The organism is Citrobacter sp. MGH100 (assembly GCF_001034465.1).
Lineage (GTDB): Bacteria > Pseudomonadota > Gammaproteobacteria > Enterobacterales > Enterobacteriaceae > Citrobacter > Citrobacter youngae.
In genome coordinates this window covers 115,343-229,024 of sequence record NZ_KQ089800.1, presented here as the reverse complement: position 1 = coordinate 229,024, position 113,682 = coordinate 115,343, and the positions used below count along the sequence as shown (strand labels likewise).

The 113,682-nt window shown below is 52.6% G+C and carries 118 protein-coding genes and 5 tRNA genes (2 of these 123 only partly in view); 57 read left to right on the top strand and 66 right to left on the bottom strand.

Features of this window, described 5'->3' with window-relative positions; all coding sequences use genetic code 11:
• The 17 genes from SK32_RS01085 to SK32_RS01005 all read left to right on the top strand — a co-directional run.
• The gene (locus SK32_RS01085) for an IS3 family transposase (protein WP_087770335.1) occupies window positions 1-894 on the top strand (it extends 254 nt beyond the left edge of the window). Within the gene, window positions 1-894 belong to an annotated coding region that runs on past the window's edge; the region does not span the whole gene.
• Between the two features lie 43 nt (window positions 895-937).
• A complete protein-coding gene (locus SK32_RS26175; RefSeq protein ID WP_197081304.1) occupies window positions 938-1,096 on the top strand; it encodes a hypothetical protein in 159 nt (52 codons plus the stop codon).
• Window positions 1,093-1,227, top strand: coding sequence for a host cell division inhibitory peptide Kil (kil, locus tag SK32_RS01080; protein ID WP_048211030.1), 135 nt, complete (start codon window positions 1,093-1,095; stop codon window positions 1,225-1,227). The genes SK32_RS26175 and kil overlap by 4 nt, the downstream gene beginning before the upstream one ends.
• Before the next feature lie 2 nt (window positions 1,228-1,229).
• A complete protein-coding gene (locus SK32_RS01075) occupies window positions 1,230-1,532 on the top strand; it encodes a hypothetical protein (protein WP_048211029.1) in 303 nt (100 codons plus the stop codon).
• An 81-nt stretch (window positions 1,533-1,613) separates the two neighbouring features.
• Window positions 1,614-2,585 carry a coiled-coil domain-containing protein gene (locus SK32_RS01070; RefSeq protein ID WP_048211028.1) on the top strand — a complete coding sequence of 324 codons (972 nt, stop codon included), beginning with the start codon at window positions 1,614-1,616 and terminating at the stop codon, window positions 2,583-2,585.
• A 7-nt stretch (window positions 2,586-2,592) separates the two neighbouring features.
• Window positions 2,593-2,790 (top strand): hypothetical protein, encoded by a 198-nt coding sequence (locus SK32_RS01065; protein WP_048211027.1) that lies wholly within the window; start codon window positions 2,593-2,595, stop codon window positions 2,788-2,790.
• Window positions 2,787-2,945 carry a hypothetical protein gene (locus SK32_RS26170; protein ID WP_197081303.1) on the top strand — a complete coding sequence of 53 codons (159 nt, stop codon included), beginning with the start codon at window positions 2,787-2,789 and terminating at the stop codon, window positions 2,943-2,945. The genes SK32_RS01065 and SK32_RS26170 overlap by 4 nt, the downstream gene beginning before the upstream one ends.
• The gene (locus SK32_RS01060; RefSeq protein WP_048211026.1) at window positions 2,942-3,667 is read left to right on the top strand and encodes a Rad52/Rad22 family DNA repair protein; all 726 of its coding nucleotides are present in this window, start codon (window positions 2,942-2,944) and stop codon (window positions 3,665-3,667) included. Before SK32_RS26170 ends, SK32_RS01060 begins: the two co-directional genes overlap by 4 nt.
• A 321-nt stretch (window positions 3,668-3,988) precedes the next feature.
• Complete coding sequence (locus SK32_RS26350) at window positions 3,989-4,447, top strand: hypothetical protein (RefSeq protein ID WP_048211024.1); 459 nt, start codon at window positions 3,989-3,991, stop codon at window positions 4,445-4,447.
• A complete protein-coding gene (locus tag SK32_RS01045; protein WP_048211023.1) occupies window positions 4,444-4,995 on the top strand; it encodes a phage N-6-adenine-methyltransferase in 552 nt (183 codons plus the stop codon). The genes SK32_RS26350 and SK32_RS01045 overlap by 4 nt, the downstream gene beginning before the upstream one ends.
• A 97-nt stretch (window positions 4,996-5,092) precedes the next feature.
• The gene (locus tag SK32_RS01040) at window positions 5,093-5,365 is read left to right on the top strand and encodes a DUF5405 family protein (RefSeq protein WP_048211022.1); all 273 of its coding nucleotides are present in this window, start codon (window positions 5,093-5,095) and stop codon (window positions 5,363-5,365) included.
• Window positions 5,362-5,577 (top strand): TraR/DksA family transcriptional regulator, encoded by a 216-nt coding sequence (locus SK32_RS01035; RefSeq protein WP_048211021.1) that lies wholly within the window; start codon window positions 5,362-5,364, stop codon window positions 5,575-5,577. Before SK32_RS01040 ends, SK32_RS01035 begins: the two co-directional genes overlap by 4 nt.
• Window positions 5,577-6,089: a class I SAM-dependent methyltransferase gene (locus SK32_RS01030; protein ID WP_048211020.1), complete on the top strand. Its 513-nt coding sequence runs from the start codon at window positions 5,577-5,579 to the stop codon at window positions 6,087-6,089. The genes SK32_RS01035 and SK32_RS01030 overlap by 1 nt, the downstream gene beginning before the upstream one ends.
• A complete protein-coding gene (locus tag SK32_RS01025; protein ID WP_048211019.1) occupies window positions 6,052-6,291 on the top strand; it encodes a DUF4222 domain-containing protein in 240 nt (79 codons plus the stop codon). Before SK32_RS01030 ends, SK32_RS01025 begins: the two co-directional genes overlap by 38 nt.
• Window positions 6,292-6,491: 200 nt before the next feature.
• Entirely contained in the window at window positions 6,492-7,319 is an 828-nt protein-coding gene (locus tag SK32_RS01015) for an SPFH domain-containing protein (RefSeq protein WP_048211017.1), read from the top strand.
• A gap of 137 nt (window positions 7,320-7,456) precedes the next feature.
• The gene (locus SK32_RS01010) at window positions 7,457-7,657 is read left to right on the top strand and encodes a helix-turn-helix transcriptional regulator (RefSeq protein ID WP_048211016.1); all 201 of its coding nucleotides are present in this window, start codon (window positions 7,457-7,459) and stop codon (window positions 7,655-7,657) included.
• 295 nt (window positions 7,658-7,952) lie between these two features.
• Window positions 7,953-8,492, top strand: a complete 540-nt coding sequence (locus SK32_RS01005; protein WP_048211015.1) for a DUF2058 domain-containing protein — start codon at window positions 7,953-7,955, stop codon at window positions 8,490-8,492.
• Between the two features lie 100 nt (window positions 8,493-8,592).
• On the opposite strand, the gene pgtA is transcribed toward SK32_RS01005, so the two are convergent.
• The 3 genes from pgtA to pgtC are packed head-to-tail and all read right to left on the bottom strand — an operon-like array spanning window position 8,593 to window position 13,035.
• Window positions 8,593-9,840, bottom strand: a complete 1,248-nt coding sequence (gene pgtA / locus SK32_RS01000; RefSeq protein ID WP_048212549.1) for a two-component system response regulator PgtA — start codon at window positions 9,838-9,840, stop codon at window positions 8,593-8,595.
• Complete coding sequence (gene pgtB / locus SK32_RS00995; protein ID WP_048211014.1) at window positions 9,830-11,839, bottom strand: two-component system sensor histidine kinase PgtB; 2,010 nt, start codon at window positions 11,837-11,839, stop codon at window positions 9,830-9,832. The genes pgtA and pgtB overlap by 11 nt, the downstream gene beginning before the upstream one ends.
• Window positions 11,836-13,035 (bottom strand): phosphoglycerate transport regulator PgtC, encoded by a 1,200-nt coding sequence (pgtC, locus tag SK32_RS00990; protein ID WP_105242214.1) that lies wholly within the window; start codon window positions 13,033-13,035, stop codon window positions 11,836-11,838. Before pgtC ends, pgtB begins: the two co-directional genes overlap by 4 nt.
• A 415-nt stretch (window positions 13,036-13,450) precedes the next feature.
• Between pgtC and pgtP the strand changes: the two genes are divergently transcribed.
• A complete protein-coding gene (gene pgtP, locus SK32_RS00985) occupies window positions 13,451-14,842 on the top strand; it encodes a phosphoglycerate transporter PgtP (protein WP_040231431.1) in 1,392 nt (463 codons plus the stop codon).
• A 114-nt stretch (window positions 14,843-14,956) separates the two neighbouring features.
• On the opposite strand, the gene SK32_RS00980 is transcribed toward pgtP, so the two are convergent.
• Window positions 14,957-15,199: a YfdY family protein gene (locus tag SK32_RS00980; protein ID WP_048211012.1), complete on the bottom strand. Its 243-nt coding sequence runs from the start codon at window positions 15,197-15,199 to the stop codon at window positions 14,957-14,959.
• 440 nt (window positions 15,200-15,639) lie between these two features.
• Here SK32_RS00980 and lpxP point away from each other — a divergent pair, with 440 nt between their 5' ends.
• On the top strand, window positions 15,640-16,560 hold the full coding sequence (gene lpxP, locus SK32_RS00975; protein ID WP_048211011.1) for a kdo(2)-lipid IV(A) palmitoleoyltransferase: 921 nt from the start codon (window positions 15,640-15,642) through the stop codon (window positions 16,558-16,560).
• 41 nt (window positions 16,561-16,601) lie between these two features.
• On the opposite strand, the gene SK32_RS00970 is transcribed toward lpxP, so the two are convergent.
• Window positions 16,602-17,216 (bottom strand): lysozyme inhibitor LprI family protein, encoded by a 615-nt coding sequence (locus SK32_RS00970; protein WP_048211010.1) that lies wholly within the window; start codon window positions 17,214-17,216, stop codon window positions 16,602-16,604.
• Between the two features lie 344 nt (window positions 17,217-17,560).
• On the opposite strand from SK32_RS00970, the gene ypdK reads away from it, so the two are divergent.
• Complete coding sequence (ypdK, locus tag SK32_RS25880) at window positions 17,561-17,632, top strand: membrane protein YpdK (RefSeq protein WP_010723117.1); 72 nt, start codon at window positions 17,561-17,563, stop codon at window positions 17,630-17,632.
• A gap of 65 nt (window positions 17,633-17,697) precedes the next feature.
• Here the strand turns inward: ypdK and alaC are convergent, their stop codons facing one another.
• Entirely contained in the window at window positions 17,698-18,936 is a 1,239-nt protein-coding gene (gene alaC, locus SK32_RS00965) for an alanine transaminase (RefSeq protein WP_048211009.1), read from the bottom strand.
• Between the two features lie 387 nt (window positions 18,937-19,323).
• Here alaC and SK32_RS00960 point away from each other — a divergent pair, with 387 nt between their 5' ends.
• The 3 genes from SK32_RS00960 to SK32_RS24085 all read left to right on the top strand — a co-directional run bounded on the left by SK32_RS00960 (window position 19,324) and on the right by SK32_RS24085 (window position 22,053).
• On the top strand, window positions 19,324-21,021 hold the full coding sequence (locus SK32_RS00960; protein ID WP_086523807.1) for a sensor histidine kinase: 1,698 nt from the start codon (window positions 19,324-19,326) through the stop codon (window positions 21,019-21,021).
• A gap of 14 nt (window positions 21,022-21,035) precedes the next feature.
• Window positions 21,036-21,770, top strand: a complete 735-nt coding sequence (gene ypdB / locus SK32_RS00955; protein WP_048211008.1) for a two-component system response regulator YpdB — start codon at window positions 21,036-21,038, stop codon at window positions 21,768-21,770.
• A gap of 82 nt (window positions 21,771-21,852) precedes the next feature.
• The gene (locus SK32_RS24085; RefSeq protein ID WP_075551355.1) at window positions 21,853-22,053 is read left to right on the top strand and encodes a hypothetical protein; all 201 of its coding nucleotides are present in this window, start codon (window positions 21,853-21,855) and stop codon (window positions 22,051-22,053) included.
• 108 nt (window positions 22,054-22,161) lie between these two features.
• Here the strand turns inward: SK32_RS24085 and glk are convergent, their stop codons facing one another.
• A complete protein-coding gene (gene glk / locus SK32_RS00950) occupies window positions 22,162-23,127 on the bottom strand; it encodes a glucokinase (RefSeq protein ID WP_048211007.1) in 966 nt (321 codons plus the stop codon).
• A gap of 204 nt (window positions 23,128-23,331) precedes the next feature.
• Between glk and SK32_RS00945 the strand changes: the two genes are divergently transcribed.
• Window positions 23,332-24,567, top strand: a complete 1,236-nt coding sequence (locus SK32_RS00945) for an ion channel protein (protein ID WP_048211006.1) — start codon at window positions 23,332-23,334, stop codon at window positions 24,565-24,567.
• On the opposite strand, the gene SK32_RS00940 is transcribed toward SK32_RS00945, so the two are convergent.
• On the bottom strand, window positions 24,568-26,220 hold the full coding sequence (locus SK32_RS00940) for an alpha-keto acid decarboxylase family protein (RefSeq protein ID WP_048211005.1): 1,653 nt from the start codon (window positions 26,218-26,220) through the stop codon (window positions 24,568-24,570).
• Between the two features lie 183 nt (window positions 26,221-26,403).
• Between SK32_RS00940 and mgrA the strand changes: the two genes are divergently transcribed.
• The 6 genes from mgrA (at window position 26,404) to SK32_RS00910 (ending at window position 32,953) form a co-directional block, all read left to right on the top strand.
• Window positions 26,404-27,393 (top strand): L-glyceraldehyde 3-phosphate reductase, encoded by a 990-nt coding sequence (gene mgrA / locus SK32_RS00935; RefSeq protein ID WP_048211004.1) that lies wholly within the window; start codon window positions 26,404-26,406, stop codon window positions 27,391-27,393.
• Between the two features lie 137 nt (window positions 27,394-27,530).
• The gene (ypeC, locus tag SK32_RS00930) at window positions 27,531-27,857 is read left to right on the top strand and encodes a DUF2502 domain-containing protein YpeC (protein WP_048211003.1); all 327 of its coding nucleotides are present in this window, start codon (window positions 27,531-27,533) and stop codon (window positions 27,855-27,857) included.
• Between the two features lie 277 nt (window positions 27,858-28,134).
• Window positions 28,135-29,340, top strand: a complete 1,206-nt coding sequence (locus SK32_RS00925; RefSeq protein WP_048211002.1) for a PfkB family carbohydrate kinase — start codon at window positions 28,135-28,137, stop codon at window positions 29,338-29,340.
• A 44-nt stretch (window positions 29,341-29,384) separates the two neighbouring features.
• Complete coding sequence (locus tag SK32_RS00920; RefSeq protein ID WP_048211001.1) at window positions 29,385-30,347, top strand: sugar ABC transporter substrate-binding protein; 963 nt, start codon at window positions 29,385-29,387, stop codon at window positions 30,345-30,347.
• A gap of 73 nt (window positions 30,348-30,420) precedes the next feature.
• Window positions 30,421-31,947, top strand: coding sequence for a sugar ABC transporter ATP-binding protein (locus SK32_RS00915; RefSeq protein WP_048211000.1), 1,527 nt, complete (start codon window positions 30,421-30,423; stop codon window positions 31,945-31,947).
• A 13-nt stretch (window positions 31,948-31,960) separates the two neighbouring features.
• Window positions 31,961-32,953 (top strand): ABC transporter permease, encoded by a 993-nt coding sequence (locus tag SK32_RS00910; protein ID WP_048210999.1) that lies wholly within the window; start codon window positions 31,961-31,963, stop codon window positions 32,951-32,953.
• Window positions 32,954-33,004: 51 nt separating this feature from the next.
• On the opposite strand, the gene SK32_RS00905 is transcribed toward SK32_RS00910, so the two are convergent.
• Together SK32_RS00905 and SK32_RS26640 are read right to left on the bottom strand one after the other, a co-directional pair.
• Entirely contained in the window at window positions 33,005-34,243 is a 1,239-nt protein-coding gene (locus tag SK32_RS00905) for an Nramp family divalent metal transporter (protein ID WP_048210998.1), read from the bottom strand.
• Window positions 34,240-34,314 carry a hypothetical protein gene (locus SK32_RS26640; RefSeq protein ID WP_418219455.1) on the bottom strand — a complete coding sequence of 25 codons (75 nt, stop codon included), beginning with the start codon at window positions 34,312-34,314 and terminating at the stop codon, window positions 34,240-34,242. The genes SK32_RS00905 and SK32_RS26640 overlap by 4 nt, the downstream gene beginning before the upstream one ends.
• Before the next feature lie 273 nt (window positions 34,315-34,587).
• On the opposite strand from SK32_RS26640, the gene nupC reads away from it, so the two are divergent.
• Complete coding sequence (nupC, locus tag SK32_RS00900) at window positions 34,588-35,790, top strand: nucleoside permease NupC (protein ID WP_048210997.1); 1,203 nt, start codon at window positions 34,588-34,590, stop codon at window positions 35,788-35,790.
• Window positions 35,791-35,937: 147 nt separating this feature from the next.
• Here the strand turns inward: nupC and SK32_RS00895 are convergent.
• A tRNA-Ala gene (locus tag SK32_RS00895) sits at window positions 35,938-36,013 on the bottom strand.
• A 38-nt stretch (window positions 36,014-36,051) separates the two neighbouring features.
• Window positions 36,052-36,127: transfer RNA gene (locus SK32_RS00890), tRNA-Ala, on the bottom strand.
• A gap of 221 nt (window positions 36,128-36,348) precedes the next feature.
• Here SK32_RS00890 and SK32_RS00885 point away from each other — a divergent pair.
• Window positions 36,349-36,711: a YfeC-like transcriptional regulator gene (locus SK32_RS00885; RefSeq protein WP_003028277.1), complete on the top strand. Its 363-nt coding sequence runs from the start codon at window positions 36,349-36,351 to the stop codon at window positions 36,709-36,711.
• 1 nt (window position 36,712) lies between these two features.
• Window positions 36,713-37,105, top strand: coding sequence for a MerR family transcriptional regulator (locus tag SK32_RS00880; protein ID WP_005130008.1), 393 nt, complete (start codon window positions 36,713-36,715; stop codon window positions 37,103-37,105).
• Between the two features lie 56 nt (window positions 37,106-37,161).
• Here SK32_RS00880 and gltX read toward each other — a convergent pair whose 3' ends face one another.
• Entirely contained in the window at window positions 37,162-38,577 is a 1,416-nt protein-coding gene (gltX, locus tag SK32_RS00875; RefSeq protein ID WP_048210996.1) for a glutamate--tRNA ligase, read from the bottom strand.
• 258 nt (window positions 38,578-38,835) lie between these two features.
• On the opposite strand from gltX, the gene SK32_RS00870 reads away from it, so the two are divergent.
• The 3 genes from SK32_RS00870 (at window position 38,836) to SK32_RS00860 (ending at window position 39,113) form a co-directional block, all read left to right on the top strand.
• Window positions 38,836-38,911, top strand: a tRNA-Val gene (locus SK32_RS00870).
• 46 nt (window positions 38,912-38,957) lie between these two features.
• Window positions 38,958-39,033: transfer RNA gene (locus SK32_RS00865), tRNA-Val, on the top strand.
• A gap of 4 nt (window positions 39,034-39,037) precedes the next feature.
• Window positions 39,038-39,113, top strand: a tRNA-Lys gene (locus SK32_RS00860).
• 138 nt (window positions 39,114-39,251) lie between these two features.
• Here SK32_RS00860 and SK32_RS00855 read toward each other — a convergent pair.
• The 3 genes from SK32_RS00855 to xapA form a co-directional block, all read right to left on the bottom strand.
• Window positions 39,252-40,136: a LysR family transcriptional regulator gene (locus tag SK32_RS00855; RefSeq protein WP_048210995.1), complete on the bottom strand. Its 885-nt coding sequence runs from the start codon at window positions 40,134-40,136 to the stop codon at window positions 39,252-39,254.
• A gap of 98 nt (window positions 40,137-40,234) precedes the next feature.
• Window positions 40,235-41,491 (bottom strand): nucleoside permease, encoded by a 1,257-nt coding sequence (locus SK32_RS00850; RefSeq protein ID WP_048210994.1) that lies wholly within the window; start codon window positions 41,489-41,491, stop codon window positions 40,235-40,237.
• A 57-nt stretch (window positions 41,492-41,548) separates the two neighbouring features.
• Window positions 41,549-42,382, bottom strand: a complete 834-nt coding sequence (xapA, locus tag SK32_RS00845) for a xanthosine phosphorylase (RefSeq protein WP_048210993.1) — start codon at window positions 42,380-42,382, stop codon at window positions 41,549-41,551.
• Between the two features lie 291 nt (window positions 42,383-42,673).
• Here xapA and SK32_RS00840 point away from each other — a divergent pair, with 291 nt between their 5' ends.
• A complete protein-coding gene (locus tag SK32_RS00840) occupies window positions 42,674-43,012 on the top strand; it encodes a FlxA-like family protein (protein ID WP_048210992.1) in 339 nt (112 codons plus the stop codon).
• Here the strand turns inward: SK32_RS00840 and SK32_RS00835 are convergent.
• Entirely contained in the window at window positions 43,003-43,929 is a 927-nt protein-coding gene (locus SK32_RS00835) for a LysR family transcriptional regulator (protein WP_048210991.1), read from the bottom strand. The genes SK32_RS00840 and SK32_RS00835 overlap by 10 nt on opposite strands.
• 89 nt (window positions 43,930-44,018) lie before the next feature.
• On the opposite strand from SK32_RS00835, the gene SK32_RS00830 reads away from it, so the two are divergent.
• A complete protein-coding gene (locus SK32_RS00830; protein WP_048210990.1) occupies window positions 44,019-45,020 on the top strand; it encodes a bile acid:sodium symporter family protein in 1,002 nt (333 codons plus the stop codon).
• Here the strand turns inward: SK32_RS00830 and SK32_RS00825 are convergent.
• The 3 genes from SK32_RS00825 to zipA all read right to left on the bottom strand — a co-directional run bounded on the left by SK32_RS00825 (window position 45,017) and on the right by zipA (window position 48,328).
• Window positions 45,017-45,235, bottom strand: a complete 219-nt coding sequence (locus SK32_RS00825; protein ID WP_048210989.1) for a DUF3820 family protein — start codon at window positions 45,233-45,235, stop codon at window positions 45,017-45,019. The two genes, SK32_RS00830 and SK32_RS00825, sit on opposite strands and share 4 nt — an antisense overlap.
• A 1-nt stretch (window position 45,236) precedes the next feature.
• Window positions 45,237-47,252 (bottom strand): NAD-dependent DNA ligase LigA, encoded by a 2,016-nt coding sequence (gene ligA, locus SK32_RS00820; protein WP_048210988.1) that lies wholly within the window; start codon window positions 47,250-47,252, stop codon window positions 45,237-45,239.
• 71 nt (window positions 47,253-47,323) lie between these two features.
• Window positions 47,324-48,328 (bottom strand): cell division protein ZipA, encoded by a 1,005-nt coding sequence (zipA, locus tag SK32_RS00815; RefSeq protein WP_048210987.1) that lies wholly within the window; start codon window positions 48,326-48,328, stop codon window positions 47,324-47,326.
• 230 nt (window positions 48,329-48,558) lie between these two features.
• On the opposite strand from zipA, the gene cysZ reads away from it, so the two are divergent.
• The 5 genes from cysZ (at window position 48,559) to crr (ending at window position 53,419) form a co-directional block, all read left to right on the top strand.
• A complete protein-coding gene (gene cysZ, locus SK32_RS00810; RefSeq protein WP_086523404.1) occupies window positions 48,559-49,320 on the top strand; it encodes a sulfate transporter CysZ in 762 nt (253 codons plus the stop codon).
• A gap of 163 nt (window positions 49,321-49,483) precedes the next feature.
• Complete coding sequence (gene cysK, locus SK32_RS00805; protein WP_003038091.1) at window positions 49,484-50,455, top strand: cysteine synthase A; 972 nt, start codon at window positions 49,484-49,486, stop codon at window positions 50,453-50,455.
• 383 nt (window positions 50,456-50,838) lie between these two features.
• On the top strand, window positions 50,839-51,096 hold the full coding sequence (gene ptsH, locus SK32_RS00800; protein ID WP_002913505.1) for a phosphocarrier protein Hpr: 258 nt from the start codon (window positions 50,839-50,841) through the stop codon (window positions 51,094-51,096).
• A gap of 45 nt (window positions 51,097-51,141) precedes the next feature.
• Window positions 51,142-52,869 carry a phosphoenolpyruvate-protein phosphotransferase PtsI gene (ptsI, locus tag SK32_RS00795; RefSeq protein WP_048210985.1) on the top strand — a complete coding sequence of 576 codons (1,728 nt, stop codon included), beginning with the start codon at window positions 51,142-51,144 and terminating at the stop codon, window positions 52,867-52,869.
• Window positions 52,870-52,909: 40 nt separating this feature from the next.
• A complete protein-coding gene (gene crr, locus SK32_RS00790) occupies window positions 52,910-53,419 on the top strand; it encodes a PTS glucose transporter subunit IIA (RefSeq protein WP_000522253.1) in 510 nt (169 codons plus the stop codon).
• A gap of 61 nt (window positions 53,420-53,480) precedes the next feature.
• Here crr and SK32_RS00785 read toward each other — a convergent pair whose 3' ends face one another.
• Window positions 53,481-53,720, bottom strand: coding sequence for a hypothetical protein (locus SK32_RS00785; RefSeq protein WP_048210984.1), 240 nt, complete (start codon window positions 53,718-53,720; stop codon window positions 53,481-53,483).
• Window positions 53,717-54,583, bottom strand: a complete 867-nt coding sequence (gene pdxK / locus SK32_RS00780; protein ID WP_048210983.1) for a pyridoxine/pyridoxal/pyridoxamine kinase — start codon at window positions 54,581-54,583, stop codon at window positions 53,717-53,719. The genes SK32_RS00785 and pdxK overlap by 4 nt, the downstream gene beginning before the upstream one ends.
• A gap of 82 nt (window positions 54,584-54,665) precedes the next feature.
• Here pdxK and ptsJ point away from each other — a divergent pair, with 82 nt between their 5' ends.
• Together ptsJ and SK32_RS00770 are read left to right on the top strand one after the other, a co-directional pair.
• The gene (ptsJ, locus tag SK32_RS00775) at window positions 54,666-55,958 is read left to right on the top strand and encodes a MocR-like B6 salvage transcription factor PtsJ (RefSeq protein ID WP_048210982.1); all 1,293 of its coding nucleotides are present in this window, start codon (window positions 54,666-54,668) and stop codon (window positions 55,956-55,958) included.
• A gap of 13 nt (window positions 55,959-55,971) precedes the next feature.
• Window positions 55,972-56,688, top strand: coding sequence for a type 1 glutamine amidotransferase (locus tag SK32_RS00770; protein ID WP_048210981.1), 717 nt, complete (start codon window positions 55,972-55,974; stop codon window positions 56,686-56,688).
• Between the two features lie 91 nt (window positions 56,689-56,779).
• Here SK32_RS00770 and cysM read toward each other — a convergent pair whose 3' ends face one another.
• The 10 genes from cysM to SK32_RS00720 form a co-directional block, all read right to left on the bottom strand.
• Window positions 56,780-57,691: a cysteine synthase CysM gene (gene cysM, locus SK32_RS00765; RefSeq protein ID WP_048210980.1), complete on the bottom strand. Its 912-nt coding sequence runs from the start codon at window positions 57,689-57,691 to the stop codon at window positions 56,780-56,782.
• Between the two features lie 67 nt (window positions 57,692-57,758).
• On the bottom strand, window positions 57,759-58,856 hold the full coding sequence (gene cysA / locus SK32_RS00760; RefSeq protein WP_048210979.1) for a sulfate/thiosulfate ABC transporter ATP-binding protein CysA: 1,098 nt from the start codon (window positions 58,854-58,856) through the stop codon (window positions 57,759-57,761).
• Window positions 58,846-59,721 (bottom strand): sulfate/thiosulfate ABC transporter permease CysW, encoded by an 876-nt coding sequence (cysW, locus tag SK32_RS00755; protein WP_048210978.1) that lies wholly within the window; start codon window positions 59,719-59,721, stop codon window positions 58,846-58,848. Before cysW ends, cysA begins: the two co-directional genes overlap by 11 nt.
• Window positions 59,721-60,554, bottom strand: coding sequence for a sulfate/thiosulfate ABC transporter permease CysT (gene cysT / locus SK32_RS00750; RefSeq protein WP_003038061.1), 834 nt, complete (start codon window positions 60,552-60,554; stop codon window positions 59,721-59,723). Before cysT ends, cysW begins: the two co-directional genes overlap by 1 nt.
• Entirely contained in the window at window positions 60,555-61,571 is a 1,017-nt protein-coding gene (gene cysP, locus SK32_RS00745) for a thiosulfate/sulfate ABC transporter substrate-binding protein CysP (RefSeq protein ID WP_048210977.1), read from the bottom strand.
• 159 nt (window positions 61,572-61,730) lie between these two features.
• A complete protein-coding gene (gene ucpA, locus SK32_RS00740) occupies window positions 61,731-62,522 on the bottom strand; it encodes an SDR family oxidoreductase UcpA (protein WP_048210976.1) in 792 nt (263 codons plus the stop codon).
• A 205-nt stretch (window positions 62,523-62,727) separates the two neighbouring features.
• Entirely contained in the window at window positions 62,728-63,627 is a 900-nt protein-coding gene (gene yfeX / locus SK32_RS00735) for a porphyrinogen peroxidase (RefSeq protein WP_048210975.1), read from the bottom strand.
• 92 nt (window positions 63,628-63,719) lie between these two features.
• Window positions 63,720-64,295, bottom strand: a complete 576-nt coding sequence (locus SK32_RS00730; RefSeq protein WP_048210974.1) for an RpoE-regulated lipoprotein — start codon at window positions 64,293-64,295, stop codon at window positions 63,720-63,722.
• 59 nt (window positions 64,296-64,354) lie between these two features.
• On the bottom strand, window positions 64,355-64,804 hold the full coding sequence (locus SK32_RS00725) for a DUF2919 domain-containing protein (RefSeq protein ID WP_048210973.1): 450 nt from the start codon (window positions 64,802-64,804) through the stop codon (window positions 64,355-64,357).
• Entirely contained in the window at window positions 64,791-65,216 is a 426-nt protein-coding gene (locus SK32_RS00720; protein ID WP_048210972.1) for a GNAT family acetyltransferase, read from the bottom strand. Before SK32_RS00720 ends, SK32_RS00725 begins: the two co-directional genes overlap by 14 nt.
• A gap of 212 nt (window positions 65,217-65,428) precedes the next feature.
• Here SK32_RS00720 and amiA point away from each other — a divergent pair, with 212 nt between their 5' ends.
• Both amiA and hemF read left to right on the top strand, forming a co-directional pair.
• A complete protein-coding gene (gene amiA / locus SK32_RS00715) occupies window positions 65,429-66,298 on the top strand; it encodes an N-acetylmuramoyl-L-alanine amidase AmiA (RefSeq protein ID WP_005121924.1) in 870 nt (289 codons plus the stop codon).
• A 2-nt stretch (window positions 66,299-66,300) separates the two neighbouring features.
• Window positions 66,301-67,200, top strand: a complete 900-nt coding sequence (gene hemF, locus SK32_RS00710; RefSeq protein WP_048210971.1) for an oxygen-dependent coproporphyrinogen oxidase — start codon at window positions 66,301-66,303, stop codon at window positions 67,198-67,200.
• A gap of 74 nt (window positions 67,201-67,274) precedes the next feature.
• Here the strand turns inward: hemF and eutR are convergent, their stop codons facing one another.
• The 18 genes from eutR to maeB form a co-directional block, all read right to left on the bottom strand.
• Window positions 67,275-68,327 (bottom strand): HTH-type transcriptional regulator EutR, encoded by a 1,053-nt coding sequence (gene eutR / locus SK32_RS00705; RefSeq protein ID WP_048210970.1) that lies wholly within the window; start codon window positions 68,325-68,327, stop codon window positions 67,275-67,277.
• 48 nt (window positions 68,328-68,375) lie between these two features.
• Entirely contained in the window at window positions 68,376-68,906 is a 531-nt protein-coding gene (gene eutK, locus SK32_RS00700; RefSeq protein WP_048210969.1) for an ethanolamine utilization microcompartment protein EutK, read from the bottom strand.
• Window positions 68,907-68,917: 11 nt separating this feature from the next.
• Entirely contained in the window at window positions 68,918-69,577 is a 660-nt protein-coding gene (gene eutL / locus SK32_RS00695) for an ethanolamine utilization microcompartment protein EutL (protein WP_040233508.1), read from the bottom strand.
• Between the two features lie 9 nt (window positions 69,578-69,586).
• The gene (eutC, locus tag SK32_RS00690; protein WP_048210968.1) at window positions 69,587-70,483 is read right to left on the bottom strand and encodes an ethanolamine ammonia-lyase subunit EutC; all 897 of its coding nucleotides are present in this window, start codon (window positions 70,481-70,483) and stop codon (window positions 69,587-69,589) included.
• A gap of 20 nt (window positions 70,484-70,503) precedes the next feature.
• Window positions 70,504-71,865: an ethanolamine ammonia-lyase subunit alpha gene (gene eutB, locus SK32_RS00685; protein WP_003038029.1), complete on the bottom strand. Its 1,362-nt coding sequence runs from the start codon at window positions 71,863-71,865 to the stop codon at window positions 70,504-70,506.
• Between the two features lie 11 nt (window positions 71,866-71,876).
• Window positions 71,877-73,280, bottom strand: a complete 1,404-nt coding sequence (eutA, locus tag SK32_RS00680) for an ethanolamine ammonia-lyase reactivating factor EutA (protein ID WP_048210967.1) — start codon at window positions 73,278-73,280, stop codon at window positions 71,877-71,879.
• A complete protein-coding gene (gene eutH / locus SK32_RS00675; RefSeq protein ID WP_048210966.1) occupies window positions 73,277-74,509 on the bottom strand; it encodes an ethanolamine utilization protein EutH in 1,233 nt (410 codons plus the stop codon). The genes eutA and eutH overlap by 4 nt, the downstream gene beginning before the upstream one ends.
• Before the next feature lie 27 nt (window positions 74,510-74,536).
• The gene (gene eutG / locus SK32_RS00670) at window positions 74,537-75,724 is read right to left on the bottom strand and encodes an ethanolamine utilization ethanol dehydrogenase EutG (RefSeq protein ID WP_048210965.1); all 1,188 of its coding nucleotides are present in this window, start codon (window positions 75,722-75,724) and stop codon (window positions 74,537-74,539) included.
• Entirely contained in the window at window positions 75,714-76,553 is an 840-nt protein-coding gene (gene eutJ, locus SK32_RS00665; protein ID WP_048210964.1) for an ethanolamine utilization protein EutJ, read from the bottom strand. The genes eutG and eutJ overlap by 11 nt, the downstream gene beginning before the upstream one ends.
• 12 nt (window positions 76,554-76,565) lie before the next feature.
• On the bottom strand, window positions 76,566-77,969 hold the full coding sequence (locus SK32_RS00660) for an aldehyde dehydrogenase family protein (protein WP_048210963.1): 1,404 nt from the start codon (window positions 77,967-77,969) through the stop codon (window positions 76,566-76,568).
• A gap of 11 nt (window positions 77,970-77,980) precedes the next feature.
• Window positions 77,981-78,268: an ethanolamine utilization microcompartment protein EutN gene (eutN, locus tag SK32_RS00655; RefSeq protein WP_005121909.1), complete on the bottom strand. Its 288-nt coding sequence runs from the start codon at window positions 78,266-78,268 to the stop codon at window positions 77,981-77,983.
• Window positions 78,269-78,389: 121 nt separating this feature from the next.
• Window positions 78,390-78,683, bottom strand: coding sequence for an ethanolamine utilization microcompartment protein EutM (gene eutM / locus SK32_RS00650; RefSeq protein WP_005121908.1), 294 nt, complete (start codon window positions 78,681-78,683; stop codon window positions 78,390-78,392).
• Between the two features lie 41 nt (window positions 78,684-78,724).
• A complete protein-coding gene (gene pta / locus SK32_RS00645) occupies window positions 78,725-79,741 on the bottom strand; it encodes a phosphate acetyltransferase (RefSeq protein WP_048210962.1) in 1,017 nt (338 codons plus the stop codon).
• Window positions 79,738-80,541 (bottom strand): ethanolamine utilization cob(I)yrinic acid a,c-diamide adenosyltransferase EutT, encoded by an 804-nt coding sequence (gene eutT, locus SK32_RS00640; RefSeq protein WP_048210961.1) that lies wholly within the window; start codon window positions 80,539-80,541, stop codon window positions 79,738-79,740. The genes pta and eutT overlap by 4 nt, the downstream gene beginning before the upstream one ends.
• A 9-nt stretch (window positions 80,542-80,550) precedes the next feature.
• On the bottom strand, window positions 80,551-81,249 hold the full coding sequence (eutQ, locus tag SK32_RS00635) for an ethanolamine utilization acetate kinase EutQ (protein WP_048210960.1): 699 nt from the start codon (window positions 81,247-81,249) through the stop codon (window positions 80,551-80,553).
• Entirely contained in the window at window positions 81,227-81,706 is a 480-nt protein-coding gene (gene eutP, locus SK32_RS00630; protein ID WP_048210959.1) for an ethanolamine utilization acetate kinase EutP, read from the bottom strand. The genes eutQ and eutP overlap by 23 nt, the downstream gene beginning before the upstream one ends.
• 12 nt (window positions 81,707-81,718) lie before the next feature.
• Window positions 81,719-82,054: an ethanolamine utilization microcompartment protein EutS gene (gene eutS / locus SK32_RS00625; protein ID WP_003037995.1), complete on the bottom strand. Its 336-nt coding sequence runs from the start codon at window positions 82,052-82,054 to the stop codon at window positions 81,719-81,721.
• Window positions 82,055-82,213: 159 nt separating this feature from the next.
• On the bottom strand, window positions 82,214-84,493 hold the full coding sequence (maeB, locus tag SK32_RS00620) for an NADP-dependent oxaloacetate-decarboxylating malate dehydrogenase (protein ID WP_048210958.1): 2,280 nt from the start codon (window positions 84,491-84,493) through the stop codon (window positions 82,214-82,216).
• Between the two features lie 279 nt (window positions 84,494-84,772).
• Here maeB and tkt point away from each other — a divergent pair, with 279 nt between their 5' ends.
• On the top strand, window positions 84,773-86,767 hold the full coding sequence (tkt, locus tag SK32_RS00615) for a transketolase (protein WP_048210957.1): 1,995 nt from the start codon (window positions 84,773-84,775) through the stop codon (window positions 86,765-86,767).
• Between the two features lie 82 nt (window positions 86,768-86,849).
• On the opposite strand, the gene SK32_RS00610 is transcribed toward tkt, so the two are convergent.
• The 3 genes from SK32_RS00610 to aegA all read right to left on the bottom strand — a co-directional run bounded on the left by SK32_RS00610 (window position 86,850) and on the right by aegA (window position 90,729).
• Window positions 86,850-87,893, bottom strand: a complete 1,044-nt coding sequence (locus SK32_RS00610; RefSeq protein ID WP_048212548.1) for a DUF1176 domain-containing protein — start codon at window positions 87,891-87,893, stop codon at window positions 86,850-86,852.
• A gap of 124 nt (window positions 87,894-88,017) precedes the next feature.
• Window positions 88,018-88,593 carry a GDP-mannose pyrophosphatase NudK gene (gene nudK / locus SK32_RS00605; protein WP_048210956.1) on the bottom strand — a complete coding sequence of 192 codons (576 nt, stop codon included), beginning with the start codon at window positions 88,591-88,593 and terminating at the stop codon, window positions 88,018-88,020.
• 156 nt (window positions 88,594-88,749) lie between these two features.
• Complete coding sequence (gene aegA / locus SK32_RS00600; protein WP_048210955.1) at window positions 88,750-90,729, bottom strand: formate-dependent uric acid utilization protein AegA; 1,980 nt, start codon at window positions 90,727-90,729, stop codon at window positions 88,750-88,752.
• A gap of 264 nt (window positions 90,730-90,993) precedes the next feature.
• Here aegA and narQ point away from each other — a divergent pair, with 264 nt between their 5' ends.
• On the top strand, window positions 90,994-92,691 hold the full coding sequence (gene narQ, locus SK32_RS00595; RefSeq protein ID WP_048210954.1) for a nitrate/nitrite two-component system sensor histidine kinase NarQ: 1,698 nt from the start codon (window positions 90,994-90,996) through the stop codon (window positions 92,689-92,691).
• A 184-nt stretch (window positions 92,692-92,875) separates the two neighbouring features.
• Window positions 92,876-95,989: a multidrug efflux RND transporter permease AcrD gene (gene acrD / locus SK32_RS00590; protein WP_048210953.1), complete on the top strand. Its 3,114-nt coding sequence runs from the start codon at window positions 92,876-92,878 to the stop codon at window positions 95,987-95,989.
• 75 nt (window positions 95,990-96,064) lie between these two features.
• Here acrD and ypfM read toward each other — a convergent pair whose 3' ends face one another.
• On the bottom strand, window positions 96,065-96,124 hold the full coding sequence (gene ypfM / locus SK32_RS25875) for a protein YpfM (protein WP_001386977.1): 60 nt from the start codon (window positions 96,122-96,124) through the stop codon (window positions 96,065-96,067).
• 386 nt (window positions 96,125-96,510) lie between these two features.
• Between ypfM and SK32_RS00585 the strand changes: the two genes are divergently transcribed.
• Genes SK32_RS00585 through SK32_RS00575 form a run of 3 tightly spaced genes read left to right on the top strand, consistent with a single transcriptional unit; the run spans window position 96,511 to window position 98,226 of the window.
• Window positions 96,511-96,867 (top strand): ArsC family reductase, encoded by a 357-nt coding sequence (locus SK32_RS00585; RefSeq protein WP_048210952.1) that lies wholly within the window; start codon window positions 96,511-96,513, stop codon window positions 96,865-96,867.
• A 3-nt stretch (window positions 96,868-96,870) separates the two neighbouring features.
• Entirely contained in the window at window positions 96,871-97,998 is a 1,128-nt protein-coding gene (dapE, locus tag SK32_RS00580; protein WP_048210951.1) for a succinyl-diaminopimelate desuccinylase, read from the top strand.
• A gap of 27 nt (window positions 97,999-98,025) precedes the next feature.
• Window positions 98,026-98,226, top strand: a complete 201-nt coding sequence (locus SK32_RS00575; protein WP_003835080.1) for a YpfN family protein — start codon at window positions 98,026-98,028, stop codon at window positions 98,224-98,226.
• Between the two features lie 92 nt (window positions 98,227-98,318).
• Here the strand turns inward: SK32_RS00575 and ypfH are convergent, their stop codons facing one another.
• The 6 genes from ypfH to dapA all read right to left on the bottom strand — a co-directional run bounded on the left by ypfH (window position 98,319) and on the right by dapA (window position 104,871).
• Entirely contained in the window at window positions 98,319-99,017 is a 699-nt protein-coding gene (ypfH, locus tag SK32_RS00570) for an esterase (protein ID WP_048210950.1), read from the bottom strand.
• Between the two features lie 73 nt (window positions 99,018-99,090).
• Window positions 99,091-101,106 (bottom strand): tRNA(Met) cytidine acetyltransferase TmcA, encoded by a 2,016-nt coding sequence (locus tag SK32_RS00565; protein ID WP_048210949.1) that lies wholly within the window; start codon window positions 101,104-101,106, stop codon window positions 99,091-99,093.
• 15 nt (window positions 101,107-101,121) lie between these two features.
• On the bottom strand, window positions 101,122-101,988 hold the full coding sequence (gene ypfJ, locus SK32_RS00560; protein WP_048210948.1) for a KPN_02809 family neutral zinc metallopeptidase: 867 nt from the start codon (window positions 101,986-101,988) through the stop codon (window positions 101,122-101,124).
• 128 nt (window positions 101,989-102,116) lie between these two features.
• Window positions 102,117-102,830: a phosphoribosylaminoimidazolesuccinocarboxamide synthase gene (purC, locus tag SK32_RS00555; protein ID WP_003835086.1), complete on the bottom strand. Its 714-nt coding sequence runs from the start codon at window positions 102,828-102,830 to the stop codon at window positions 102,117-102,119.
• Between the two features lie 111 nt (window positions 102,831-102,941).
• On the bottom strand, window positions 102,942-103,976 hold the full coding sequence (gene bamC, locus SK32_RS00550; RefSeq protein ID WP_048210947.1) for an outer membrane protein assembly factor BamC: 1,035 nt from the start codon (window positions 103,974-103,976) through the stop codon (window positions 102,942-102,944).
• A gap of 16 nt (window positions 103,977-103,992) precedes the next feature.
• Window positions 103,993-104,871: a 4-hydroxy-tetrahydrodipicolinate synthase gene (gene dapA / locus SK32_RS00545; protein WP_005121885.1), complete on the bottom strand. Its 879-nt coding sequence runs from the start codon at window positions 104,869-104,871 to the stop codon at window positions 103,993-103,995.
• Between the two features lie 145 nt (window positions 104,872-105,016).
• On the opposite strand from dapA, the gene SK32_RS00540 reads away from it, so the two are divergent.
• Both SK32_RS00540 and bcp read left to right on the top strand, forming a co-directional pair.
• Window positions 105,017-105,589, top strand: coding sequence for a glycine cleavage system transcriptional repressor (locus SK32_RS00540; protein ID WP_197081302.1), 573 nt, complete (start codon window positions 105,017-105,019; stop codon window positions 105,587-105,589).
• A complete protein-coding gene (gene bcp / locus SK32_RS00535) occupies window positions 105,589-106,059 on the top strand; it encodes a thioredoxin-dependent thiol peroxidase (protein WP_048210945.1) in 471 nt (156 codons plus the stop codon). Before SK32_RS00540 ends, bcp begins: the two co-directional genes overlap by 1 nt.
• A gap of 118 nt (window positions 106,060-106,177) precedes the next feature.
• Here bcp and iadA read toward each other — a convergent pair whose 3' ends face one another.
• From iadA to SK32_RS00515, 4 genes are all read right to left on the bottom strand, one after another.
• On the bottom strand, window positions 106,178-107,341 hold the full coding sequence (gene iadA, locus SK32_RS00530; protein WP_048210944.1) for a beta-aspartyl-peptidase: 1,164 nt from the start codon (window positions 107,339-107,341) through the stop codon (window positions 106,178-106,180).
• A gap of 11 nt (window positions 107,342-107,352) precedes the next feature.
• A complete protein-coding gene (locus tag SK32_RS00525; RefSeq protein WP_003037948.1) occupies window positions 107,353-107,814 on the bottom strand; it encodes a YjiG family protein in 462 nt (153 codons plus the stop codon).
• Window position 107,815: 1 nt separating this feature from the next.
• A complete protein-coding gene (locus SK32_RS00520) occupies window positions 107,816-108,475 on the bottom strand; it encodes a nucleoside recognition domain-containing protein (protein WP_003847228.1) in 660 nt (219 codons plus the stop codon).
• Window positions 108,476-108,641: 166 nt separating this feature from the next.
• A complete protein-coding gene (locus tag SK32_RS00515) occupies window positions 108,642-109,706 on the bottom strand; it encodes an AI-2E family transporter (protein WP_048210943.1) in 1,065 nt (354 codons plus the stop codon).
• A 226-nt stretch (window positions 109,707-109,932) separates the two neighbouring features.
• Between SK32_RS00515 and bepA the strand changes: the two genes are divergently transcribed.
• Window positions 109,933-111,396 (top strand): beta-barrel assembly-enhancing protease, encoded by a 1,464-nt coding sequence (bepA, locus tag SK32_RS00510; protein WP_048210942.1) that lies wholly within the window; start codon window positions 109,933-109,935, stop codon window positions 111,394-111,396.
• Window positions 111,397-111,408: 12 nt separating this feature from the next.
• Window positions 111,409-111,768, top strand: a complete 360-nt coding sequence (gene arsC, locus SK32_RS00505) for an arsenate reductase (glutaredoxin) (protein WP_003037937.1) — start codon at window positions 111,409-111,411, stop codon at window positions 111,766-111,768.
• Window positions 111,769-111,802: 34 nt separating this feature from the next.
• Here the strand turns inward: arsC and SK32_RS00500 are convergent, their stop codons facing one another.
• The gene (locus tag SK32_RS00500; protein ID WP_211924219.1) at window positions 111,803-112,504 is read right to left on the bottom strand and encodes a DnaA inactivator Hda; all 702 of its coding nucleotides are present in this window, start codon (window positions 112,502-112,504) and stop codon (window positions 111,803-111,805) included.
• Window positions 112,505-112,599: 95 nt separating this feature from the next.
• Window positions 112,600-113,682, bottom strand: partial view of a uracil permease gene (uraA, locus tag SK32_RS00495; protein ID WP_003037932.1) — the 3' portion only. Its footprint extends 207 nt past the window's final position; only the last 1,083 of its 1,290 coding nucleotides appear in the window; its start codon lies off the right edge, out of view; its stop codon occupies window positions 112,600-112,602.

The window sequence follows — 113,682 nt, the reverse complement described above, 5'->3', positions numbered from 1 at the left end:
GTACTTCGCAAAGCTGTCCGACTGAGGTACGCCTTTATCCGTGACAACACCTGTTGCTGGCCTGTTCGCCTGCTCTGTCGGGTGCTGGATGTTCATCCCAGTGGTTTTTACGCCTGGCTTCAGCAGCCGCATTCACAACGCCATCAGGCAGACCTGAGACTGACAGGACAGATTAAACAGTTCTGGCTGGAATCGGGATGCGTCTATGGTTATCGCAAAATCCATCTGGATCTGCGGGACAGCGGGCAACAGTGCGGAGTGAACAGAGTCTGGCGACTGATGAAACGTGTCGGGATAAAGGCTCAGGTCGGATACCGGAGCCCGCGGGCACGTAAAGGCGAGGCCAGTATCGTGTCGCCCAACAGGCTCCAGCGACAGTTCAACCCGGATGCTCCGGATGAGCGTTGGGTAACGGACATAACCTACATCAGGACCCACGAAGGCTGGCTGTATCTTGCCGTGGTTGTTGATCTGTTCTCACGCAAAATTATCGGCTGGTCCATGCAATCCCGGATGACAAAGGACATTGTCCTGAACGCACTGCTGATGGCTGTATGGCGGCGTAATCCCCAAAAACAGGTGCTGGTTCATTCGGATCAGGGCAGTCAGTACACAAGCCATGAGTGGCAGTCGTTCCTGAAATCACACGGCCTGGAGGGCAGCATGAGCCGTCGCGGTAACTGCCATGATAATGCGGTTGCAGAAAGCTTTTTCCAGTTGTTGAAACGCGAACGGATAAAGAAAAAGATCTACGGAACGCGGGAAGAAGCCCGCAGCGATATTTTTGATTACATCGAAATGTTTTATAACAGTAAGCGTCGGCATGGTTCTAGCGATCAGATGTCACCGACAGAATATGAAAACCAGTATTATCAACGGCTCGGAAGTGTCTAGATTATCCGTGGCGATTCAAAAGTCTGAAACAGGACGAACCATCATGAAAGTAACCCACAACGGCAAGCAGTACCACGCATCAAAACTCAACGACAACGAGTGGCAACTCTCATCAGTCGATAAACCTCGCGAGAAAATCACAATGAACCGCTGGCAGATGCACATTGCCGGGTTATTGCAGCAGGTGGAGGGTAAATCATGATTAATCACAACATGCTCAGAGCGGCGCAGAGCAAAGCGGTAATCGCTCGTTACCTGGGTGATTCGGTTATGTGGATGTCAGCCTACAACGATATGAAGGCGGCAATTGGTTTTCCATGGTACAGGAAGTGAATATGGATCCGTTATATAAATGGCTTGTAAGCGGTGAATATCTTCCTGAGTTCATGCGTGGCTTTCACAGTCAGAAAGATGTGTTCAAAGCCATGCATAACACCATTAAGAACGCCGACGAAAATGGCAACCCGCGTGATGGTCATATTTATGTGGTTGATACATTCCTTTGGTATATGGCCCGCTGCGGATACACGCTGCAAAAATCACGGAAAAAAGTCACTTTCAAAGATATGCAAGATGATATTGACCATTTCAAAAGAGAAATGACAGACGCCTTCTCAAAGATGCTATCTGATAAGTAAATACTAAATTACCCCCCACCCCCCCCCTACTCGTCCGGCTATCGCAGACGGGCAGCGCACAACAAAATTTCAGGAGAGACCATGAGTGAAGCAACGGATCTAGTCGTTATCGAAAAATCGAGTGCAATGGCTGTATTCACCAATAACGAGCAACTCGATCCCATCATTGAAAAAATCGAGAAAGAAGCTCGTAGCCTGGTACCAGATGTCACAACCAAAAAAGGCCGTGATGCTATCGCGTCGATGGCTCACAAGGTTGCGCGCTCCAAAACGTATATCGACAACGCAGGTAAAGACCTGGTAGCTGAACTGAAAGCGCTGCCTAAGCAGATTGATGAGAGCCGTCGAATTGTGCGTGAACGCCTGGACGCGTTGAAAGATGAAGTGCGCCGACCACTAACGGAATGGGAAGCAGAGCAGGAGCGAATTAAGGCAGAGGAAGCCGCCAAGATTAAAGCTGAGGAAGACCGGAAGCAATTCGAATCCGATCATGAAATTGCTTTGCTTATGAACGACGCATTTGACCGTGAATTGGCAGAGAAGAAAGCGGAAGCTGAGCGCCAACGCATTGCCCATGAAGAAGAGTTAAAGCGTCAGGCAGCAGAGCAGGCCAAGCGCGAGGCCGAAGAGAAAGCTGCGGCTGAACTGGCGGCGACGAAGAAACGCGAAGAGGATGCGATTGCAGCAAAAGCTCAGGCTGAATTACTGGCTAAGCAAGCGCAGGAACGCGCAGAGCAGGAAGCTAAATACGCCGCGGCGAAAGCTGAAGCAGAGAAGAAAGCAGCCGTTGAAGCGGAACGGCGTAAAGCTCAGGAAGAAGCTGATCGCATTAAACGTGAAGCTGAACAGAAAGAAGCGGTCCGTTTGGCAGAAGAGAAGCGCATCGCTGACGAAAAGGCAAAGCGAGAAGCAGATGTTAAGCACCGCAAGGCTGTTGGCACTGAAATCGTTAACGCACTCACCGCTAATACCAGCATCTCACGCGCCCAAGCTATCGAAGTCCTGAAGGCGTTGATGGATGGCCTAGTACCGAGAACACAAATTAACTACTGAGGTGCATATGAAACTGAAACTTAAATATGACCACGCTCATGGATATCTGGACAGCCAGCGCAATCAGGTATTGGAGCTTGATGGTGTGACGCTTGATGGGACAGTAGACACACGAGAAGTTCTCCCGCAGTTGGACGGCGCTGTAGTACTCGAATGGCTTACTGAGCAGGGTTATGTAATCACACATCAGGAGCAAGCGGCATGAGCGTTGCAGAGCGATGGGATGATAATGCTTTCATCCGGCTGATGGCTGATGTGATCGGAGACGTGGAAGCAGAAGACGACGAGCCGGTTAACCTGGCTGCTGAGCGACAGAATCCGATTATCAGCATGGCCGAATTTGCGGGGGATTTTACATGAATCTGGATCAGTTAGATGCGCCATTTGCCAGTGAAGATATTGAATGGCGCATTCAGCAGGCGGGGAAAAATAATAACGGCATCTGGGCAAAAGTGCTGGCCTACGTAACCAACAGGGCAATCATGAAGCGCCTTGATGAGGTATGTGGTAAGGCTGGATGGCGTAACGAGTATCGCGATATCCCGAACAATGGAGGGGTTGAGTGCGGTATTTCCATCAAAGTTGATGGCGAGTGGATCACCAAGTGGGACGCAGCCGAAAACACGCAGGTAGAAGCAGTTAAGGGTGGGCGCTCAGGAGCTATGAAGCGGGCAGCTGTCCAGTGGGGTATCGGGCGTTACCTCTACAACCTGGAGGAAGGCTTCGCCATTGTATCGGCACAGCGGGCACCAGGATTCCATTACGCCAAGTCAAAAGAGGCTGGCGTGTTTTACTGGAAACCGCCTTCCCTTCCAGCCTGGGCATTACCTGAAGGATCAGTTGTTCATCAGCCAGAACCGCAGTCACCAGAGCAAATCAACGAGTCAGAACTACCTCAAGACGTGGATGCTGACAAGGTGCTCGCCGATTTCTCCCAATATGCCAGCAAAGAAAACGACGGCGTGAAATTGAAAGCTCGTTATGAAGAAACGTGGAAGTTGTTAAGCGGATTTGCTGAGCATCAGGCTAAATGCAAAGACGTAACCGGCATTCGAATCAGAGAACTAAAACAGGCGGCATAACCGCCTCTCCTATCTAACAGCGGGCGGCATCGCCGTTATCGATATGACTCCTGAAACTATCCTCAGCATTCTGCGCAAGGACGCGCGGAACAATATCACTGCGTTCCACAGATGGAAAACTTCAGTAGGCGCACTAAGCCACTCAGAAGGAATCACCCTCAATTACCACGAGCCATATTACGAGGGGTGGGCTCCTAACTTAGAGATGCAACAAACATTTATCTCAGGCCAGGCGCTGGCTCAGATACAACAACACCTGATTGCTGAGGAATGGGGAAACGGAACGATCGGCGGCTGCGTATATCGCCTTAAGGAGAACCAATGAGCGAACTTTGGCAACCGTGGGAAAACCTGTTCCTGCATGAAGTTGGCAGAACTATGCCGGTATCGGTTATCGCAGAAAAGCTTGAGCGTTCAGAATCGGCAGTCACTCGCCAGGCATCACGTATCGGCGCACCACTTATCAGCAGGATGACCGGCAAGCCATGGACGGCAGCCGAGCTATATCTGTTCGGTCGATTCTCAGTGGAAGAAATAGCAACAGCAACCGGTCGCTCTATTTACTCAGTCAGAAGCAAACGTAACTCACTGGCACGCTCCGGAGGATTAACCATGCGTGAATGGACTGCATGTGAACTGGCCGCACTTATGCGCTACACCAACGCAGAAGTAGCAGAGATTACTGGTAGGAGTATCGAAGAGGTCGGAGATAAACGACTACAGGTGAATATCGAGCGCAATGGCTGGGATGTAAATAACCCTGAGCGGGAGGATGAATGACTGATTATACCGGCAGCAACACGCCAGCAGAACAGCGTGATTTATGGCGAACTCCACCTGCATTGTTCGCTGCACTGGATGCTGAGTTCTGCTTTCAACTTGACGCAGCCGCAGCGCCGCATAACGCGCTGTGCCGTAAGTTCATCACCGCCGAGCAGAACACGCTGGAAACACCGTGGACTGATTACCTGAGCATTCCAGGCTACGTCTGGCTCAATCCACCTTATAGCGACATCACGCCGTTCGTGAAAAAGGCCGCAGACGAGAGCGCCAATCAGATCGGCGCGGTGATGCTGGTACCGGCAGACACTTCGGTTGGCTGGTTCAAAGAGGCAATCAAGACGGCCAGCGAAGTACGCTTCATTACCGCTGGACGGCTGGCATTTATCAACCCGGTCACCGGTAAGCCAGTATCGGGAAATAATAAAGGTTCGATGCTTATCATCTGGCGACCGTACCCGCGTACACACTGCCACTTCGCAACTGTGGAACGGGACGAACTAATGGCTTTTGGAGCTAAACTTCTCGCCCGCCGGGAGGCAGCATGACGCTAACCAAACGAATCACAAGGTCGCTATGTCGGCCTTTTTTATTGCTGGCGTTCACCCTCAACCGAATTAACCGACAGTTCATGGAGCACTAAATATGAGCGAAAAATTACGAATTGAACTTGGCGATATGTACGTCGTCACCGGGTCTGCACATGACCTGATTCTTAACGAGAAGAAGATTTCCAAGGAAGGAAAAAACGCCGGTCAGGAAGTGCTTTCTCGCCTTGGTTACTACAGCAAGTTTGAGCATCTGGTACGAGAACTAATGCACAAAGAAATCCTGGAATCTGAAGCGCAGACACTCACCGAATTACGCGACCACATCTATCAACTCAGCGAGAGGCTGGGTAAGGCTGTTGGACTATGACAGCCGAACTAATCGATCAGGCCAGCGCTCTCGAAGAGATGATGCGCGAAAACGCTATTCAGGCTCACAGACTCAACCACTCAGCAGTATCAGCAACGCACTGTGAGGAATGCGGCGATCCGCTAATTCCTGAGCGTAGAGATGCGTTTCCTGGCTGTAAGAAGTGCGTTAGTTGTCAGGAAGATGAAGAAAAGCGGAATCGGAGGATGTGATGGGACAAGCAATTTTAGACATGTGTTGCGGATCACGCATGTTCTGGTTTGATAAGCAGGACGAGCGCGCCGTTTTTACAGACATTCGCGCCGAGCAACATACTCTTTGCGACGGTCGAAAGTTGGTAATAAGCCCTGACTTGATTGCTGACTTCCGCGCACTGCCATTTGCTGACGACTCTTTCCCGGTCGTTGTGTTTGACCCTCCACACCTGGAGCGAATTGGCGACAACGCCTGGATGGGTAAAAAGTACGGGCGTCTCAACAAGGAAACATGGCGTGATGATTTGGGAGCCGGGTTCAAAGAGGCTTTCCGCGTGTTGTGGCCAAACGGCGTGCTCATCTTCAAATGGAACGAAACGCAGATACCGGTTAGCCAGATTTTAGCGCTCACAGACGTAAGGCCAATTATCGGTCAGCGCACTGGTAAGAGCGACAAGACCCACTGGATTATCTTCATTAAAGGGGAGTCCAATGTTCCAGCTAATTCAACGGGGTCAGATTTACGCTGACCAGCACGGTTGGCCCGTCATCATTCACAGCTGCACATCACAGATAGTCCGCTACTGGAGACAGGGCCGGATCAACATCTCATCAATCGACCGCTTTAATAACGACTTCGAGCACCTCGACCCACACGAGGCGGCACAGATACGTGCAGAACTTGAAACAGCAGAACACTTAAAACGCCTCCGCGCTATGCGGGAGGCATGAGGAGGAGGAATGTCACCTTATTATCGGTACGTGAAAATAGTCTTATCTGTAATTCTCTTTAGTTGTGCATACGGGATATTTATCCCATCACTTATTTCCATGAAAGACAATGCATCGGTTGCGCTTGGGATAATCCTTGCTTTTACCGTTCCCCCTTGCATCTACGCAATTTTAAAATCTCCTAAAAAGAAGGATATATGATGAAGAAGTTAATTATGGCTTTCGTTTTTGCTTTTACAGCGTTTGGACTTGTAGGGTGCGATCGAGTTGAGCCTGGTAATGTAGGAATAAAGGTGAACAAGCTTGGCGACGACAAGGGAGTTGGTGAGGTTGTTGGTGTTGGTCGTTACTGGACCGGATGGAACACAGAGGTTTATATCTTCCCAACGTTCAAGCAGATGAAAACCTATGAAGATGCCTTTAACTTCCAAATGAGTGATGGCACAACGATCGGCTATCACATTGGCGTTGCCTACAAAGTTGACCCAACCAAAGTAACCACAGTCTTTCAAACATACCGTAAAGGGGTTGACGACATCACTGATACAGACCTTCGCCAGAAAATTGCCGACTCACTGAACCGGCTGGCAAGCCGAATGAGTACGGATAAATTTATCGATGGAGGGAAAGCCGATCTTCTCACCAATGCTTTAAAAGAAATTCAGGATGAAATGGGCCCTATCGGCATTCAGGTAGTAAGCCTGTCATATGTTGGCAAGCCAGAGTACCCGCCGACAGTGATTGATAGCATCAACGCAAAAGTTACCGCCAACCAAAAGACTCTTCAACGAGAGCAGGAAGTAAAGCAGCGCGAGGCTGAGGCTAACATGCTTCGTGCGGAAGCTGATGGTCAGGCTGACGCGAAGTTAAAGCTTGCTGAGGCAGAGGCTAAATCAATCAAGATTCGTGGTGATGCGCTGCGTCAGAATCCTGAGGTTATGCAACTCGAGGCTATCAATAAATGGAACGGGACACTTCCCCAGTACATGACTAGCGGATCAAGCACACCATTCATTCAAGTTAAGTAACACACAACTGATAGCCAGTTATGAGCTGGCTATTGGGTGCGAAAGCACTGCCACGTTATCCCCCATTTGCCCTCCATTGTGAGGGCATTCTTTTTGCCTGGCTTCCAGGTTAGATTTCCAAACCGGAGATGAAACCCATGCAACACCAATTACAGCCCGATTCACTGGTTGATCTGAAATTCATCATGGCAGATACTGGTTTCGGAAAGACCTTCATCTATGACCGCATCAAAGACGGCACCCTGCCAAAAAGCAAACTCATCCATGGTCGCGCGCGCTGGCTATATAGTGAACACTGCGAGTTCAAACAAAAGCTCCTGAACCGCCACGATGGGTAAAATTGCGGGTAAAATAAAATCCACTTCTGAAAATTCCCTTTCTATACAATCCCCTGCCATGCCAATTCGATGTATGCAGGGGACACCATTCACATCTAGAACGCAACGCTCTGTTTTATTTCACCATCACGGTACTTGCCATAGCTCCACACAGTTTCTCCCCCGCCGTTTAGCGCCTGAGCATTTCGCGATGCCAGACAGGAGCCAGACCGGTTTGGCAAACCCCGTATTCTGGCATCCCGTTGGACGTTAAGGTTATAATCCTGACAACGATTTTATTGGATCAGATGCAAAAATGACAAAACTCACCCTACAAGAACAGATGCTGAAAGCTGGCTTAGTTTCCAGCAAAAAAATGGCGAAAGTGCAGAGAACGGCGAAAAAATCACGCGTTCAGGCCCGTGAAGCCAGAGAAGCGGTTGAAGAGAATAAAAAAGCACAAATTGAACGGGATAAGCAGTTAAGCGATCAACAGAAACAAGCGACGCTATCGAAAGAATACAAAGCGCAGATTAAGCAGCTTATTGAAATGAACAAAATCACCATTTCCAAAGGTGATATTGGGTATAACTTCACCGATAATAATCTGATTAAAAAAATCTACGTGGATAAGGTGACACAGGCGCAATTGATTAAAGGACGTCTGGCTATTGCCCGGCTGACTGCTGAAAGCGAGCGTGACAGCGAATATGCTATTATCCCGGCCATCGTTGCCGATAAAATTGCGCAGCGCGACGACAGCTACATCGTCTTAAATTGCGAGCTGAGTCAGGAAGCGAAAGACGAAGACGATCCGTATGCTGACTTCGTCGTACCTGACGATTTAATGTGGTAAGCGAAAAATGCCGGATAATGAGTCCGGCATTTTTTCTAATAATGAGGTGACGACTCAGATGTTCATTCAATTGCCCTTATCATAACCGCACCTCTTCTCTCTAGAACTTATAATGCTCTTTACTTAGCCCGTATTTTCTCATCCGCAAATACAGTTTTTTACGCGGGATTTGCAGATATTCTGCTACTTCATTAATACGCCCTTGATGAATATTTAGCGCTTCGGTAATGATTTGCCGCTCATACTCTTCAACCCGGCGATCCAACGGTGTCGGTTCCGGCATATGCAACTGCGGATTAGCGGTTTCCGCCAATGGCAGCAACCCAACGGCAAAAAGCTCTGCGGCGTTTGCCAGCTCTCGCACATTACTTAACCACACACGACGTCGCATCCCTTTTAGCAATTCCCCGTCGACCTCCGGAATGGGGTGGTTCAGACGCAGACAGGCTTTTTGCAGGTAATGGCGAAATAGCGGTTCAATATCGTCCGGGCGCAGGGATAGAGGCTGGCAGGCGATTTGCGTCATGGCGAAACAGTAATAGAGTTCGGCCACGATCTGGTTTGTTGCCGCCAGTTCCACCAGCGATGTCGTGCCAACACCAATTAGCCGAAAAGGGCGCCGCTCCTGACTTTGCAGGTGAACCAAATGGTGCTGCTGCTCGCGCGTCAGACACGCTATATGGCTTAATACCAGCGTCCCACCTTGCGCTTGAGCAATCAGCTCATCGAGCTGAGCCGTGTTCCCGGCGGTGAGTTCTGCGCGGATAAACGGCCCCTGGGCGCTACGCCCCAACTGATGCAAATAACGGGCTCCCGTCATACGTCCCGTCCCGGGTTCCCCATAAAACCAGACGGCAAGATCCGTTTCTGCCAGTTGCTGCAGCCGTTGACGGTACTGATTTATCCAGTCGCTGTAGCCAACCAGTTCAACCTGCAGCTTTTGCTGGCAGTAATGACGACGGGCAATCACAGATTTTCGCTGCTGCAATGCCTGTGCAACCAGCAACAGCAGCTTACCGGGATCGACCGGTTTTTGCAGAAAATCCCATGCCCCTTTTTTCACCGCATCCACCGCCATCGGCACATCACCATGTCCGGTAATCAGCAGGATCGGCAACTGGTTATCATCCTGATGAAAAAGAGCCATCAGTTCGATACCGTTACAGCCAGGCATACACACGTCACTCAGGACGATACCGGGCCAGTCAGCCTGTAGCCAATTTCGGGCATCGTAGGGGTTATTGCACGCGCATACCCGATAGCCTGCCTGCTCAAGCAACAAGGTGTAAGCATCAAGGACATCGGCATCATCATCAATCAGCAGAACAGAATATTCATCACTCAACATCTTCTACATCCGTCAGGTTGAATTGCAGTACCACGCAGGCATTGCGCCCCAGTGTCGATGCCAGGCGTAGCTCGCCGTTCATCTGCGTCATTAACGAGACACAAATTGATAGCCCAATACCGAGACCAACATCCTTACTGGTGGTAAACGGTTTTAATAGCGACGGTAGCAGCGCACCAGGCCAGCCGGGGCCATTATCGCTGACAAATACACACACCGTGCTGCCCTCAACCTGCCAGTGAACGTCAATCTTCGCGGCAACCGGACAGGCATCCAGCGCATTTGCCAGTATGTTTACAAGAACTTGCTGAATTCTCACCTCATCGCCCATAACCCACACGCGCTCAACCGGCAGCGAAAGCGTACCCTGCTGCGGTTTATGCCGCATAGACAATAACTCCCAGGCCGCGCTGAAGGTTTGCCGTAAATCGACCGGATGCAGCGGTGCCCCCGGCTCGGCCCGGCGCGCAAACTGTCGCAATGAGCGGATAATGGCATCGATACGGGTAATGAGTCCTTCGGCTTTGGTTAACGTGCTTCTGGCCTGCGCCAACTGCTCCTGTTCAATTGCCCTGCCCGCAGTAAACAGATACATCGACAATGCATTCAGTGGTTGATTGATTTCGTGGGCCAGCGTGGTCATGGTCTGTCCGACCACCGCCAGTTTCGCCGTCTGAATCAATTCGCCCTGGGTCGCTCGCAGATCGGCTTCAATCTCCTTACGCTCTGCCACTTCCTGTTCAAGCTGACTTTTTTGCGTATTGAGCTGACCCAGCGTATGGCGCAGTAACCCCGCAATGCGCCCTAGCTCATCACGACCATAAACCGGGATCGAGGCATCGGTTCTGCCAAGACCAATTTGCACCACGGCCTGGTTGAGCGCGGTAAAACGCTTCACCAACCGTGAACGGATAAAGTAGTGGTTTAGTCCCCAGGCAAGAAGCAGCGCCAACAGCGTCGCCAGCAAAATAAGCCCGCCGCTAACGCGAACAATCTGCTCCAGTCGCTGGTTAAACATCTGCATTTGTTGATGGCTACTTCCCAACTGAGCCTCAAGCAATGTTCGAAAACGACCAAGCGTAACTTCTCTGGCATGACTGGCATCAACCAGCGCTTTTTGCGCCGCGACATAATCGCGCATCGTATCGGGCATTTTATTTTTCATCATCCCGATTTCCAGCAATTCGTCGATGGTTTGCCGCAACGTGATAGTACTGGGCCAGTCGTCCAGGGTACGAATATTTTCATCCGCCGTTTTCTTCAGATTTTCCAGATAGCGAATATGATTCTCGACCAGCATGCCGTCGTCGCTACCTGACTTCAGTTCATTCAACCTGTCGCGTAAATCATCGACAATCTGGTTTTCAATTCTTGCCAGCGTGTACACCTGTTGCTGCTCATTCTGCACCTCCCTGGCGCGTTTCAGGTACAACGCCGCGTCGCCATTTTTCGCTTCAATTTGATCCAACAACGTTCCCTGCTGCCAGGTGAAATCCTGCACCAGAGAGTTCAGTTCGGTCGTGAAATCATCATGTAACCAGTCGATTCGCGCGGAAAGTTCGCTGACTTTTTCGCGTACCAGGAACATGTTGTAGAGCACCCTGTCCAGCTCGGTCATCAATGCCCGGCTATCTTGCAAAATCACCGCCAGCTGTTGCTGTTCCGCGGGTTGCAATCCCCGGCTCAGCAGTTCAATTTTGTCCAGATGTTCGATGATCTGATTACGCAGTTGCAGCCGTACGGTCGTATTGGGGGCAAGCAGGAATTCATTAAGCTGATCGACAACCAGGTTAAGATTCCCTTCAATCAAAAAAGCGGAATGTACGCGCGGAAAATAGTCATCGAGCGAATAGCGGATTTGCGAGCTTTGCTCATGCCAGGAATACAAACTGACACAGCTCACGCTCAGCGTCAGTAAAGCCCCCGTCAAAAAAGCCCCCCGCAAACTGCTGCTGATGCTGAGCTGACGAAGACGTTGCCATAGCGAACCGCCTTTCATTGTAGTTCTTCCAGTTTTGATATCGCCAGGCGCTGGTTTTTAAGAAACCAGAGTTGCCACTCCATCATTTGCTGTTCAGCAAAGCTTTTATTATCGAATTGAGCAAGCCAGGCTTCATCTTCGCTGTTCCTGGCGTCGATTGGGACCTGGGTTAACAGCGCTCTGATTTCGGGTAACGGGTGTTTCAGACGAGCTTCCGCACTGTACAGCGCTCGCCAGGCATCCTTAAGCTGCGCGAGTCGGAAACTGATGGCCGTATCAAACATCCTCTGGACCAGTTGTTGACGCTTCAGGATCAGACGGTAATTAAGCGGTGGCTGTTTCATCAAAATGGCCTGTTGGGCTGCACGCGGGTTATCTGCTGCCAGCGACGTTACCGGATATTTACCGGTATTCGCATCTGCAAGGATCCGCTGCCCTTCCGGGCTCAATAAATAGCGGATAAAACGTTGTGCTTCATTGGCACGCGGGCTGTTTTTCAGCACGGCTACGTAGGTCGGCGAGACCGCCGAGTGTGGGAAGTAAGTAAAAGTCAGATTGGGGTCATTGAGCAGCAGATTGGCATAGTTATCAATAACCGGTCCCGCAACGCCCAATCCGCTCTTAATTTTGTCCGCAACACCAAAGCTGCGTGATGAGATGGTCACCAGGTTCCCGGCACTGGCCAGCAATGTCGCCCAACCTTCTTGCCACCCTTTTTGTTGCAGCAGTGATTCAACCATCAGGTGATTGGTATCGGAGCGCGATGGGCTACTCATCAACAGAGCATTTTGATATTTAGGATGCGTTAAATCACCCCAGTCCGTCGGTGGTGGCAGATGTCGCGCCGTCAGTGCTGAACGATTAATCAGCAGACCAAATCCCGAGAGAGCCACGGCTACAGACGTCGACCGTATTGACTCTGGCACCAGACGCTGGCTTTCCGGCAAGGCATTATCAAAAGGAGCAAGTTTCTGATGCTCCTGAAGATGCTGCAGTAGCATCGGCGAAGAGGTCAAAATCAGGTCAACGTTCTCCGCATTCGCGGTATCGAGCAGTTGTTCGAGAGAAGAACTGGTCCGGTTTAGCGTGCGGATCATCACTGATCCCGGCTCCGTTTGCCAGCGCTGAATAATCCAGGCCGTTGCCCCCGGGGAAAACGTCGTCGCCATCACCAGCTCCTTCCCCTGTGCCAGACAGGTCGCCGACAGCGACATAAAACACAGTGAGAGCGCCAACAAACTACCCCGACAGAAAAGTCTGTTTGTGATCCTGCTCATAAATACCAACATCTTCGAAAAATAATATTGAGACAAAATTTACCCGTTTATCACGACACATGGAAAAGATAAAACTGCTATCAAAATAACCAGACGGAATGCGATAACAGAGATAAAGAATACCTGAAAATGTCGTTTGAATTTGTTAATACCCGCACATGCTGATGATAAAAATGCATTAAGAATAATAGCTCTGGCCTCACCATAATTCAAAAAGGTCAAAATCAGCCCCGCTTTCAGCAAATTGAGTCAATAGTGACACATTTCTTCAATTTGAATTTCTTAGCCATCTATTTCACTCTTCACTGCGAAAAATCCTGATATTCACATCAATATAAATTTAGGTGATGATATGTTATCAATATTTAAGACAGGGCCATCGGCAAATAAAGTCCCGGAAGAGAAAATTCAGGAGACTTATGGTCGATACCGCATTCAGGCGTTACTTAGCGTATTTCTTGGCTATCTTGCGTATTATATTGTACGCAATAACTTCACCCTCTCTACCCCGTACCTGAAAGAACATCTGGATCTCAGCGCAACACAGATTGGTTTACTCAGCAGTTGTATGCTAATTGCCTATGGGATCAGTAAAGGCATCATGAGTAGCCTGGCAGACAAAGCCAGCCCGAAAGTCTTTATGGCTTGCGGCCTGATCCTGTGCGCCATTGTCAACGTTGGCTTAGGGTTCAGCACCGGATTCTGGATTTTTGCCGCACTGGTCGTCTTCAACGGGCTGTTCCAGGGGATGGGCGTCGGTCCCTCGTTTATTACCATCGCCAACTGGTTCCCACGCAAAGAGCGCGGACGCGTTGGCGCATTCTGGAATATCTCACACAACGTCGGTGGCGGTATTGTCGCCCCCATTGTTGGCGCCGCTTTTGCCATTCTCGGCAGCGAACACTGGCAAAGCGCCAGCTATATTGTCCCAGCCTGTGTCGCGGTGCTGTTTGCTTTTATTGTTCTGATGTTGGGCAAAGGCTCACCGCGCGAAGAAGGCTTGCCTGCTCTGGAACAGATGATGCCGGAAGAAAAAGTCGTGTTAAATGCCCGGCACGTAACCCAGGCACCGGAAAACATGAGCGCCTTTCAAATTTTTTGCACCTACGTGCTGCGTAACAAAAATGCCTGGTATGTTTCATTGGTAGATGTTTTTGTCTATATGGTGCGTTTTGGCATGATCAGTTGGTTACCGATTTATCTGTTAACTGAAAAACATTTCTCGAAAGAACAAATGAGTGTGGCGTTCCTGTTTTTCGAATGGGCCGCAATTCCTTCCACACTGCTGGCGGGCTGGCTGACCGATAAACTGTTTAAAGGTCGTCGCATGCCGTTGGCCATGATTTGTATGGCGCTGATCTTCGTCTGCCTGATCGGTTACTGGAAAAGTGAATCCCTGCTGATGGTCACTATTTTTGCCGCCATCGTCGGGTGCCTGATCTATGTGCCCCAGTTCCTTGCGTCTGTTCAGACCATGGAAATCGTCCCCAGCTTTGCTGTCGGTTCGGCGGTCGGATTACGCGGTTTTATGAGCTACATTTTTGGTGCATCGCTGGGAACCAGTCTGTTTGGTGTCATGGTCGATAAAATGGGATGGCATGGCGGTTTCTATCTGTTGATGGGCGGGATTGTCTGCTGCATTCTGTTCTGCTATCTGTCTCACCGCGGGGCGCTGGAACTCGAACAACAACGAAAAAATGCCCAACAACAGGACACGGAGTTGCAGCTTGCTGATGCCAGGTAATCGGCTTTAGAGAGAAAAAAGTGCCAGCGGTGCTGGCACTTTAGTTTGCTCAGATGGAAGCCAGAAAATCAGTCAATGTGGTACATAATTGCGTTTCAGTTATGAACCTGCGATTTAATGCTTATTGTCCCCCACCATAAAGCGAATGATCAATCCGCATGTCGGGGCAAGAAAAAGAAACAGTCCCGTTACCATTTCGTTTCCGTCAGTCAACCGTATGGTAAAGAAATAAATTAATGCCGTAAGGATAGCCATGCCGAAAAAAGAACTAATTGACGCGGCAGCGCCCATTACCTGCCAAATATAGCAACTAACGCACAGAATGCTCAATGCGAGGAAAGTCCAAAAATAGAACATAGCGTTACCTCCTGTCTGCCGTAAAAATCGACGTAAGTCCTTACACATCCTTGAGTTTATAGTCTAAGACAATTCCTATCCGTTCGCAATTCGAGCAACATTTTCGCTACAATAACTGTTCATTTTCTGAACCGGGCATTCTCCATTGACCTTTATTTAATCGTCATAAAAACAACATATTATCTATAAGTCTATTCTTGCTTTTTATCGACCAAAAAACATTTACGAAACTTGAGGAATTATTTCTGGATGACATTAATCTTCGGGTGTACATTGTGCGTCCGATCATTCATACCCCTCGTGGTTTGTCCTGACTCAGTTTTACACTCTTTACAGGAACCATTGTCGCTCATAGTGACCTAACTGTTCAGTGACAGAGAGTAACGCTGTAGACAAAGAATCTTCGCGATACATTATTTTCGTACCAACAACAGGTGCTTATGTTCCCCCAATGTAAATTTTCGCGCGCGTTTTTGCATCCGCGCTACTGGCTCACATGGTTCGGTGTCGGTGTGCTCTGGTTACTGGTGCAACTCCCTTATCCTGTTTTATGTTTTCTGGGCACCCGTACAGGTACGCTGGCGCGCCCATTTTTAAAGCGCCGGGAATCCATTGCCCATAAAAATCTCGAACTCTGTTTCCCGAATCTGTCGCAAGAAGAAAGGAACAAACTGGTCGACGAAAACTTCCGCTCACTCGGCATGGCACTGCTTGAAACCGGTATGGCCTGGTTCTGGCCAGATCGCCGGGTGCGTAAATGGTTTGATGTTGAAGGTCTGGACAACCTGCAACGCGCTCAGGCGCATAACCGTGGCGTAATGGTAGTAGGCGTGCATTTTATGTCGCTGGAACTGGGGGGCCGCGTGATGGGGCTTTGCCAGCCAATGATGGCAACCTACCGCCCGCACAACAACAAATTAATGGAGTGGATACAAACCCGCGGCCGTATGCGCTCGAACAAAGCCATGATCGGCAGAAATAATCTGCGCGGCATTGTCGGCGCACTGAAAAAAGGGGAAGCCGTATGGTTTGCGCCCGATCAGGATTATGGCCGTAAAGGCAGTTCATTTGCGCCATTCTTCGCCGTCAAAGATGTTGCGACAACCAACGGTACCTACGTGCTGTCACGTTTGTCGGGGGCGAAAATGCTGACCGTCACCATGGTGAGAAAATCTGATAACTCCGGCTACCGTCTGTTTATCACGCCAGAAATGGAAGGTTACCCGGAAGATGAAAACCTGGCCGCGGCCTATATGAACAAAATTATCGAAAAAGAGATCATGCGCGCCCCCGAGCAGTATCTCTGGATCCACCGTCGCTTCAAAACGCGCCCGATGGGTGAAGCCTCGCTATATGTCTAAAAAGAAAGGCCGCAAGGCCTTTCTTCTTTTCTACGGCTGAATTACTTAACGCCCCACTTGTTCTGGAGTTCAGTCATTCGCTCATTATAGCTTCGGGCAATGCAGGCTGGCTTATCCTGCTCTTTCCAGCATTCATTACGTCCTTTGATCCAACCTCGTTGCTCTGCTTTTAGCATTGGGTCATTCTTCGATTTAGCCAATGCCTGTTTGTAGACCCCGTTCAATTTTAGATCCATTGCGGAGAGCGATGGGCTCTGACAGATAATCTCTTCCATACTTCCCTTTTCCACTGCAGAACAGGAGAACGATGGGCCAGCATGAGTTGATTTTTTCGCCACAGCGAAATCAACATTATCCTCAGGCTGACAAATCCCATGCTTGCGGTTTGGGCCAGCCCAGGATACTTCCGGGTTTCCGTCATCTTTTCTGGAAATTGAGACGGTATTTTTACCGCTCTTCGCCTCCCAGTAATTTTCATTGAAGCTTTTAATGGTCGCTTTTGCGCCATTAATCCATACATTGCCTTTACCATCACTATTCACACCACCAATACTTGCGCAGCTGAAATTGAACGCTTGCGGTGCAGCCGCCATTGACGTCAATGGCGCAAGAACAAGTGCTAACATCATTAATCTGGTCATTTTTAACCTTTTCATTATCAAATTCCGCGAAAAAATTAACCACATTAACCTCAAGGTGATATGAGAATTCTCTGAGTAACAGTCACGTCGCTCAATAGCAATTTATTACCGTCAGAAATTAAACTGTCGCCGAATCACGACACTTGTAAGTTACTAAAATTAAATAAAAAAATGCCTCTTGTTTCACCTCATTTTTAGGCGTACATTAGCGCCGTCTGGAGCATTAAAGCTCAGAATTCTGAGGTGATGCAGCCAAGTAAGCGCGGGGTATTCTCCCTTTCGTTTATGCTCGCATCAGCTCTCTGTCAGGTAAGCATATGTTCATTGAGACGTACCCCAGGTACGCGGAGAGATGAAAAGTGAAATATTTCTTTATGGGCATTTCTTTTATGGTCATCGTTTGGGCCGGTACTTTCGCCCTGATGATCTAAATAAAAAGACGCAGCAAAAAAACAGGAGCCATTTGGCTCCTGTTTGCGTTTGAGGAATCGTGTTATCAGTCGGTACTTTCCGTGGTCGATTTCGCACTGGCAGGCAGCAAACCATCTGCGCGGAACATGGCTTTGATGCCGCGAATTGCCTGGCGAGTACGGTCACGGTTTTCAATCAACGCAAAGCGCACGTGTGTATCACCATAGTCCCCAAAGCCAATCCCCGGCGAAACACAAACCTTCGCCTCATTCAGCAATTTTTTGGCAAATTCAAGCGACCCCATTGCGGCGTATTGCTCTGGAATTTTCGCCCACACGTACATCGACGCTTTTGGCATTTCAACCATCCAGCCCGCTTCATGCAGCCCTTTGACCAGCACATCGCGACGACGCTTATATTGCTCAGCGATATCCCGTACGCACTGCTGATCGCCTTCCAGCGCGGCAATAGCGGCTACCTGCAGCGGTGTAAACGTTCCGTAATCGTGATAGCTCTTAATGCGCGCCAGTGCGTTTACCAGCGTTTTATTGCCAACCATAAAGCCAATGCGCCACCCCGCCATGTTATAGCTTTTCGACAAGGTGAAAAATTCAACGGCAACATCACGGGCACCCGGAACCTGCATAATCGATGGCGCTTTCCAGCCATCGTAGACAATATCGGCATAGGCCAGGTCATGAACCACCAGCACGTCGTAGCGTTTAGCCAGTGCGACGACCTTTTCGAAAAACTCCAGTTCGACACACTGCGCCGTCGGGTTGGACGGGAAGCCTAAGATCATCATCTTCGGTTTCGGGTAGCTTTCGCGAATCGCGCGCTCCAGTTCATTAAAGAAGTCGACCCCTTCCACCAGCGGCACGGAACGCACCTGTGCTCCGGCGATAACGGCACCATAAATATGGATGGGGTAACTGGGATTAGGCACCAGAACCGTGTCGCCGTGATCCAATGTAGCCAACATCAGGTGAGCCAGCCCCTCTTTGGAGCCAATTGTTACAATCGCTTCGGATTCAGGATCGATCTCGACGTCATAGCGTTCCTGATACCAGCGAGAAATCGCCCGACGTAAACGAGGAATACCGCGCGATGTTGAATAACCGTGGGTATCCGGGCGCTGCGCCACGGTACACAGTTTTTCGACAATATATGGAGGCGTGGCCCCATCCGGGTTCCCCATGCTGAAATCGATAATATCTTCGCCGCGCCGACGCGCAGCCATCTTCAGTTCAGCGGTAATGTTAAAAACGTAAGGGGGAAGACGATCAATACGCGTAAAACGACGTTCAGGGCGGGAATCAGCCATAATATCCTCAGATGTACGTTAGCGCCCGGACCGTCCGAGCGACGCTGCCACGATGGTGGCACGTTTAGAAAATAGCCTGATTAATTTCCTTCTGTCGAGAGGTACAGCAAAATATTTTTTATCGGCATAAAAGAGGAACAACATTTCTAAAACGGGAAATTCATGAATATCCAACCCTTATGAAATCACCAATTATTAACATTTTGTTGTTAAATACATTACGTTGAGGTCCACCTTCTCTGGCGAGATATTGTAAATACAACAATCATGCAACAATCCCCTTTTAATATTGTGGTTTTTCCTCATTAGTCCATGCTGACAGGGATGCTGGTCATCCTGCCTCAGGTTACCTATCATAGAGGTTTAACCCCTTCGCAAGAGTCACCTGTGCACGAAATATTCAATATGCTGCTGGCGGTCTTTGATCGGGCAGCGCTGATGCTGTTCTGTCTGTTTTTCCTGATTCGTATCCGCCTGTTCCGCGAACTGTTGCACAAGTCAGCCCACTCGGTGAAAGAGCTGCTCGCCGTTACTGCCATTTTCTCCATGTTTGCACTGTTCAGCACCTGGTCTGGTGTACCGGTAGAAGGCTCACTGGTGAACGTGCGTATTATTGCCGTGATGTCAGGAGGAATTCTGTTCGGCCCATGGGTCGGTATCATTACCGGACTCATCGCGGGTACACACCGTTATCTGATTGATATTGGAGGTGTTACCGCCCTTCCCTGTTTTATTACCAGTATCCTTGCTGGCTGTATTGCAGGTTGGATCAACCGAAAAATCCCTAAGGCGCAACACTGGCGCGCCGGTATTTTAGGCGGGATGCTTTGCGAGTCATTGACTATGATTCTGGTGGTCGCATGGGCCCCCACTACCGAACTGGGGCTGGATATTGTCTCGAAAATCGGTATCCCAATGATCCTTGGCAGCGTCTGTATCGGCTTTATCGTCATGCTGGTACAAAGCGTGGAAGGAGAGAAAGAAGCCAGTGCGGCAAAACAGGCTAAACTGGCGCTGGATATCGCTAACAAAACCCTGCCGCTTTTTCGTCAGGTCAATAGCGAGTCGCTACGCCAGGTGTGCGAGATTATTCGCCATGATATTCATGCAGATGCCGTCGCGATCACCAATACCCAGCACGTTCTGGCCTATGTCGGCGTGGGCGAACTGAACTACCGCGATAACGATGATTTCGTTAGCCCTACCACCCAGCAGGCGATAAATTACGGAAAAATCATCATCAAGAACAATGATGAAGCACATCGCACGCCGGAAATACACTCCATGCTGGTAATACCGTTGTGGGAAAAAGGTGTGGTCACCGGTACGCTGAAAATCTACTACTGCCATGCCCACCAGATCACCTCCTCATTACAAGAAATGGCTATCGGCCTGTCACAAATTATCTCAACTCAGCTTGAGGTTTCCCGTGCCGAGCAGCTACGTGAAATGGCAAATAAGGCAGAGTTGCGGGCACTACAAAGTAAAATAAATCCCCATTTCCTGTTTAATGCGTTAAACGCGATCTCATCGTCAGTGCGGCTTAACCCGGACACTGCACGCCAGCTCATTTTTAATTTATCTCGCTATCTTCGCTATAATATTGAATTAAAAGATGATGAGCAGATCGACATCAAGAAAGAGCTGTATCAAATTAAGGATTACATTGCCATTGAGCAGGCCCGTTTTGGCGATAAGTTGACGGTTATTTATGATATTGATGAAGAGGTCAGCTGTTTTATTCCCAGCCTGCTGATTCAGCCATTGGTTGAAAATGCCATCGTTCATGGGATCCAACCCTGCAAAGGGAAAGGTGTGGTCACTATCAGCGTGGCGGAATGTGGTAATCGGGTGCGCATTGCCGTCAGAGATACCGGTCATGGTATCGATCCAAAAGTCATTGAACGCGTTGAGTCCAATGAAATGCCGGGCAATAAAATTGGCCTGTTGAATGTGCATCACCGCGTTAAACTCCTGTACGGAGAAGGGCTACATATCCGCCGTCTTGAGCCTGGCACAGAGATTGCTTTTTACGTGCCAAACCAGCACTCACCTGCAGCAGCCCCGGCCACATTATTGCTTTAACCAGGAGTTAAGTTGTGAAAGTCATCATTGTTGAAGATGAATTCCTGGCCCAACAGGAACTTAGTTGGCTGATAAAAGAGCACAGCCAGATGGAGATTGTCGGCACATTTGACGACGGTCTGGATGTGCTTAAATACCTGCAGCACAACCGCGTTGACGCTATTTTTCTGGATATTAATATTCCGTCACTGGATGGTGTGCTGCTGGCGCAAAACATCAGTCAGTTCGCGCATAAACCCTTTATTGTGTTTATTACTGCCTGGAAAGAACACGCTGTTGAAGCCTTTGAACTGGAAGCGTTTGACTACATTCTGAAACCGTACCAGGAATCACGGATTGTCGGCATGTTGCAAAAACTGGAGGCAGCCTGGCAGCAACAGCAAACAGGAACCCCCCTTACCAGCCCGGTGATGCGTGAAAACGATACGATCAACCTGATCAAAGACGAGCGGATCATCGTTACTCCAATCAACGATATTTACTACGCTGAAGCCCATGAAAAGATGACCTTCGTCTACACGCGACGCGAATCGTATGTCATGCCGATGAACATCACCGAATTTTGCAGCAAACTGCCTGCTTCACATTTTTTCCGCTGCCACCGCTCATTCTGCGTAAACCTGAACAAAATCCGCGAGATCGAACCGTGGTTTAACAACACCTATATTTTGCGATTAAAAGATCTGGAATTTGAAATCCCGGTTAGCCGGAGCAAAGTAAAAGAATTCAGGCAATTAATGCATTTATAGTGCGATTAGTCATGATCGTGCGGATCGTTGTAAAATGGCGATCTACTGCCGGTGCTATAAAACGTAATAAAGTGAATTTTCAATGAAATACAGACATGCGCTATCCCAGTTATGTTTTCAGATGCTGGAAATGGGTGCGGATCGCCGTACGGTGAAAAAAGCCCTCACCTCCCGTCGAATGAAGGCTCGTCAGGCTGTCGTACTGCTGTGCAAGCAAGAGATGGTGCTACTGAGAGCCGGGAAACTGCCGATACAAAACGCAACAAGCACGACATCTCACTGACAATAACAGGTCGCGAGCTAACTAAACCATTAACTCGCGACCACTTCGCGTACAGAGCATGCTACAGGCTAAACTGAATTAACTAAGAGCAACCTTCCGGCACGAGTCTTACAGAATGTGCCCCAGCGTCTGGCGTAAGTGCGCGCCGGAACCAAGCAGACCTGGATTATCATGCACAATCAGATATACCGGGATATCCTGCACATAGGCTTTAAAACGCCCTTTATCCTCAAAACCACCGCGAAAACCCGACGCTTTAAAGAATTCCAGGAAGCGCGGCACTATGCCTCCGGCAATGTACACCCCGCCAAACGTCCCCAGCGTTAATGCCAGATCGCCGCCAAACCGGCCCATGATGACGCAAAACAGCGACAGTGCACGGCGACAGTCAATACAGGAATCGGCCAGGGCGCGTTCCGTAATATCTTTCGGTTGCAGATTTTCCGGCAAACGTCCGTCGGATTTCACAATCGCACGATACAGATTTACCAGCCCAGGACCAGAAAGCACGCGCTCCGCAGAAACGTGACCAATCTCAGCCCGCAGCACTTCCAGGATAATCGCTTCTTCCTCGCTGTTCGGCGCAAAATCTACATGCCCCCCCTCGCCTGGCAGGCTCACCCAGCGTTTATCCACATGAACCAGATGCGCCACGCCGAGACCGGTGCCTGCGCCATAGACCGCAATAGGTTTGCCCTCGACAGGCTCAGCGCCGCCAAACTGGATCAAATGATCTTTTTTCAGCATTGGGATTGCCATTGATACGGCTGTGAAATCATTGATGATTTCCAGATGGCTAAAGCCCAGATTCTTTTTCATCTCGGCAATAGAAAATGCCCAGGTATGGTTGGTCATGGCCACCCAGTCACCGGTTATTGGGCAGGCAATAGCGATACAGCCATCTTTGACGCTAACGCTATGCTCATCCAGGTACACGCGCACAACGGCTTCAAGGCTTGGGTAATCCAGCCCGGAATAGGTTTTCGCCTGCGAAATCTCGCCACTGGCAATATCGCACAGAGCAAGACGCGCATTGGTGCCGCCAACATCACCCACTAAAGCATATTTTGTCATTCTTCCACGGCTCCGCTAAAGTCAGAATACATCTTTGTCACACTGTAAATTCATGGGGGCATAACAACAACGCCCTGAAGGCTGATGCCCGTGGAATATCGATCCAGGTCACAGAATTACTTTATCGTTTCAGCACCTTTTGCAGCGATGCCGTTGGGCAGGCTGTGCAAACTACGTCTATGACTCTGCATTAAGGAATAGAAAATGCTCCATCCGCGAGCCAGAACGATGCTCTTGCTATCAACGCCTGCGTTGCTGATTGGTGTAGCGTCCAGCCTGGTGCTGATTGCTGTGATGAAAGTGGCTTCCGTTTTACAGCAATTTTTGTGGGAACGTCTGCCCATAAGCATCGGTATTGCCCAGGATTCTCCATTCTGGATTATTACTATGCTGACGCTTACCGGGGTGATGGTCGGGCTCATCATCCGCTACAGTCATGGTCATGCTGGCCCTGACCCAGCCTGCGAACCCTTAATCGGTATGCCCGTTTCGACGTCTGCATTGCCCGGACTGCTGGCCGCCCTGATAATTGGCCTCGCGGGTGGCGTCAGTTTGGGTCCAGAGCACCCCATCATGACCGTTAACATTGCGCTGGCAGTGGCGATTGGTAGCCGCATGTTTCCGCGAATTGCAAAGCTGGACTGGACCATCCTCGCCTCTGCTGGCACCATCGGGGCGCTATTTGGTACCCCGGTTGCCGCTGCGCTGGTCTTTTCGCAAACGCTGAACAGCTCCAACGATGTCCCCCTATGGGATCGTCTGTTCGCACCGTTAATGGCCGCCGCGGCAGGTTCACTCACCACCAGCCTGTTCTTTCATCCCCACTTTTCATTGCCTATCGCGCACTATACGCAGATGCATCTGGTCGATATCTTCAGCGGCGCGGTCGTTGCTGCCATTGCTATCGCGGCGGGGATGGTGGCCGTGTGGTGCCTGCCTCGTTTGCACCATCTGATACATCGCCTGAAATACCCGGTGCTGATCCTAGGCGTTGGAGGCTTTATCCTCGGTATTCTGGGTGTTATCGGAGGACCACTAACCCTGTTTAAGGGCCTGGATGAGATGCAGCAAATGGCATTTAGCCAGACACTGGGAGCCTCGGACTATTTCATGCTGGCGGTGATAAAGCTGGCTGCACTGGTTGTGGCTGCAGCGAGTGGTTTTCGCGGTGGGCGGATTTTCCCTGCGGTATTCGTTGGCGTCGCGCTGGGGCTGATGCTGCACGCCCATGTCGAAGCCGTTCCTGCCGCGATTACGGTCTCCTGCGCCATTCTGGGATTGGTACTGGTCGTCACTCGTGATGCATGGCTGAGCCTGTTTATGGCGGCAGTGGTGGTGCCGGACACCACCCTACTACCGCTGTTGTGCATCGTTATGCTTCCGGCCTGGCTGCTCTTAGCCGGAAAACCAATGATGATTGCTGACCGTCCCGATAAGTAGCTATCCCCCGTTGCGGGATTCCAGCGCACGGGTCACCGTGCGCAAGAGTTCTGGAAGGTCAGCCTTCGGCAACACCACTTCTATCAACGAGAGGCGTTGCGGTTTTGCCAGACGAGCCAGAACCTCTTCCAGTTGGACAGCCTGCTTCACGCGCCAGCATTCCGCCTGACATTCACGACTTAGCGCCTGTGGCACCAGCGTCCAGCTCCATCCGGCTATATCATTGTATCGTTGGTTCGCACCATGAATGGCACGTTCCACGGTATAACCGTCATTATTGAGCAGTAAAATAACAGGAGTTTGCCCGTCTCTAAGCATGGTTCCCAATTCCTGAATGGTGAGCTGTGCCGCACCATCGCCAATAATCAGGATCACCCTACGGTGCGGGAAGGCTGTTTGCGCCCCAAATGCAGCGGGCAAAGCGTAACCGATTGACCCCCATAGCGGCTGGACCAGTACCTCCGCCCCGGCAGGAAGTGACAGCGCAGCTGCGCCAAATGCTGCGGTCCCCTGATCGACAAGGATAATGTCGTCGGGGGCCAGATACTGTTGCACCGTATGCCAGAAATTTTCCTGCGTCAGAGGGCCTTTCTCAACCTGCAGACGCCCGGCACAAGGACGTTCAGGCGGAAGCGAAAACGACATTTCCAGGCACAGTTCCCGTAGCGTAGTAACCGCCTGTTCCATCGGGATGTTAAACCAGCTTCCCCCAACCCGCGACGCATGGGGTTGAACCTCAATAGTGCGCTCGGGAGGTAAGTTTTGCGTAAACCCGGCGGTCAGCGTGTCAACAAACCGGGTACCGACGCAAATAATCGTATCAGCATCTTCTATCGCCTTACGCACATAATCACTGCTGGCCCCCGCACTGTATGTGCCCACAAACGCAGGATGCCGCTCATCAAACAATCCTTTGCCCATCAACAGCGTGGCATGAGCCATCGGCGTTTCCGTCATCCAGCGTTGTAAAACGGGCTGCAAGCCAAATCGTAGCGCGAGAAAATCGGCTAATAGCGACACGCGTGAACTGTCCAGCAACTGCTCACGTGCATGATAGCGAAACGCAGCAGCTACACTACTTTCCGGCTCGCTCAAGGGAACAATGAGTATGTCACTCGGTGGTGTAGCAGGTTGTTTCGCAACATCAGCAGGTAGCATCAGGTAACCCGGTCGTCTTTCGGTTAACATCGCTTGCAACACGCGGTCAATTTCATAGCAGGCATTTTGTTCATCCAGCACTGCACTGGCGACCGTCACTGACTGTTGCATACGGTAGAAATGCTGAAAGTCACCGTCGCCGAGAGTGTGATGCATTAACTCGCCACGACGCTGAGCGCTGCGACATGGGGCCCCGACAATATGCAGGACAGGAACGTATTCCGCGTAACTTCCTGCAATACCATTAATTGCGCTTAACTCGCCCACACCAAAAGTGGTAAGCAGCGCTCCCGCTCCGACTACCCGGGCATAGCCATCCGCGGCATACGCCGCATTCAATTCATTCGCACACCCGACCCAACGCACGCTTGAGTGCTCAATGACGTGGTCAAGAAACTGTAAATTGTAATCGCCCGGCACACCAAACAGATGGTCAATGCCACAGCCTGCCAGCCTGTCCAGCAGATAATCAGCAACGGAATACGGGGTTTGCATGACAGCTATCCTTCTGACGGTAACCTCATGTTGAGTATCGAAGAACTGCGATGACTGTCCAGGAATGTCGCTGCGAAGGAGGTGGAAAGCAGGATGTACAGTTTTGGCGATTTAAATTTCCTTGAAGAATCGATTGTGTAACCGTATACACTGAAAGACACATATGTTCTGGAAGGAGGCGACATGGTTTATCAGGCTAACGAAAATCGCTATCACACAATGGAATACCGCCGCTGCGGTCAGAGCGGGCTCAAACTGCCGATTGTCTCTCTGGGTTTGTGGCACAATTTTGGTGATACCACTCAGGTCGAAAACAGCCGGACCTTATTACAGCGCGCCTTCGATCTGGGGATCAGCCATTTTGATCTGGCGAATAATTACGGCCCGCCGCCGGGTTCTGCTGAACGAAACTTCGGTCGCATCCTGCAGGAAGATTTTTTATCGTACCGGGATGAACTGATAATCTCGACCAAAGCGGGCTATACCATGTGGGAAGGTCCCTACGGTGATTGGGGATCGCGCAAGTACCTGATTGCCAGCCTCGATCAAAGCCTGAAACGTATGGGACTGGAGTATGTTGATATCTTCTATCATCACCGCCCTGATCCCCAAACTCCGCTCAGAGAAACCATGAACGCGCTGGATCATATTGTGCGTCAGGGGAAAGCGTTGTACGTAGGACTCTCTAACTATCCGACTGATCTCGCCAGACAGGCGATCGAAATACTCGATGATTTAGGGACGCCATGTCTCATCCACCAGCCGAAATATTCCATGTTTGAGCGCGAGGTTGAGAGGGGACTGCTATCACTCTTACAGGAGAAAGGTGTGGGCAGTATCGCCTTTTCCCCGCTGGCTGGCGGGCAATTAACTGACCGCTATCTGAACGGTATTCCGGCGGATTCCCGGGCAGCGAGCGCCAGTCGTTTTCTCAACCCAGACCAAATCACCCCACAAAAACTGGAAAAAGTCCGTGCTCTTAATGCGCTGGCCGAGCGCCGGGGACAAAAGCTGTCCCAAATGGCGTTAGCCTGGGTTCTCCGCGATGATAAGGTGACGTCAGTACTGATTGGTGCCAGCAAACCTGCACAAATTGAAGATGCCGTTGGCATGCTGGCAAACCGTCATTTATCTCCCGAAGAGTGTGCGGAGATCGACGCCATCCTGGGTTGATGGAAATAAAGACACATTTATTAACAAAAAGTGCGCTCTCTGACGATTTAAGAGTTAAGGCGATGAAACGGGGCTTTACTGCCCCGTAATATTGCGTTAACAGGCCGGCTACGGCTCGATCGTGAAGGAGAGAAAGAATGTTCAGGTCACTGATTCTGGCGGCAGTGTTATTGGCTTTTGCACCGCTGGCCGCAAACGCTGGCGAAATCACCCTGCTGCCGTCGATTAAATTACAAATTGGCGATCGCGATAACTACGGCAACTACTGGGACGGTGGGCGCTGGCGTGACCGGGATTACTGGCACCATAATTATGAATGGCGTAAAAATCGTTGGTGGCGTCATGACAACGGCTATCATCGCGGCTGGGATAAGCGCAAAGCTTATGAGCGTGGCTATCGTGAAGGCTGGAACGATCGCGATGACCATCGCGGGCGTGGACATGGCCACGGGCACCGCCATTAATGTAACAAATCCCCATCATGCGGGGAGTACTGCTCACAAAAATCATCGAGTTACCCAAGGCCTGTGTCTATACCCAGGCCCTTTTTGCATCACGCTTCGCCAATCGCCAGATGACGAGCAGTCAAATCCGCTCCCCCCTGTTTTCCCGTAAATTTCCTGTTCATTTCACAAATTCGCAAAATCGGAAAAAAAAATTCCGATTTATCGTGTTTTTTTTGAACTTTGCGCGATAAATATTAACATTAATTTAATATTATAAAACCTGGGGTGAGCGCTAATGAAAAAACAAGAAAGACAAAAGGCCATTCGGGTTAAGCTAGTAACCGATAAGAAGGTTTATGTTAGCGAATTAGCAAAGGAATTATCTGTCACAACTCGCACGATCCGTAATGACTTAAATGAATTAAGTCAGAATAGTCTTTTCTCATTATTTCATGGCGGTGCACAAATAAAAAGCGCACCTGATGAATCATTATTTGAGCAGTCTTTCACCAACACCATATTGAATGGGTTCAAAAGCCACAAAGAAATTACATCGGTTTCTGCTCATGCCAAGCAAAACAGCTATATTGATGATAGCATTTACATACTTGGTTCATTTAATATAGATATTGTTTCTGAAACGACGACATTTCCTCAGATTGGCCAGACTATCCGAGCGTCTGCAACCCGTTTTTATGCCGGAGGCAAAGGCACAAACCAGGCAGTTGCCGCAGCTAAAATCAATAATAATGTTCATCTTACCGTTAAGTTAGGAGCCGATGAGTTTTCAAAAAAAGCCAAAAGATATTTAACCAATACTGAAATTTCTTCTTTTTCTTTTTTTGAAAATGAAATGTCATCCACGGGCATTGCAATGGTATGGGTTTCAGGTGCCACAGGTGACAATATGATCAGTATCGATCTTGGGGCTAATGAAACATTTACCCAGGAAGATATTCTATTGGATATTGATACCATTCGTAATTGCAAAGTTTTTTTAACTCAGCTGGAGAATAATTTTCCGATCACGCGTTTCGCTATCATGCAGGCAAAACTCGGAAAATCGCTGGTTGTCCTGAATCCGGCACCTTATGTTTCAGAGATCAAAGAAATATTGCATTTAATTGACATTATTACGCCGAACAAAATTGAAGCTGAAGCGTTATCTGGTATCAACATTGTTGATATCTATTCGGCCAAAAATGCCGCCAGGAGCATTTATGTGCAAGGCGCAAAATGCGTCATTATCACGTTAGGTAGCGACGGTTGTCTGATCTTTGATGGCACAGTTTTCACTCATATTCCTGCCTATAAATCAGCCGTCGTCGATACCAGTGGAGCAGGCGATGCCTTTACCGGGGCACTGGCTGCATGCATTGCAAACGGTAAAGGACTCATCAATGCAGCGCAGTACGCTTCTGCGTTTGCCTCGTTGAAAGTTGAACGTAAAGGTGCATCAAATATGCCCAACAATTCACTCGTTTATCATCGTATGCAGTAGCTGTTTAGAGCATCATTCAGCCCCTACACCTATAGGATAATTTCATGAAAAATAAAATGTTTTATCGTGTTATCGGTGCCACAGTCGGTTTAGCGCTTTCCGCCACTTTCACCGTCCCCGCTTTTGCCGCCGATACTCAGACGCATAAACCTAAAGTCGCGCTGGTGATGAAGTCACTGGCAAATGAGTTTTTCCTGACCATGGAAACCGGAGCAAAAGAGTATCAGAAAAAAAATGCCGACAAGTTTGATTTGATTTCTAACGGCATCAAAAACGAAACGGATACGGCAAATCAAATCCAGATCGTTGAACAAATGATTGTCTCGAAAGCCGACGCGATTATCATTGCGCCATCAGACTCGAAAGCCCTTGTACCGGTCATTAAGAAAGCAATTGATGCAGGTATTATTGTCATCAACATTGATAACAAATTTGATGACAGTGTGCTTAAAGATAAAAACCTGAATATTCCTTTTGTTGGCCCGGATAACCAAAAAGGTGCAAAAGAAATTGGCGATTATTTAGCGAAGCATCTTAAGGCCGGCGATCAGGTTGGTATTATTGAAGGCATCCCTACCTCCAGCAACTCTCAGCAACGTACTCTGGGCTTCCAAAATGCAATGGCGCAGGGCGGCATGAAAGTCGTTTCTGTGCAATCTGGCCAATGGGAAATTAACAACGCCAATGCGGTCGCGGCGGCAATGTTAAGTGAGTATCCTGATATCAAAGCACTGTTAGCCGATAACGATAATATGGCATTAGGTGCCGTTTCTGCCATCCGCTCTGCCGGGAAAAAAGGACAGGTTCTGGTTGTCGGCTATGACAATATCGAAGCGATTAAGCCAATGTTAAATGACGGTCGTGTTTTAGCAACTGCGGACCAATTTGCCTCTCAACAAGCTGTATTTGGTATTGATGCCGCCCTTGATGCCTTAAAAAATGGCAAAAAACAGAGTGAACTCTCTAGCAACGTAGAAACACCAATAAAACTGATCGTCAAACAATAAGCGGAAAACAGTGCGCCGCTGTGGTACTGCCATCAATTGAGTATCAGAGCGGCTTACCGGATAAGGCCAGAATATGAAAAGTGGGCAAGAAATCCTCTCAATACAGGGGGTAGGTAAAACCTACAGTGAACCTGTTCTGGTGGATGTAACGCTAGCATTATATCCAGGAAAAGTACTGGCCCTGACGGGAGAAAACGGTGCCGGGAAAAGTACGTTATCAAAAATTATTGGCGGGTTAACCAACGCAACAACCGGAAAAATGGTTTATCAGGGGCAGCCTTACGCACCTGCGAACCGAAAAGAGGCGGAAAAGCTGGGTATTCGCATGGTTATGCAAGAACTCAATTTACTGCCTACGTTGTCGGTTGCAGAAAACTTATTTCTCGAACAACTTCCGCATCGATTCGGCTGGATCGATCGAAAAAAGCTAGCAGAAATGGCCCGTCCGGTGATGGCAATGGTTGGGCTGCAATCGGTCGATCCAACTACGCTGGTGGGCGAATTGGGTATTGGTCACCAACAGATGATCGAAATCGCCAGAAACCTGATTGGTGAAAGCCGGGTACTGATTCTGGATGAACCGACAGCCATGCTCAGTAGCCGTGAGGTCGAACTGCTGTTTAAACAAATAGCGCTCTTCAAAGCCCGGGGCGTTTCAATAATTTATATTTCTCACCGACTGGATGAGCTTGCGATGATTGCTGATGACATCGCGGTGCTACGTGATGGTCATTTGGTTTGCGTGGACGATATTAAACGCTATACCCGCGATCAACTTGTTTCGTTGATGGTCGGCCGCGATTTAGAAAGTTCATTTGATTTAAGTGGACGCCAGGCAGGTCAACCCATTATGAAAGTGGAAAATTTTAAGCGTGGGAAAATCATTCGGGACACGTCGTTTACCTTGCACAGTGGCGAAGTGCTCGGCATTAGTGGCCTTGTCGGCTCTGGCAGGACAGAGCTGCTACGCGCTATTTTTGGCGCAGACAAAATAGACAGTGGCACATTACTGATTGGTACGCCACTTAAACCGGTGGTGATCCGTTCGCCTGCACAGGCTATCCGACATGGTATTGCATTAGTCACGGAGGATCGTAAAGGTGAAGGGCTTCTGTTACCACAGTCGGTTGCCGCAAATATCTCGTTGGGTAACAGCGACAAAATTAGCCATTTGTCGGTCGTTAACACATTGAGTGAAACCACATTAGCGAATAAACACATTAAAAGCTTAGGCGTTCGTACAACGAACACTTCACAGGCCGTGGAAAGCCTGTCAGGTGGTAATCAGCAGAAAGTTCTCATTAGCCGGTGGCTGGAACGAGACTGTGAAGTCGTCTTATTTGATGAGCCGACTCGCGGTATTGATGTGGGTGCCAAGCAAGATATTTATCAATTGCTGAATACGTTAACAGCTAAGGGAAAAGGCGTTGTTGTCGTTTCCAGTGACCTACGCGAACTGATGCTGGTTTGCGATCGTATTGCGGTCATTTCCGATGGCAAGTTAGTGAACACATTTACACGTGATAACTGGAGCCAGGATCGCATTTTAGCGGCTGCATTTTCGGCCTATCAGCATTCAGAAGAGACTGTCAGCGAGTAGCCGGGGATAAAAAATGAAAAACAATTTTGCGACAAAACAAGCGGCAGCAGAGAAAAGAAATACACCGACGTCATGGAAAGGCCTAAGTAGCTATATCGGGTTGCTCGGGGCGTTAGCCGCAATGATCGTCCTATTTTCATGCCTCAGTTCTCATTTCTGGAGCATGAACACTTTCAGCACTATTGCAAATCAGATCCCCGATTTAATCGTCATGTCGGTGGGGATGACATTTATCTTAATCATTGCCGGCATCGACCTTTCCGTTGGATCGTTGCTGGCGCTTGCTGCTGCAGTCGTCAGCATCACCTATTTAAATTTTCATTGGACGCCCTGGCTGGCCGCGCTTTCAGGCGTAGCACTCGCCACATTCGTTGGGGCGCTAACGGGCCTGATTACCGTTGCCTGGCGTATTCCGGCGTTTATCGTCTCACTGGGCGTTCTGGAAATGGCCCGCGGAGCAGCGTATCAGTTAACTGACTCGCGGACCGCGTATCTCGGTTCTATTTATGATTATTTAGCCGACCCCATTCTCTTTGGCGTCTCCCCTTCTTTTATTATCGCGATCGTTGTCATTGTTGCCGGGCATCTGGTGCTGACGCGAACCGTATTTGGTCGCCATTTGATCGGTATTGGCACCAATGAAGAAGCCGTTCGATTATCAGGTATAAATCCAGGTCCCTATAAGATTGCAGTCTTTGCCTTGATGGGGGGATTATCCGGTCTGGCCTCGCTGTTTCAGGTTGCCCGCCTTGAAGCCGCCGACCCCAATAGCGGCGTTGGCATGGAACTACAGGTGATTGCCGCAGTTGTGATTGGTGGCACAAGCCTGATGGGAGGACGTGGCTCTATTATCTGTACGTTTCTTGGCGCGTTGATCATTTCCGTTCTGGCTGCGGGACTGGCGCAAGTTGGCGCAAGCGAACCGACAAAACGTTTTATAACAGGAGCCGTGATAATCGTTGCAGTGGTACTTGATACCTACCGTAGCCACTTAAATAAAAAATAATCATGAGGGTTACCCGGCTTGACCGGGTAACCACTGCGGATGAAAGCCCTGCTACAATCCGAGCACGGTCCCGACCAGCAACCAGATATTCAGTGCCACGACCAGCACCACAATCACCCAGCCAACCTGTTTTACCCAACGGCTATTAACTAAATCCCCCATCAGTTGGCTGTTGCTGGTAAAAATCAGTAGCGGTACCAGCGCCAGAGCGATACCAAAACTGAGTAATACCTGACTCATCACCAGTATCCGGGTGGGATCAAGCCCCATTAAAATCACAATAAATGACGGCATCATGGTGACGCTACGGCGCACCCAGAGCGGGATATGAAAGCGGATAAACCCTTGCATAACCACCTGCCCCGCCAGCGTGCCAACCACGGTAGAGGAAAGCCCTGCCGCCACCAGACTTAAACCAAACACGGTTGCCGCAGCATGACTTAACAGCGGTTCAAGCGTCAGATAGGCCTGGTCCAGGTCTGCGATACCAGTATGCCCGCTAAAGTGAAACGCGGCTGCTGCAGTCGCCATCATCGCCAGATTGACAAATCCGGCAATCGTCATGGCGATAGCCACATCCCATTTCGTCGCTGCGTAACGCTGCTGGCGCGTACCACCGTGCAAATGCTGGGTTAAGGAGGAGTGCAGATAAATGACGTGCGGCATGATGGTGGCGCCAAGCACACCGGCCGCCAGGAACACCGCTTCAGAATTAGGCAGGCTCGGTATAACCATCCCTTTGCTCAGCTGCGCAAGGTTCGGTTGAGAAAAGATCAGCTCGACAATGTATGCCGCTGCCACGAACAACAACAAACCACCGATCACTTTTTCCAAGGGTTTCTGCCCGCGACGCTGCAGCATCAGAATTAAAAATGTCGCAATACCCGTGAGCACAGCCCCCTGCAGCAGCGAAACGCCAAGGATGAGTTTAAAGCCAATCGCAGCGCCAATAAATTCTGCAAGATCGGTCGCCATCGCAATAATTTCGGCCTGTACCCAGTAAAACCAAACCACTGGACGAGGATAATGATCACGGATCTGTTCCGCCAGATTTTTGCCGGTGGCAATGCCAAGCTTGGCCGATAGCACCTGAATCAGCATCGCCATCAGGTTTGCCCAGACCACAACCCACAACAGTTTGTAGCCAAAGCTAGCCCCTGCCTGGATATTGGTAGCAAAGTTACCTGGATCGATATAGCCGATCGCCGCGATGAACGCAGGTCCCATTAATGCGAGCTTCAACTTGCGCGCTGCCCGCCCACTGCTACTCTCAACGCGATCGTTAGTCATTTTAGTGCCTCAGAAACATAGCCTTTGCTATGTTTCAAGCTACGCCTATTGAGAATGATTATCAAATTCATTTTAATGGGTGAAGTTGATTTCTCTGATAGCGTTTGTCTATGGAACGGTAAGAAATTTAGAAATGCCGGTAAGATGTTTGATTATTGTTATGAGATTAGCACAGTGACATAACTTTTCACTTCCATACTAAACATAACAGAAGTGTATCATCGATCACTAATTTTGAATCTCGTCACAGGTCCTTATTATAGTGTGTGTTTGATCTCGTTTTCTTTACTGTTGTTACATAGAATGTGCACGAAAACTAAATCTGCCTCAAATTTGGAGCAAATATGGACCGCGTTCTTCACTTTGTCCTGGCCCTTGCCGTGGTTGCGGTACTCGCACTGCTGGTAAGCAGTGACCGTAAAAAAATCCGCATTCGTTATGTTATTCAATTGCTTGTTATCGAAGTGTTACTGGCATGGTTCTTCCTGAACTCTGATGTCGGCCTGGGCTTTGTAAGAGGCTTCTCCGAGATGTTTGAGAAACTGCTCGGATTCGCTAATGAAGGGACTAACTTTGTCTTCGGCAGCATGAACGATAAAGGCCTGGCATTCTTCTTCCTGAAAGTGCTGTGCCCTATCGTCTTTATCTCCGCCCTGATCGGTATTTTGCAGCATATCCGTGTTCTGCCGGTAATCATCCGCGCGATTGGTTTCCTGTTATCCAAAGTGAACGGTATGGGCAAGCTGGAATCCTTCAACGCCGTCAGCTCCCTGATCCTGGGTCAATCCGAGAACTTTATCGCCTATAAAGATATCCTCGGTAAAATGTCTCGCAACCGCATGTACACCATGGCAGCAACGGCGATGTCTACCGTTTCCATGTCTATCGTCGGCGCGTACATGACCATGCTGGAACCAAAATACGTTGTTGCTGCGCTGGTTCTGAACATGTTCAGCACCTTTATCGTTCTGTCACTGATCAACCCTTATACCGTTGATGCCAGCGAAGAAAATATTCAGATGTCCAATCTGCACGAAGGTCAGAGCTTCTTCGAGATGTTGGGCGAATACATTCTGGCAGGCTTCAAAGTTGCGATTATCGTTGCAGCAATGCTGATTGGTTTCATCGCGCTGATCGCTGCCCTGAACGCCCTGTTCGCTACCGTGACCGGTTGGTTTGGCTACAGCATCTCCTTCCAGGGCATCCTGGGTTACATCTTCTACCCGATTGCGTGGGTGATGGGTGTGCCGTCCAGCGAAGCACTGCAGGTGGGCAGTATCATGGCAACCAAACTGGTTTCCAACGAATTCGTCGCAATGATGGACCTACAGAAAATCGCCTCTACGCTCTCTCCGCGCGCTGAAGGCATTATCTCTGTGTTCCTGGTTTCCTTCGCGAACTTCTCTTCTATCGGTATCATTGCAGGCGCAATTAAAGGCCTGAACGAAGAGCAAGGTAACGTGGTTTCCCGCTTTGGTCTGAAACTGGTATACGGTTCTACGCTGGTCAGCGTACTGTCTGCTTCCATTGCAGCACTGGTGCTGTAAGACGACATCAATACAGCCGTTACCAAACCGGGGAGATTCTCCCCGGTTTTTTTATGTCTGTTATCCAGCAATATAAGCAAATAAACGAGAAACGCAGGCAGGAATCAAATGCAAAAAACCCCCGCTTTTCAGCGAGGGTTTCAATTTTGGTGGAGCTAAGCGGGATCGAACCGCTGACCTCTTGCATGCCATGCAAGCGCTCTCCCAGCTGAGCTATAGCCCCACGATGCGTTTACGTACCAAATTCATTGGGATTAAATTTGGTGGAGCTAAGCGGGATCGAACCGCTGACCTCTTGCATGCCATGCAAGCGCTCTCCCAGCTGAGCTATAGCCCCGTCACGTAAAGCTTGTCGAGTTGACGGGCGGCATCATATGAATTCCCTTCGCGTGTGTCAACGGCAAAATTAACTCATAGAATTCAATCGCTGAAAAAGCAGGCAAATGGAGAACATTGCGCAACAACTCGCATTCAGTAGTTAAACGCGTCACGGTTTCTACTAAAATGGTGCTATAAAATGAGCCACTAATTAACCCCACGACCATTCAGGGAATCGTTATGTTCAAGGAACGGATGACGCCAGAAGAACTTGCTAATCTGACCGGATACAGCCGACAGACCATCAATAAATGGGTGCGCAAGGAAGGTTGGGCTACCTCACCCAAACCCGGTGTTCAGGGCGGTAAAGCCCGTCTGGTTCATGTTACCGAACAAGTTCGTGAATACATTCGCAGCGCTGAGCGTTCAGCGGAAGGCTTATCAGATAATTTATCTTTATCCGGTGACACCTCCATCGAAGCTCTACTGATAAGACTCGCCAAAGAAATGACGCCATCAGAACAGAAAATGTTTACGTCGCTGATCCTGCGTGAAGGCATTACGGGTTTGTTACAACGCTTAGGGATTCGCGACAACAAATAATATGAAAAAATTACGCAGTAAAATGACCACCGAAGAGCTGGCTGAATGTCTCGGTGTCGCCAAACAAACCGTCAATCGTTGGATCAGAGAGCAAAACTGGACAACCGAAAAGTTTCCCGGTGTTAAAGGTGGTCGCGCAAGGCTTATTCATATTGATGCCGGCGTCCGAGAGTTTCTTCTCAATATTCCAGCTTTTCGCAAGGTACCGGAATTTTATCAGGCAGAAGAACCGCTTGCCGAGTATACACACGTGGTTCGCAGTCACGCCTGCCGTCAGATAATCAGCGCACTGGATAACATGTCGCCAACGGAACAGGAAAAGCTGGCGATGTATATTTCGCGCGAAGGTATTCGCACTTTCCTGACCCGTCTGGGCATTGATGAGTCTGAATAACAGGCAAAAAAAACGGCAGGATGCGCCCCTGCCGTTTTTTTATCGATCACTCTGTCTTATTGCTGACTTTCACGCTCAGCAATAAACGCCAGCGCCTTGTTAATACGTTCAATGCTGCGAGATTTACCAATCGCATGCACCGTAACGTCTAACGCCGGAGACTGACCCGCACCGGTTACGGCTACGCGCAGCGGCATCCCGACTTTACCCATGCCCACTTCCAGCTCATCAGCGGTTGCCTGAATCGCGTGGTGCACGTTTTCCGCGGTCCATTCACTGATAGCAGCCAGTTTGTCGCGAACCACTTCCAGTGGCTGACGCGCAACCGGACGCAGGTGTTTCTTCGCCGCATCGGCATCGAACTCAGCAAAGTCTTCATAGAAATAGCGGCAGCTCTGCGCCATCTCTTTCAGTGTCTTGCAGCGTTCACCCAGCAGTTTTACCAGCTCAGACAACTGCGGGCCGACGCGCGTATCGATATTTTCCTGCTCAATGTGCCACTGCAGATGCGTCGCCACATATTCTGGCGCCAGTGCATTAATGTAGTGGTGGTTCAGCCACTGCAGTTTTTCAGTGTTAAATGCGCTCGCAGACTTGCTCACCGCACCAAGAGAGAACAGCTTGATCATTTCTTCACGGGTGAAGATCTCCTGATCGCCGCTGGACCAACCCAGACGTACCAGATAGTTCAGCAACGCTTCCGGCAGGTAGCCGTCGTCGCGATACTGCATCACGCTGACCGCACCGTGACGTTTAGAGAGTTTTTTGCCGTCGTCGCCGTTGATCATCGACACATGCGCGTAAACCGGCACCGGCGCGTTCAGCGCTTTCAGGATGTTGATCTGACGCGGGGTGTTGTTGATATGGTCTTCACCACGAATGACGTGGGTGATTTCCATATCCCAGTCATCAACAACGACGCAGAAGTTATAGGTCGGGGAACCATCTGTACGGCGGATAATCAGGTCGTCCAGCTCCTGGTTGCTGAATTCGATCGGCCCACGGATCTGATCATCAAAAATAACGGACCCGTCCTGCGGGTTAGCAAAACGCACCACGCAAGGTTCATCAGCAGCGTGATGTTCGTGACCGTGACGGCAGCGACCGTCGTAACGTGGTTTTTCACCTTTTGCCATCTGTTCTTCACGCAGCTGTTCCAGACGCTCTTTGGAGCAGTAGCATTTATATGCCGTCCCCGCTTCCAGCATCTCATCGATGACAGCATTGTAACGGTCAAAACGTTTAGTCTGGAAATACGGGCCTTCATCCCACTCCAGATTCAGCCAGTTCATGCCATCCATAATGGCTTCAATAGCTTCCGGCGTGGAGCGTTCGAGATCGGTGTCTTCAATACGCAGCACAAACTCACCGCCATGGTTACGTGCAAAAAGCCAGGAATAAAGAGCAGTACGCGCACCGCCGACGTGCAGGTAACCTGTCGGGCTTGGCGCGAAGCGAGTTTTGATTTTCATGAAATGGCCTTACGTTTATAAAGATGCCGACAACCGGCAAATCCAGGGAAGATTATCAGGCTGGTATTCTATCACTGTGGTCTGATTCCTCAATGTTCATCGGGTTGGAACATCACGCTTTGCCATTTTCGTATACAAATCATGCGACATGGATTGTTTTGCGATCGTTTTGTTTAAATTTACGACGAACGAACAATTTCTTTAGAAAATGCGTTGACTCATTTTCAACTCTCCCTATAATGCGACTCCACACAGCGGGGGTGATTAGCTCAGCTGGGAGAGCACCTCCCTTACAAGGAGGGGGTCGGCGGTTCGAACCCGTCATCACCCACCAACTACTTTACGTAGTCTCCGCCGTGTAGAACAAGAAATTGAGAAGTGGGTGATTAGCTCAGCTGGGAGAGCACCTCCCTTACAAGGAGGGGGTCGGCGGTTCGATCCCGTCATCACCCACCACTTCGGGTCGTTAGCTCAGTTGGTAGAGCAGTTGACTTTTAATCAATTGGTCGCAGGTTCGAATCCTGCACGACCCACCAATGTAAAAAAGCGCCCTAAAGGCGCTTTTTTGCTATCTGCGATTTATACAATTGCCTGATGCGCTACGCTTATCAGGCCTACTGACAATACTCCCCTCGTAGGCCGGATAAGACGTTAGTCGCCATCCGGCACAGACATCATACCGTCAAAGCCGCCACCAGTTTTTCCAGCGCTGGCGTGGCCTGCTGCTGTTCATAGACAATATACAAATCCGCCGGAATACGTTCTTCTAACGGCCGGAATACCACGCCAGGCCAGCTCATCTGGGCATAGCTATCGGCAATCAGCGTAATCCCAATCCCCATGCTAATCATCGCCAGCACCGTTTGCGGCTCCCTCACCTCACGAATAATCATCGGTGAAAATCCGGCGCTCAGGCAAACGCGCTGTAAAAATGCCCAGTCGGTATGAATGGAGGGCATCGTGACAAAATATTCATTTCTCAACGCTTCCAGCGGTACGGATCCACAGGCGGTAAGAGCATGTTCTTCCGGCATGGCCACCAAAAATGAGGATTCATGTAAGCGCAGGCTGGTAAATCCGGGAGAAGGTTCAGTAGCCATGCGCCAAATTCCCGCATCCAGTTCACGTCTTTCCAGCATCGTCATCTGCATGGCAGGCATGTTCTCGCGAAACTGCACCTCAACGTTGGGATTTTCCTTCAGAAAACGCCGCATCACCGGACGCATTTTTCCCCACATTGCGGTACCAATGACGCCAAGCTCAATTCGCCCTGCCTCACCGCGACCAATCTGTTCCACTCGTGCCAGCGCCTGATTAGCACTGGATAACAGTCTGCGCGATTCTTCCATCAAAATTTTTCCGGCGTGGGTTAACGCCACGCTGCGGGAATGACGGATAAATAGCAACGTGCCGAGCTGCTGTTCCAGCTCTTTGATATGCGTACTGAGCGGCGGTTGCGACATATTCAGGCGAGCAGCAGCGCGTCCAAAATGCAGTTCTTCTGCGACGGCAAGAAAATAACGCAGTAGCTTCAGATCGATGCGGTGCGTGCGTTCCATGGATAATGCGCTCCTGAGTGAAGAATAATGCGCAAAGTTACCACATTGCATCGCAGAAAATGAAACGGCGGGTATCAGAACCCGCCGCTAAAGGAGCATTAATGTGCCGGTGATTTCTGCGCCAGTCGTTCAGGCTCATGCTTATATTTAAAGAACAATGCAAAGATAACCGCCAGGACCAGCGCGTAAGCGGCAAACACCAGCCAGATAGTTTGCCAATCCTTGACGCCATCGACAGAAAAGTAGTCCACTGCCATCCCGCTCAGGATTGAACCCACCCATGCGCCAATGCCATTTACCATCGTCATAAACAGCCCCTGGGCGCTGGCGCGAATGCTTGAGTCAACTTCCTGCTCGACAAATACCGACCCGGAGATGTTGAAGAAATCAAACGCGCAGCCGTAAACGATCATCGACATAAGCAGCAACACAAAGCCAAACGGGGACGGATCGCCAAAGGCAAAGAAGCCAAAGCGCAGCGTCCACGCCAGCATGCTCATCAGCATCACCGTTTTGATGCCAAAACGTTTGAGGAAGAACGGGATAGTGAGGATAAAGCCCACTTCCGCCATCTGAGAAACCGACAGCAAAATGGAGGGATATTTCACCACAAAGCTGTTGGCAAACTCAGGGTTACGGGCGAAATCATGCAGGAACGGATTACCAAAGACGTTGGTAATTTGCAGCACCGCCCCCAGCATCATGGCAAACAAAAAGAAAATTGCCATGCGCGGATTTTTAAACAAAACAAACGCATCCAGCCCCAGCTTACTGGCCAGCGTGGCGGATTCTTTTTTCTCCGCAACCGGTATTTTCGGCAACGTCAGCGCATACAGAGCCAGCAGCAGCGATGCGCCTGAAGCGATATACAGCTGCGCGCTGCTCAGCTCCAGCCCCATTAAGCTGACCGTCCACATCGCCACAATAAAGCCAATCGTGCCAAATACACGAATTGGCGGGAACGCGGTGACCGGATCCTGACCCGATTGTGCAAGGCATGAATATGAAACGCTGTTCGATAACGCAATCGTCGGCATATACGCCATCGCGTTAACCAACATCACCCAGAACATGGTCTGTGGATCGGTAACGGTTGTGGCGTACAGCAACACGCCAGCACACACCAGGTGACACAGCATATAAGCGCGCTCGGCACGCAGCCACTTATCGGCGATGATCCCCATAATGCCCGGCATAATAATCGCTGCCAGCCCTTTCGAGCTGTAGACCATACCCACATTCGCGCCGGTAAAATCCAGGGTGTTAATCATGTAAGAACCCAGGGTAACCAGCCAGCTACCCCAGATAAAATATTGCAAAAACGACATGAGCTTTAAGCGAAATGCGATACCCATTTTTCCGTTCCTTGCCAAAAAAGTAAGACCCCGCAAGCGGGGTCATGTTTTAATTATTCAGGCCAGTTTGCGCAAAAAGCCGCAGATCAGATTGATAAAATTCTGCTGCGAGAGTTCCGCTGCCGCCAGCGTCTGCGCGTGAGATAACTTCACATCCCCCAAACCTTCCGCCAGGTTGGTGATGGCAGCCACCGCAACCACTTTCAGACCGCAGTGGCGCGCAGAGATAACCTCAGGCACCACCGACATCCCCACCACATCGCCACCAATGATTTGCATCATGCGGATTTCTGCCGCGGTTTCAAAGTTTGGCCCCGGATAAGAGACAAATACGCCTTCGCTCAGCGGGAAACCTTCTTCTGCGGCAACGGTTTGCAGGATTGCACGATAGTCAGCATCATAGGCATTCGCCAGCGAAAAGAATCGCTCGCCAAAACGCTCATCGTTAAGTCCCACCATCGGTGTACCCGGCATCGTATTGATGTGATCGCTAAGCGCAACCAGACTACCCGGCCCAACTTCAGGGCGGAGGGAGCCTGCGGCATTGGTACAAAATAACAGTTCACAGCCCAGCAGCTTCAGTGTGCGAATGGCATCGGTCATCACCGTCATGCCGCGACCTTCATAAAAATGCCCACGCCCTTTCATACAGGCCACTGGAATACCGGCCAGATTTCCCAGCACCAGCTCACCGGCATGACCATGTACGGTACTGACAGGGAATCCCGGCAATTTCTCGTAAGAGATGGCCACTGCATCCTCGATTTGATCCGCCAACGCGCCGAGGCCTGAGCCAAGAATAAAGGCTACGCGCGGCGTGAAATCGGGTTTGCAACTACGAATGATGTCGGCGCTGTACCAGGGATTTTGCGAGAAAAGAGAGTGACTCATGAGATGTCCTTAATACTGAGTAGTCGAAAATAATGTCGCGTACCGCACTGTTATAGCGAGACTACGCAATCGATTACCAATACCGTTTATCCCGACAACCGATAGTAAATCGGTATGGATGAGTCGCACTAAACCAGCCTGAAATCACATTTTTTTCGGGCCAGAAATGGCACAGAAATAGAGATACATGCAGATTTGGGATTTTTATTATTAAACTCTGCTCGGCCGTATTGTCGCTGAAGTTCTGTTCACTAATGCCGATACTCATGTTTTATGGCGTGAGGAATCCGTATGACAACTATCAACGTTTCCACCCCAACTGTTCAAAGCAGTAGCGGCGGAAAAGCACCAGCCGGGAATGATATCTCCGCACAGATTGCGCAAATCACCCAAAAGATAACCAAGCTAACCCAGCAGCTCAAAGATATCCCCAACAGCAGTGGCACTATTGAGCAGAAACGCGAGCAGCAGGAACTTATTCAGACCCAAATCAAGATGTTACAAGCCCAGTTGGATCAATTGTTGCGTCGGCAGGCCGAGGAGTCGCAGCAAAAGCAAAGCGCCGATCAGAGAAAAGCTGAAGGCATCAACACGGCTTCCGACCAACATCAGGTCGATATTTATATCTGATACAACGGATCGCGGGCACGACCGGCGGTTAATTCACTGGCCTGCATTCGCACCACGTCCCACAATGCCTGAGCGGCGGTTGAGAGAGAGCGATTTTTGCGCCGCGCCAACATCAGTTGTCGTTCCACAACCGGCGTCAGGCGCTTAACCTGCAAGTGGCTACCCTGCGGTAAGGGGAGCGCCAGTGCGGGCAGCACGCTGATGCCAATCCCCGCCTCCACCATTGGGAACAGCGTTGCCGGGTGTCCAATCTCCTGAACAATATTGGCATCAATGGAAAAATGGGCCAACGCCGCATCGATCAGCGGTCGGCTGCCGGAAGCGTAATCCTGTAACACCAGACGTTCGTGGTACAAATCCTGCCAGTTTACCCACTCACGTTGGGCTAACGGATGATCATGGCGACACAGCAGCAGGAACGGTTCGGACAGTACGGCTTCACACTGCAGATCGGTCACGGCGCCCGGGTCAATCACAATGCCAAAATCCACTTCCCCCTGACGAATACTCTCCAGTACCCACTGCTGTGGCCGGTCATGCAGGACAAAATCGATTGCCGGATAAAGCTGGTTGCTCTGCGCAATACACTGCGGAATGAGATGCGCGGAAATCGTCTGGCTGGCAGCAACCCGCACCGTACCGGTTAACTGCGTACCCACCTGCCCGGCTTCACGCAGCGTACTGTGCAGTTCATCCAGAATGCGTTCCAGCCGTGCCGCCAACTGGTGTCCGGCTTCCGTCAGCACCACCTCGCGCGTTGTACGATCCAGTAGCCGGACACCCGTCTGCCCTTCCAGCTCTTTTACACTATGACTAACCGCCGACTGGCTTAAGCCGATGATATCCCCCGCCCGGCTAAAACTTTTGGCCTGAGCGACGGTGACAAAGATACGTAATTGACGCAAAGAATAATTCATCGATTCGATTCATATATGGATGCAATAAATCAATTTTATTTCTCAAACGGAAAAACGCAAAATGTTGCTACCGAATTTCAGGAGTCTTTATGAAACTTTTTCGTATTCTTGATCCGTTCACGATAACGCTGATTACCGTTGTTTTATTGGCCTCATTTTTCCCTGCAGAGGGCGGCTTTGTTCCTTTCTTTGAAGGCCTAACCACCGCCGCCATTGCCCTACTCTTTTTTATGCACGGCGCAAAGCTCTCGCGTGAAGCCATTATTGCCGGCGGTAGCCACTGGCGTTTGCATCTGTGGGTCATGTGCAGCACCTTTGTGGTCTTCCCCGTGCTGGGTGTCCTGTTTGCCTGGTGGGCACCGGTCAACGTTGATCCGATGCTCTACACGGGTTTCCTGTACCTGTGTATTTTGCCTGCCACGGTGCAGTCGGCAATTGCCTTTACGTCACTGGCGGGCGGTAACGTTGCCGCCGCCGTGTGCTCCGCCTCGGCCTCCAGCCTGTTGGGTATTTTCCTCTCTCCGCTGTTGGTCGGACTGGTGATGAATATGCATGGTGCAGAGGGCAGCCTGGAGCAGGTAGGGAAAATCATGCTGCAACTGCTGCTGCCATTCGTACTTGGGCATCTTTTACGTCCATGGATTGGCGACTGGGTGTCGCGCCATAAAAAATGGATCGCCAAAACGGACCAGTCATCCATTCTGCTGGTGGTTTACTCCGCTTTCAGTGAAGCGGTCGTGAATGGCATCTGGCACAAAGTTGGCGTCGGTTCACTGCTGTTTATTGTGATTGTCAGCCTTGTATTACTGGCCATCGTGATTGGTATCAACGTCTTTGTCGCACGCAAATGTGGCTTCAACAAAGCCGATGAAATTACCATTGTCTTCTGTGGGTCGAAAAAGAGTCTGGCGAACGGGATCCCCATGGCCAATATTCTGTTCCCGACTTCGGTGATTGGTATGATGGTGCTGCCGTTGATGATCTTCCATCAAATCCAACTGATGGTATGCGCCGTGTTGGCGCGTCGGTATAAGCGCCAGACGGACGCATTACAGGCGGCGCAGCAGAATAGCCGCGCCGCGAAGGCTTAAAGCGGACGTTTCAGGGGCTGAACCAGTTGAGTCAGCCCCTCAGTTTTAATCAGCAGCGTGATTTGCATCAGCTCACCCAGTTTGCCCGGCGGAAATTCATCCTTACGGGCAAACCACAGCAGATACTCTTCCGGAACGTCAATCAGCCGACGCCCTTTATATTTGCCAAAGGGCATCACGGTATTGGCGATCTCTATCAGTTGCTCTTTTTCCATCTCAGGCACCCAGCAAGCGGATCATTTCAGCTTCGTCGATAACGGCAATGCCCAACTCCTGCGCTTTTGCCAGTTTAGAGCCCGCCGCTTCCCCCGCAATCACCAGATCGGTTTTCTTCGACACGCTCCCCGCCACTTTTGCGCCCAGCTCGGTCAAACGCGCTTTGGCGTCATCGCGTGACATCAGGCTCAGGCTACCGGTCAGCACAATCGTTTTACCGGCAAACGGGCTGTCGATTTCTTCAGCGTTGATAACCACCGGCGCTGGCCAGTGGATCCCCTGCGCCAGAAGTTGCACGATCACCTCGCGGTTACTCTCTTCGGCAAAGAAGTTAAACACGTGAGTGGCCACCACAATGCCGACATCCGGTACTTTTTGCAGCTCTTCAATAGAGGCCGCCTCCAGCGCATCCAGCGTACCGAAATGCGCCGCCAGGCCAGCCGCCGTGGCTTCACCGACTTCGCGAATGCCCAGCGCATACAGGAAACGGGCAAAGGTGGTTTCTTTCGCTTTTTCCAGCGCATTCACTACGTTTTGCGCCGACTTCGGCCCCATACGATCGAGGCCAGTCAGCTTACCGGCGGTCAGCGTGAACAGATCCGCTGGCGTGTGCACGTACTCTTTCTCGACCAGTTGATCGATAATTTTGTCGCCCATACCGTCAACATCCAGCGCACGGCGGGAAACGAAGTGTTTGAGTGACTCTTTACGTTGCGCACCACAGATTAAACCGCCAGTGCAGCGAGTAACGGCTTCGCCTTCCACACGCTCAACGTCAGAGTTGCATACCGGACAGTGGGTGGGAAACTCGATTTCGCGCGTATCTTCCGGGCGTTCGGAGAGTACGACGTTCACCACCTGCGGGATGACATCGCCCGCACGGCGAATAACAACTTTGTCGCCAATACGCAAACCCAGCCGCTCGATTTCGTCAGCGTTATGCAGCGTTGCGTTACTCACCAGCACACCAGCCACCTGCACTGGCTCGAGGCGGGCGACAGGCGTAATCGCGCCGGTACGACCGACCTGAAACTCAACGTCGCGAACAAAAGTCATCTGTTCCTGCGCCGGGAACTTAAAGGCTACCGCCCAGCGCGGTGCGCGGGCAACAAAGCCCAGTTGCTCCTGCAGCGCCATGGAGTTGACTTTGACAACCACGCCGTCAATATCGAATCCAAGCGTTGGCCGGTCTTCTTCAACCTTATGATAGTAAGCGAGTACTTCCTCCGGAGAGTCGCACAACGTTACCCTGTTGCTGACCGGGAGGCCCCACGCTTTAAACTGCAGCAGGCGACCCAGATGGGTATCGTGCAGTTCGCCGCCTTCCAGCACGCCGACGCCATAGCAGAAGAAAGTAAGCGGTCGCTTCGCTGTAATACGTGGATCGAGCTGGCGTAATGACCCAGCCGCCGCATTACGCGGGTTAGCAAACACTTTGTTGCCAGTACGGCGGGCCTCTTCGTTGATTTTTTCAAACCCGGCCTGCGGCAGGAACACCTCGCCGCGCACTTCCAGACGCGTCGGAATGTTATCGCCACGCAGTTTTAACGGGATCGCGCGGATGGTGCGCACGTTCGAGGTAATGTCCTCGCCAGTCGTACCATCACCACGCGTTGCCGCGCTGACCAGCACACCGTTTTCATACAGGATACTGACCGCCAGGCCGTCCAGCTTAAGCTCGCAGCACCAGGTCAGTTTATCCGTGCTCTTCAGTCTGTCCTGAACGCGCTTATTGAAAGCGAGAAAACTCTCCTCATCAAACACGTTATCCAGCGACAGCATCGGCACTTCATGACGGATCTGGCTGAATGCCGCCAGTGGTGCGGCACCTACGCGTTGGGTGGGTGAATCGGGCGTGACAAGTTCAGGATGCTGCGCTTCCAGTTCACGCAGTTCGCGCAGCAGACGATCGTATTCCGCATCAGGAATTTCCGGCGCATCCATCACATGGTAGAGATACTCATGATGGCGAAGCGTGGTTCGCAGTTCTGTCAGTTGTTGTTCGATTGATTCCATATCGCACCATCAATGATAAAAAACCCCCGACAGGCGGGGGTTCAGAAAGGAGAGGTCACGCCAGAGGAAAATCAGGCGTGAGATTCTTTAACTTCGCGGATGCGGTCCTGATACTCGCGCAGTTTCTGCGGCGTCATCATGCGACGTTGATCGTCGAGCACCACACCGCCCACTTCATCGGCAATGTGCTGTGCGGACTGCAGCATCAGCTTGAAGTTTTGCAGCTCGTCACCATAGGACGGAACCTGCATAAAGATAGTGACGCCCGGCGTGCTGAAATCGCCGGTCATCTCAGGGTCAAACGTCCCTGGGTTAACCATATTGGCAAGACTGAACAGCGACGGGCCACTACCATCCGGGCTGAGATGACGATGGAAAATATTCATATCGCCAAATTTAAAACCAGCCTGCTGAATGCTGTTGAGCAACACTTCACCGTTGAGCTCGCTGCCGTGATGCGCCGCAACGTTCATAATGATGACCGCTTCTTTACGCTGCGGTTTTTCAGCAACGGGCGCTTCTTCAACAACCGGTTCAGGCTTCGGTTGCTGTTCAACAACAGGCTCTGCTGGCTGGAAGGTCTGTGGCGCAGGTTGTGGCGCGGGCTGCTGAACCTGCGGCGCAACGGGCTGATGTTGCATCGGCTGCTGCGCAGGTTGCTGCTGAACAGGCTGATGTTGCACCGGCTGCTGCGGTTGTACGGGCTGCGGCGGCTGCTGAACATGCGGCGGCGGTACAGGCGCTTGTGCAGGCTGCTGCGCGTGTTGACGCGGCTGAGCAGACGCATAAGGCGGCTGGTACTGGTGTTGCGGCGACTGAGGAGGAACACCATGTTCCTGAGCGCTGCCGGGAGCATGATTCACACGATGCACGCGGACTTCGCCCACGCCTTCGTCTTCCTCGACGTTGTCGTCGTAGGAATCCTCGTCATCACGTTTAGACTTCATGCGTTTCAGTGGGCGATCGCGGAATATAGAAGACCGTTCTTTACGGCTAGTCCAGAAACCATGTACCAGTAAAGCGATTATGGCGATCGCGCCAACAATGATTAATATCAGACGCAAATCCTGCATCATTATATTCTCTGTTGTTCTAACACCTTGCCACCACGGCAAACATTTACTCACTAAGAGTATTTGCCGATTACGCCAAGTGCAAGTGCACTCTTGGCTTTCACGGCATAAAGATGAATAAAAACGTGCTTTTTGCTGTTTTTTCGAACATTTCTGAACAGCCTAACGCTCAACAACCCGGTAAGATACGCAAAGTTTACCAGAGCTCATATAACAAGGAGTATGTCCTGACCATGGTTTCATCATCTGCAGTTGTACCTCGCAGCGGTTTTTATTACTTTTCTCAGGGATGGAAACTCATCACTCAACCGGGAATTCGTCGCTTTGTTATCCTGCCTTTACTGGTGAATATTCTGCTAATGGGCGGCGCATTCTGGTGGCTGTTTACGCAACTGGACAGTTGGATCCCTGCGCTGATGAGCCACGTCCCGAACTGGCTACAGTGGCTTAGCTATTTGCTATGGCCGATTGTCACGATCTCCGTGCTACTGGTGTTTGGCTACCTGTTCTCTACCATCGCCAACTGGATTGCCGCACCGTTTAACGGCTTGTTGGCAGAACAACTCGAAGCCCGCCTGACAGGTGCAACACCGCCTGACACTGGCGTTCTTGGCATCATGAAAGATGTGCCCCGTATTATGAAGCGCGAATGGCAAAAGCTGGCGTGGTATCTCCCGCGCGCCTTTGTGTTACTGCTCCTCTATTTTATCCCCGGCGTGGGGCAGACCGTTGCCCCGGTACTGTGGTTCCTGTTCAGTGCGTGGATGCTGGCTATTCAATATTGTGATTATCCGTTCGACAACCACAAAGTGCCCTTTAAAGAGATGCGTATCGCCCTGCGCACACGCAAAGTCACCAACATGCAGTTCGGTGCGCTAACCAGTCTGTTTACGATGATCCCGGTGCTCAATCTGTTCATCATGCCGGTTGCGGTTTGTGGTGCCACGGCGATGTGGGTAGACTGCTATCGTGCTAAACACGCGTTATGGAAGTAATGCAAAAATGTGTAAAACAGGGGGGGCTTATGCCGTCCCTTATTCCATACTGACGTCGAATATTTCCTTTCTGAATATAGATATGCTAAATCCTTACTTCCCCATACTTTCTCAACAGGTATGCTGAAGCGGTATCCCAATTTCATACAGTTAAGGACAGGCCATGAGTAAGATTTTTGAAGACAACTCGCTGACTATCGGTCATACGCCGCTGGTTCGACTGAACCGTATCGGTAACGGACGCATTCTGGCGAAGGTGGAGTCACGTAACCCGAGCTTCAGCGTCAAATGCCGTATCGGTGCCAATATGATTTGGGATGCCGAAAAACGTGGTGTACTGAAGCCGGGCGTTGAGTTGGTCGAACCAACCAGCGGCAACACCGGGATCGCACTGGCCTACGTTGCTGCCGCCCGTGGTTACAAACTCACCCTGACGATGCCAGAAACCATGAGCATTGAGCGTCGCAAATTGCTGAAGGCATTGGGTGCAAACCTGGTGCTGACCGAAGGCGCGAAAGGCATGAAGGGCGCGATTCAAAAGGCAGAAGAGATTGTTGCCAGCGACCCAGAAAAATTCCTGCTGCTTCAGCAATTCAGCAACCCGGCTAACCCGGAAATCCACGAGAAAACTACCGGCCCGGAAATCTGGGAAGATACCGATGGTCAGGTTGATGTGTTTATCTCTGGCGTAGGTACCGGCGGTACGCTGACCGGGGTGACTCGCTACATTAAAGGGACCAAGGGCAAAACGGACCTCATCACCGTTGCCGTTGAGCCGACAGACTCTCCGGTTATCGCCCAGGCGCTGGCGGGTGAAGAACTTAAACCAGGTCCACATAAAATTCAGGGCATCGGTGCAGGCTTCATTCCAGGCAACCTTGATCTGAAACTTATCGATAAAGTCGTCGCCATCACCAATGATGAAGCAATCTCTACTGCGCGTCGCCTGATGGAAGAAGAAGGTATTCTGGCAGGTATCTCTTCAGGTGCTGCCGTTGCTGCCGCGCTTAAGCTGCAGGAAGATGAAACCTTTACCAATAAGAATATAGTGGTTATTCTACCGTCATCGGGTGAGCGTTATCTGAGCACAGCACTGTTTGCCGATCTCTTCACTGAGAAAGAACTGCAACAGTAATGCCAGCATGTTAAAAACGCGTAAAAAAGCACCCTTTTGGGTGCTTTTTTGTGGCCTGCTTCAAAGTTTCAACCCACCTGGCATTGATTCAGCCCGCCGGAACTGGTATTTAACCAAACTAATTATTTTGATGCGCGAAATTAATCGTTACAGGAAAAGCGCTAGCTGAATCGATTTTATGATTTGGTTCAACTCTTCCTTTCGCGGCATAATGTTTAATGACGAACGAAACGTCAGCGGCAAGAAGTTGCCAGCAACGGATTGCACCGAACTCCTTTTGTGTCGCGTCCTGTTTACGTCGACGCTAACAATACAGGCTAAAGTTGAACCGCCAGGCTAGACTTTAGTTCCACAACACTAAACCTATAAGTTGGGGAAATATAATGTTCCAGCAAGAAGTTACCATTACCGCTCCGAACGGTCTGCATACTCGCCCTGCTGCTCAATTTGTTAAAGAAGCAAAAGGCTTTACGTCTGAAATCACTGTGACTTCCAACGGCAAAAGCGCTAGCGCAAAAAGCCTGTTTAAGCTGCAGACTCTGGGCCTGACTCAGGGCACCGTTGTTACCCTTTCCGCAGAAGGCGAAGACGAGCAGAAAGCAGTTGAGCATCTGGTTAAACTGATGGCTGAACTCGAGTAAGTTCAACGAGTTCTTTTAAATATCAGTCACAAGTAAGGTAGGGTTATGATTTCAGGCATTTTAGCATCCCCGGGTATCGCTTTCGGCAAGGCACTGCTGCTGAAAGAAGACGAAATCGTCATTGACCGGAAAAAAATTTCTGCCGACAAGGTTGATCAGGAAGTTGAACGTTTTCTGAGCGGTCGTGCCAAGGCATCTGCGCAACTGGAAGCGATCAAAACCAAAGCTGGTGAAACATTCGGTGAAGAAAAAGAAGCCATCTTTGAAGGGCATATTATGCTGCTCGAAGATGAGGAGCTGGAGCAGGAAATCATAGCCCTGATTAAAGATAAGCACATGACGGCTGACGCCGCTGCGCATGAGATTATCGAAGGTCAGGCCACAGCCCTGGAAGAGCTGGATGATGAATACCTGAAAGAACGTGCGGCTGACGTACGTGACATCGGTAAACGCCTGCTGCGTAACATCCTGGGTCTGGCAATTATCGACCTGAGCGCTATCCAGGAGGAAGTTATCCTGGTTGCCGCTGACTTGACCCCGTCAGAAACTGCACAGCTGAACCTCGAGAAGGTGCTGGGTTTCATCACTGACGCAGGTGGACGTACCTCTCATACCTCAATCATGGCGCGTTCTCTGGAACTGCCGGCCATCGTCGGTACTGGTGGCGTCACCTCTCAGGTGAAAAACGACGACTATCTGATTCTGGATGCCGTAAACAATCAGGTTTACGTCAACCCAACTAACGAAGTTATCGAACAACTGCGTGCCGTTCAGGAGCAGGTTGCTACCGAGAAAGCGGAACTCGCTAAGCTGAAAGATCTGCCGGCTATCACGCTGGACGGACATCAGGTTGAAGTGTGTGCCAACATTGGTACCGTTCGTGACGTTGAAGGCGCTGAGCGTAATGGCGCTGAAGGCGTGGGTCTGTATCGTACCGAATTCCTGTTCATGGACCGTGAATCGCTGCCAACTGAAGAAGAACAGTTTGCTGCGTATAAAGCCGTTGCTGAAGCGTGTGGCTCTCAGGCGGTTATCGTCCGTACCATGGACATTGGCGGCGATAAAGAACTGCCGTACATGAATTTCCCGAAAGAAGAGAACCCGTTCCTGGGCTGGCGTGCCGTACGTATCGCGATGGATCGTAAAGAGATCCTGCGTGACCAGGTTCGCGCTATTCTGCGTGCCTCTGCTTTCGGCAAACTGCGCATCATGTTCCCGATGATTATCTCTGTTGAAGAAGTGCGCGCACTGCGCAAAGAGATCGAAATCTACAAACAGGAACTGCGCGACGAAGGTAAAGCATTTGACGAAAGCATTGAGATTGGCGTGATGGTGGAAACACCGGCTGCGGCAACCATTGCGCGTCATTTAGCCAAAGAAGTTGATTTCTTTAGTATCGGTACCAATGATTTAACGCAGTACACCCTGGCAGTTGACCGTGGTAATGATATGATTTCACACCTTTACCAACCGATGTCGCCATCTGTTCTGACGCTGATCAAGCAAGTTATTGATGCTTCTCATGCTGAAGGCAAATGGACCGGCATGTGTGGTGAGCTTGCAGGCGACGAACGTGCTACACTTCTGTTGCTGGGGATGGGTCTGGACGAATTCTCTATGAGCGCCATTTCTATCCCGCGCATTAAGAAGATTATCCGTAACACGAACTTCGAAGATGCGAAGGTGTTAGCAGAGCAGGCTCTTGCTCAACCGACAACGGACGAGTTAATGACGCTGGTTAACAAGTTCATTGAAGAAAAAACAATCTGCTAATCCACGAGATGCGGCCCAATTTACTGCTTAGGAGAAGATCATGGGTTTGTTCGATAAACTGAAATCTCTGGTTTCTGATGATAAGAAAGACACCGGAACTATTGAGATTGTTGCTCCGCTCTCTGGCGAGATCGTCAACATCGAAGACGTGCCGGATGTAGTTTTTGCTGAAAAAATCGTTGGTGATGGTATTGCTATCAAACCAACCGGTAACAAAATGGTTGCTCCTGTAGATGGCACCATCGGCAAAATCTTTGAAACCAACCATGCGTTCTCTATCGAATCTGATAGCGGCATTGAGCTGTTTGTTCACTTCGGTATTGATACCGTTGAACTGAAAGGCGAAGGTTTCAAGCGTATCGCTGAAGAAGGTCAGCGCGTGAAAGTGGGCGACCCGGTTATTGAATTCGATCTGCCGCTGCTGGAAGAAAAAGCCAAGTCTACCCTGACTCCGGTTGTTATCTCCAACATGGACGAAATCAAAGAACTGATCAAACTGTCCGGTAGCGTGACCGTGGGTGAAACCCCGGTTATCCGCATCAAGAAGTAATTCTTGCCGCAGAGAAAAATGGCGCCGATTGGCGCCATTTTTTTATACACTTCATCCGCCATTAAATGTGCGCGGTCATCGGTCGATAATACGCTTCGCGCATCAGGATTTTCATGCCCTCCGGCCCGCTTTCCAGCATCCGTCGTTCCGAATCCGCCACCAACAACTCACAGTCGTAACCACCCGCAATGCCAAACATGGCCCGCGCCACGCAGATATCTTCCAGCGCTTCTGTCCCGCTGGTGTCAAAATGTCCAACCATACGCCCATTCTGGCGAACCACCAGCCGGTAACTCTTCATCGCGACTCCCCTGCCGGTGGCAGAATTAATTCATCACAACCGCACTGGTGCGTCCACGTCATCACGTCCAGCACCCGCTGTGCAGCATCGTGCGTCGCGGTCGTCAGCGCTTTGCCCATCACAAGGCCGCTCACCAGCTCGGCACAGAACAGATCGCCAGTCCCCTTCAGATCCGTTTTCACTCGCGGATGAGCCAACACCTCAACCGTTTCAGCTGTCACAACGGCAACCTGAATGACCTCCTCGGTTTCTCCCGGTGCGCTGGTGATCACCACCCATTTCAGCGTATCAGTGAGCAGCGATTTGGCTGCCGATATCGCTTCATCCAGCGTGCGACACGGTTTACCGCTCAATATCTGCAGCTCAAACACGTTTGGCGTCAGTCCCTGTGCCAGCGGTAACAGATGTTTGCGATACGCCTGCGGTATTTCAGCCTTTACGTACATGCCGCTGTCCGTATCGCCAATCACCGGATCGACCAGAATACACAGATCCGGGTGGGTAGCCCGAACGGTCTCCAGCCACTGTGCCAACAGAGCGATTTGTTCCGCACTGCCCATATACCCCGTGGTCACCGCTTTTAGCTCACGTAACGCATCGCGCTCATTTAAGGCGCGAAGATAGCCGCTAAACCAGTCGGCCGGGATAACACCACCATAAAAGGTCTCATAATGCGGTGTATTACTGAACAGCACCGTTGGGATCGCGGTGACGCGTAATCCCTGCGCTTTGATGGCTGGGACGGCGATACTGTTGCCTACGCTGCCATACACCACCTGTGACTGGACGGCGACGATATCGGTTTGTAACGCCCGATGCTTGTCGTCGAAGAGCACTGACTGAATATCACTCCCCTGCTCCATAAATCTCTCCTCTCGCTGGACAGCGGGCTAACGCCTCACTATTATCGTCATATGCTAAAATTCATTTTGTCATAGGTCAATAATGATCGACGGAAAAACCGCTAACGAAATTTTTGACAGTATTCGTCAACATGTCGCTACAGGCACGTTGGCAGCAGGAGAAACGTTGCCACCGGTGCGTGAACTGGCAACAGCATTGAACGTTAACCGTAATACTGTCGCGGCGGCTTATAAACGCCTTGTCACCTCCGGACTGGCGCAGAGCCTCGGACGTAATGGCACGGTGATCAAAGAAATTTCTGCCCCCGTTGCGCTGGAAGGTGGAAACCCGGATACCCCGCTTACCGACCTTTCCGGCGGTAACCCTGCGCCAACTTGTCTCCCCGATCTCAGCCGTTATTTCGCGCAAATAAATAAGAATCCACGTCTGTATGGCGATGCCGTCGTATCGCCTGAGCTTAAAACCTGGGCCACACGCTGGATGCAGGATGCCCTCCCTGCCGTGGGGGAAATTGATATCACCAGCGGTGCTATTGATGCCATTGAACGGCTACTGTGCGCCCATTTATTGCCGGGCGATAGCGTCGCGGTAGAAGATCCCTGCTTTTTAAGTAGCATCAATATGTTGCGTTATGCGGGATTCTCAGCGAGCCCGGTCACCGTAGACAACGAAGGCATGCAACCCGACATGCTGGAGGCTGCGTTACAAAGAGGTGCGCGGGCGGTGATCCTGACGCCGCGGGCTCACAACCCAACGGGATGCAGCCTGAGCGCCTCACGCGCGGCGCAATTGCAGGAAATTCTGGCCCGCTATCCGCAGACGCTGGTGATCGTCGACGACCACTTTGCGCTGCTATCTGCTTGCCACTGGTATCCGGTGATTGCGAAGGAAACCACGCACTGGGCGGTTGTCCGCTCGATGTCAAAAACGTTAGGACCAGATTTACGCCTGGCCATTGTGGCCAGCGATCCGGTCACTTCAGCAAAACTGCGGTTACGACTCAACTCCGGTAGCCAGTGGGTCAGCCATCTGCTTCAGGATTTAGCCTGCGCCTGCCTGAGCGACGAAGAGTATCAACATAAGCTGGTGCAGACTCAGCAGTTTTACGCAACACAGCAGCAAAAACTGACCACCGCTCTCAGAGGATATGGCATTGATCTGCCCGTCGCTGATGGTCTGAATCTGTGGCTGCCTCTGGCGCACCACAGTCAATCACTTGCTTTTGCCCTGGCAAAATCCGGTTGGCTGGTACGCGAAGGCGAGGTATTTGGTGTGAATACACCATCGCACGGTCTGCGCATTACGCTGTCGACCTTAAACGACAACGATATTCATAAGCTGGCGGCTGATATTCATCAGGCGCAAAAGCGCTAACAGGAGAGAAAAAGTGCGAGTTCATTTTGTTATTCATGAGTCTTTTGAATCTGCTGGCGCGTATCTGCCGTGGGCCGAATCACGTGGCTATACCATCAGCTGGTCACGGGTTTACGCCGGAGAATCGGTTCCCGCCAATGCCGATGGCTTCGATATGCTGGTCGTCTTTGGCGGTCCGCAGTCTCCACGCACCACGCTGGCGGAGTGCCCGTATTTTGACTCTCAGGCCGAACAGCACCTGATCAACCAGGCGATTGCGGCACGCAAAATTGTGGTGGGGATCTGCTTAGGTTCACAGCTCATTGGCGAAGCGCTGGGCGCGAAAGTATGTCAAAGCCCGGAAAAAGAGATTGGTCATTTTCCCATTACACTGACTGAAGCAGGTAAAGCGCACCCGCTGATCGCCCACTTTGGATCGCCGCTGATGGTCGGTCACTGGCACAACGATATGCCAGGATTAACCGACCAGGCGACAATTCTTGCCACAAGCGTTGGCTGCCCACGACAAATCGTACAATACGGTAATTTTGTCTATGGCTTTCAGTGCCATATGGAGTTTACCGCCGAAGCGGTCGAAGGATTAATTCAGCACTCTGAGCAGGAGTTAGCCGAAGCCAAAGGGAAGCGTTTCATCCGTTCTGTTGAAGAGATGCGCGCATGGGATTATCAGCAGATGAATGAGAAGCTGTGGCAGTTCCTGGATAAGCTGGTGGAAAAACGTAACGATTGATTATGGCAGGCCGGATAAGACGCTTTACGTCGTCATCCGGCGATCGTGCCGTACGTTTGCCTGATGGCGCTGTGCTTATCAGGCCTACAAACTAAATCCCCGCCCCCTGGTTAAAGTGCTCTTCGCCAAACACGCCGGTCGAAAGGTAGCGATCGCCGCGATCGCAGATGATCGCCACCACCACAGATCCGGGTGTCGCACGCGCCACGCGTAACGCCCCCGCTACCGCGCCGCCAGAGCTAACACCGCAGAAAATGCCTTCACGAACAGCCAGTTCACGCATGGTGTTTTCCGCATCATTCTGATGAATATCCAGCACCTCATCCACCAGCGAGGCGTTAAAAATGCCCGGCATATATTCCGCAGGCCAGCGGCGAATTCCCGGAATACTGCTGCCCTCTTCCGGCTGCAGGCCAACGATGGTAACCGCTTTTTCTTGCTCACGCAGAAAACGCGACACACCGGTAATGGTGCCTGTTGTTCCCATACTGGAGACAAAGTGGGTAATACGTCCGGACGTTTGCTGCCAGATTTCCGGGCCGGTTGTGGTGTAATGCGCATACGGGTTATCAGGATTGTTAAACTGATCGAGCAACTTACCTTCGCCACGTTGTGCCATTTCCAGCGCTAAATCGCGCGCCCCTTCCATTCCCTGCTCTTTGGTCACCAGTATCAGTTCAGCCCCGTAAGCCCGCATCGCCGCACGGCGTTCCTGACTCATGTTGTCTGGCATCAGCAGCTTCATGTGATAGCCTTTCAGCGCGGCGATCATCGCCAGCGCAATCCCGGTATTACCGCTGGTTGCCTCGATCAACACATCACCAGGCTTAATTTCTCCACGTTTTTCCGCTTCGACGATCATCGACAGCGCGGCCCGGTCTTTCACCGAACCCGCGGGATTATTGCCTTCCAGCTTAACCCAAATTTCACTACCGTTATCCGGCGTCAGACGTTGTAATTTCACCAGAGGCGTATTGCCAATTGTTTGTTCTAATGTGTTCACGTTTTGAGCTCGTAAAAAAGCCCGGGGGCGCAGCGCTTACCGGGCGATAAACATACTTTTTAACCTATCAGGCAGATTCCGCCAGAGCAAGTTCCTCTTCACGCGTTTCAATACGCTGGTCGCCGTTATACAGACGTGCATTTTGCAGCCCAACAAACAGGCGTTCGCCGCGGTTTGGGGAATCATCGCCCTGCATGATGACCGTCAGCGGTTCGTTATACCACCCCAGCGGTTGCACAACTAATTGGGTGTAGTGTCCTTTCGGGCTGGCTTCCAGTACCTGTACCGGCAACGGCGAATCCAGGCTGGTACGACGACTCACGTCCACTTCCCACGGACGCAGGAACAGATCCACCGGTCCCTGATAACCAGGCGTATAACCCAGTGGCCAGCGGTGTGCGCCCACGTGGAATTGTCCACCGCGAATCGTTCCTTGTAGGCGGTTAACCTCGCCCATAAATTCCAGGACAAAACGGGTAGCCGGTTCGCGCCATACCTGATCGGGCGCATCGGCCTGCTCGATATGACCCTGACTCATCACCACCACGCGATCGGCAACTTCCGTCGCTTCTTCCTGGTCGTGGGTAACAAACACGCTGGTGAACTTCAGCTCTTCATGCAACTGACGCAGCCAGCGACGCAGCTCTTTACGCACCTGCGCATCGAGCGCGCCAAACGGCTCATCGAGCAGCAGGATCTGCGGCTCTACCGCCAGCGCACGCGCCAACGCCACGCGCTGTTTTTGCCCGCCGGAGAGCTGTGCCGGGAAACGGTCCGCCAGATGGGCCAGTTGAACCATTTCCAGCAGTTTGGTGACTTTTGCTTTGATGGCCGCCGCATTCGGACGCTCACGCCGTGGCAAAACCGTCAGGCCAAAGGCGATATTGTCGAAAACGGTCATATGACGAAACAACGCATAGTGCTGGAATACGAATCCCACTTTACGGTCGCGAGCATGCAAACGACTGACGTCGGTGCCGTGAAAACGGATATGCCCGCTGGACTGATGCTCCAGCCCGGCAATAATGCGCAGCAGCGTGGTTTTGCCCGAGCCGGATGGCCCCAGCAGCGCGACCATCTGACCTGAAGGAATATCCAGCGAGATATCGTTCAGCACCTGGGTGCGACCAAAAGACTTCTTAATATTGGCAATCTCAATGCTCATGATTTTCCTCCTGCTGCGCGCGTTTCTCCTGGTTCTCCAGACGCCATTGCAACATGCTCTTCAAAAACAGGGTAATAATCGCCATCAGCGTTAACAGCGCCGCGGCGGTAAAGGAGCCGACCGTGTTGTAGTCTTGCTCCAGTAATTCAATTTGTAGCGGCAGAGACAAGGTTTCGCCGCGAATCGAGCCGGAAACCACCGACACCGCGCCAAATTCGCCAATCGCGCGGGCATTCGTCAGCACTACGCCATACAGCAACGCCCAACGGATATTCGGCAGCGTCACGCGGCGGAACATTTGCCAGCCGGATGCGCCAAGCAGAACCGCCGCTTCGTCTTCATTGCTGCCCTGGCTTAACATAACCGGCACCAGTTCACGCACCACAAACGGACAGGTGACGAACACTGTGACCAGCACCATTCCCGGCCAGGCAAACATAATTTGCAGATTGTGTTCATCCAGCCATCCACCCAGCGGACCGTTAGAGCCGTAAAACAGCAGATACACCAGGCCGGCGACCACCGGCGAGACGGCAAACGGAATATCCAGTAAGGTCAGCAACAGCTGGCGTCCGGGGAAGTTAAAACGGGTCACCAGCCACGCCAGCAGCACACCAAACACCAGGTTCACCGGCACCGCAATCAGCGCAATCAGCACCGTCAACCAGATAGCGTGCAGCATGTCCGGGTCGGCCAGGTTCTGTAATACCGGCATTAATCCCTTGCTGAACGCCTGCACGAAGATGTAAATCATCGGCACCAGCAAAATAAATGCGGACACCAGCATGCCAGTGCCGATCAGAAACCATTTCCCCCAGTTAATGCGGGGCGCGCCATAGCGTTTCAATTGGGTAATCTCTGCCATCAGTGACCTACCACGCGTCGACCAAAGCGACTCTGCAGGGTGTTAATCGAAAACAGCAGCAACAACGAAGCCCCAAGGATTACTGACGCAATCGCACTGGCGGCCGGGTAGTCAAACTCCTGCAAGCGAACAAAAATCATCAGCGAGGTGACTTCCGTTTTCCACGCGATATTCCCGGCGATAAAAATAACCGCGCCAAACTCACCGAGGCTTCGGGTAAACGAGAGCGCAACGCCCGCCACCAGCGCGGGAGACAACTCCGGCAGCACCACTTTACGAAAACTCTGCCAACGCGTAGCCCCCAGCGTTTCCGCCGCTTCTTCATACTCCGGACCTAACTCTTCCAGCACCGGCTGTACGGTACGTACCACAAACGGAATGCTGGTAAACGCCATCGCCACCGCGATACCAAGCCAGGTGTAGGTCACCTTGATATCCAGCTTCGCCAGCCACTCGCCGTAGAAGCCATTAACCGAAAACAGCGACGCCAGCGTCAGACCCGCTACCGCCGTAGGCAGCGCAAATGGCAGGTCCATCAGCGCATCCAGCAGCGTGCGGCCCGGAAAACGATAGCGGGTTAAGATCCACGCCATTAACAGACCAAACACGCCGTTAAAAATCGATGCCACAAACGCCGACAGCAGCGTGACTTTATAGGCCGCCACGACCTGCGGGTTAGTAATCACATCCCAGTATTGCGCCCAGCTCATCTGCGCCAGTTGCATCACCAGCGCGCTAAGCGGCAGAAGCAATATCAGGCACACAAACAGTAAGCTGGTGCCCAGGCTTAAGGTGAAGCCGGGCAGCACGCGTCGGGAAGAAACAGCAAACATTTACTTGCGCCCCGCCGCCAGCAGTTTGTCCAGCTCTCCACCGCTGACAAAGTGTGTTTTCATCACTTCAGGCCAGGAGCCGAACTTGTCTTCTACGCGGAACAATTCAGTCTGCGGGAATTTATCTTGCAGCTTGTCCATCACCTGTGGGTTATTCACACGGTAGTAATAGTCGGTGATGATGGTTTGCGCCTGCGGGCTGTACAGCCAGTTCAGATACGCTTTAGCCGCTTTCTCTGACCCGTTGGCCTGCACATTCTTATCTACCCAGGCAACCGGGAACTCGGCAAGAATATTGGTTTTCGGAATAACAACCTCAAAACCCTGCGCTTCATACTGCTTGCGAATGTTATTCACTTCTGACTCGAAGCTGATCAATACGTCACCGAGCCCACGCTCGGCAAAAGTGGTGGTCGCGCCGCGGCCGCCGGTATCAAACACTTCGACGTTTTGCAGGAACTGGGTCATAAACTGTTCGGTTTTGGCTTTATCGCCGCCGTCTGCTTTATCCGCAGCGCCCCACGCCGCTAAATAGGTGTAGCGCGCATTCCCGGACGTTTTCGGGTTCGGGAAGATAAGCTTGACGTCAGAACGAACAAGGTCATTCCAGTCGTGAATATTTTTCGGGTTCCCCTTACGCACCAGGAAACCCATGGTGGAATAGAACGGTGAACTGTTATTCGGCAGGCGGCTTTGCCAGTCGGCCGGGATCAGCTTGCCTTTGTCGTGCAGGATCTGTACATCGGTCACCTGGTTATAGGTTACCACATCGGCTTTCAGCCCTTGCAGAATCGCCAGCGCCTGTTTTGATGACCCGGCATGAGATTGTTTTATCGTCAGTTTATCGCCGCCGTTATCCTTCGCCCATTGCTGCTCAAACGGGGGATTAAGGGCGGCAAACAGCTCGCGAGACACATCGTATGAACTGTTCAACAGTTCTGTTGCCTGCGCCTGACCCACCAGCAACAGCAGCGCCGCCAGCGTCAGAGTTCTTTTTTTCAGTAAGTTAACGGCCATTGCGCACCCTTATAAATTTAATGACTTTCTTATGGTCATCATATTTATAACCGGCACTAAAGGAGTAACGGTTTTATATACCGTTTGATGATTTGAAAGTTGAAAAGAGAATAAGGGGAAACCCCTCCCCAGGTTCACCGGGGAGGAGACAGGCATCAATCAGATGCCGACGCTGACGCTTTCAGGCAGGGTGCTGCCGCCATCAATCACGTTTTGCGTGCCAGTTAAGTAGCTGGATTCATCCGACGCCAGGAACGCCGCCAGTTCACCCACTTCAAGCGGACAGGCCAGACGGCGCATCGGGATCGCTTTCGCCATGTCGACTAATACCGATTCAGGATCATCCGGGTTAGACTGACGTGCAATATTTTCCGCCATTGGCGTACGAACGTAGCCCGGGCAAATGGCATTTACACGAATCCCCGATTGCGCGTACTCAACCGCCAGGGACTTGGTTAAGCCGATAATAGCGGCTTTCGACAACGCATACGCCGTTTCACCCGGGTCGGCCACCAGATCGCCAGTTACCGATGACATCATCACGATGCGCCCGTCTTTGCGCGCAATCATCTCCGGCAGAACGGCCTTCGTCACGTTCCAGACGCCTTTAATGTTGACATCAATGTGGAAGTCGCGATCTTCATCGCTCATTTCAAGGAAGTTGCCAAGGCGACATACGCCTGCATTGTTGACCAGAATGTCGATTTTGCCTTCAATTTTCTTCGCGCGTTTTACCGCTTCCGTAACCGACGCAAAATCTCTGACGTCTGCGTGAACCGCTGTGCAGCGATGCCCGCGCCCTGCCAGTTCATCCGCCAGCTTTTCAATCTCATCGGAGATATCCAGCAGGATTAAGTTCGCGCCATGGCGGGCAAACGTTCTGGCGATCCCCTCGCCAATACCCTGAGATGCGCCCGTAATCAATGCTGTTTTGCCCGTGAGTTTTCCCATTTCAATATTCTCCTTTTGAATATGAAGCCTTCACTTCATTCACGCAGAAGATACAGCATTAACAAATTCATGCTGAGGAATAGCTCACTAAATCAGGTTAATTTCAGGTAAAAAAAATCCCCGTCAGGGCGGGGATTTTCAATTTCATGACAGATAAGAACGCGGTAGGTCTGGTAAGCGTGAGCGCAACCAGGCAACACCGGGGTTACAGCGCCATCAGTCGATCCAGCGACGGTGCAAAGTAATAGCCACCGGTGACCGGTTTAGTGAAGCGCAGCATCGCGTCACGTTTACCGTCGGTATCACCAAACATGCTCAGCAGTTGCTGCTCAATATTGTGCAGACGGGCGCAGTAGGCGCAGAAATAGAGACCATGCGTACCGCTGGCAGTGCCGTATGGCAGGCTCTGACGCACAATTTTCAGCCCCTTGCCATCTTCTTTCAGATCCACACGGCTCAGGTGGGATGTTACCGGACGGTCGTCACCGTCGATCTCTTCGTTGGCTTCCTTGGTACGGCCAATCATCATTTCCTGGTCGTGAATGCTCATGCGGTTAAGCTGCTTCAGGTTATGTTCCCAACGCTGCACGAATACATAGCTGCCGCCAGCATCGACGCCATCTTTAATAACAGCGACTTCACGGCGCGTTTCTTCGCCTGCCGGGTTTTCAGTGCCATCAACAAAGCCGCTGAGGTCACGCTCTTCCACCCAGCGGAAACCGTGGATCTCTTCTTTAACCTCAATGCAATCGCCAAATGCTTCCATTGCCGCCTGCGCAACGGAGAAGTTCACGTCATGGCGCAGCGAGAGAATATGGATCAGTACGTCATACTGGGTCGCCGGAGCCAGACCTTTACCGTAGGGGATGAAGTCCTTCAGCTCTTCCGCGCCCACGCCGCCGCTCAGTGTGCGCCAGGTGTTGTTGCCAAAAGCGACTACCGCGCCCAGATGCGCATCCGGAAATTTCGCTTCAAAGGTCGCCAGCTTATCGGCAAACGTTTTGCTGGCCGCACGCAGGGCCTCAACATCACCTTTTACATTGGCTTCAATCCAAATCGCCGCACGGCAATGTTCTGGCAAAATGCCACTCTGAACCTGAGACATTGTTCCTCCTGAAAAAAGCTGCCACGACATCGTGGCATTGCTGGGCGTTATTCTACCTGTTTTTTTAGTAAGTCGATTTGTTCAGACGCAAATTAACGCCGCCAGATAATTTTGCTTACTTTCCACTCTTGTAGCGTATCGTCAGACGGCATTATGCCTTCAGGGCCGCTCCAGTCACCAGAAAAAATATAGCTAATATGCTGACTTCCTTCGGCTTTACACTCAACGCCCGCGCTGTCATCACCGGTTGCTTTCTGGCAATGACCAAAAGCTTTAGTGTAAAGGTCGCTAAACGGTGTACCGATTTCGACACCCGCGGCTGATGCGATGTTGCTGTCCAATACATCAATGCGATTGATCGTTCCCTGGTCGCCATTGACCACCATTGCCAGCTTGTCACCTTTCATTGCCTCAAAAAAGCGCACGACAGTGCCGTTATTGGTTTTCATCCCACTACGCAGGCGATAATCGCCATCCAGCGCATCAGCAATGGTCTTTTCATCCAATGTCGTCGCACCCGTGAGTTTCCCCACGCCTTGCTCAGTGACCTCGGTCGAAGAACCAAACCAGTTCCACGGATTAGCGGCGGACCAGTTCACCGATGAGAGGGTTGAACACCCGGTCAGCACAAGCGGTATCGCGCATAACGTCAAACGCAGTGATTTCATTTCACTTCCTTCCATATTTATCAACGCTGCTTTGAGTCCGGTTTCACTAAAAAGTGCCGTTATTCTTTCTCGGGGGAAAAACAGGCGCGCAAACGTTGATTGGTTAACAGCCAGACCAGCGCGACAATATCCGCCACCAGCAGCGCCAGACCAACGCCGTTGACCGGATCGCCCCCCAACCACAGCATCGGCTGCCAGCAGAGCAGCGCCAGTTGAGCCAGAATCAGTAATCCGCGCAGCCTGTGCCACAAAACGGGGAACGCAAAACGCCGCCCGCTGAGTAAAAACGCCAGAACCGCCGGAACACCGGGAAGTAACCCCAGCCAGAATGCGTCATGATCGGGATAAAACAGATTCAGCAACGTGTTGCCCTGCTCACGAGAAGAACCGGCAATCACAAACAAAACCCAGGTGCGTGCCTGCAACAACAGTACGCACCAGAAGAGAAAAGGCAGGCGCAGATGCCCATGACCGTCATAGTCGGCCGGATGAAACTCAGTACTCTTCATCTTCAATCAAACGCTTGCCCAGATGGAGTACATCGGTATGTTCATAGCCCAGACGCTCATACATACCCAGCACAACGTCATTATCGTCACGCACCATGATTTGAATCTTTGGACAACCACGGGCAATGAGCTTTTTCTCCAGTCGGTTCAGCAGCGCATTAGCAATACCGCGCCCCCTGAACTCAGGATGCACGCCAAGGTAATAGGCGGAGCCACGATGACCGTCATAGCCCCCCATCACTGTGCCGACCACCTCGCCGTTCACTTCTGCGACCAGAAACAAGCTGACGTCATGATTGACCTTGCGTTCAATGTCCATTTCCGGGTCATTCCATGGACGCAGCAGATCACAGCGCTCCCAGAGGGTGATCACCTCTTCGAAATCTTCCTGGCGAAATACGCGTATTTCCATGGTATTGGTTTCCTTTTCAGGACGTTAAAAAGCGATTATGGCGCGAACCACTGATTTAGCCAATATCTGACGCGAAGCGACGGAAAAAATGGCATAATACGGAATTGTCACGTATTGAAATGAAAAGTAAAACAATTCTTATCCCGATCCGTCGCAACGGACAACGCGATACGATATAACGTTTAGAACCTTTTTTTTACAACTCAGGCCGTATGAGCACTTTTAAACCACTAAAAACACTCACATCGCGCCGCCAGGTGTTGAAAGCCGGGCTGGCCGCCCTGACGCTGTCAGGCATGTCGCAAGCCATCGCTAAAGAAGAAGCGCTTAAGACCAGCAATGGTCACAGCAAACCGAAAGCGAAAAAAGCCGGCGCTAAGCGCGTAGTTGTCCTCGATCCGGGTCACGGCGGGATTGATACCGGCGCCATTGGTCGCAACGGTTCAAAGGAGAAGCACGTGGTGCTGGCGATTGCCAAAAACGTGCGCTCGATTCTACGCAACCAGGGGATTGATGCACGCCTGACCCGCTCCGGCGATACGTTTATTCCACTGTACGATCGCGTCGAGATAGCCCATAAGCATGGCGCCGATCTGTTCATGTCGATTCACGCCGACGGTTTCACCAATCCGAGCGCCGCAGGTGCGTCGGTCTTTGCGCTGTCTAACCGCGGTGCCAGTAGCGCCATGGCGAAATATCTGTCCGACCGTGAAAACCGGGCCGATGAAGTCGCCGGGAAGAAAACCACCGATAAAGACCATTTGCTGCAGCAGGTATTGTTCGATCTGGTGCAAACCGACACCATTAAAAACAGCCTGACCTTAGGCTCGCATATTCTCAAGAAGATCAAGCCAGTACATCGTCTGCACAGTCGTAGCACGGAACAGGCCGCCTTCGTGGTGCTAAAATCACCATCAATTCCGTCGGTACTGGTCGAAACCTCGTTCATTACCAACCCGGAAGAAGAGCGACTGCTGGGCACGACGGCGTTTCGTCAAAAAATCGCTACCGCTATCGCCAATGGCATCATTAGCTATTTCCACTGGTTTGATAACCAGAAAGCACACTCGAAGAAACGTTAATCATGAAGCCCGATGCACAGCGCGTAAAACAGTTCCTGCTTAGCCTGCAGGATGATATTTGTCAGCAGTTATCCGCCGTCGATGGCGCAAAGTTTGTTGAAGATAACTGGCAGCGTGAAGCGGGCGGCGGCGGTCGTAGCCGGGTGCTGCGTAACGGTGGTATTTTCGAGCAAGCGGGCGTCAACTTCTCCCACGTCCACGGCGATGCAATGCCAGCATCGGCTACTGCACATCGCCCGGAGCTTGCCGGGCGCAGCTTTGAGGCGATGGGTGTCTCGCTGGTGGTGCATCCGCAGAATCCTTACATTCCGACCAGCCATGCCAACGTACGGTTTTTTATCGCGGAAAAACCGGGCGCCGACCCGGTGTGGTGGTTTGGCGGCGGCTTTGATTTAACGCCCTACTACGGCTTTGATGAGGATGCGATTCACTGGCATCGCACCGCGCGTGATCTGTGCCAGCCGTTCGGCAATGACGTTTATCCACGTTACAAGAAGTGGTGCGATGACTACTTCTTTCTCAAGCACCGTAACGAGCAGCGCGGCATCGGCGGACTGTTTTTCGATGATTTAAATACGCCAGATTTCGACCACTGCTTCGCCTTTATGCAGGCGGTCGGGCAAGGTTACACCGAAGCGTATCTGCCAATCGTCGAACGCCGCAAAGCGATGAGCTGGGGCGAGCGCGAGCGAAACTTCCAGCTTTATCGTCGCGGACGCTATGTGGAATTTAATCTGGTATGGGATCGCGGCACGTTATTCGGTTTACAGACCGGCGGGCGCACGGAATCGATTTTGATGTCGATGCCGCCGCTGGTACGCTGGGAATATGACTGGCAGCCGGAAGCGAACAGCCCGGAAGCCGCCCTTAGCGAATTTATTCAGGTCCGCGACTGGGTGTAATGGCCGGATAAGCAACGGCAAAACCCGTAGGCCGGATAAGACGTGTTAGCGTCGCATCCGGCACAATAATCTCATCACGCCCACTGACGCATGCGCTGATGCAGCGTCAGCGACGGTTTCTCCGCAAACAACTGCTGGTAATCGGTAGCAAACTGCCCTAAATGCCAGAATCCCCACTGCATCGCAGCGTCTTTCACCGTCGAACTTTGCGACCACGGGCTAATAAGCTCCCGGCGCACGGCATTCAGACGAATACGTTTTAACCAGGCATTCGGTCCGATACCGAGGATTGCGTGAAACGCGTTTTGCAGCGTGCGACGACTCACATGTAGCTGGTTGCACAAGTCGAGTACGGTCAGCGGCTCTGACATATTTTCCAGCACATATTCGCGCGCCCGCGATAGCAGGCGGCGATAGCTCTGATGGCTGATGCTTTCAGCGGTCATAATCGGCTGAGCGTCTTCCAGCATGGTGCCCATCGCCAGCAGCAGGTTATCACCCAACACTTTGCGCACCGCCGGCTGATGAAGGTTCTCAGGATTCTCGCTAAACGTCGCCAGCGCCTGTTGCACAAAGCCCCATAGCGCGGCTTTATGCTGTTCTTTTACCTCCAGCGCCGACTGGTTGCGCAGCATATGCAGCACCCTTTCCGGGTTATGCAGGAAGTTAACCTGACGCGCAATGGTGTCTTCAGAGATAACGACCCCAAGAATGGTGTAATCATCGGGTGTGCTCAGCTCAAACTCCGTTCCGCCTGGGCGGGTCGCAATTTCAGCACTGCCAAGGCATTGCGTACCAATAAATCCCTGCTCGCCGCGGGTGGCCGGAATACCAAACCAGAACGAGTTCGGCCAGACCAGGCATGACTGGCGCAGCGCAAGACCGGTGTATTCACGGAACACCTGAATATCATCAAGCAGGATTTCCGTGAACTCGCCATGAAATTTTCCCGGATGCAGTTGATCGTAAATCTGCTGCCAGGCGGTAATCGTCAGGGCATGCTCATACACATCTGTTGTTCGCCGTTGGTGAACGTTGTCCACCTCGACCTTCGGCGTAAGTTTAACGTCTTCGGGTAATGCTTCATGATAAAGATGGTGCAGGTTTGCAGTACGGGTCTTTTTCATGATCTTTTAAGCCGGAAGCTTCAACGAAGCCCCCGGCCCTCCGACAGGTTAATTTTTTAAGCGATAGCGACTACTGCGTTTACGCAACGCTCCGTCAGAAAAGAGCTGTTCCAGCGCCTTTCTGGCTTCATCAAGTGACCAGCCAAAGTGCGCGGCCACTTCCCCTGCCGTCATTCCTTGACGGGTTGATGCCAACAACGCCAGGAGTTCATCAGAAGATTCAGATGTCACAGGCGTGTCCTGCGTCTTTTCCGCTTTGTCTTCTGGCATCATTTCTGGCTTCGGTGCGGGTTTCTTCGGCTGGCGCGTAAAACCGCCGATCAGCCACTGGGTGTCATCATCCGGCCGCCCTATCTCCTTGCGGCTGACAACACGTCCTGTACGCGCTGCAGCAGCGCTTCCGGCATCCAGCGCTGCACGACACGCGGCCAGATCGCCTTCCACCACCAGAGTCAGCCTGCCAGGATCCAGCACCTGGTGACTGAGCAGACGCACGTTCGCGGCTTTCAGCATGGCATCTGCCGCGTCTACGGCAGCCACCATGCCATCCACTTCCAGTAATCCCAGTGCATTGATCATCACAACCTCTCTTACGCGCGTTGTACCGGATTTCGGGCAATATCCAGAACAGCATCAGCGAAAGCATTACAGGCAGCTTTACAGGCAGCCTGGCTACCAGTTAAAAACGCCGCTGAGTAGTTGGTTTCTGACGGCGGCGGCACGTAGGTGACAATCTGTACATCGGCAGATTTGAGCGCAGCATCAATACCAAACGTTGCTTCCAGCGGCGGAGCCACCAGATACGCCATCGGATCGCCAAGTCGGCATCCTGCGGTCGCCGAGAGATACGAACCGGTACGCGAAACCACGTGCGCAAGGAAGGCGGTATCTTCTGCGTCATTGGCCCACTGGAACGCCGCGCCGCTTTCGATATTGGCGACCATCGCGTCCAGGCCGGCGCGAACTTCGGCCGGGTTAGGTCCACCGAGCATGATCAGCACTTCGCCCGAGGTTGGAGAGGGACTGTGCGCCGCGCCGGCATACAGCGAGCGGCCATAAACCACTTCCACCATCGCCTGTTTTGTCGCTTCGTCTGCAGCAATATACGCCACGTCATCAGAATCTGCTGTGATGAGTCCGAGACTACGTATATGTGGCGGTAATTTAAGTTCACGGGCAAAACCGTCATTTACCGAGGCAATCACGCGCATTGCGGTGACTGAAGGTCTAATCAAATCTAATGCTGGCATGATGCCTCCTTAACGGGTCATATTGATGCCGGACGCTTTTTGCTCCAGCATGCGCTTGGCCAAATCCACAATCACCGCCGCCGCTTCAACCGGTGGCGTACCGCCCTGGTGAATATTCGAGATACAGGTACGGTCAGCTTCAACGGTTGTCGCCACGCGTGGCGAATAGACGGCATAGCAAGAAAGACTTTCCGACTGGCCGAGGCCCGGACGTTCACCAACCAGCAGGATCACCGCTTTTGCACCCAGCAGTTCGCCGATCTGATCTTCAATTTTCACGCGCCCATAGCGCACAAAGAACGGCGTCCCGACCTTCAATCCGGCCTGTTTTAAGCCCGACAACAGCGGCGGCAGGATCTCTTCGTAGTTAGCGGTGATGGCGTCGGTAGACAGGCCATCAGAGATAATCACCTGCACATCCGGATTCATTACACACTGTGATTTCAGCGCTTCAATGGCTTCTGCGCTCAGACGACGCCCCATGTCCGGGCGCGTCAGATACAGGTTTTTGTCGCTGATTTCCGAGCGTACTTCCAGCAAGCCTTGCGCTTTCACCCACTCTTCCGGGACTTCTTTCAACACTGTGTCTTTTGAACGCGAGTGGTCGGCCAGGAAGCGCAGCAGCGCCTGAGTGCGCGGGCGCGGACCGGCACGACCGGTACATACACGCGCGGCGGTGCTGCGGCGCAGCTCGGTCAGCACTTCGGCACGGTGCGGGTTCTCAACGCCAATCCACGCTTTCGCTTCGGCTGAACCTAAGTCCATCGCACAGCTTTCACCCGTTGGTGCGGCGCACTGCGTAGTGCTGCATTTCGCTTCTGGTGACGGCGCTTGAGCCTGCGGCTGTGACTCCCCCATTGACGCCATTACACTGCGTACAATTTCTTCAATCTGTTTTTGATCCATCGTATGTCATCTCCGCGTCATCAGAAGAACAGTGACGGATCGCCCGCCCGTTTGGTCAGGCGACCGTTTGCCATAATGCCCATGGTTTCCAGCCAGCGTTCAAACTCCGGCGACGGGCGCAGGTTCAGCAACTGACGCACGGTCGCGGTGTCGTGGAAGGCGGTGGTCTGGTAGTTGAGCATGATGTCGTCACCGAGCGGCATGCCCATGATGTAGTTGCAGCCAGCGGTAGCGAGCAGAATCATCAGGTTTTCGTTGAGGTTCTGGTCAGCATCAGCATGGTTGGTGTAGCAGCAGTCGCAGCCCATTGAGATGCCGCTCAGCTTGCCCATGAAGTGATCTTCCAAGCCCGCGCGAATAATCTGACGGTCGTTGTAGAGATATTCCGGCCCGATAAAGCCCACCACGGTGTTCACCAGGAACGGATCGTAGTGACGCGCCAGCCCGTAGTTACGCGCTTCCATCGTCACCTGATCGGCACCAAAGTTAGCGCCAGCGGAGAGCGCAGACCCTTGCCCGGTTTCAAAGTACAGGCAGTTTTCCCCGGCGATGCGGTTGAACTCCGCGCCCACTGCACGCGCCTCATCCAGCATCGCCAGCTCAACGCCAAATTCTTTTAAACCTTTCTCACTGCCGCAGATACTCTGGAAAATCAGCCCGCCCGGTGCGCCGCGACGAATCGCTTCGATCTGGGTGGTCACGTGCGCCAGTACACAGCCCTGGGTCGGAATATTGAACTTGTCGATAACGCCATACACGGTATCGAGCACGCGGCTTAAGTTTTCCACGTCATCCGTGACCGGGTTGACGCCAATTACCGCATCGCCCGCACCGAAGGACAGCCCTTCATAGATTTGTGCAGCAATACTCTGCACGTCATCACGGGTGTCGTTCGGCTGTAAACGACAGCTGAAGGTGCCCGGCAAACCGATGGTGGTGTTAGCCTTTTTGATCACCGGCATTTTCTTACCGCCGTAGATCAGGTCCGCGTTAGAGCAGATTTTTGCTACCGCGGCGACCACTTCCGACGTTAACCCTTTGCGCGTAAACGCAATGTCATCCACGGAGGTTTCATCGCTCAGCACGTACTCGCGCAGCTCGCTGATACTCCAGTTTTTGATGCGGTTATAGGCCGTTTCGTTGACGTCATCCTGAATAAGACGCGTCACGCAGTCCTCTTCATAGGAAATCACCGGGTTGTTGCGGATATCCGCCACCGTCATTTCCGACAATACCTGCTTAGCCGCCACGCGCTCTTGCGAACTGGTTGCAGCCACGCCTGCCAGCACATCCCCCGAACGCAGTTCGTTGGCTTTTGCCAGCACCTCTTTAACATCCTTAAACTGATAAACATTGCCGAACAATGTGGTCTTTAGTTTCATAAGTCGTTCCCTCAGGAAGGAAATGCGAGTGATTTCACCGTCACCGGCACAACCGATCCGCCAAAAAGAGGCGTACCAATGTCGATATAGTCCCCCGCCCGGACAACCACCTCATCGATGACCGCCAGCGGGTGTTGCTGTAACTGTGGGCGTAACAGCATGCCCAGGGCTTTACCAAAATCCTGCTCGGCTACCACCAGCAGGGGATGCGGATTCGGATAGCGCGCGACAAAGGCCAGCAGCGCATCAATCACCGTTAACAGCGCGGCGTAGCGCACCGGTAGCGAACCGGGCAGCGCCAGCACGTAGGCGTCGGTTTTCGGATCAAGGTCGAGCTGCAGCAGCGCCTGCTGCCAGGCCGCCACCAGATCAGACTCATCAACCGGAATCGCCACCGGCAGATTGCGCAGCGGAAGCGCCACACCCTCCAGCCAGATAGTGCTGCCTGAAAGCGACAGCGTATGCGCACCGGCGCCAATCACCGTGGCGCGCACGGTTTGCGCCGGAAACTGCACGTTCATCTCACGCAGGCGCGGATGTTCATGTAGCGCCGTTGCTAACAGCGGCCCAATGTCGGAAAAACAGAACGGATCGGCAGGTTGGTTGCGGTAGCACTCGCCCACCCCGCCGGACAACGTAATCACTTCAGGCTTCACGCCAACAGGCAGCAGACCGGTTTGCATCAGCGCCTGCGCCAACGGTGAAAGCGTGCCGTCAATCACCTCCACAATCAGCGCCGCCATCCGTCGGGCCACCTGAACAAGCTGCGCCGCATTGAGGGTTCGGGCATCAGTGCCTGGACCAAATACGTCATCAACAATCATCTGCCCCGGCTGATGCGCATGTACTACGCGCCCCTGACCGTCCGTTTCCAGTAGCCGCCCGCCGACGTTCAGGCAGGCCGAGCCGCTGACTTTTCCCGCGTCGAACAGGACGTAATTCGACGTACCGCCGCCGATGTCGATATTCAGTACGCGGCACAATTTCTGTTCGGACAGGGTTTGCGCCCCCGCGCCGTGCCCGGCAATCACTGATTCCAGATGTGGACCCGCGCTTGCCACCACGAAATCGCCCAGCGACTGGGAGAGCGTCATCACCGCAGGTCGTGCGTTGCGGGTTTTGGCGCTTTCCCCGGTAATGATGATCGCGCCGGAATCGACGGTCTCTGGCGCAATCCCCGCCGCCTGATACTGGGCGAGGATCAAGGCTTTCAGTTCGGCCTCTTTCAACCCGCCCTGCTTATCAACGGGGGTAAAGAACACCGGGCTTTGCCAGCTAATTTCGCGTTTGATGAATTCGTAGCGCGGCACCTGCGACACTGCCGCACGGTTAACCAGCTCAAGGCGGGAGAAGATCACCTGAGTGGTGGTGGTGCCGATATCGATACCGACGCTGAGTAGCTGGCGAGTATTCACGATTGCGCCTCCGGATTGGTTTCTGCTGGTGCCGGAACATCTTCGTCTTTCGGTACTAACAGCATAGCCACGCCAATCGCCGTCACGCCGCCGATCAGCTTGCCGACAATCATCGGGAAGATCATGGCGTTCATGTTGGCAGCGGCGAAGCCTAAGTGGTCACCCAGCGCGAAGGCCGCTGAGACCGCGAACGCGCAGTTGATCACTTTGCCGCGGGTATCCATGTTTTTCATCATGCCGAACATTGGGATGTTGTTGGCAAGCGTTGCCACCATACCCGCAGCCGCAATGTTATTGACTTTTAACAGGTTGCCGACGCTCATCAGCGGTTTTTCAAACCAGCGGGTCAGCAGCAGCACCATTGGGTAGGCACCCAGCAGCACACAGGAGATAGAACCGATAACTTCGATGGCGCGCATCACTTCACCCGGCTTGTCGCCTGGCGCCATGAAAATAGGATCAAGACCTGGGATCAGCTCCCAGCCGAGCAGGAACTTGATGACTGCCGCAGCCAGACCGAGGGTGATCAGCGCTACCAGGAACTTGGCGAAGATCTGGAAGCCGTTGATCATTTTTTCCGGGATGAATTTCAGTCCCAGCGCCACCAGCACGGCCACGATCAGCACCGGGATCATGTTCATCAGGATCAGCGCAAAGGTGAACTCCACCGGCTGACCGTTGATTTCCACGCCGGAGTACATCGCGACCAGACCACCCGCAATACAGCCAATCGGAATGGTGACGATACCAGCCAGCACGCCCAACGCCAGATAACGACGGTCAGACGGTTCAATAATTCCCAGCGCAACCGGAATGGAGAAGACCAGCGTCGGTCCCATCATCGCGCCAAGGATCAGGCCAGAGTACAACCATGCCGCCACGTCGCCGCCTGCCAGTTCTTTCGCCAGGAAGAAGCCGCCCATATCGCACGCCAGCAGCGTTCCGGCAAACATCGACGGGTTCGCGCCCAGCATTTCATACAGCGGAATAATCACCGGCCCGAGCACATGCGCCAGTACCGGCGCCAGCGCGGTCATACCGACCATCGCCAGGCCCAGCGCGCCCATTGCCATAAAGCCTTCTTCAAACTGACCGCCCGATCCCTCAATGCTCTTACCGAACCTACCGAGGAAGCGCGCCGAACCGCCGAACTGCGACAGGATCCTGTCCACGGCGGCAATCAGCATAAAGAACATCATGATGTACATGATGATTTCGTTAATTCCCATAGCCTTCACTCCCTGTCATATGTGTATTTATTGTGCCGCCGCATACAACGCGATAATTTCGGCCTGCGTGGCGGTGCGTGGGTTACTGCGAATACAAATATCCTCCAGCGCGGCGTGTGCCCATGCGCTGTAATGCTCGGGTTTTGCCCCAACGTCTGAGAGCCGTTTGGTCTGGCCCACTTCGGCGATCAGCTCGCTGACCGCGCTGATGGCGTCACGATCGTCTGATTTCTTATTGGTTAACGCCCTGCCGATATGGCTGAAGCGCTCACGACACACCATGCGGTTGAACCCCATTACCGTGGGTAGCAGCATGGCGTTAGCCTGTCCGTGTGGGATGTGCAGCGTCGCACCCGGCTGGTGCGCCATCGCGTGACACAGGCCCAGCCCCGCGCTGGAAAACGCCATTCCCGCCATGCAGGACGCCAGTAACATGCTTTCACGCGCCGCCAGATCGTGGCCGTAGCCCACCGCTTTCGGCAGCGATTTGCCGATCATCGCAATCGCGCCAATCGCCAGGCTGTCGGTAAACGGCGTCGCGTTCAGCGCGCTGTACGCTTCAACGGCATGGGTCAGCGCGTCAATGCCGGTCATTGCCGTCACGTGCGCCGGAACGCCTTCCGTTACCGCGGCATCCAGAATGGCGACGTCCGGCATCAGGGTTGCGTGGGCCAGCACTTTTTTGAGTCCGGTGGCGGCGTCGATAATCACCGTAACGTTGGTGGTTTCTGACCCGGTCCCGGCGGTGGTTGGCACGGCAATCAGCGGCAGACGCGGGCGCAGCACGCTGTGCTCCGTCATGTCAGCCAGTGTTTGCGTCGGGTTGGTCACCAGCAGCGCCACTGCTTTAGCGGCATCCAGTACAGAGCCGCCGCCAAAGGCCACCACGCCGTCACATTTTGACTCGCGCAGTTGCGCGACTGCCGCGCAGACGTCCGTAATACACGGCTCGCCGACCGGACATGGCCACAGCGTCATTGCTACGCCTTTCATCGCCAGGCTACGTTCCAGAGCGGCGGTCATCCCCGCCTGATGCAGGAAGCTGTCAACCATGACGAACATATGCGTCAGTCCGCGCGTTTGCGCTTCCTGTCCGCAGGTGCTGAGCGCTCCCAGTCCGCATAATGTGACCGGTGGAACGCTGAACGTTTTTACGCGTTGCAGATTCAGGGCATCGAATGCCTGAAAGAGCGCGGTCTGCAATTCAGCTTGCATAGATTCCTTCCGCTTTTACTTTTCCGCTATTGGCAATCGCCAGCGGGGTCATAAACAGACTGTGCTGCGGTAAATGCACCTGCAGCTCCGGGAAACGCTTACGAAAAAGCTCATCAACACCCGGCTGCATACAGGACCCACCGGCCAGCCATAAATCCGTTATCCCTTGTCCGGCAATATGATGGGCGACGATTTCCGCCATCTTTTCGTAAACCGGCTTAACCACCGGCCAGATTTCTTTGCCGTTGCTGCGTTTGAACTGCTCGGCTTCTTCCAGTTGAATACGACGGTTCCCGGCGAGCGTCAGGGAAATGTGGTGCCCACCGGTCGCTTCGTCAGCGGAGTAGGTCACTTTGCCCTGTTTCACAATGGCGATACCGGTCGTACCACCGCCGATATCGACGACTCCGGCGTTATCAAGCGCCAGCAGATCCGCCACGGCGGTTGGCTCATCCAGCACATGGCTCACCTCAAGCCCGGCAGACTCCAGCACGTTGATGGAGATACGCGGGTCAGTGCCCGGCGGGAATGAGGTAGCCGCATGAGTAAAACGGCAACCCAGTTGTTGCTCGAGCGTATCGAGATGGCGACGAACAATGGTCACAGCACCGAAGAAATCCCAGACGATGCCATCGCGCACGACGTCAGCCCAGTCCAGACAAACCGCAACCGGCTGCCCATCGCTGTCAACAACCATCGACACCACATCACAGGTCCCCAAATCAACGCCCAGCCACAGCGGTGAATCGCTTACGGCAGGCATCTGGTTACACAGCGATGCCGCTTTTTGCAGTCTGGGTGTGAGCCACAGTTGTTCGTCATGCGCCATCTCTTTCACTCCTTATACGATGCGAAACGCATCCACCAGCACACAGCGACGCAGGCGTACAAACGTGCGCGCACTGGTCACCCCTTCCCCGGTTGGCGTGGTAATGGTCATGGTCGTCCAGCCTTCGCCGCCAAGCCCAAGGCCGGCAATGCACGGTCCGTTCTTGACGAAAATACTGGTGTCGATGGCGTTAGCCATACGGTTCATGTTGTCGATGTTGCGTGAGTGCATCGCCGCCGTATGGTGGCAACCACCTTCGAGCGTAACGGCCAGCGCAATGGCTTCGTCAACGTTAGCCACCCGCACCACCGGCAGCACCGGCATCATCAGTTCAGTCACAGCAAACGGATGCGTGGCGGAGGTTTCGACGAACAACAAGCGGGTTTGCTCCGGAACATTCAGGCCGATCGCCGCGGCGATTTTTGCCGCATCGCGCCCGACCCAGTCACGGCTGACTGTGCCTTTACCGCGCTCATCGACATTTTTCAGCAGTACCGGTTGCAGCTGTTCAGCCTGGGCGGTCGTCAGTTTGACCGCGTGCTGGCCTTCCATCAGACGCATCAGTTCATCAGCAACGCTATCCACGACAATCAGCACTTTTTCATCGGCACAGATAATGTTGTTATCAAACGATGCGCCTTTGACGATGGACTGCGCGGCGCGGGTCAGATCGGCCGTTTCATCCACCACCACCGGCGGGTTACCGGCACCAGCGGCAATCAGACGCTTGTTGGTATGCTTACGCGCAGACTCCACCACCGCTTCACCACCGGTGACGACCAGCAGTCCGATGCCCGGGTATTTGAACAGACGCTGTGCGGTTTCGATATCCGGGTTAGCAACGGTAACCAGCAGGTTTGCCGGACCACCTGCGGCGACTACCGCCTGGTTAAGCAGGCCGATCGCGCGCTGAGAAACGCCTTTTGCTGCCGGATGCGGCGCAAAGACGACGCTGTTACCCGCGGCAATCAGGCTGATGGCGTTGTTAATGACGGTCGCCGCCGGGTTGGTGGACGGCGTTACCGAAGCCACCACGCCCCACGGTGCGTTTTCAATCAGCGTCAGGCCGTTATCGCCGGTCAATACCTGTGGAGACAGGCATTCCACGCCCGGGGTACCGCGAGCCTGCGCCACGTTTTTGGCAAATTTATCTTCAACGCGTCCCATGCCGGTTTCACTGACGGCAAATTCCGCTAATTCTCTGGCGTGTTTTTCGCCCGCTTCACGAATGGCGTGAATGGCCAGTTGGCGCATAGCGACGCTTTTCAGCCCCTGCTGGGCCAGTTTTGCTGCCGCCACTGCGTCATCCAGGGAGGCAAAGACGCCCATTTCTTGAACGGCACTGACGGGTTGACTGCTGTCTTTCATTTTCAGCAGCACCGCTTTCACGACCTGTTCAATATCCTGTTGATTCATGATTTTCTGCCTTATTTGTGAAATACCACTTTCCCACCTGCCACCACTTCATCGACGATGCCAATCACGCACAGATCGACAGGCGATGAGTCGTTATGGTGCGCCTGGCGGGCTGAGCTTCCACTGACCAGCAGCACCCACTCTCCGGTTCCCGCCCCGATGCTGTCTATCGCAACAGCGCACTGCCCGTCGGGATTTCCCTGGGCATCAATCATTTCCACCATCAGCAACTTGTCGTGCGCGAGCCCCTGATGGCGAACGGTACAAACAATTTGTCCTGTGACGATTGCCAGTTTCATACCCGCCTCCGTGGCATATTTCAGGTAAAACCTCCCCCTACCCTCCGCAGAAGGTAATGTGAAAAGGAGAGAGGGTGACGCCAGCTTTCTCTTAACGATCCAGTGGCGTCACATGGACGACTTACATATCGTTGCTGTCGCCTTTGAAGCTGATCGGGAACACTTCTTCCAGATCGCCATGCGGACGCGGGATAACGTGTACAGAAACCAGTTCACCGATACGCTGCGCGGCAGCAGCACCGGCATCCGTAGCCGCTTTGCAGGCTGCAACATCACCACGAACCATGGCAGTACACAGGCCGCCACCGATCTGCTTCACGCCAACCAGTTTCACGCGTGCCGCTTTAACCATCGCGTCAGAAGCCTCAATCAGTGCAACCAGGCCCCGGGTTTCAATCATTCCTAATGCTTCCATTGTGCTTTCCTCTTAATCAAAGGGGTCCAGAACGGGACCGTTCATTCAACCAGTGTTTGCGAGACGCTTTCACGGCTCACGTCAGTCTGGCGCGGCACAGCTGCCACCAACGCCAGTTCGATAATTTCCTGTACGCTACAGCCGCGAGAGAGGTCGTGGAGTGGTGCGGCAAGTCCCTGAATCAAGGGGCCAACGGCACGATACCCTCCCAAACGCTGGGCGATTTTATAACCAATATTGCCTGCCTCCAGCGATGGGAAAACCATCACATTGGCATTGCCCTTTAACGGACTGGCGGGCGCTTTTTGCGCGGCGACATCCGGCACAAAGGCAGCATCAAACTGCAGTTCCCCATCCACGGTAAGCTGTGGAGCGCGCTCACGAACGATCTCGGTCGCCTGCTGCACGTTAGCGACATTGGGATGACGAGCACTGCCGTTGCTGGAAAACGACAGCATGGCGACACGCGGTTCTTCACCGGTAATCGCTTTCCAGGTTTCAGCACTGGCGATGGCGATGTCCGCCAGCTGTGCAGCGGTGGGCTGCGGCACAACGCTACAATCTGCAAACCCTAATGACGGCCCGAGATACTGCGGCAGCATCAGGAAAATTGACGACAGCGTTTTGCAACCAGGTTGTAATCCAATAATGCGCAATCCTGCACGCAGCACATTTGCCGTTGACGACAGGTTGCCCGCAATACACACATCGGCTTTACCGGCGCTGACCATCGCGGCGGCAAACATCAGCGGATCGTTGAGCTTCTCTCGCGCATCCGGCGGCGTTTTTTCGCCCGCGCGGGCCAGCCAGCGCAGAGCAAACTCTTCACGCATCTGTACATTGCTTTGTGGATCAATAACCTGAATACCGTCCATGGCTACGCGATGGCTGAGCGCAAACTGACGCAGCGCAAACGGGCTGGCGACGAGAATGGGGCGTGCCAGACCATGCTGGTGCAGATAATTGGCGGCTTTCAGCACCCGTACATCCAGCGCATCCGGGAACACCACCCGAGCCGGCGTTTGTTTGGCGAGTTGGCGAGCACGTTCAATGATCATGACTTCTCCCCCAGTCGCTGTTGGATTTGGCTGACGCTTAGCGGATGCTTCGCTACGCTCAGAATCATCATCACGTAAACCGTGCTGGAAAGACGGTTGAGCGCCTGCAGAATGTCTGGCCGCATAACGTCAAAACTGCGGGTGATAAACACCTGAGCGGCCACCGTTTCCGTTTCGCGGACTTTGGTACGCAGCAGATTAAGCAACGCGCAATCACGTCCGTGGCTGGCTTCCGGCACCAGATGATCGTGGTCCAGGTAACGCAGCGGCTGGTGCGAGAGCCGGTGTAAATCTTCGTCGCTTAAGCCAACGATGGCCTGTGCGGCCAGCGGTTCGTCCACAGCATCAGCACGCATAATGTTGCCCAGGCGCGAGCGAATATCCGCCAGCCACGGCTGCCAGGGTTCCGCCAGTTCAATTTGCAACCACACGGCCAGACCAATGGTGCTGTCCAGCGCGGCGCGAAATCCAAGTCTGGGGTCACTTTTGGCGACCATTTTGTCCGCCGTCAGATGCGTCAGCGTGTCAGGTTTCTTCGCCACCGGTTGATGACACAGTTCACAGGTCGCCTGCGGATGTGTATCGCTGCTGGTCAAACCATGTACCGGCTGCGGCTGCTGTTCCTCGTCGTCAACAAACAAGCTTCCCTGCTCGTCGATATACTTAATGCGCAGACGACGGCTTTCCAGCAGCTCCCGGGCAGACGGCGTCAGGCGGGCATCAGCGGGGAGATGAATTTCAGCCCCTTCGCTGAGCGTATGATTCGCTCTGAGCCATGCTTCGGTAATGAAATCCTTCATACATCCGCCTTAGCAGGACTGCCAGTTCGCAGGCCAGGCCACATACAGGAACTTCACTGTTGATGGCGTACCAAATTCGATGCTGGAGCCTTTCGGGATAAACATCACGTCCCCGGCTTTGGCAACCATGGTTTCGCCTTCATGGCGAACGTGCAGCTCGCCTTCCAGAATCATGTCGATTTCGTCGTAGTTCAGCGTCCATGGGAAAAATGCGTTATCCCACTGCATAAACCCGGCGGCCATGCTGCTACCGTCCTGGTCAGTGACTAAGTCGGTTAAGCCGACGCAGTGCGGTTGCGCGCCATCAAAACGGCCAAACTTCACACTGCTGCCGTCGATAACTTTCACGCCGCCTTTGCCGGTCACCGAGTTAAAGCTCGGCTGCATTCCGCCCTGCTCCAGCGACTGCTTTTCTTTCATCACTTTGTCCATCAGCTGCGCGACCAGGCTTTCGGTAAACTGTCCTTCCGGCAGTTGTGCAATGATGGTTTCACGAATACGCTGGCTTTCCGTTTTGCCGTCATCCACCGCAGCAGGTGCGGTGGCAGTTGGCGCGGATTCATCGCATTCAGTGATAGTGACGCCGAGCAGCGCCGCAACTTCGCGCGCCTCCGGGGTGATGATGCTGGCGCGCAGAACAACCGATACGTCCTGTTCGCCGCGTGCGTGGGCCGCACGAATATCGTTAGCTGTGATGAGTTTTTTCACCTGCCCTTTCCTCCTTTTGGCTGAGCTCAGTCAGATAATCCACCAGGTGCTGCACACTGCTTGGGTCGTGGCTATTGAGCTCAAAAATCGGCTCCTGAAACCCTAGCCCGCGAAGTAATTGTCGCGTTGCGGCGACATTGGCATCCGGCACATCCGTTTTGCTGATAACGGCGATTTGTCGTTTACTGGCGCCGATATCCAACAGCCCGGCAGGTAAGCGACTTTCTTTATCATTTGCCGCATGTATATAAATCAACGTATCGACATCCTGCAGCGTGGTAATTAAGGCGTGATACCAGCGCGGATGGCTAAAATATTCTCCTGGCGTATCGATATCGCCGTTTTCATTAAACTCCACGGCCTGTGTTTTTCTGGCGAGGGAATAATTCCCCTGTAGCGCATTAAAGAGCGTTGTTTTCCCCGCCCCCACCGTACCGACAAATGCAATACGTTTCATCGCCGCCTCTGATTAACTTTTTGTCAGGTTGCACAAAGTGAAATTTAATAATCGCCCCAGACCGCTTACCGTCTGTAATAACGCTTCCTCTACCGCGCCAACCGAGCCGTAGATCACCAGCGCGCCGCTGAATCTATCGAGAAAGCCGATGTGTACATCCGCCGCTTTCATGGCTAAGTCACCGGCAATCATTGCGGTTTCACCTGGCGTCAGCGTCATAATGCCGATAGCGCCCGCTTCGGGAACGCCGATCTTTTTCGCCAGTTCCTCACCGGGGTGCGCAATGAGATGCGCCAGCGTGACCTGTTTCCCCGGCACAAATTCCTGAATAATGCGTTCTTTTTCCATTGCCCACCGCCTCCGCTAAAACTGCCCCCATCGTGGCAATTTTTTGTCAGAGTAAATAACAAAATTCGGCAACCAGGTTTAAAAGGTGAAGTGGATCACTAAGAAAAGGGAAATAAAAAGGCGCGGGAGAAACCCGCGCCGGAATTAATTAAAGTGAAATTACAGTGGCTGAGTCTGTGCTTCAACGACCGCCAGCGCCACCATATTAACGATACGACGAACAGAGGCGATCGGTGTTAATACGTGAACCGGTTTAGCTACGCCCATCAGTACCGGGCCAACCGTTACGCCCTCGGAACTTGAAACACGTAGTAAGTTGTAACTAATACGCGCGGCTTCCATATTCGGCATCACCAGAATATTGGCGGAGCCTTTCAGCGGGCTGTCCGGCATGCGGTCATTACGAATACTTTCCACCAGCGCGGCGTCACCGTGCATTTCACCGTCAATCATCAGTTCTGGCGCACGTGCCTTAATCAGCGCCAGCGCTTCGCGCATTTTGCTGGCCGACGGGCAGTTAGATGAGCCAAAGTTGGAGTGCGACAGCAACGCTACCTTCGGTTCGATACCAAAGCGACGCACGGTTTCTGCCGCCATAATGGCGATTTCAGCCAGTTGATCCGGCGTCGGGTCGTCGTTGACGTAGGTATCGGCGATAAAGGTATTACCGCTTGGCAGCAGCAGCGCGTTCATTGCCCCCGCCGTATGCACTCCGTCACGGTGACCAAATACCGCGTTCACCACGCTGAAGTGCTCGTGGTAGTCGCCGATCGTACCGCAGATCATCGCATCCGCTTCACCGCGCTGCACCATGATCGCACCGATCACCGTGGTATTAGCAATCACCGCCCGCTGCGCCTGCTCCTGGGTGATCCCACGGCGCTTCATGATCTGATAATACTCACTCCAGTACTCTTTAAAGCGCGGATCGGATTCATTGTTGACTATTTCAAAATCAACGCCCGCTTTGATCTGCAGACCCAGTTTCTGGATGCGCATCTCGATCACGCTCGGACGACCAATCAGGATCGGCTTCGCCAGACCTAAAGTGATCAATTCCTGGGTGGCGTGCAGCACACGCGCCTCTTCCCCTTCCGTCAATACCACGCGCTTCGGCGCTTTGCGTGCCAGCGAGAAAATCGGCTTCATGAACAAGTTAGTTTTGTAGACAAACTCACTCAGCTTATCGATGTAAGCATCAAAGTCGGCAATCGGGCGCGTCGCCACGCCAGAGTCCATCGCCGCCTTCGCCACCGCAGGCGCTATTTTGACGATCAGGCGCGGGTCGAACGGTTTAGGAATAATATATTCCGGGCCAAAGCTCAGGTCCTGATCGCCATAGGCTGAGGCCACAACTTCGCTCTGCTCGGCATGCGCCAGTTCCGCAATCGCATGTACCGCGGCCAGCTTCATCTCTTCGTTGATGGCGGTAGCACCGACGTCCAGCGCGCCGCGGAAGATGAACGGGAAGCACAGCACGTTGTTAACCTGGTTCGGATAATCAGAGCGGCCGGTGCAGATGATGGCGTCGGGACGTACCTCTTTTGCCAGCGGCGGCAGAATTTCCGGTTCCGGGTTCGCCAGCGCCAGAATCATTGGCGCGCGCGCCATTTTCTTGACCATTTCCTGGGTCAGCACTTTCGGGCCGGAGCAACCGAGGAAAATGTCTGCGCCATCAATCACGTCGTCCAGCGTGCGCTTACCGTCATCCACCACCGCGTAGGCCGCTTTGGTTTCGGCCATATTCGGTTCACGATCTTTATAAATCACGCCTTTGGAGTCGCAGACCACAATGTTGTGTTTCTGCATGCCCAGCGCCACTAGCAGGTTCATACAGGCAATCGCCGCCGCGCCTGCGCCAGACACCACCATGCGCACGTCGGAGATATTTTTCTCCACCACCCGCAGACCGTTAAGAATGGCGGCGGTACTGATGATTGCCGTGCCGTGCTGATCGTCGTGGAAGACCGGAATATTCATGCGCTCACGCAGCTTTTGCTCAATGTAGAAGCATTCCGGCGCTTTGATATCTTCGAGGTTGATACCGCCAAACGTCGGCTCAAGAGCCGCGACCACGTTGATAAATTTATCCGGATCGAGTTCATCAACTTCGATGTCAAACACGTCAATTCCGGCGAATTTCTTAAACAGAACGCCTTTCCCTTCCATCACCGGCTTGCCAGCCAGCGCGCCAATGTTGCCCAGCCCCAGCACCGCCGTACCGTTGGAAATAACCGCAACCAGATTACCGCGCGCGGTGTATTTGTAGGCGGCCAGCGGGTCTTTTTCAATTTCCAGACACGGAGCTGCAACACCGGGTGAATAGGCCAGCGCAAGGTCACGTTGAGTGGCAAGCGGTTTGGTCGGAGAAACCTGAATTTTGCCTGGTACTGGAAATTCGTGGAAATCGAGGGCGCTTTGTTTTAACTGGTCATCCATCTTGTTGTTCCTTTCACGTATCGATCAAAAAAGTGTCGCAGGTAACCCTTCTATTGAGCCGCACATTATCACCTCTGTCAGCGGCGCAAACTTTGAAGGTCGCCAAACTCTCACTACTCAAAGAAAGAATTTGTTATCAATTTATAACAGCCATGTTACCTGCTTAAGCCAGCAATACCATGCCTGTCTGCTATGCTTTTTGCTGACAACGCCTGCAAATTCTCCAAAAGTGTGAATTAACACACGCTCTAACGCTTTACTTTTCAAGGAGTATTTCCTATGACCCGTAAAGAGCTTGCCAATGCCATTCGTGCGCTGAGTATGGATGCCGTCCAAAAAGCCAACTCAGGCCATCCCGGCGCACCGATGGGAATGGCAGATATCGCCGAAGTGCTGTGGAACGATTTTCTCCGCCATAATCCGAGCGATCCTCACTGGTACGATCGCGATCGGTTTATTTTGTCCAACGGCCACGCCTCAATGCTGCTTTACAGCCTGCTGCATCTTTCCGGCTATGACCTGCCGCTGGAAGAATTAAAGAACTTCCGCCAGTTGCATTCAAAAACGCCCGGCCACCCTGAGCTTGGCTACACACCGGGCGTGGAAACCACCACCGGGCCGCTGGGCCAGGGTTTAGCCAACGCTGTCGGAATGGCGATTGCTGAACGCACGCTGGCGGCGCAGTTTAACCAGCCGGACCATGAGATTGTCGACCACTTCACCTGGGTTTTTATGGGCGACGGTTGTCTGATGGAGGGGATTTCCCACGAAGTCTGTTCGCTGGCGGGCACGCTGGGACTGGGCAAACTCATCGGCTTCTACGATCACAACGGCATCTCAATTGATGGCGAAACCAAAGGCTGGTTTACCGACGATACTGCGAAACGCTTCGAGGCCTACCACTGGCATGTGATACACGATATTGACGGTCACGATCCTGAGGCGGTGAAAAAAGCGATTCAGGAAGCGCAAAGCGTTACCGACAAGCCGTCGCTGATTATCTGCCGCACGGTGATTGGTTTTGGATCACCGAATAAAGCCGGGAAAGAGGAAGCGCACGGTGCGCCGTTAGGTGAAGAAGAAGTGGCCCTGGCCCGACAGAAACTGGGCTGGCATCATCCAGCTTTTGAGATCCCGAAAGAGATTTATCGGGCGTGGGACGCACGTGAGAAAGGCGAAAAAGCGCAACAGAGCTGGAATGAGAAATTCGCGGCGTATCGACAAGCGCATCCGGAACTGGCGGCAGAGTTTACCCGCCGGATGAGCGGAGAACTGCCGGAAGCATGGGAAGAAACGACCCGGAAATATATTACCGACCTGCAGGCCAACCCGGCCAAAATCGCCACCCGTAAGGCCTCGCAAAATACCCTGAACACCTACGGACCGATACTGCCCGAACTGCTTGGCGGCTCGGCGGATCTTGCGCCCAGCAACCTGACCATCTGGAAAGGCTCCACTTCTCTTAAAGAGGATCACGCAGGAAACTACATCCACTACGGCGTGCGTGAATTTGGCATGACCGCCATTGCCAACGGTATCGCGCACCACGGTGGCTTCGTACCGTACACCGCAACGTTCCTGATGTTTGTTGAATATGCCCGTAATGCCGCGCGCATGGCGGCGCTGATGAAAGCCCGACAAATTATGGTTTATACCCACGACTCAATTGGTCTGGGGGAAGACGGTCCCACGCATCAGGCCGTCGAACAGCTCGCCAGCCTGCGACTGACGCCGAATTTCAGCACCTGGCGACCGTGCGATCAGGTTGAGGCGGCAGTGGGTTGGAAGCTGGCAGTCGAGCGTCATAACGGCCCTACGGCGCTGATCCTCTCCAGGCAGAATCTGGCACAGGTTGAACGCACGCCTGAGCAGGTGCAGCAGATTGCCCGCGGCGGCTATGTGCTGAAGGATAGCGGCGGTAAGCCGGATGTCATCCTGATTGCCACAGGTTCAGAAATGGAAATTACATTGCTGGCGGCGGAAAAACTGACCGGTGAAGGCCGTAACGTACGGGTAGTTTCTCTGCCCTCAACTGATATCTTCGACGCCCAGGATGAGGCGTACCGGGAGTCGGTCCTGCCGGCAAACGTCAGCGCACGCGTGGCGATAGAAGCGGGTATTGCCGACTATTGGTACAAATATGTCGGCCTGAAAGGGGCTATTGTCGGCATGACCGGTTATGGGGAATCTGCCCCGGCAGACAAGCTGTTCCCGTTCTTCGGCTTTACGGTGGAGAACATCGTCGACAAAGCGCATAAGGTGCTGAACACCTGATGGCGACGCTCACGCGTCTTATCAGGCCTACGACATCTATCACCATCAGGCCGTATAAGGCGCAGTCGCATCCGGCATTAAATTAACGCGTAATCCACAGCGTGGGCCAGGCATCTGGTCCATGCCAGTTATCACAGCTTGGCTCTTGTGCGTAACGCACCAAACGAAAGCGCTGGCCGTCAAACCGCCAGCGAGTCTGGATCCCGCAGTCCGATAAACCTCGCCCTTTGGCGAGAGTGACCAATTCGCGAGATTTCTCGTCAAACGTAGCGTTGGTCAGCTCCATGTCGGTACTGTCAGCATCGGTTTTAAATGGCAGGCTCAGACGTACAGCGCGAGAGGTAAACGGTGTGGTACGAGAAACGGTCCATGCCAGATCGATCGTGTTGTATGCCCCTGCTTCGCAGCCGATCATCAGCAGAGCTTTGTCGTCCGTTAAGGCGAAAACCCGCATCTCACGACGCATGGGATCGAGTGAACAGCGGATGCCATTGATCCGCCAGTTGCCATAATCCAACAGCTCATTACGCTCCTGTTGAGTGAGTGGCGTTGGCGTAGAATTAACCACCGCCACACCTTTCAGAGCGGGAGCTGGCGGAACGCTGAGCGGCGGCTCGTCACCTTTCTCAATCCAGGCGGTTTCGCTACCGACACGCTTTTGTTGCGCATCAATAAACAACAATGCTGCTTTCAGCCCAGACAGAGAAAGCGTTTGCGTACCTTTTTGCAGGGTAATGGCTTTCGCATCCTGCACGGCTTGTAAAAATGTAGCGATGGTAGCCGGATCATCCGTCATCAAATGCCAGGGCGTAAGACGCCAGTGTTCACCGGCCAGTGGGAGTGGCGCGCCGTCCAGCAGCAAGCGCGGCGCAATATCTGCCTCTTTGACATCAGGAGAATCCATACCGCCAAGTTCAATACGCAACACGGCATCGGTATGTGCCCCGGCGCTGCGGCTCAGGGTCATCACCAGACCGTGATGATCTCCCGTATTTCGCGCAACGCAGAAGTTTTGGTTATTGCACGTCACCTGCCAGTCAGCAAACGCCTGTTGCGCAGGCGCCGCCCACAGCAAATGGGCCGGTAGCAGGCCGAGCAGGAACACGAAAATAATGCGATAGCGCATGGACGGTACAACTCCGAAATCAAAACACACAGCCCAGGCGGTATCTTCCTTGCGCGACTAATGAGGCTCAATAAGAATCGTCGGATTGGCCTGTATCTTTGTAAAGAAATATAAGCCCTGATCGCTAATCCATAAGATGCGACGATTGCAGGTAGTTCAGTAGCAGCACCGTTTTCCCGTCGCGAATCTCGCCCGTTTTGATCATCGACAGTGCCTGTTCAAAAGGTAATTCCAGTACTTCAATATCCTCATCTTCAATACCGCCACCCGCATTTGCGCGCTGATTGTCACTGTATTGCGCGATAAAAAAGTGGATTATCTCCGTCACGCCACCCGGCGACATATATAACTCAAAAAGTTTCCGTGCTTCGCCCACTTCATAGCCAGTCTCTTCAATGGCTTCTTTACGAATGCAAACTTCCGGCTCATCGTTGTCCAGCAACCCGGCGCAGGCTTCAATCAATTGTCCACTTTCATTGCCGTTAACCCAGGTCGCAATACGAAACTGACGGGTCAGCACGACGGTTTTTTTCTCCGGGTTATACAGCAAAACTGTGGCGCCGTTACCGCGATCGTAAACCTCTCGTTTGTGGCGAATGACCTCGCCATTGCTGCGGGTCAGGTCATAGGTGATATTGCGCAGGATGAAGTAGTTATCGGACAGGACTTTATCTTTGATGAGGGTGATTTTTTGCGACATACCGACTCCACGGTGAGAAGTGAGAAATAATACTACGCCGTGAAACCGGGTTTGTCCTGGAACTATGAATGCCTGATAAGCAAAGCGCCATCAGGCATTCATCCGGCACATTGCCGGATGGCAACGCTAACGCGTTTTATCCGGCCTGGACGCTGATTAGTGAGATTTGACTGATTTTACACCCAGCCAATCAATGATGCCTTGTGCGGCATGCCGCCCTTCCGCCATCGCTGTAACAACCAGATCCGCACCGCGAACCGCATCACCACCGGCAAAGATTTTCGGGTTGCTGGTTTGATAACGGTATGCGCTTTCAACATCGGCGGCAATACGTCCCCAGTTATCGACCTTCACACCCTGACTCTCGAGCCACGGCATGCCATGCGGGTGAAAACCAAACGCCATGATCACCGCATCTGCTGGCATGACAAACTCACTCCCGGCGATGGGAACCGGGCGACGACGCCCCTGCGCATCAGGCTCACCAAGCTGGGTTCGTAAGAAACGCACGCCGCTGACGCGGCCGTCGGCATTCAGCACCAGCTCCACCGGCTGGACGTTAAACTCGAAATTGGCCCCCTCTTCACGCGCGTTCTTCACCTCTTTTTTCGAACCTGGCATGTTGGCTTCATCACGACGATAGGCGCAGGTCACCTGGCTTGCACCGTGACGCAGCGCGGTACGTACACAATCCATCGCCGTATCACCGCCGCCCAGCACGACCACGTTCAGCCCTGCGGTGTCGATAAACGGCTCTTCAGGCAACTCGTCCAGCCCCATCACCTGCTTGGTATTGGCAATCAGGAACGGCAGCGCGTCATACACGCCAGGCGCGTCTTCATTCGGCAGATCTGCCTTCATCGAGCGATAAGTCCCGACGCCCACAAACACGGCATCGTAGTCCTCGAGTAACGCGGCCAGCGCCACGTCCTTGCCGACCTCACAGTTCAGCTCGAAATGAATACCCATGGCGCTGAAGATTTCACGGCGACGCGTCAGCAGCGATTTGTCCAGTTTGAAGGCCGGAATGCCGAACGTCAGCAAACCGCCGATTTCGGGGTGGCGATCGTACACGGTAGCGCTGATACCGCTACGCGCCAGCACATCCGCGCAGGCCAGGCCCGCCGGACCTGCGCCGATGATGGCAACGCGTTTATCGACTTTCTGCACATGGCTTAAGTCGGGTCGCCATCCTTTGCTCAGCGCCCGATCGGAGATGTAACGCTCAATATTACCGATAGTCACCGCGCCATGCTCGTTACGCACGGTACAGGCTCCTTCGCAGAGTCGGTCCTGCGGGCACACGCGCCCGGTCACTTCGGGTAAGCAGTTGGTCTGGTGAGAAAGCTCAACCGCCGCATCGATATTCCCGGCTTTTACCAGTTCAATCCACTGCGGGATGTGGTTATGCAGCGGGCAGGTCCATTCGCAAATACTGTGGTCGCCGCATTTCAGGCAGCGGGACGCTTCCCGTTCAGCCTGCACTGTGCGAAACGGCAGATAGATCTCTTCAAAACTGGTTTTACGCGCCTCAATCGGCAGTTTATCCGGCTCGCCACGCGCAGGCGTCGCCTGCATTTGCTCACGTTTGGTGATGATATGTGGAACAAAATCGGTAGCGCTGGTATGCCATGGCTGGCTTTCCAGACTGGCGGTACGCAACCTGCGCGCTTTTGACAGACCGGTAAGCGAATTCTCCGTCACCAGTTGCAACGCCTGCGCCGGACAGTTCTCCACGCAAGCCGGGCCCTCTTCACGCCCATGACACAGGTCGCATTTGTGCGCCGTTGCTTTTACCTTTCCTTTAGCGACCGGAGTGAGTACGATCTGCATCGTACCAAAAGGACAGGCCACGACGCACGATTTGCAGCCAATACACTTTTGCGCATTTACCTGAACGCTGTCGTACTCATGACTAATGGCCCCATTCGGGCAACTTCTGGCGCAGGGGGCATCTTCACAGTGGTGGCAGGTGACTGCACTGCGTTGTTGCTGATGCTTGATGACAGTAATTCGGGGCTGAAAATGCCGTTGGCTCAGGACATGCTGCTCGCCGTTGTGGGCCATGACACAGGCGACCTCACAGGCGTGGCATCCCAGGCACTGTTGGCTATTGACCATAATAAAACGATTCATGGCTTCCTTCTTTTTTGGTTGCGAAAACCTTATTCTTTATATGACTGTTGTTATTAACCGACCCTGAAGAGGGCGGCAATGTTCATTTGCCCAGGAAGCACAACTATTTATCCAGAACCTGTGGCAGATCAATTTATTTCATCGAATATGAAATTGTGTTTCATTTAACAATCAGTTTCATGATTACTTTTTTAACATTTATCAAATACGCTGAATCGTTCAGGTTGAGTCGGAGCGTGGCGTGAATTGTGTGAGGGTGCGCAAGTGACGGTAAAGCGTCCGGTCTCAGCCAGCCTGGCTAAGGCTTTTTTCTATATAGTGTTGCTGTCGATTCTCTCAACGGGTATTGCACTGCTTACGCTGACCAGCAGCTTGCGGGATGCTGAGGCCATCAACGTTGCGGGCTCATTGCGCATGCAAAGCTACCGTTTGGGTTACGATCTGCAAAGCCAAAGCCCACAGCTCAACGCTCATCGCCAGCTTTTCCAGCAGGCGTTAAACTCACCCGCATTGCAAAATCTGAACGCATGGTATGTCCCGCAAGCGGTAAAAAGCCGCTATGGCCGTCTGCATGCCAACTGGCTGGAAATGAACGCCCGTCTGATCGATGGCGATTTAAAATGGTACCAGGCCAATATCAATAGTTATGTCGATCAAATCGATCTCTTCGTGCTGGCACTTCAGCATTATGCCGAACGCAAGGTGATGTTGGTTTTTGGCATATCGCTGGCGGGGGGGATCGGCATCTTCACCCTCGTCTTCTTTACGCTACGGCGTATTCGCCAGCAGGTGGTGCGTCCGCTGAATAAGCTGGTGATGGCCAGCCAGCATATTGAACACGGTAGGTTTGATATCTCACCGCTGGATACACAACTCCCCAACGAACTGGGATTACTGGCAAAAACGTTTAGCCAGATGTCGAGTGAGTTGCATAAGCTGTACCGTTCACTGGAAGCCTCCGTCGCCGAGAAAACCCACGATCTCCACGAAGCCAATCGCCGCCTGGAAGTGTTATATCAATGTTCCCAGGCACTGAATACCAGCCAGATTGACGTGTACTGCTTCCGCCATATTTTACAGATTGTCCGCGAACATGACGCCGCGTATTTCCTGGAGCTCACCGTCGGTGATAACTGGCGAATCAGCGAAGGAACGGCAAGCCCTGAACTGCCAATGCAGATCCTGCCCGTCACGATGCAAGATACAGTTTACGGTGAACTGCACTGGCAAAGCCCGAATGTGAATGCTTCCACACCACTGCTCAACAGCGTATCAACTATGCTCGGGCGCGGGCTGTACTTCAACCAGGCGCAAAAGCATTTTCAGCAACTGCTGCTAATGGAAGAGCGAGCAACTATCGCCCGCGAGCTGCACGACTCGCTGGCGCAGGTGCTCTCTTATTTACGTATTCAGCTTACGCTACTGAAACGCGCTATTCCGCAGGATAACGTTCCGGCGCAAAGCATCATGGCGGACTTCTCCCAGGCGCTGAATGATGCTTATCGCCAATTGCGCGAACTGCTTACCACCTTCCGCCTGACCTTACAGCAGGCCGATTTGCCTTCTGCCCTGCATGAAATGCTGGAAACGTTGCAAAATCAAACATCGGCTAAACTGACTCTCGATTGTCGACTGCCAACACTGGCACTGGACGCGCAAATGCAGGTGCATCTGTTACAAATCGTCCGTGAAGCGGTGCTGAATGCCATTAAGCATGCCAATGCCAGCGAAATTGCTGTCAGCTGTGTTACCGCGCCGGATGGTAATCATACCGTTTATATCCGTGATAACGGTGTCGGTATCGGTGAGCCTCATGAGCCTACGGGGCACTACGGTCTGAATATCATGCGTGAGCGTGCAGAGAGACTCAGCGGTACGCTGACCTTCTCGCAACCTTCCGGCGGGGGAACGCTGGTGAGTATCAGTTTCCGTTCAGCTGAATCAGACAGTGAGCTAACGTAAAGAACCGCAAAGCGCCGTCGGGTCTGGATCCAGGCCTGACGGCGTTGGCACGAAAGGTATGCTGTAAACGGGCATGATAATTTACATTATCTTCTTTTTTTCTCCACGTTTGACCCGTACCTTGCCGCTAAAGTGAAGCAAGCCATACCCATAACGATACGCAGAAACACGAGGTCCTCTTTTAATGGCGAATTTTTTCATCGATCGCCCCATTTTTGCCTGGGTGTTAGCTATCCTGTTGTGCCTGACAGGAGCCCTGGCTATTTTTTCGCTGCCCGTTGAGCAATATCCCGACCTGGCACCGCCAAACGTGCGGGTCACCGCCAACTATCCTGGCGCATCGGCTCAGACTCTGGAAAACACCGTCACCCAGGTGATCGAGCAGAACATGACCGGTCTCGATAACCTGATGTACATGTCGTCGCAGAGCAGCGGGACAGGCCAGGCTACGGTGACGCTTAGCTTCGTTGCCGGAACCGATCCTGACGAGGCCGTCCAGCAGGTGCAAAACCAGCTGCAATCGGCAATGCGTAAGCTGCCGCAGGCGGTACAGGATCAGGGGGTCACGGTGCGTAAGACCGGGGACACCAATATTCTGACAATCGCCTTTGTTTCCACCGATGGCTCAATGGATAAGCAGGACATCGCCGACTACGTGGCGAGTAATATTCAGGACCCGCTTAGCCGTATTAACGGTGTAGGGGATATTGATGCTTACGGTTCACAGTACTCGATGCGTATCTGGCTCGACCCGGCCAAACTTAACAGCTTTCAGATGACCGCCAAAGATGTGACTGACGCTATTGAATCACAGAATGCGCAAATTGCGGTTGGGCAGCTTGGCGGTACGCCTTCGGTGGACAAACAGGCGCTAAATGCGACGATCAACGCCCAGTCCCTGCTGCAAACGCCGGATGAATTCCGTGCAATTACGCTTCGCGTTAACCAGGACGGGTCTGAAGTTAAACTGGGCGACGTCGCCACGGTTGAAATGGGTGCTGAAAAGTACGACTACCTTAGCCGGTTTAATGGCAACCCGGCTTCCGGTCTGGGGGTGAAACTGGCCTCCGGCGCCAATGAAATGGCAACGGCAGAGCTGGTGCTTAACCGCCTTGACGAACTGTCACAGTATTTCCCGCACGGGCTGGAATACAAGGTCGCGTATGAAACCACCTCCTTTGTTAAAGCCTCAATTATCGACGTGGTGAAAACGCTGCTGGAAGCCATCGCGCTGGTATTCCTCGTGATGTATCTGTTTCTGCAAAACTTCCGCGCCACGCTTATCCCGACCATCGCCGTTCCCGTCGTCCTGATGGGCACCTTCTCCGTGCTTTATGGTTTTGGCTACAGCGTCAACACCTTAACAATGTTTGCAATGGTGCTGGCAATTGGCCTGCTGGTCGATGATGCCATCGTGGTGGTGGAAAACGTCGAGCGTATTATGAGTGAGGAAGGCCTCTCACCGCGTGAAGCGACGCGAAAATCGATGGGGCAAATCCAGGGAGCGCTGGTCGGTATCGCCATGGTGCTGTCGGCGGTGTTTATCCCGATGGCCTTCTTCGGTGGCACGACAGGGGCTATTTACCGCCAGTTCTCAATTACCATCGTCTCCGCGATGGTGTTGTCCGTTCTGGTGGCGATGATCCTCACCCCCGCCCTGTGCGCCACCTTGCTCAAACCCCTGCATAAGGGTGAACATCACGGACAAACGGGTTTCTTCGGCTGGTTTAACCGGATGTTTAATCGCAACGCCGAGCGCTACGAAAAAGGCGTCGCCAAAATTTTGCACCGTAGTCTGCGCTGGATCCTGATCTACGGCCTGCTGCTCGGCGGTATGGTGTTCCTGTTCCTGCGCCTGCCCACCTCCTTCCTGCCGCTGGAAGATCGCGGCATGTTTACCACCTCGGTACAGTTGCCCAGCGGCTCCACGCAGCAGCAAACGTTGAAGGTGGTGCAGGAAGTGGAGAAGTATTACTTCACCCATGAGAAAGACAACATTATGTCGGTCTTTTCCACGGTCGGTTCCGGCCCGGGCGGGAACGGTCAAAACGTAGCGCGTATGTTTGTCCGCTTAAAAGACTGGGATGAGCGCGACACTACCACCGGAACCTCTTTCGCTATCATCGAACGTGCGACTAAAGCCTTTAATAAGATTAAAGAGGCCCGCGTCTTCGCCAGCAGTCCTCCGGCGATTAGCGGCCTCGGAAGCTCTGCCGGTTTCGATATGGAACTGCAGGATCACGCTGGTGCCGGTCATGACGCGTTAATGGCCGCGCGCGACAAGCTGATTGAGCTGGCCGGGAAGGACGCATCCCTGACCCGCGTTCGTCATAACGGTCTGGACGACAGTCCGCAGTTGCAAATTGATATCGATCAGCGCAAAGCCCAGGCGCTGGGTGTTTCCATTGACGATATCAACGACACATTGCAAACGGCCTGGGGCTCCAGTTACGTTAATGACTTTATGGACCGGGGTCGCGTGAAGAAGGTCTACGTGCAGGCGGCGGCAAAATATCGCATGCTCCCTGACGATATCAACCTGTGGTACGTCCGCAACAATAGCGGCGGCATGGTGCCTTTTTCTGCCTTTGCCACGTCGCGTTGGGAGACCGGTTCACCGCGTCTGGAACGCTATAACGGCTACTCCGCCGTCGAGATCGTCGGTGAAGCCGCGTCCGGCGTCAGCACTGGTACTGCGATGGACATCATGGAATCGCTGGTCCATCAGTTGCCGACCGGATTCGGCCTCGAATGGACAGCGATGTCTTATCAGGAACGGTTATCGGGATCTCAGGCTCCTGCCCTGTACGCTATTTCACTGTTGGTCGTGTTCCTGTGTCTGGCTGCGCTATACGAGAGCTGGTCGGTTCCCTTCTCCGTTATGCTGGTCGTACCGTTGGGTGTCATTGGCGCGCTGTTGGCGACCTGGATGCGTGGTCTGGAAAACGATGTGTACTTCCAGGTCGGGTTACTCACCGTTATCGGGCTTTCGGCAAAGAACGCGATATTGATTGTTGAATTCGCCAATGAGATGAACGAAAAAGGACACGATCTGCTCGATGCCACACTGCATGCCTGTCGCCAGCGCTTGCGTCCGATTCTGATGACGTCGCTGGCGTTTATCTTCGGGGTACTGCCGATGACAATCAGCAGTGGTGCTGGCTCCGGCGGCCAGCATGCGGTGGGGACTGGCGTTATGGGCGGGATGATTTCAGCCACTATCCTGGCGATTTACTTCGTGCCCCTGTTCTTTGTGCTGGTACGCAGACGCTTCCCGTTGAAACCACGCCCGGAATAACCGGGCACAAAAAAGGCGACTTACGTTGAGTCGCCTTTTTTTATCCTTTGCAGGATATGAATTTCTTCCAGAAAATTATTTACGAAGCATCACTTCGATAAAGTCTTTCCAGTTCCCCAGTTCACGTTCAATCATAACAACCTCTCTTATTATTATGAGCATTCTACAAAATCATCATCATCAAAAAAAGAACATTTAACCGATGGTTGTGATTACATCCTCCCGTGTTCGGGGTTTATGTAATCATGCGCCATACCCATAAATTTTATGTGACTTACTGCAATATTTTGAAATATTCATACACTATCTACTACTTTGCTAATTCTGATTGAAAAACAGGCTGATGCAAACAGGTCAATTCTGAAATACCGATCGACGTGAGATTTTGGAACTTTCAGGAATCATTATTCACCGTTGTTCAACAATGTTATATTTTTCTATAACGAATGAATGACAATATGTATTATCAGAAACACGAGAATACAAGAATAAGTATTCAAAATACGTCAATAAGGATTCACATGATCACCCTCTACGGCATTAAGAATTGCGATACAATTAAAAAGGCCCGACGCTGTCTGGAAGAAAATGGGGTCGACTACCGCTTTCATGATTATCGCGTCGATGGTCTGGACAACACGCTGTTACAGTCCTTTATCAACGAGTTAGGCTGGGAGGCGCTGCTCAATACGCGGGGAACCACCTGGCGTAAACTGGATGAAGCAACGCGTAATCAAATCACTAATGCCACTGCTGCCGCCTCATTGATGATTGAAATGCCTGCAATTATCAAACGCCCATTGCTCTGCGCGCCGGGTAAGCCTATGCTGCTTGGTTTCAGCGAATCCAGTTATACGCAGTTTTTTAATGAGGTGTAATCTATGTCGTGCCCGGTTATTGAGCTGACACAGCAGCTTATTCGCCGTCCATCTCTGAGCCCGGATGATGCCGGGTGCCAGGCGTTAATGATTGAACGCCTGCGTGCGGTAGGTTTTACCGTTGAGCGAATGGATTTTGGTGACACACAGAATTTTTGGGCATGGCGCGGAAAAGGTGAGACCCTGGCATTTGCCGGTCACACCGACGTAGTGCCCGCAGGCGATGTTGATCGGTGGATCAATCCGCCGTTTGAACCGACCATTCGCGACGGCATGCTGTTCGGACGCGGTGCGGCCGATATGAAAGGTTCGCTGGCGGCAATGGTCGTGGCCGCAGAGCGTTTTGTCGCACAGCATCCAGACCATCAGGGTCGTCTGGCGTTTTTGATAACCTCTGACGAAGAAGCCAGCGCTAAAAACGGCACCGTGAAGGTGGTTGAAACGCTGATGGCGCGTAATGAGCGGCTGGATTATTGCCTGGTCGGTGAGCCGTCCAGCACCGAAATCGTCGGTGACGTGGTGAAAAATGGACGTCGTGGTTCACTGACCTGCAACCTGACCATTCATGGCGTGCAGGGCCACGTAGCCTACCCACATCTGGCCGATAACCCGGTGCACCGGGCTGCGCCAATGCTCAATGAGCTGGTGGCGATTGAGTGGGATCAAGGCAATGAGTTCTTCCCGGCAACCAGCATGCAGATTGCCAATATTCAGGCGGGCACGGGCAGCAACAACGTCATCCCTGCCGAACTGTTTATTCAGTTCAACTTCCGTTTCAGCACCGAATTAAACGACGAAATGATTAAGTCGCGGGTATTGGAACTGTTGGACAAGCACCAACTGCGTTACACAGTAGACTGGTGGCTTTCCGGTCAACCGTTCCTGACCGAACGCGGTAAACTGGTGGATGCAGTGGTGAACGCCATTGAGCACTATAATGAGATTAAACCGCAGTTACTGACGACAGGCGGGACATCCGACGGGCGCTTTATTGCCCGCATGGGGGCACAGGTGGTGGAACTTGGGCCGGTCAATGCCACCATTCATAAAATAAATGAATGCGTCAATGCCGCCGACCTGCAGCTGCTTGCCCGTATGTATCAACGTATCATGGAACAACTCGTCGCCTGATGAGTGTTCCTGCAAGAGGAAATGAGCATGGACTGGCTGGCAAAATATTGGTGGATTTTAGTGCTGGTGTTTCTGGTGGGGGTACTGCTGAATGTGATCAAAGATCTTAAGCGTGTCGACCACAAGAAGTTTCTCGCCAATAAGCCGGAACTTCCCCCGCATCGTGATTTTAACGATAAATGGGACGATGACGACGATTGGCCGAATAAGGATCAGCCGAAGAAATAATTTGTAGGCCGGATAACACATATCACGTTGCTATCCGGCACTATCACTGACTGTCATGCCGGATGGCGGCTTCGCCTTATCCGGCCTACACGTTATATCATTTCAATCACATCATCATCGTGAGGCTTACCACCGCTCAGCGCTTCATCAAAGTAGTGCTTCGGTACGGTAAAGCGCAGATGATCAAGCGCGAACTGCATGCTGTGTTCATCAATGGCGTGCCCCAGATTTTCGACGATATCCAGAGTCACATCCCCACCTGCACGAATTAACGCTTCCTGCGCAGCAACCGCATGAGATAACTCAATCACCCGATCTTCACCGCCGTGAATCAAATGCACTGTGGTAGCGGTGGTAGCGGCTTCCGGCAAGGTGGCGTAACGACCATTAAAGGCAATGACCCGCGATGCCAGCCCTGGCTCGGCTTTGATGCTCTCAAGCGACATAATCGCCCCTTGCGAAAAGCCAATCAGCGCGGTGGCCTGAGGTGACACACCACTCTGTTTCTGCCAATAGCGAACGGTTTCGATAAACACCGGCATGATGGCATCAATACGCGCCTGACGGTTCTCTTCTGTTACACCCTGAACAGAAAACCATTGACGCCCACCAGCAGCGCTATAAGGCTCAGCGCCACCAATACTGACAATCAGCGCGTCCGGAAACAGTGGTGCAAACCAGGAACCAATTTCGCCCATGGCAACCGGGTTATCGCCGACGCCATGAAACAGCAACAGTAGCTGTTGAGCGGGTTTATCGGGACTTTGAACAACAAAATGGTCATGTTTCATGGCGATCTCCTTAACTGATGAGAATTATTCTACGCCGCTTAACCGCAATGACCATGCCAGGAAATTGAAGAAGTTAGTGAAAAAATTGCCATTGCATAATGCGATTACGTAACCGTTGCTGACGTTCGGTATCCAACTGCGCTAACGCCTGTGCCGCCTCCTCACGCTGAACCAGCAGCAATGCTTTGCGCCCCGAGACCTTCAGCCGCTTGCACAGTTCTGCGTCACTGCATTTTTCCTGTAAACGCCCACGCAGCGCCGGGAGAGGCTGTTCACAGTGCTGGAGAAGACGGCTTAAGCAACCGAGTGAGGTGAGTAACGGCCGATGCGCGAAGGCAAACCCTGCCAGCTCATCCCAGTCATCATCATTAAGCGTAGACTCTTTCAGTGGGACGACCGGGATACACTCATCATTCCATTGTGCGAGGATCGCCACATCGCGACGCAATCGCTGATGCTCCCGCTCAGCCAGACGCTGCCCGGCATCACTGATGGGAAGCAACGCCATTGCCGTATAGCACCCGCTGCTGGCTTCACGATGATTCCCCATTCGCACCATGACAAAACCGCATCGCTGCCAAAAACGCCACAATTCGGCCGTATAACCAAAACTGACGGAAAGATAGTCACACTGCGAGGAATACTGATGGGCCTGCATAATCAGCTGTTGCCCGATACCTTCCCGCTGGCGAGCGGGATGAACCGCAATTCGACTAACTCGTCTCCCGACGAGCGTCGCCGCCAACGGGTCACCACCATGCGCCGCCAGTGACTGCGCAACCAGATTGCCTCTTGGCCGGCGATATCCTGCCCAAACGGCCTGGCTTAATTCTGCGGATAATCCCCCTTCATCGACCAACCAGACGGCTCCCGCGACCGAGCCAGCAGCCGAAGCATGCAGAAAATGCTGACCTGGTGCATCCATCATGCGTCGCAGGTCCAGCGGTGAGGTACGGTAATGCGCCCCGGAAAGCAGTTGGTAGACCGCCAGAGGCAGATGCGGATTGTGATGCCAGGCGGTCGACTCAAAGGCAGAGAAGCGGATATTGCCCTGAGGGGGATGCGAAAAGGTTTCGTCGTCGAACACCAGTGCCTCACTGACGATTTTTTCCAGCGGGCACCCCAGAGCCCAACGCGCTGGCTGCTGCAACTCATAGCGTCGCAGATTCGGAAAGCGGGCGCAGAATTTTAGCAAAAAACCTCTGCCGGTCCCCTCGTAGCCCTGTACGGTGGTGGTTAACAGCGTGCGGGGAAAACGCGCCACCAGTTGGTGTAGCAGCGGCGCGGGGATCGCGGCGGCTTCATCCACGATCAGCCAGTCTGCAGTTGCAGTACTGCTTAACAGCGCGTCCGGCGCCATAAAACAGTAGCGTTCCCCAGCAAATTGCGCCAGTACATCCGTTGCCGCTTTCGCCGGAGCGGTAACAATAGCCGTCCCCGTCATGCGCGAAATCAACTGTCCTGCCAGCGCAGATTTACCCCGGCCACGCGCGGCGGTCACCGCAACCACACCCGGAGGCATATCCAGCAAATGATGTAAAATCTTCGCCTGTTCCGGCAGGGGATCGCCGTTTGCCGCCTGCCAGTCTGCCCGTACAGGAAAGTGCGGATAGGATTTCGCCTGATGCTGTTGCCAGTGCAACGTTTCCCCTTCACGAGTCACGGCTCGCCTGAAGTGTTCAACAAAGTGCGGTGTTGGGATAGGTTCGGCGCAGTCGCTCCAGCGCAGGGAATCCATGTCCGGAGACGTTTGCCAGGCCTGCCAGGGTAGGGTCAGCAACACCAGCCAACTCCCGGCGCGGAGCGTGCCGCTGAGTGCGGCAAACGCCGCCGCGTCAAATCCCTGTCCGGCGTCGAAAACCGCATGACGAAACTCGCGCCCCAGTAACGTTTGCAGCGCCTGTGGTGTGCAACCTGGCTCTGCGGGGGCTGTTGCCCCTACCCACAGCCAGTCGCCGGGCAATGTTTTGCGTAGCGCTAACGCTTGCGCCTGGCACCAGTTTTCTTCGCCGCTGATGACCAGCAGACGACGAATTCCTTCTCTGGCCATGCGTTCAGTGAGCGCACTCAGTGCTGCATTGTCAGACATCCCTGCCTCAATATCTTAAATGCCTTTGCCAAAGGTATTACATTGTCCCGGATCGCCACTGTCAAAGCCGCGTTTAAACCAGGTGTAACGTTGCTGCGAGGTGCCGTGAGTAAAACTATCGGGCACAACGCGCCCTTGCCCCTGCTGTTGCAAACGATCATCACCAATGGCCTGAGCGGCGTTTAGCGCCTCTTCCAGATCGCCAGATTCAAGTACACCCTGCTGCTGCATACTGTGACCCCAGACACCGGCAAAGCAATCTGCCTGCAGCTCCATACGAACGGAAAGGCGATTCACTTCGGCCTGAGAGGCATTTTGCTGCATCTGACGAACTTTCGGTTCAATGCCCAGTAGTTTTTGCACATGGTGGCCCACTTCGTGCGCAATGACATAGCCCTGAGCAAAATCGCCATCAGCGCCCAGCTTGTTTTTCATGTCATCATAGAATGAGAGGTCGATATACACCGTACCATCCGCCGGGCAATAAAACGGCCCCATCACGGACTGGCCCGCACCGCAGCCGGTACGCGTCGCGCCACGATACATCACCAGCTTCGGCTGTTGGTAGGTCCGGCCCATTTTTTCAAACTGCTGCCCCCAGGTATCTTCGGTCGTTGCCAGTATCACCGAGGTGAATTTTGCCGCTTCATCATCATTTGGGCTAATGGAGTGTGATGATTGCTGTTGGGATACAGGTTGGCCGGTCATTAATCCGGTAAGATCCACGCCATAATAGCCCGCGACAAGCACCACAATCAGCAGGATGATGCCGCCTTTACCACTGGGCAAACGAAAACCCGGTCCGCCCATAGAAGGGCCGCCGCCGGCGCTGTTTCGTCTGTCTTCCACATTGTCACTTTCACGACGCCCTTGCCAGCGCATAATCACCTCAACTTTTTATTCATTATGATGATGATCGTAGGCGGTTCGGAACAGGATTACCATAAGAAACAGTAATCAAAATCGGCGGGATTGATGAGCCGGAGAGCGATCGCCGGCTCAGGGGGGCGTTAGTCTAACTTCACACCCAGACGATGCGCGACAGCTTCATAGGCTTCGATCAGGCCGCCCAGACTCTGGCGGAAGCGATCTTTGTCCATTTTATCCAGCGTTTCTTTGTCCCACAGACGGCTACCGTCCGGTGAGAATTCGTCGCCCAGCACGACTTCACCTTTGTACAAGCCAAACTCAAGTTTGAAGTCGACCAGAATCAGACCAGCATCATCAAACATCTTTTTCAGCACGTCGTTGGCTTTGTAAGTCAGCTCTTTCATACGTGCCAGATTCTCTTTGCTCACCCAACCAAAAGTTTCGCAATAGGAATCGTTAATCATTGGATCGTGCATAGCATCGTTTTTCAGGAACAGATCAAACAACGGCGGATTCAGTTCAATACCTTCCTCAACGCCTAAACGCTTAACCAGTGAGCCTGCCGCGCGGTTACGTACCACACATTCAACCGGTACCATCTCCAGTTTTTTCACCAGACATTCAGTATCGGATAGCAGTCGCTCCATCTGGGTAGGAATGCCTGCTTCTTGCAGTTTGGTCATAATGAAATGGTTGAATTTGTTATTCACCATACCTTTACGGTCAAACTGTTCAATGCGCGCGCCATCCCCTGCTGACGTATCATTGCGGAATTCGAGCACCAACAGGTCCGGGTTTTCCGTGCTGTATACGGTCTTCGCTTTACCACGATACAACTCAGCTTGCTTTTGCATCTTTATTACTCCTGGGTGTGAATTAACGATAAATATTGCGTTTTTCTGCCGACGCACACGTTTGCGTATCATATCAGAAAAAAAGGGCTGGAGTTATCCAGCCCTTTATTTTTACTTACTAAACGCTGCCTGGAAGACGGCGACCAGCGCGTCGTTCTGGCTTTGCGTCAGGGTATGCCCCTTAGGATCGATAAACTGCAAACTACTGCGGTTGTCTAAATCACCGACCTGCAGTTTGTAGTCGCCGGATACCAGACCCGGATCGCTCGCGCCCAGCTCCTGCCAGTTACTGTCTGACAGTGGTTTGTAAGTCACAGCGATGCTGCCCTGAGAACGGGTGCTGTCGGTCACTTTCATGCCCACTTTTTCCAGCGCTGCCGGCAGACGCTGCCATACCACGTTGAACGGTCCACGTACCACCAGCATCGGTAAACCGGTGTCATCTGCAGCACTCTGAACGTCCATAGTCGCGGCAGAACGGTTCTGCGCGGCATTCGCGGCGTCGGTGGCGTTCTTATCCAGACCAGCAGAGATAACGTTCATCATCTCAGCGCTGTAACGCTGCATTGATGCCGCATCGGCTACCGGTTTACCTGCCTGCTCGAGGTTAATCAGTTTCACCGTCACCGCTTGCTGATAGCCCTGCGGTTTAACCGAGATTTGATAACGCCCACGGTACTGTTCGTCTTCATCCAGACGGTTCCAGTCAACCCAATCGGTAGTCAGCGTCTGGCTGGCATCATCACGTTTGGCGATGGTGTAGTTTTTAGACTGAACAACGCTCACGACCTGCGGCCACAGCGTGTTGCCACGACCATTTTCCACCAGCAATGTCGCTGTATCGCCCGCGATCTGAGTACGGGCGCCAGTAACTAATGCTAACGGCTGAGCCGGTGGGCGAATATCCAGCGCTTTACCCACGGCACCGCTGCCGTTGGTTACCGGGATGTTATAGTCGCCGGTCATAACCGGCAGAATCATCCCAGCTGGCGCGTGAAGCTCAGCAAGCGGTGCGGCCTCCAGATAGGATTCATCACCGCTCACCTGGCGCTTATAGCGCGAGTCAGAACTACAGGCCGCGAGCAACATAACAAGCGAAACACCCGCAACCTTGGCCAGGCGCGACTTTTGTACTGAGTAAGCCATCAAATCTCCCTAAACTTTACAGCAAACCGGCATGCTTAAGCGCCGCTTTGACGATATCACGAGCATTGTCCGTGATTGGCGTCATCGGCAAACGTAGCGTATCGGTCGCCACAAGTCCCAACTCCTTACATGCCCATTTCACTGGGATAGGATTGGGTTCGACAAATAGTTTGTTGTGTAACGGCATCAGACGTTGGTTGATCACCCGCGCCTCGGCAAAATGCCCTTCTGCCGCCAGTTTGCACATTTCGGCCATATCGCGTGCCGCAACGTTAGCCGTTACGGAAATCACGCCATGACCACCAAGCTGCATGAAGTCCAGTCCGGTCGCATCATCACCGCTAAGCAGAATAAAATCGTCTGAAACCAGCTCTTTGATCTGGTGAACACGACTTAAGTTCCCTGTGGCCTCTTTGATAGCGACAATATTTTTTACCTTCGCCAGGCGACCCACGGTTTCCGGCAGCATATCGCAGCCAGTACGGGACGGCACATTATACAGAATTTGCGGCAGGTCAGTATGTTCCGCGATGGCTTTGAAATGCTGGAACAAACCTTCCTGAGTTGGGCGGTTGTAGTAAGGCGTCACCGTCAGGCAGCCGACAACACCGCTGTCGTTAAAACGCTGCGTCAGACTAATGCCTTCTGCGGTCGCATTGGCGCCCGTTCCGGCAATAACCGGAATACGCCCATCGGCCAGCTCCAGCGTCATCATTACCACATCGCCATGTTCATCATGACTCAGGGTAGCGGACTCACCGGTGGTGCCAACCGAAACGATCGCCGAGGTGCCGCTGGCGACATGATAATCAATCAGTTTTTTCAGGCTCGACCGGCAGACTTTACCTTTCTCATCCATCGGCGTAATAAGCGCGACAATACTTCCCGTGAACATGGGCCATCCTCTGTGCAAACAAGTGTCTCAATGGTACGTTTGGTACGACAATAAAAGCAAGCGACCATAGCCCTTCTGATTGTTGTATGCATGTTTTTTTTATGCTTTCCTTATGATTACCTCACCGCTCAAAGGAAGAACAGGTTTGACATCGCCATCGCAACACTATCTGGTCATTACTGCGCTGGGTGCTGATCGCCCGGGAATTGTGAACACTATCACCCGTCATGTCAGCAGTTGTGGCTGTAATATCGAAGACAGCCGACTGGCCATGCTGGGTGACGAGTTTACGTTTATCATGCTGTTATCCGGAACCTGGAATGCCATCACCCTGATTGAATCAACCTTGCCGTTGAAAGGCGCAGAGCTGGATTTATTGATTGTGATGAAGCGTACGACCGCGCGTCCCCGTCCGGCGATGCCCGCCACGGTATGGGTACAGGTCGATGTCCCCGACTCGCCTCATTTGATTGAGCGCTTTACCGCCCTTTTTGACAGCCATCAAATGAATATTGCGGAACTGGTTTCGCGCACACAGCCGGCTGAAAACGGCAAGACTGCACAGTTGTTTATTCAAATTACCGCACATAGTCCTGCGTCACATGATTCGGCAAATATTGAGGATGCGTTTAAAGCACTCTGTACAGAACTCAATGCGCAAGGCAGTATTAACGTCGTCAATTACTCACAGCATGATGAACAGGATGGAGTTAAGTAATGAACCCACTGAAAGCCGGTGATATCGCACCGAAATTTAGCTTGCCGGATCAAGACGGAGAACAAGTAAATTTAACCGACTTCCAGGGACAGCGTGTTCTGGTTTATTTCTACCCGAAAGCCATGACGCCCGGCTGTACCGTACAGGCCTGTGGCTTGCGCGATAACATGGATCAGTTAAAAAAAGCCGGTGTTGAAGTGCTGGGGATAAGCACCGATAAACCAGAGAAGCTTTCCCGATTTGCGGAGAAAGAAGTGCTTAACTTCACGCTCCTGTCTGATGAAGATCATCAGGTTTGCGAGCAATTTGGCGTCTGGGGTGAAAAGTCATTTATGGGTAAGACCTACGATGGCATCCACCGCATCAGCTTCCTTATTGATGCCGAAGGCAAAATTGAACATGTGTTTGATGATTTCAAAACCAGCAATCACCACGACGTGGTACTGAACTGGCTGAAAGAGAACGCCTGATTTACGTTTTGCTGGAAAAAGCCTGATGGCGCTTCGCTTATCAGGCCTACGCAGCTTATTAATATTGCGAAACTTGTAGGCCGGGTAAGGCATAGCCGCCCCCCGGCATAAAGGTCGTTTATTCAAACGTTCCTTTTACACACGCTTGCTTCTCTTTCACCATGGCTTTCCCCTTTGCCCAAAGGTAATTCACTTCCAGCGCGTCGTTCAGCACCAGAATGTCCGCATCGCATCCCACCGCCAAACGCCCTTTATGCTCTAGTCCCAAAAATTCTGCGACCGTACGCGTCAGCGGACAGAGCGCCTGTTCCAGCGGTATGGCATGAACTTTCACCAACTGGCGCACCGTTTCCGCCAGTGATTCAAACCCCGCGACACCGATACCGGTGAGATTACCTAACTCATCAAATTCCGGCTGGCTGCCGTTGCCATCCGAGCTCAGGGTAATGCGCGACAGTGGCACGTTCTGGCGCAACGCTGTAGCAATCGCCATTGCCGGATCAACAGGCTCATCAATGCTGCTGGTGATATCGATATAACCGCCCTGGCGGGCATACTCCAGCGCCGCCTGGAACAGCGGTTCCGCACGATTAACATGCGTTGGCAACAGTTTGGTAATCGGGACATCACAGCACTCGAGGATGTTGTACAACGGCTCCAACATGCGCGGGCTGTCACCCATGTGGAAAACGCTTACCCCCGGTTTGCGCCCTAACAATCCACCTACCCGCGACTGCGCCGCCATGTTCGCCAGCGCCGAGGTGTCCGGGGCGGAGGAACGATGGTCCGAAATCGCACATTTCACGCCAATGACTTTATCGATCAGCGCCACGTCGCGATCGATACTGCCGGTGATTGTCGGCGATGGCAGAGAATAGGCCCCGGTCAGCATCCATGCGCTGATGCCTTCAAACTCCAGCGCACGTGTTTTCGCCAGCAACGACTCAGGATGACGGGTAATCCCGTCCGTTCCCAATAATCCCACGACGGAAGTGATACCGGCTTCAACCAGTCGCGACAAGCGCACTTCAGGCGTACGGGTATGTGGCCCTGCCTCTCCGCCGCCGCCAATCAGATGGACGTGCTGATCGATAAACCCCGGGCACACAATCGCACCGTCAAGATGGATGCACTCGCAGCCGGGGAAGTCTTCAGGAGAAATCGACGGCGCGATGGCAACAATTGTACTGCCAGACACCAGAATATCCTGGCGGCCTAAATCTTCCGGCGCGTACACGTGTCCCTGCTGGAACAACGTCAAATTAAGAATTGAACAGTTCATAACCTTCCTTGTCAGGCAATTACCTGCATAACCCAAATAGAGAGCAGCGCATTAATGACGCATACCGCAATAATCAGCGGGTAGTAACGGGGATGGACCCCCGCAGTTCCCAGGCAGCGTCCCACATTTTGCACCGGATTGCCCATCAGGTAGATAGCCGGTAGCAATACAGTCGCATCATGTCCCGAAAGCGTACCAGCAACAACCAGACTGGCACAAACGCCGACGCCGCCTCCCATACTCATCACCGCCGCCAGCAGCACGGTGGCAGATTCTCCCGGTAGCCCCCACAGCGCCATCACCGGTTCGCACACCCGCCCGACAATCTCGAGCAATCCCGTCACCTTCAGCGCCTGAATAATCACAAACGCCATCACCACGTTAGGTAACAGGCTGGTTGTAGCAATTGTAAACCCCCGCCGCGCGCCATCGATAAACATATCCATGACGTTTTTACGTACCTGCGTTGTCATCTCAGACCTCCTGCTGCAGACGGCGATTTTCCAGCTGCGCAATCCACAAACGCAGCAGATTCGCTCCCACAAATTTGAAGACAAGGATCACCGCCAGCGGCGTAATCACCGGAACGGTAACCACCGTAAACAGCGCAGCGCCAGAGGAAAAATAGTTGGTAATACACGCGCTACCGCTGGTTTGCCAGCAGGCAAAAATGGCACGCTCCTGTTCAGTAATAATGCCCTCTTCCGCCATCTCTTTGGTCATCCCGGCCGCGGCATCGGTATTTTGCAAATTCGCAATTAGCGCCAGCGAACAAACTCCCGGAATACCGAGTAACGGGCGCAGGACCGGCGTCATCAGCTGTTGTGCCGCACGTAAACCACCCAACCCTTCGGTGACGGAAATAATCCCGAGTGAAAGAATGACGGAAGGTGCCAGCTCAAGCGCGAATAAGAAGCCGTCTTTGGCCCCCATCCCTCCAGAGCCGCGAAAAGAGACCGCCGTGTCACCCGCCGCATTAATCTGCCCAAACGCGCCGTTGAGGACGGTGAAGTCAAAGACCCGCCACCATTCGGTACTTTTCGCAAACATGCCGGAAAAAAGGATAATCGTAATAAAAAAAGCGAGATAACCGCCCCATCCCACCTTTTGCTGCGTGTGTGTGTTGTGGCCCATTTTGTTCTCCTGTTGGTCTTATTCCTTGCGTGACAGAAAGACATCACGCAGGTCAAGTTAAAGACAAATGCGGAGAAAAACGACAGCAGAAGAGATTATTCAGAAAGTGTGGATAGAGGTCAGACAAGTTCGGATCCGGCGACATGATATCGCCGGATCTTACAGATTAGGGTTCGTCAACCGTCTGACCATCCGGCCAGGCATGCACCACGGCTTTGATTAGCGTCGCCAGCGGAATGGCAAAGAAAATGCCCCAGAATCCCCACAGACCGCCGAATATTACGACTGAGAGAATAATGACCAGCGGATGCAAATTTACGGCTTCGGAGAAGAGTACGGGAACCAGCAGATTGCCGTCCAGCGCCTGGATTATCAGGTACACGGCGAAACAGCTCCAGAACTCGGTACCGAGACCGAACTGGAATAACGCCACACCAACAACCGGAATCGTCACCACAAACGCGCCGATATACGGGATCAGCACAGAGAACCCCACCAGCACCGCCAGCAGCAGAGAGTAGTTAAGGCCAAACATCAGGAAACCCAGCCAGGTTGCAACACCGACCACCACCATCTCCAGTACTTTACCGCGGATATAGTTGGTGATTTGCTGGTTCATTTCTTTCCAGACCTGTCCTGCCAGTCCACGATTTCGCGGCAGCACCCGGCGCACAGCATTCAACATCTGGCTTTTATCCTTCACCAAAAAGAATACCATCAGTGGGACAAGCACCAGATAGACCGCCAGCGTCAGTAAACCAACCAGTGAAGCCAGCGAATATTTCACCACTGAATCGCCCATGGTGAGCATCCGGGAACGCATATTTTCCGCCATCGCATCAATGATGCCCGCATCCATCAGCGCCGGATAACGTCGCGGTAAGGTGGCGGCAAAGTCAGACAACTTGTTGAGCATGCCAGGCATATCGCGTATCAGATAGATGCCTTGCTGCCATGCAACAGGCATTACCACAAACGCCATCAGCAGTAAAATACCGACAAACACCACCAGCACAATTGACGTCGCCCAGCGCCGCGAGCAACCGATATTTTCCAGCCGGGCGGTAGGCCATTCCAGCAGATAAGCCAGCACAATCGCGACCAGCAGCGGCGCCAACAGACCACTAAAGAAGAACAGGATGCCAAAACCGGCAACCAGAATAATCAGCAAGGCAATAGCCTCTGGGTCGCTAAAGCGGCGGCGATACCATTGCGTCAACATTTCGAGCATAAAACCTTCCCTGAACCTCAATAGCGGGATTGCGATCCCGAATTGTATCGAAATGTCACAAAAAAGACTTCGCTTTTTATGACTGATTACGCAAAGTGAAAAGACATTTTTCCTGGGTGTTCATCGTCAGGTTTCACAGTTACACTCCCTAAGCTTGCAGAGTGTGAACGATACTTCACGGCATTGGTCAAATGGCTATCTCAAAAAAGAATACAGGACAGAGGTTATGTTCAGGCAGTTGAAAAAAAACCTGGTTGCTACCCTCATTGCCGCACTGACTATCGGTCAGGTCGCGCCCGCATTTGCAGACACCGCGGACACCCTGCCTGATATGGGAACCTCGGCAGGGAGTACGCTTTCCATAGGACAGGAAATGCAGATGGGCGATTATTACGTACGCCAGTTGCGCGGTAGTGCGCCATTAATTAACGATCCATTGCTCACCCAATACATTAATGCGCTGGGGATGCGTCTGGTCTCGCACGCCGACTCGGTAAAAACACCCTTCACCTTCTTTTTGATTAACAACGATGAAATCAACGCCTTTGCTTTCTTTGGCGGCAACGTTGTTTTGCACTCCGCGCTATTCCGCTATTCCGATAACGAAAGCCAACTGGCGTCGGTCATGGCGCACGAAATCTCCCACGTCACACAACGTCACCTGGCGCGCGCGATGGAAGATCAGAAACGTAGCGCACCGCTGACATGGGTTGGCGCATTAGGCTCGATTTTATTAGCAATGGCCAGCCCGCAGGCAGGGATGGCGGCGTTAACCGGTACACTGGCGGGTACTCGCCAGGGGATGATTAGCTTTACGCAACAGAATGAACAGGAAGCAGACCGCATCGGTATTCAGGTACTGCAACGTTCGGGCTTTGATCCCCAGGCCATGCCGACGTTCCTCGAAAAACTGCTCGATCAGGCCCGTTACTCTTCGCGTCCGCCGGAAATTTTGCTGACTCACCCCCTGCCTGAAAGCCGCCTGTCGGATGCCCGTAACCGCGCCAACCAGATGCGTCCGGTGGTCGTCCAGTCGTCAGAAGATTTTTATCTGGCTAAGGCACGAACCTTGGGCATGTACAATTCAGGCCGCAACCAGTTAACCAGCGATCTACTGGATAACTGGTCGAAAGGCAACGTACGTGAACAACGTGCAGCCCAGTATGGCCGGGCATTGCAGGCGATGGAAGCCAGCAAATATGACGAAGCACGTAAAGCGCTACAGCCGCTGCTCGCGGCGGATGCTAACAATGCCTGGTATCTCGACCTGGCAACGGATATTGATCTCGGCCAGAAGAAAACCAGTGATGCCATTAACCGCCTGAAAAACGCCCGCGACCTGCGCACTAACCCGGTCCTTCAGCTCAACCTGGCGAATGCGTATTTACAGGGTGGACAAGCCAAAGAGGCGGCGACCATCCTGAATCGCTATACGTTTAACCATAAGGACGACCCTAACGGCTGGGATTTGTTAGCGCAAACGGAAGCCAACCTGAATAACCGCGATCAGGAGCTGGCGGCGCGCGCAGAAGGGTATGCCCTCGCCGGACGTCTGGATCAGGCGATTTCAATGCTCAGCAGCGCAAGCTCTCAGGTGAAACTGGGCAGCCAGCAGCAGGCCAGATACGATGCCCGTATCGACCAGCTACGCCAGCTGCAAGAGCGCTTTAAACCGTACACCAAGATGTAACAGGAAAGAAAAATGTCAGACGCGATTAAAATCTACCATAACCCACGCTGCTCCAAGAGCCGTGAAACGCTGGAATTACTGAAGTCCAACGGCGTGGACCCGGAAGTGGTGCTGTATCTGGAAACCCCGGCTGACGCCGCGACTCTGCGTGAACTTCTGCAGATGCTGGGTATGTCCAGCGCGCGTGAGCTGATGCGCCAGAAAGAAGATCTCTATAAGTCGCTTAACCTAGCGGACAAAAACCTGAGTGAAGATGCGCTGATTCAGGCAATGGTAGAAAACCCGAAACTGATGGAGCGTCCAATTGTGGTTGCCAAAGGCCAGGCGCGAATTGGACGTCCGCCGGAGCAGGTACTGGAAATCGTCGGTTAATCTTAAGACTGCCGCAGTTTTCCGGCTGCGGCGCTTACAGCTTCAGAATTTCTTTTACGAAGGGGATCGTCAGCTTTCGCTGGGCGGTGATCGATGCGTGATCAAGCTGATCCAGCGTCATAAACAGCGTACGCATTTCCCGATCCAGACGCTTAAGCAGGAAGCGTCCCACATCTTCCGGCAGTTCAAACCCACGTAGCCTGGCGCGTAATTGCAACGCCTGCAGTTTATCCTCATCAGAAAGCGGCTGTAGCTTGTAGATTTGTCCCCAGTCCAGACGCGAGGCGAGATCCGGCAATCCCAGATTTAGCTGTCTTGGCGGGCGATCGCCGGTGATCAGCAGGCGTGTTTTCCCCGACTCCAGGATACGGTTGTAGAGATCAAAGATCGCCATTTCCCACAGCGAATCACCGGCCACACATTCGATGTTGTCGATGCAGACCAGCGATAAATGCTCCATCCCGTCGAGCACCTCGGGGACGAACCAGGTGCGTTTGTCGAGCGGCACATAGCCTACCGCATCGCCGCGCGCGGACAGTTCCGCACAGGCTGCATGCAGCAAATGGCTACGGCCAGCGCCTTCACGCGACCAAAGATAAATATACCCGCTATGTTCCTGACGCAGCACGTTTTGCAGTGCAGCCAGTAAAGAGGAGTTATCCCCCGGCCAGAAACTTGCGAAAGTTTCGTCGTCAGGAAGATAAAGTGGCAAAGAGAGCTGTGCCGGTGTGTTCAGAGATACCTCAACCCAGGATTTCATAAAATCGCGTTGAGTTTAACACAGAAATGCGTCGCGATAGAACCGGGCAGCATCGCCGCCCGGTCAAAGGTTTACTGTTGCTCAGTGTCGGCATCTTTGGCGTCGAGCACCACTTCTTCCGGACGCAGCAGGCTGATAACTTTGAAAATCAGGCTCAGACAGACACCCACAATGGTCGCCAGCGCCATGCCTTTCAGCTCAGCAGCACCGATGTGAACTTTCGCGCCGCTGACGCCGATGATCAAAATGACCGAGGTCAGGATCAGGTTCTGTGCTTTGTTGTAGTCAACTTTTGACTCGATCAGTACGCGAATACCGGAAGCGCCAATCACGCCGTACAGCAGCAGAGATACACCGCCCATGACCGGCAGTGGAATAATTTGGATCGCCGCAGCCAGTTTACCCACGCAGGAGAGCAGAATGGCGAAAATCGCCGCGCCGCCAATAACCCAGGTACTGTAAACGCGGGTAATCGCCATGACGCCGATGTTTTCGCCGTAGGTGGTGTTAGGCGTCGAACCGAAGAAGCCGGAGATCACCGTCGACAGGCCGTTAGCAAACATAGAACGATGCAGGCCAGGATCGCGAATCAAATCTTTTTTCACGATATTCGCCGTTACCACCAGGTGGCCGACGTGTTCAGCAATCACCACCAGCGCCGCAGGCAGAATGGTCAGAATAGCGACCCATTCAAAGCGCGGCGTGTAAAACGTTGGCAGCGCAAACCAGTGGGCCTGCGCTATCGGCGTAGTGTCCACGACGCCCATCACGAAGGAGAGCGCGTACCCGGCCAGCACCCCAATCAAAATCGGGATAATCGCCATAAAGCCACGGAACAGTACGGAACCAAATACCGTCACCGCCAGCGTCACCATTGAGATGATGATGGTTGTTGAGTCTGGCGCTTGTCCTTCAGCAGGCAGTAATCCCGCCATACCCGCAGCGACACCCGCCAGCTCCAGACCGATGACGGCAACGATTGCGCCCATCGCCGCAGGCGGGAACATCACATCCAGCCAGCCAGTACCGGCTTTCTTAACGATGAACGAAACCAGGCAGAACAGGATGCCACACATAATGAAACCGCCCAGCGCCACTTCATACCCTAGCGGGAGCAGCAGCAGAACCGGGGAAATGAACGCAAAGCTTGAACC

Coding starts and splice junctions, on each gene's coding strand:
- SK32_RS26175 (WP_197081304.1), top strand. CDS start 938: ATGAAAGTAACCCACAACGGCAAGCAGTACCACGCATCAAAACTCAAC.
- kil (WP_048211030.1), top strand. CDS start 1,093: ATGATTAATCACAACATGCTCAGAGCGGCGCAGAGCAAAGCGGTAATC.
- SK32_RS01075 (WP_048211029.1), top strand. CDS start 1,230: ATGGATCCGTTATATAAATGGCTTGTAAGCGGTGAATATCTTCCTGAG.
- SK32_RS01070 (WP_048211028.1), top strand. CDS start 1,614: ATGAGTGAAGCAACGGATCTAGTCGTTATCGAAAAATCGAGTGCAATG.
- SK32_RS01065 (WP_048211027.1), top strand. CDS start 2,593: ATGAAACTGAAACTTAAATATGACCACGCTCATGGATATCTGGACAGC.
- SK32_RS26170 (WP_197081303.1), top strand. CDS start 2,787: ATGAGCGTTGCAGAGCGATGGGATGATAATGCTTTCATCCGGCTGATG.
- SK32_RS01060 (WP_048211026.1), top strand. CDS start 2,942: ATGAATCTGGATCAGTTAGATGCGCCATTTGCCAGTGAAGATATTGAA.
- SK32_RS26350 (WP_048211024.1), top strand. CDS start 3,989: ATGAGCGAACTTTGGCAACCGTGGGAAAACCTGTTCCTGCATGAAGTT.
- SK32_RS01045 (WP_048211023.1), top strand. CDS start 4,444: ATGACTGATTATACCGGCAGCAACACGCCAGCAGAACAGCGTGATTTA.
- SK32_RS01040 (WP_048211022.1), top strand. CDS start 5,093: ATGAGCGAAAAATTACGAATTGAACTTGGCGATATGTACGTCGTCACC.
- SK32_RS01035 (WP_048211021.1), top strand. CDS start 5,362: ATGACAGCCGAACTAATCGATCAGGCCAGCGCTCTCGAAGAGATGATG.
- SK32_RS01030 (WP_048211020.1), top strand. CDS start 5,577: ATGGGACAAGCAATTTTAGACATGTGTTGCGGATCACGCATGTTCTGG.
- SK32_RS01025 (WP_048211019.1), top strand. CDS start 6,052: ATGTTCCAGCTAATTCAACGGGGTCAGATTTACGCTGACCAGCACGGT.
- SK32_RS01015 (WP_048211017.1), top strand. CDS start 6,492: ATGAAGAAGTTAATTATGGCTTTCGTTTTTGCTTTTACAGCGTTTGGA.
- SK32_RS01010 (WP_048211016.1), top strand. CDS start 7,457: ATGCAACACCAATTACAGCCCGATTCACTGGTTGATCTGAAATTCATC.
- SK32_RS01005 (WP_048211015.1), top strand. CDS start 7,953: ATGACAAAACTCACCCTACAAGAACAGATGCTGAAAGCTGGCTTAGTT.
- pgtA (WP_048212549.1), bottom strand. CDS start 9,840: ATGTTGAGTGATGAATATTCTGTTCTGCTGATTGATGATGATGCCGAT.
- pgtB (WP_048211014.1), bottom strand. CDS start 11,839: ATGAAAGGCGGTTCGCTATGGCAACGTCTTCGTCAGCTCAGCATCAGC.
- pgtC (WP_105242214.1), bottom strand. CDS start 13,035: ATGTCGCTGTCGGCGACCTGTCTGGCACAGGGGAAGGAGCTGGTGATG.
- pgtP (WP_040231431.1), top strand. CDS start 13,451: ATGTTATCAATATTTAAGACAGGGCCATCGGCAAATAAAGTCCCGGAA.
- SK32_RS00980 (WP_048211012.1), bottom strand. CDS start 15,199: ATGTTCTATTTTTGGACTTTCCTCGCATTGAGCATTCTGTGCGTTAGT.
- lpxP (WP_048211011.1), top strand. CDS start 15,640: ATGTTCCCCCAATGTAAATTTTCGCGCGCGTTTTTGCATCCGCGCTAC.
- SK32_RS00970 (WP_048211010.1), bottom strand. CDS start 17,216: ATGAAAAGGTTAAAAATGACCAGATTAATGATGTTAGCACTTGTTCTT.
- alaC (WP_048211009.1), bottom strand. CDS start 18,936: ATGGCTGATTCCCGCCCTGAACGTCGTTTTACGCGTATTGATCGTCTT.
- SK32_RS24085 (WP_075551355.1), top strand. CDS start 21,853: ATGAAATACAGACATGCGCTATCCCAGTTATGTTTTCAGATGCTGGAA.
- glk (WP_048211007.1), bottom strand. CDS start 23,127: ATGACAAAATATGCTTTAGTGGGTGATGTTGGCGGCACCAATGCGCGT.
- SK32_RS00945 (WP_048211006.1), top strand. CDS start 23,332: ATGCTCCATCCGCGAGCCAGAACGATGCTCTTGCTATCAACGCCTGCG.
- SK32_RS00940 (WP_048211005.1), bottom strand. CDS start 26,220: ATGCAAACCCCGTATTCCGTTGCTGATTATCTGCTGGACAGGCTGGCA.
- mgrA (WP_048211004.1), top strand. CDS start 26,404: ATGGTTTATCAGGCTAACGAAAATCGCTATCACACAATGGAATACCGC.
- ypeC (WP_048211003.1), top strand. CDS start 27,531: ATGTTCAGGTCACTGATTCTGGCGGCAGTGTTATTGGCTTTTGCACCG.
- SK32_RS00925 (WP_048211002.1), top strand. CDS start 28,135: ATGAAAAAACAAGAAAGACAAAAGGCCATTCGGGTTAAGCTAGTAACC.
- SK32_RS00920 (WP_048211001.1), top strand. CDS start 29,385: ATGAAAAATAAAATGTTTTATCGTGTTATCGGTGCCACAGTCGGTTTA.
- SK32_RS00915 (WP_048211000.1), top strand. CDS start 30,421: ATGAAAAGTGGGCAAGAAATCCTCTCAATACAGGGGGTAGGTAAAACC.
- SK32_RS00910 (WP_048210999.1), top strand. CDS start 31,961: ATGAAAAACAATTTTGCGACAAAACAAGCGGCAGCAGAGAAAAGAAAT.
- SK32_RS00905 (WP_048210998.1), bottom strand. CDS start 34,243: ATGACTAACGATCGCGTTGAGAGTAGCAGTGGGCGGGCAGCGCGCAAG.
- nupC (WP_048210997.1), top strand. CDS start 34,588: ATGGACCGCGTTCTTCACTTTGTCCTGGCCCTTGCCGTGGTTGCGGTA.
- SK32_RS00885 (WP_003028277.1), top strand. CDS start 36,349: ATGTTCAAGGAACGGATGACGCCAGAAGAACTTGCTAATCTGACCGGA.
- SK32_RS00880 (WP_005130008.1), top strand. CDS start 36,713: ATGAAAAAATTACGCAGTAAAATGACCACCGAAGAGCTGGCTGAATGT.
- gltX (WP_048210996.1), bottom strand. CDS start 38,577: ATGAAAATCAAAACTCGCTTCGCGCCAAGCCCGACAGGTTACCTGCAC.
- SK32_RS00855 (WP_048210995.1), bottom strand. CDS start 40,136: ATGGAACGCACGCACCGCATCGATCTGAAGCTACTGCGTTATTTTCTT.
- SK32_RS00850 (WP_048210994.1), bottom strand. CDS start 41,491: ATGGGTATCGCATTTCGCTTAAAGCTCATGTCGTTTTTGCAATATTTT.
- xapA (WP_048210993.1), bottom strand. CDS start 42,382: ATGAGTCACTCTCTTTTCTCGCAAAATCCCTGGTACAGCGCCGACATC.
- SK32_RS00840 (WP_048210992.1), top strand. CDS start 42,674: ATGACAACTATCAACGTTTCCACCCCAACTGTTCAAAGCAGTAGCGGC.
- SK32_RS00835 (WP_048210991.1), bottom strand. CDS start 43,929: ATGAATTATTCTTTGCGTCAATTACGTATCTTTGTCACCGTCGCTCAG.
- SK32_RS00830 (WP_048210990.1), top strand. CDS start 44,019: ATGAAACTTTTTCGTATTCTTGATCCGTTCACGATAACGCTGATTACC.
- SK32_RS00825 (WP_048210989.1), bottom strand. CDS start 45,235: ATGGAAAAAGAGCAACTGATAGAGATCGCCAATACCGTGATGCCCTTT.
- ligA (WP_048210988.1), bottom strand. CDS start 47,252: ATGGAATCAATCGAACAACAACTGACAGAACTGCGAACCACGCTTCGC.
- zipA (WP_048210987.1), bottom strand. CDS start 48,328: ATGATGCAGGATTTGCGTCTGATATTAATCATTGTTGGCGCGATCGCC.
- cysZ (WP_086523404.1), top strand. CDS start 48,559: ATGGTTTCATCATCTGCAGTTGTACCTCGCAGCGGTTTTTATTACTTT.
- cysK (WP_003038091.1), top strand. CDS start 49,484: ATGAGTAAGATTTTTGAAGACAACTCGCTGACTATCGGTCATACGCCG.
- ptsH (WP_002913505.1), top strand. CDS start 50,839: ATGTTCCAGCAAGAAGTTACCATTACCGCTCCGAACGGTCTGCATACT.
- ptsI (WP_048210985.1), top strand. CDS start 51,142: ATGATTTCAGGCATTTTAGCATCCCCGGGTATCGCTTTCGGCAAGGCA.
- crr (WP_000522253.1), top strand. CDS start 52,910: ATGGGTTTGTTCGATAAACTGAAATCTCTGGTTTCTGATGATAAGAAA.
- SK32_RS00785 (WP_048210984.1), bottom strand. CDS start 53,720: ATGAAGAGTTACCGGCTGGTGGTTCGCCAGAATGGGCGTATGGTTGGA.
- pdxK (WP_048210983.1), bottom strand. CDS start 54,583: ATGGAGCAGGGGAGTGATATTCAGTCAGTGCTCTTCGACGACAAGCAT.
- ptsJ (WP_048210982.1), top strand. CDS start 54,666: ATGATCGACGGAAAAACCGCTAACGAAATTTTTGACAGTATTCGTCAA.
- cysA (WP_048210979.1), bottom strand. CDS start 58,856: ATGAGCATTGAGATTGCCAATATTAAGAAGTCTTTTGGTCGCACCCAG.
- cysW (WP_048210978.1), bottom strand. CDS start 59,721: ATGGCAGAGATTACCCAATTGAAACGCTATGGCGCGCCCCGCATTAAC.
- cysT (WP_003038061.1), bottom strand. CDS start 60,554: ATGTTTGCTGTTTCTTCCCGACGCGTGCTGCCCGGCTTCACCTTAAGC.
- cysP (WP_048210977.1), bottom strand. CDS start 61,571: ATGGCCGTTAACTTACTGAAAAAAAGAACTCTGACGCTGGCGGCGCTG.
- ucpA (WP_048210976.1), bottom strand. CDS start 62,522: ATGGGAAAACTCACGGGCAAAACAGCATTGATTACGGGCGCATCTCAG.
- yfeX (WP_048210975.1), bottom strand. CDS start 63,627: ATGTCTCAGGTTCAGAGTGGCATTTTGCCAGAACATTGCCGTGCGGCG.
- SK32_RS00730 (WP_048210974.1), bottom strand. CDS start 64,295: ATGAAATCACTGCGTTTGACGTTATGCGCGATACCGCTTGTGCTGACC.
- SK32_RS00725 (WP_048210973.1), bottom strand. CDS start 64,804: ATGAAGAGTACTGAGTTTCATCCGGCCGACTATGACGGTCATGGGCAT.
- SK32_RS00720 (WP_048210972.1), bottom strand. CDS start 65,216: ATGGAAATACGCGTATTTCGCCAGGAAGATTTCGAAGAGGTGATCACC.
- amiA (WP_005121924.1), top strand. CDS start 65,429: ATGAGCACTTTTAAACCACTAAAAACACTCACATCGCGCCGCCAGGTG.
- hemF (WP_048210971.1), top strand. CDS start 66,301: ATGAAGCCCGATGCACAGCGCGTAAAACAGTTCCTGCTTAGCCTGCAG.
- eutR (WP_048210970.1), bottom strand. CDS start 68,327: ATGAAAAAGACCCGTACTGCAAACCTGCACCATCTTTATCATGAAGCA.
- eutK (WP_048210969.1), bottom strand. CDS start 68,906: ATGATCAATGCACTGGGATTACTGGAAGTGGATGGCATGGTGGCTGCC.
- eutL (WP_040233508.1), bottom strand. CDS start 69,577: ATGCCAGCATTAGATTTGATTAGACCTTCAGTCACCGCAATGCGCGTG.
- eutC (WP_048210968.1), bottom strand. CDS start 70,483: ATGGATCAAAAACAGATTGAAGAAATTGTACGCAGTGTAATGGCGTCA.
- eutB (WP_003038029.1), bottom strand. CDS start 71,865: ATGAAACTAAAGACCACATTGTTCGGCAATGTTTATCAGTTTAAGGAT.
- eutH (WP_048210966.1), bottom strand. CDS start 74,509: ATGGGAATTAACGAAATCATCATGTACATCATGATGTTCTTTATGCTG.
- eutG (WP_048210965.1), bottom strand. CDS start 75,724: ATGCAAGCTGAATTGCAGACCGCGCTCTTTCAGGCATTCGATGCCCTG.
- eutJ (WP_048210964.1), bottom strand. CDS start 76,553: ATGGCGCATGACGAACAACTGTGGCTCACACCCAGACTGCAAAAAGCG.
- SK32_RS00660 (WP_048210963.1), bottom strand. CDS start 77,969: ATGAATCAACAGGATATTGAACAGGTCGTGAAAGCGGTGCTGCTGAAA.
- eutN (WP_005121909.1), bottom strand. CDS start 78,268: ATGAAACTGGCAATCGTCACAGGACAAATTGTTTGTACCGTTCGCCAT.
- eutM (WP_005121908.1), bottom strand. CDS start 78,683: ATGGAAGCATTAGGAATGATTGAAACCCGGGGCCTGGTTGCACTGATT.
- pta (WP_048210962.1), bottom strand. CDS start 79,741: ATGATCATTGAACGTGCTCGCCAACTCGCCAAACAAACGCCGGCTCGG.
- eutT (WP_048210961.1), bottom strand. CDS start 80,541: ATGAAGGATTTCATTACCGAAGCATGGCTCAGAGCGAATCATACGCTC.
- eutP (WP_048210959.1), bottom strand. CDS start 81,706: ATGAAACGTATTGCATTTGTCGGTACGGTGGGGGCGGGGAAAACAACG.
- eutS (WP_003037995.1), bottom strand. CDS start 82,054: ATGGAAAAAGAACGCATTATTCAGGAATTTGTGCCGGGGAAACAGGTC.
- maeB (WP_048210958.1), bottom strand. CDS start 84,493: ATGGATGACCAGTTAAAACAAAGCGCCCTCGATTTCCACGAATTTCCA.
- tkt (WP_048210957.1), top strand. CDS start 84,773: ATGACCCGTAAAGAGCTTGCCAATGCCATTCGTGCGCTGAGTATGGAT.
- SK32_RS00610 (WP_048212548.1), bottom strand. CDS start 87,893: ATGCGCTATCGCATTATTTTCGTGTTCCTGCTCGGCCTGCTACCGGCC.
- nudK (WP_048210956.1), bottom strand. CDS start 88,593: ATGTCGCAAAAAATCACCCTCATCAAAGATAAAGTCCTGTCCGATAAC.
- aegA (WP_048210955.1), bottom strand. CDS start 90,729: ATGAATCGTTTTATTATGGTCAATAGCCAACAGTGCCTGGGATGCCAC.
- acrD (WP_048210953.1), top strand. CDS start 92,876: ATGGCGAATTTTTTCATCGATCGCCCCATTTTTGCCTGGGTGTTAGCT.
- SK32_RS00585 (WP_048210952.1), top strand. CDS start 96,511: ATGATCACCCTCTACGGCATTAAGAATTGCGATACAATTAAAAAGGCC.
- dapE (WP_048210951.1), top strand. CDS start 96,871: ATGTCGTGCCCGGTTATTGAGCTGACACAGCAGCTTATTCGCCGTCCA.
- SK32_RS00575 (WP_003835080.1), top strand. CDS start 98,026: ATGGACTGGCTGGCAAAATATTGGTGGATTTTAGTGCTGGTGTTTCTG.
- ypfH (WP_048210950.1), bottom strand. CDS start 99,017: ATGAAACATGACCATTTTGTTGTTCAAAGTCCCGATAAACCCGCTCAA.
- SK32_RS00565 (WP_048210949.1), bottom strand. CDS start 101,106: ATGTCTGACAATGCAGCACTGAGTGCGCTCACTGAACGCATGGCCAGA.
- ypfJ (WP_048210948.1), bottom strand. CDS start 101,988: ATGCGCTGGCAAGGGCGTCGTGAAAGTGACAATGTGGAAGACAGACGA.
- purC (WP_003835086.1), bottom strand. CDS start 102,830: ATGCAAAAGCAAGCTGAGTTGTATCGTGGTAAAGCGAAGACCGTATAC.
- bamC (WP_048210947.1), bottom strand. CDS start 103,976: ATGGCTTACTCAGTACAAAAGTCGCGCCTGGCCAAGGTTGCGGGTGTT.
- dapA (WP_005121885.1), bottom strand. CDS start 104,871: ATGTTCACGGGAAGTATTGTCGCGCTTATTACGCCGATGGATGAGAAA.
- bcp (WP_048210945.1), top strand. CDS start 105,589: ATGAACCCACTGAAAGCCGGTGATATCGCACCGAAATTTAGCTTGCCG.
- iadA (WP_048210944.1), bottom strand. CDS start 107,341: ATGAACTGTTCAATTCTTAATTTGACGTTGTTCCAGCAGGGACACGTG.
- SK32_RS00525 (WP_003037948.1), bottom strand. CDS start 107,814: ATGACAACGCAGGTACGTAAAAACGTCATGGATATGTTTATCGATGGC.
- SK32_RS00520 (WP_003847228.1), bottom strand. CDS start 108,475: ATGGGCCACAACACACACACGCAGCAAAAGGTGGGATGGGGCGGTTAT.
- SK32_RS00515 (WP_048210943.1), bottom strand. CDS start 109,706: ATGCTCGAAATGTTGACGCAATGGTATCGCCGCCGCTTTAGCGACCCA.
- bepA (WP_048210942.1), top strand. CDS start 109,933: ATGTTCAGGCAGTTGAAAAAAAACCTGGTTGCTACCCTCATTGCCGCA.
- arsC (WP_003037937.1), top strand. CDS start 111,409: ATGTCAGACGCGATTAAAATCTACCATAACCCACGCTGCTCCAAGAGC.